Origin of the sequence: Paenibacillus mangrovi, assembly GCF_022898935.1 — a bacterium.
In the GTDB taxonomy this organism is placed as follows: domain Bacteria; phylum Bacillota; class Bacilli; order Paenibacillales; family Paenibacillaceae; genus Paenibacillus_AQ; species Paenibacillus_AQ mangrovi.
Genome location: NZ_JALIRP010000004.1, coordinates 403,700 through 519,042, shown reverse-complemented (window position 1 = coordinate 519,042; position 115,343 = coordinate 403,700). Strand labels below are relative to the sequence as shown.

Below are 115,343 nucleotides of genomic sequence, written 5' to 3'. Positions count from 1 at the left end.
ACAATCACAATCTCGGCGAGTCTCGTTAAAAGTACCGTACAGTTTTCCATTCGAGATAACGGAGCGGGTATGGAAGAGGACCAAGTGCGAAAACTGATGACATTTCGTTCTGTTGGATATGGTCTGAGAAATGTGCAAGAAAGGATCGAGCTATTTTTTGGGACAGGCTACGGTTTAACCGTTCAAAGTCGTAATAGGGAAGGAACAACAATGATGATCACCATTCCGCAATCCGAAATGTCGCAGGCTTCCGTCTGATTGGTCAAAAAAACGAAAAGGAAATCAAATAACTGATAATGATGCCGTGCGAACCCCGATGTTATACTTTCGTTAAGAAATGAATGCGCATTCATAGAACACAGGAAGGAGACTGAGGGATGAGCAAAACGACAGTGTTGGCCGGGCAGCCTGAATGGAACGGTCAAATGAAAACCAGAGACGCCAGATCCAAACGTTATGCGTTCAAGAAATACCGGGTATTGTTAATCATGATGATACCTGCCCTATTGTACGTCCTCATTTTCAATTATGTACCGATTTACGGGTTGTTGATTGCATTTGAGGATTTTCAAGTTACGAAAGGCTTCTTCGGCAGTCCATGGGTTGGCTTTGCCAATTTTCAAAAAGCATTTAGTGATCCTTATTTTTATCAGGTGCTTAAAAATACGGTTCTTATCAGCGTGTACCGCATGCTGTGGGGATTCCCCATTCCGATCTTGTTCGCACTGCTGCTAAGCGAAGTTAAAAACGTACGATTCAAGAAGGCTGTCCAGACCGCTTCATACTTGCCACACTTTATTTCATGGATTATCTTAGGTGGCATTTTCATGAGTATCTTTTCTCTTGAAGGTCCAATCAATGCCATACTCGGAATTTTCGGAATCGATCCCATTCTCTTTATGGCTGATACCAAATACTTCCGTTCGATTCTAGTTATATCGTCGATTCTGGCAAGTTTCGGTTGGAGCTCGATCATTTATTTCGCCGCAATCACGGGCGTCGATCCACATTTGCATGAGGCTGCTGTCGTTGACGGCGCCGGTCGGTTCAAGCGAATGATCTATATTACGATTCCACTGCTCATGCCGGTAATCAGCATTATGCTCGTCTTGTCTATGTCAGGTATTCTCGATGCCGGCTTCGACCAAATTTTCAACATGTACAATCCGCAAGTGTATGATGTTGCCGATATTATCGATACGTATGTGTACAGAAAAGGCTTGATTGATATGGACTACGGTTATGCGACGGCGGTCGGCTTGTTCAAATCGGGTATAGGTCTCATCTTGATGTTAACCGCCAATGGCTTGGCCAAAAAGATGGGAGGCGGTGATTATACACTATGGTAAGAAGTGGAAGTAAAATCGCTGACATCTTACTGTATGCATTCATGACAGCTGTTTTGGTCATCACGTTGTATCCGTTTTGGACGCAAGTGGTTATCTCGCTGGATGGTGGAGATGCCGCGTACAGTTCATTTAAACTCTTTCCCAGTAAGATCTCCTTTGACAGTTACAAACTTGCATTTGATTTTGATGCATTATGGGTCGGCTATAAAAATACGATCATTCGGACTTGTCTTGGCGTGGTGATCAGTATTCTTGCAACCGCTATCACGGCTTATCCATTGTCGAAAAAAGATTTACCTCTCAATAAGTGGATCACGCGATTTATGTTGATTCAATTTATTATCGGAGGCGGACTCATTCCAAACTATCTGTTAATTAAGTACCTCGGGCTGTATAACACCATATGGGCGCTTGTTATTCCCGGGATGCTCAGCACGTTCAATGTACTGATTATGCGCAACTTTTTTCGCTCGCTCCCGGAAAGCTTGGAAGAGTCAGCGATGGTGGACGGCGCTGGATTTGTGAGAATTTTTATTAGAATCATTCTTCCGCTATCCATGCCTATTATTGCTACGGAAGCGTTGTGGGTAGGAGTTGGGCATTGGAATGCCTGGTTTGACGCATTGATTTATACGAACGATACGAATAAAGAGATGCTGCAGTTGGTACTTCGAAGAATTATTATCCAGAACAACCCCACTCAATTCAGTGATATTTTAACGAAACTGCAAGATAAAAATCCTTATTCGGGAATGCAGCTGCAGGCCACCGTCATCATGTTATCAATCCTCCCGATGCTTGTTGTCTACCCTTTTATGCAGAAATACTTTGTTAAGGGCATTATGGTGGGCGCTATTAAAGGTTGATCGATCCTGTGAACCTTGTAATAGAAATTAAAATGTGAAAAGGGAGAGGGTTTTTGAATGAACAAAAAGAATTATAGTTTATCCTTAATCATGTGTTTTGTTTTGCTTATTACGATGATAAGCGGGTGTGGCACAAGTTCGGATTCGGATAAAACAGCCCAGTCGAATGATGGTCAAAAGGCTAGTAGTGATGGGAGTGGTGATAAAGCAGCAGAGAAGATGAAGCTGAAATTCTGGACTTATTATCCAGAACAAACCAAAATAGACGGTTATTTTATGAATTTTCTTAAAAATAAATTTGATTTTGATGCTGAGTTCTACGTGGCTTCAGGCGATACGCAAAAAGAAAAGCTGAACCTGGCTATCGCTTCCGGCGACATCCCTGACTGGTGGAAGAGCCTTAGCTTTCAGGAATACGACAAACTGATTAAACAAGACGTCGTTGCTGAGATCAAAATGGAGGATCTGGAAAAGTATGCGCCCAAGTACTTGGCGTTCCTGCATAAAGTATTGGGAGATGATCCGTTCAAATATTTGCGCAGAGACGGTAAAATTTACGGATTGCCAGGGATATGGGATTTAGCTCCTCATGGCAGTGTTGTAGGCTTCCGCGAAGATTGGCTTCAAAAGGTCGGGATCACCAAAACACCGGAGACGCTGGATGAAATGGAGGAAGCATTGAAGAAATTCAGAAATGACGATCCGGACGGAAACGGCAAGAAGGATACGTACGGAATTACGGGAACAGCCGGCAGTATCGGGGACTTGTTCAGCTTCGTATTCGGGGCTTACGGCGTCTATCCGGGAGCTTTTACGGAAGATAACGGCAAGATCGTACGCGGCGAGATTTTGCCTGAGGCGAAAGATGCTCTAACGGTATTAAACCGTTGGTATCAAGAAGGATTGATTGACCCGGAATTTATCGTGAATAAAGGAAATAACGTACAAGACAAAATGGTTCAGGAAAAATCCGGGGCTGTCGCAACGTATTGGTTCGGGCTCGCTCAGGACGGCGTATTCTGCTGCAATGATATTTATACGGCACTGCACAAGAAGAATCCGAATGCAAACTTTGCCATGATTCCGGGACCGAAAGGACCGAATGGAGATTATGGCATGCAGCAGGGAAATGCGTTGTTTGGCGTCGATATCATGTTTGGCAAACAATTGGAAAAAGACCATGATAAAATGATCAAATACCTTCAGGTGTTCGAATTCACTTCCTTTGATGTTGAATCCAAAATCGCTTTGGCCTATGGCGAAGAAGGGAAAACATACAAGAAAACAGCGGATGGGGGATTCGAATACATTAAACCGTACGACGATCAAAAAGAACGGTGGAAATACGGATTTGGAGGCGCTTATTCTGTTCCGGGAGGATGGAATGACGATTACAATGAGGAATTGGCATCTTTTGATACGAAGGATAAATCCATGCTTCCACTGCGGAGCAAGCTGATGGAACTCGGCACGGGCAAATTTGATCTCCTTGGGCCGATCGACAGACCTATATACAATGATTATAAGGAAAGACTGGATAAACTGACGCTGCAAACGTTCCTTGATATGATTACAGGCAAAAAACCGATCAGCGAGTTTGACAACTACGTGGCAGAGTGGAACAAAATGGGTGGAGACAAGGTCATGGAAGAAGCGCAGCAAGCTTATGACAAGTTAAAGCAGCAATAACAATGAGTAAGTGACTCTCGGAACTGCAGAGAAAGGATCGGGCGGCCTTCATTCGAAGGCCGCAGAATATACCCGGTCTTTTCTGTTTTGTATTGACTTTATTATTCAGGCTTAGTACACATGGAGAGGAGAAATGTATTGTGAGCATATCTATTCAAGACAGCAAAATTGTCATCCAGAATGATTATATTTATCGGGAAATCGATATTTCCGCAGGTTTGGCGACAACGGCATATCATATTCGTCCTAATGGTGAACAGAGGGGAGATTTCTGGTACCCGGTCTTTTCGTTTGAGTCGAATCTACCTTATGAAGCGGCTGTAAGTATCGGAGGGAAAACATACGAGGCCGGACCGTGGAAGCACCGTTTGAATTGGGATCGGGAAGGGGCTTTTGCAGTTACCAAGGTCGAGCAGGACAGGGGCAGTTTCGGCGATATACTGCGTTTGACATGTATGGGACGTCATGAGGAAATACCGCCTGTTGAACTTGTTATCGAGTATGAAATTGCCGACGAGCTTCCTTTGCTGACGAAAAATGTACGTGTGTACAATGGTTCGTCTTCCCCTATTGTCATTGATAATGTAACCGTTGACATTGTCCGATTGTTCGAAGGAAAAATCGAGTTATCCGTGTTCAGCGATTACTACTGGAACATCCAGAAAGAGGATGATTATTACGTTCCGTTCTCCCGGTTCGAATTTCCAAAACCGATTGGCATGGAGCTTATGCCGGGACAACATTTCGAGACGTTCAAGTGCTACGAAGCGGTTACATCGGGCAATAAAGACGAGGCTTCCATCATCTTGCACCGTCTGTACAAAAAAATTGCACCGTGGATTACAACGCCGCAAATCAAACGGATTGTAGCCTCTTGCAATACATATGAAGAGCTCCTCGAGATTGCCGATAAATCAGCCGAAGACGGCTTCGAATCGGTCGAGTTATTCGTAGGGCAGCTGTTTACCAATACGGGAGATTACATCCCGCGTCCTGATCTTTTCCCTCATGGGGAAGAAGACATGAAGAAGCTGGTCGATTATTATCACAGCAAGCAACTAACGGTTCTTCCGTACTGCTCGACAACGATCGCCTGGCATTCGACCGAGATTTGCAAGACGCATCCGGATTGGCAGTATTTAGGTCCCGACGGCCTCCGCTTTTCACCGGAAGGGCTGGGCAACATGTGCTACCAGTCGCCGTGGGGCGATTTCATCAGGGAGAAACTGCTCCATCTCCTGGATCATATCGGGTTTGACGGTCTTGGACTCGATGGGCCTTATCATGGACTTCCGTGTTTGGCGGCCGATCACAATCATGCCACTCCGCAAAGTGTGGAATTTATGAACTGGATGTGGGAAAAGCGCTTTTTCAAGGAAGTGACGGACCGCAATAAAATGATCACCGCACCGCAAGAAATGCAGGCGATGTTCCTTGGTATGGGGCAACGGCCGGGCGGTTACCGTGAGGAAGATCAAAATGAAATGGGAGGCATGAATCTTGTCACGCAAACGCGGGCGTTTGTATACGATTCGCGTTATAAAGATCCGGCATGTGCGACATGGACGTCTTGTAACCTGGAAATGTATCACGGTCATAGCATCGAGCCGTCAGAAGAAAATCCGGCAACCTACGACCATGCGCTTGGCGGAATGTTCGGATATGGGCACAGCGGTGTTTTATACGGAAGAAACACTTATTTCGGGGAAAATACGAAGCAAATATTCAATAAATGGATTTCATTCTATAAAAAGTACCGAAAGACATTGGCAGGAGAAATGGTGCATTTGGCTCGGCCAAATGGTTATGAACCGGATGCGGTGATGCATGTATCGACGGAAAGCGAAATTCCCGCTGTTCTTGTCGTCTTTAATCCAGTCAACGCAGAGAAAAGCATTACGCTCGAGCTGCCGATAAAATATGCAGGATTTGCTGGCGGCGAAATGGCACATATCGAAAAAATCGGAGTGATACAACTGGATTCACGCGGTCATGGCAACGTCACGTTGACGCTTCAACCCTATGAAATAGCTGTTATGGAAGTTAATAGGTCCTAAATCATTGAAGTTGAAATATGGAAGGCTTCAATTCTAGGAGGTTAGTAACTTGAAAAAAATATTGTATGTGTACGGTGGTCCTGAATTTCACCCGACGAAGGCGGCTGGGGAACTACTAGGTAATTTGATAGATTCCAAGGAAGGTTATTGTCTGGAGACCACTTCCGACCTCGATATGCTAGTTCGTCTGCCCGAAGGGAAATACGCCGCCGTTGTCGTTTACACGACCGGATTTGCTGACGAGCTGACGCCGGAACGCGAGCGTGGGCTGCTTGATTTCATCGAGAGCGGTGGCGGATTTGTCGGCGTTCATTCCGCAGCGGACAGCTTCAGAGGCAGTCGCCGGTATATCGATATGCTGGGTTGCGAGTTTTTGACGCATCCTGACCATCACAGCTTTAAAGTAGAAATCGTGAACACCGATCATCCCGTCACGACAAGGATGGAGTCGTTTACGATCACGGACGAAATGTATCATCTGCATAGCTACGATCCATCCACAGTGACGGTTCTTGCGGAAACGAACTGGCAGGGCAGGAAGCTGCCGCTCGCGTATACCAAATCATACGGCCAAGGCCGGGTCGCCTATTTGGCGAATGGCCATGATTTAAGAGCCTGGATCCATCCGGAATTTCAGAAAATGCTGCTGCGCGCAATCCGTTGGAGCGCCGGGGAAGAGAAACAGTCCGAAAAGATCCGCTGCGGTTTGCTCGGGTTCGGATCGACGTTTAATATGGGGGCCGGGCATGCAAGCTGGATCGGTCAAACCGAAGGCATGGAAGTGATTGCGGTTTGCGACGCTTCGCCTGACAGAATAGCGGCAGCTAAGGAGCAGCTTCCCGGTTTGAAAGGGTATTTTACCAATCTTGATGATATGCTGGCTATGGATGAAGTGGATCTTGTCGTCAACATTTTGCCGCATAATCTGCATGCACCGCTGGCAATGAAGTGTCTTGAATCCGGTAAGCATGTCGTGATGGAAAAACCGTTTTGCCTGACGGTTGCCGAAGGAAAAGATTTAATTCAGAAGGCGCGGGAGCAAGGGGTCATGCTGTCCGTCTTTCATTGCCGGCGCTGGGACGACGACTATATGACGATCCGCGAGCTGCTGAACAAAAGATTAATCGGTGACGTGTTCCACATCGACTACTCGTCCGTAGGCTACCATCAGCCAGGCTTTCAATGGCGCTCCGACAAAGCCGTCAGCGGCGGTATTATGTACGATTGGGGCGCGCATATCATTGACTGGATTCTGAATTTGATCCCATCCGAAATGACTCAGCTGATGGGGGACTTCCAGAAAAGAGTGTGGCATGCAGTAACGAATGAAGATCACGGCAAAATAAATGTCAAATTCAAAAACGGAGTGACGGTCGACATCATGCTGTCATCTATTGCAGCGGTCAACCGGCCGAAATGGCAAATTCTCGGCACCCAAGGCAGCATCGAGATGAACTCGAAGGATGAAATTTATTTGACCAGCATGGTGAACGGCGTTCGCCAGTACAGCAAGATTGAACGGATGTTTGGAGCGGATTGGAAAAAATATTATTGGAATGTCGCCGACCATTTGCTGATGGGCGAGGAACTGATCGTAAAGCCCGAACAAGCGCTGCGTGTCGTCAGCATCTTGGAAGCCGCCTCGCAGAGCTCGGAGTTAGGACGAAGCGTTACACCTGAGGTGCTGTGATCGAGCTTTAGTGCGGTAACAGGAAGCTTTCGTGGTATAGCACCATAGCACCCCACAATTTTGTTCTATATGCATCGGGAAGATAGTTAAGATTGTTCTTAGTAGGGCAAGACCGTATAACAAAAATGACCGGGACCTGCAGTTGGTCCGGTCATTTTCTCGTTACTCAAGATTTTCCCAGACAGCAGTTTCAGGCAAACAAAAAAACAACATCGGCGACACTCCTTGGTGGGCAATATAGTTCTAAAATAAACAAAATAATGTAATTTATCTTCATTAATTCTTCGAATATACTGACAGTATCGTTCCAAACCACTTCGGGAAGAAGGTGAGTCCTTAGTTCGATGAGGATAGAGTTGTTTTGACAGCGCTATCAATTCTGCATGAGATCACGTTTTGAGCATGTAGTCTTGTGAATGACCAATTTAAACTAGGGGTGTTCCTGTGAAAAAGACATTATCCATTCTTCTGATCGTGATGTTCTTAATCCTTACTGCTTGTTCCAATTCAGATGACTCAAAGCAATCGTCCAGTAATACAAACGATAAAGAGCAAACAACCGACAAGAATGCTGCAATGAAAAAAGAGACTCCGGCAGAAGATTTGAAACCGGTTACACTTACAGTTATGCCAATTGCGGTAGGAATTAGCGAAGAAGATTTCAAGCTTCTGTTCACTGACCCAGTCAAAGCGAAGTATCCGAACATTACCGTAGAATTGTTCAAAGGTCCGGAAGGAGCGGGACTGGAAGAGCTGATCGCTGCGAAAAATACGCCGGACATGATGTTGATCTGGAACGGCGCCATGCCTTCTGTGAAGCGATATGAAATGTTCCAGGATATTACTCCGTATATTGAGACAGAAGGCGTGGATATTAATCGTTTTGAACCGGTTGTTCTGGATACGATCCGAAGCGTATCGGACAAAGGCGAATTATACGGACTGCCATTTGCAATGCAATTGAATGCGCTTTATTACAACAAGGATATTTTCGATAAATTCGGCGTTTCTTATCCGACAGACGGAATGACATGGGATCAAGTCACGGAACTCGCGAAGAAAGTAACCGGCAAAGTAGATGAAACGCAATACGGCGGCCTTGAAGCAGGGAATGTGGCGCGATTGTCCTTCCCACTAGGCATCGTGTCTGTTGACGCCAAGACGAATAAAGCAAGCGTCAATAACGATCAATGGAAGCAAGTTTTTCAAACGGCATATAATATTTATAAAATTCCAGGCAACGGAGAAGATGTAGCTTTCGGTTTCTTAGGTAAGACCAACGCGATGCTTGCCGGTATGAACGTTTTCCCTGACCTGGTGAAAATGTCCGAAGAAGGATTCACGAATTGGGATGTTGTTCAATACCCTAGCTACCCAGGCCACGAGAATACATACGGCATGGTTGACGCGCACATCCTGACAATCAACAGTACGTGCGAACACCCGGATGAAGCGATGAAAGCGATCAGCGTGATCACATCCGATGAAGTTCAGAAGCTCAGCGCTTCGAAGACGATGCGCGTAACGGCTCTGACCAATCCGGATGTCCAAAATGCATTCGGCGTCGAAAACCCTTATATTAAGGACAAAAATATCGCCAGCATATTCAAGAGCAAACCTGCACCGGCTCCTGTATTTTCTCCATACGATGGCGACGGCATAGGGATCGCGGATAAAAAGTTCAAAGAGTATTTGGCAGGTAAAGATTTGAATACGGCTTTGCGAGAAGCAGAAGAGGAAATTAATAAGATGCTTGCTGAGAAGCAGCAATAATGTTCAAGGGGGCAGCGTCTCCACATACGTCGATGCCGTCAGCGGCAAGGAATTATAATCCATCGGCGAGACCGTAAACAAAAATGACCGGACCTGTGGTTGTCCGGTCATTTTCTCATGACAAGATGCTCAGAAACGCATTATTCTTGGCGCCGTCTGCCTAATGACTCTCCCTGTATTGGGTCGGTGTCATCCCTTCATGGGCCAGAAACTTTTTGTTAAAATAATTCGGATTGATATAACCCGACTCGATCGCGATTCGTTTGATCGACCAATCCTTTTTCTCGATCAGCAATTGCTTCGCCAATTGTAATCTGCATAAGGTAACGAATTCCAGCGGAGTAAGCTGGGTCAATTTGCGAAACAGTCTGCAGAAGTAAAATTGGCTAATCTCCGCTTTCTCTGCCCATTCCTCAAGTGTAAAAGGAAGATGAGCTTGTCTCTGAATTTGCGGTAGCAGCTTGAGCAGCCTGTCTGCTACCTCCGTTCCTTTATTTGTTGTTAACGGGATTGCATTGCTTACAAACTCCGCAATAATTCCATAGGTTAAATGAGACAATCGGCTGTAATGAAGAGCTTCATGTTTCTCAGCTTCCGTGAGCAGATCATGATAGAGCTGTTCAAATGAGCTCATATCTTTTAGCGTCCATAAAGACGAGCGGTGAAAACCCCGATCAATCAGAAATTGCTTTAACTCAGGTCCTCCGTAAAAATGCACCCATCTCAGTTCCCACGGATCATCTTTGCTGCTATAGTACAATTGGCGCTGGTTCGGGAAATAAAGATAACAATCTCCTTTGACCAGCGCGTACTGACGTTCGTCAACATCCACATACCCTTTCCCGTCAACGACGACATGAATGCTAAATGTATTCCACGATCCCTTGTCGCGTCCCACAAAATGATCCGGCCACTGACCATACCATCCAACAGATTCAGGCAAACAAAAAAAGGGGTGCTCGGAGGGAATCGGAATAAATGCATTTCTAAACAACATCGGCGACACTCCTTAGTGGACAATATAGTTCTATAATAAACAAAATAATATAATTTATCTTTATTAATTCTTCGAATATACTGACATTAAGTTCCTAAACTACTTTGAAAAGAAGGTGAGTCCTCAGTTCGATGAAGATAGCGTTGTTTTGACAGCGTTTTCAATTCTGTATGATATCACTTTTAGAGCATGTTGTCTTGTGAATGATCAATTTAAACTAGGGGTGTTCCTATGAAAAAGACATTATCCATTCTTCTGATCGTGATGTTCTTAATCCTTACTGCTTGTTCCAATTCAGATGACTCAAAGCAATCGTCCAGCAATACAAACGATAAAGAGCAAACAACCGACAAGGATGCTGCAACGAAAAAAGAGACTCCGGCAGAAGATTTGAAACCGGTTACACTTACAGTTATGCCAATTTCAGTAGGGATTAACGAAGAAGACTTCAAGCTTCTGTTCACTGACCCAGTCAAAGCGAAGTATCCGAACATTAACGTAGAATTGTTCAAAGGACCGGAAGGAGCGGGACTGGAAGAGCTGATCGCCGCGAAAAATACGCCGGACATGATGTTGATCTGGAACGGCGCCATGCCTTCTGTGAAGCGATTTGAAATGTTCCAGGACATTACTCCGTATATTGAGAAAGAAGGCGTGGATATTAATCGTTTCGAACCGGTCGTTCTGGATACGATTCGAAACGTATCGGATAATGGCGAGTTATACGGATTGCCTTTTTCTATGCAGTTGAATGCGCTGTATTATAACAAAGAGATTTTCGATAAATTTGGCGTTTCTTATCCGACAGACGGAATGACGTGGAATGAAGTAACGGATCTTGCCAAAAAAGTTACAGGAAAAATTGACGGTACGCAATTTAGCGGTCTAAGTCCGGAGCATCTGGAGCGGTTATCTTTCCCTTACGGCATCACTACGATTGATGCGAAGACGAATAAAGCCAGCATCAATAACGATCAGTGGAAGCAAGTATTTCAAACTGCGTACAATATTTACAAAATTCCGGGCAATGAGAAAGATAAGGCATGGGCATTCTTGGACAAGACAGGTGCGATGTTTGCAGGCTTTAACATATTCCCTAATTTAATGCAAATGTCTGCGGAAGGATTTACGAACTGGGATGTTGTCCAATATCCAAGCTTTCCGGGGCATGAGAATACATACGGCATGGTTGACGCGCACATTCTGACGATCAATAGCACGTCCGAACATCCGGATGAAGCGATGAAAGCGATCAGCGTCATCACATCCGATGAAGTTCAGAAGCTAAGTGCATCGAAGACATTGCGCGTAACGGCTCTGACAAGTCCGGAAGTTCAGAATGCTTTTGGCGCCGACAACCCTTTTATGAAAGGGAAAAATATCGCCGGCGTCTTCAAAAGCAAACCTGCCCCAGCGCCTGTATTTTCTCCATTCAACGGAGACGGCATGGGAATAGCGAATAAAAAATTCGACGAATATTTGGCTGGAAAAGATCTGAACACGGCTTTGCGAGAAGCGGAAGAGGAAATTAATAAGGTGCTATCTGAGAAGCAGCAATAATAATAAGGGCTGCCCGGCTTCACCGGCAGCCCTTAAAGTTCGAAGAATCGCAAGAGACGTTCGCATTAAAAACCGAGCTTGCATCATGCAATCCAAAGCTTTGCCCGGAGGTCATCATCATGCTGAATCAATTACTTGGCTTGCTATTCAGAAATCCGCTGTTGTTGATATACCCGATCGTATTGGATGGACTTTCATTTATCGCGGGACTAATGATCGTTGGTTTTATCGGCACACCGTCATTATCCTATCGTCTTATACTTGAGATGGGGATTCCATCAGTTAGTTATGTCAGCAATATCCCGCAATTCGTTAACCAACTGCAGTTTATGGGGGGGGCAGTTCCGGCAAGCGCATGGATTGTTGTGCTGACCATGCTGCTTGCCACGGTCTTTGCCCAAGGCGGATATATTGCCTCCCTGCGTAATGCTACCCTAGGGCAGCCGAATTCATTGCGACAATTTATGAAAGACGGGAAAAGTCACTGGGTCCGCTTCATCTTCATATTTCTGATTTTTACGGCAGCCAAAACTGCTTTGACAACTCTTCTGGTTGCGTTATTTAACGCCATTGGTTTATTCCTTTCCCTCGTTATATTTGTGATTCTTCGGATTAGGTATATTTATCTGGAATATTGTATCGTTATCGATCGGTTGAATGTCGATGCAGCTTTTCGTCAAAGCCGTCGCTATGTTCAAGCTTCAAGCTTCAAGACGTTTGGTCTCGTAGCCGTGTTGTTCATTGCATCGGGTACGATTAGCTTATTGCTGCACTGGGCATGGAGTCCGGTTGCCGTCATGGCTGCTATACCGGTATGCGCAGTTGTTAGCGGTGTAATACAACTGGCCTTCATGCAGCAGCTATGTCAAACCAAACAAACATTTTGATCATGACGATATGGGAGTATACAAAAAAGCAAGGGAGGAACACTCATTGTCGAGAATTTGTTTTGATCATGTTCATAAACGTTACGGAAAATTTAAAGAATACGCGGTGAAAGATTTCAACCTGGAAGTAGAGGACAGGGAATTTCTCGTCTTTGTTGGTTCTTCAGGCTGCGGAAAGTCGACCACCTTGCGAATGCTTGCGGGACTCGAGGATATTTCGGAAGGCGAAATTTATATCGGCGATACGATTGTGAACGATATGCCGCCCAAAGACCGCGACATTTCGATGGTTTTTCAGAACTATGCGCTTTATCCAAATATGTCGGTCTACGAAAATATTGCTTTTGGCTTACAGATGAGAAAGCTTCCAAAGCATGAAATTGAGCAATCTGTTAAACGTGCCGCACGCGTACTAGAAATTGAGAACTTCCTGGATCGCAAGCCTAGGGAGCTGTCTGGCGGTCAGCGCCAGCGGGTTGCGCTTGGTAGGGCAATCGTCCGCACGCCTCAGGCGTTTCTGATGGACGAGCCTCTCTCCAACCTGGATGCGAAGCTGCGCGTGCAGATGCGTTCGGAAATTATTAGACTACACAAAAAAATCGGCGTAACGACGATTTATGTTACGCACGATCAGATTGAAGCGATGACGATGGGAGATCGCATTGTCGTGATGGAGAAAGGGATCGTACAGCAAGTGGATACGCCCGAGAAAATATATAATCAACCGGCAAATTTGTTCGTTGCCAATTTTATCGGCAATCCTCCGATGAACTTTATTCATGGAAGATTGGAAGAGCATGATGGAGGACTCGAATTCCAGACGAAGCGTTTCGCATTGAAGCTAACCGAGAAACAAGCTTATACATTAAGACGCCAGAATTTGGTCGATAAAAAGATCATATTGGGTGCCCGTCCGGAAAATATCAGCTTTGAACAGATCATGTTGGAAGCGTACCCGCATTCCATCATCAACGGAACGATGGAATTAAGTGAATTTGTCGGTTCGGACCGCTATTATCATATGAATATTGGAATGGAGAAAAATCTAGTTGCCAGGGCGCACCCCCGTTATCACTTTGATGACGGAATGAAAACTTCCGTGGCCGTGGACATGAACAAGGCGTTGTTTTTCCATAAAGATACAGGGATTTTATTAACAGAGTAACGGGGGGCGCGAATAATGAAGAGGGGAATTCGTACGGTTGGGCGATTGTTACTCCTTATCTTAGCTGTTGCCCTAATAGGTGTCCCAGTGTTATCGGATCATGCGCGAGGTGAGCAAAAAGCTGCCGATCAGGGCAGTGAAAATACGGTTATTCAAGATGTTTCGACTCGCGAGCCCTATTTCTATTCAATGGCGAACAAATGGGAACATGACAACGTTCCAGCTGGAGCCCAAGAAATCCGGATTGAAGCAAGATCTTTTAGTAGGAAGTCGGATGATGCTGAAGTTTCTGTCGGCTCCTATCAAGGTGAAGACAACGTTCTTTTATGGTCTAAGCCTAAAGGTTGGGTGGAGTACGAAGTAAATGCGGAGAAAGAGGGAATTTATGAAATAGAAACTGAATATTTTCCGTATATTCAAGCCGACGGGGGACACCGGCAATCGGTTATGATGAGTGTCCAGATCAATGGAGATTTCCCGTTTCGTGAAGCTCATTCCATTGCTCTGGAGAGGCAGTTTGCTGAAGCGGGAGCGGAGAAATACGATGATGCCGGCAATCAGCTGCGTTCCTTGATCCGTGAGGAGACAAGTTGGAAAACGACATCTTTTCGTGATTCGGAAGGAGCGTATAGCCAGCCGCTGCTATGGCATTTGAATAAAGGGAAGAACACGATTCGTATCGAATCGGTTCGTGAGCCGGTCGCCGTGAAATCATTCCGTCTACAAGCGAAGGCAGCCTTGCCTGCTTACGAAGATGTGAAAAAATTGTATCCTGACGTTTCTGCAAACGGAAACAAAAATGTCATTGCAATTGAGGGCGAGCAGTTCAGTTATAAAAACTCATCTTCCATTCAAACTACGTACGATCGCAGTCCGCTAACGGAGCCGGAATCGCTCGATTTGGTTCGTTACAATACGATTGGCGGCACGGGATGGAATAAGGGCGGTCAAGCGATAACTTGGGAATTCGAAGCGCCGAAAGACGGCGTCTACCATTTGACCTTGCGCGCAAAACAAAGCTTACATAAAAATTTGTCCGTATTCCGCAATATTTATATCGATGGAAAAATTCCTTTTCAAGAAATGAAAAACGTTCAGTTTCCCTACAGCAGCGATTGGAAAGGAATCACCCTAGAAAATCCGGATGGGAAGCCTTATGAGTTTTATTTCACCAAAGGAAAGCATTCGATCAAGATGGAATCGACATATGAGCCATACGTACCGATTATCCTTCAAATTGACCAAATCTCCAAGGAGCTGCGCGATATCGCCAGAGAGCTGCGCATTGCTACAGGAAACAGCAATGACCCTTACCGGGTGTGGAACATCGATAAAGATATACCTGGAATGAAGGAAAGGCTGGACACGATGAAGACGCAATTTGCTCAATTGACGGATCAAATGCTGGCCATTAATAAGGTGACCGACAATGTATCGCAAATATTTAAAACGAGCGCAAAGGATTTGGAAGATTTACTCAAAGACCCAAACGAGATCCCATATAGTCAATTGACTATCGGGACACTGCAAGAGAAGATCGAGATGCAGCGCAAAGATTTGATGGATACGCCGTTTCAGATCGATCGAATCTTTGTTTCGGAGCCGAAAGCGAAGTTGCCCAGAATGGAATCTAACTTCTTCGAGAAGTCGTGGAATATGGTTGAAACGACATTTTATTCGTTTACAAATAAAAACCAGCTCGATCAGCAATCTGACGATGAGCTTAACATCTGGATGTTCAAAGGCCGAGACTACGTTGACGAGCTGCAGCAGCTGGCCAATGAACAATTTACGCCGGAGCACGGCATTAAAGTTCGGATCAACTTGATCCAGTCTGCCGATCTGATCGTTCTTGGCAAGGCGGCGGGCATTTTGCCCGATATCGCGATTGGGGTGCCCAGCGGATCGATATTTGATTATGCATTACGGGACGCGATTTACGACTTTTCGAAGTTCCCGGACTCGCAGCAGCTCATCAATAAATTCCATCCAGGCATTATGCAGCCTTACCGCTATAATGGCGGGATTTATGGTATTCCGGAAACGAACAACTTTAATATCATGTTCTATCGAAAAGACATTTTGCAGCAGCTTGGTTTGACCGTTCCGCAAACTTGGGATGACGTGTATAAAATGCTGCCAACACTGCTTCAGAACGAAGCCAACTTCTATGTGCCGCCAGACAACTACTCATTCTTTTTCTTCCAGAAGGGTGTAGAGCTGTATACGAAGGATGGACTTTCGAGCGCATTAAGCGAGCCACAAGCATTTGAAGCATTCAAACAATGGACGGACTTGTTCAATGTCTTCGGACTGGAGCGTCAAGTCAATAGTTTCTATCAACAATTCAGAGACGGCACATTGCCGATCGGGATCGGAGATTTCAATACTTATATGCAATTGCTTGTCGCGGCGCCGGAAATTATGAACGAGTGGGCGATTGCGCCGATTCCCGGCACGAAACAATCGGACGGCACGATTGCCAGGTGGGCTGCAGGCGGAGCGCCAACGGCAAACGTTTTGTTCAACGATACACCCACAGAAAAACGTGATCTCGCTTGGGAATTCATGAAATGGTATATGTCCGATGACATACAAACGGAATTTGGTCTGAACCTGGAACAATATCGCGGTGAGACGTTCCGCTGGAACTCGGCCAATGTTCAAGCATTCGCAAACATGCCTTGGAAGCAGGAAGATCTCGATGTCATTCTCAAACAATGGCAATGGATTAAAGAATATCCGAACGTTCCCGGCGGATATATGACCAATCGTGAGATTGGATTTGCCTGGAACAAAGTAGCCATTGATCAAGAAAATCCACGGATTGCCCTAGAACAAGCGGTTAAAGAAATCAATCGTGAGATGAAACGCAAGCAGCAAGAGTTTAATTATATCGATGCGGAAGGGCATGTGTTGAAAAAACTGGATATTGAAACAATTTCAGAACCATGGAAAGGAGTGAACTTAATTGACAGGTAATGCCACAGCCCTTTCCGATAAGCAGAGCAGCGCTCCTGCAGTTGGAACGAAGTCAAGCGTTTCGCAGCGAATCCATGGTTTGATGACAGAAATGTGGAAATACCGTCTCTCCTATGCTTTTATATTTCCTTTTATGGCGATGTTCATCATTTTTATTCTGATTCCTGTTGTTGCCGGCGTTCTGCTCAGTTTCACCTATTTTAACGCTTTCGACTTCCCAACTTGGCGCGGCTGGCTTAACTATCAGAACCTGTTCTCGCAAGATGTTGTATTTTTGCAGCATGTGCTGCCGAACTCGTTCAAATTCGCGGTATTCGTAGGACCGGTTGGCTACATTCTTGCCTTTTTGCTTGCTTGGCTAATCTCCCAGCTGCCCAGTACGCTGCGTACCTGGTATGCGCTTGCAATGTACGCGCCGTCGTTGTCCGCCGGTGTTGCGATGACCGTCGTATGGACGGTCATGTTTACCGGTGATCGCTCCGGTTATATTAACAGCTTTTTGCTCAAGTGGGGCATTATCGATAAGCCAGTCTATTTATTGATCGATCAAGATTATTTGCTGAACATTATGATCGTCATCTCAATATGGTCCTCAATGGGGATTGGATTCCTGGCCATTTTGGCCGGTATTCTCAATGTGGACAAACAATTGTACGAAGCGGGTAAAATTGACGGGATATCAAGCCGTCTGCAGGAAGTATGGTATATTACGGTGCCGATGATGAAACCGCAGATGATGTTCGCAGCAATCATGTCGATCGTTCATACGATTAAATCCGGCGGTATTGGAGTTCAATTGTCAGGCAGCAACCCGACGCCGAATTATGCCGGTCAGTTATTGCTCGATCATATCAGCGACTATGGATTTATCCGGTTTGAGCTTGGTTATGCCAGTGCTATATCCATCTTCGTTCTTCTGTTGTGTTACGTGCTCAGTAAATTTTTTGGCTTTTTATTTGCGCCGAAGGAGGATGAATAATGCAGGAATCTCGTTTGATTGTGGTCAAGCGAAGATTAACCGTCAAGTGGGAAGATTTCGTGCTCGCGATAAGATTGCTTGAGCGAGCGCAGATCTGGATCGCCATTTTACTGTTGCCGCTTGCAGCATTCATGCTGCTTCCGCTTGTATACCTTTTCAATCATGCGTTCAAGCCGTTGCATGAGCTGTTTCTATTCCCGCCGACTTTTATTGTCAGGGAGCCAACCACTAGCAATTTTGCGGAATTGCTTGCCTTGTCTGAATCCACCATTGTCCCGGTATCCCGGTATATTTTTAACAGCATTGTGGTCACATTTCTTTCTACCGTTGCGATGGTCGTCACAAGTGCGATGTGCGCTTATCCGCTATCCAAGCATCCGTTTCCAGGATCGAAAATCGTATTGGGTCTAATCATGCTGGCTTTGCTTTTCGCAACGGAGGCGGTTGCGATTCCACGTTTTATCGTGATCCAAAGCCTTGGCATCATGAATACATATCTTGGCCACGTGCTGCCGTTGGTCGCCTTGCCGGTCGGTGTTTTCCTGTTGAAACAGTTCATGGACCAGATCCCGAACGACTTAATGGAAGCAGCTAAAATTGACGGCGCGCGAGAATTCACCATTTTTATGCGTATTGTGATCCCGCTCGTCCAGCCGGCAATTGCAACGATTTCCATTCTCGCTTTTCAATCCGCGTGGGGAAATACGGAGACATCAACCTTGTTCATGCAGGAAGACGCGATGAAAACGCTGCCTTTCTATATGAGCACATTGACATCAGGTCTTGCGAACTCTGTAGCCAGACAGGGAGCTGCTGCAGCTGGGGCATTGATCATGTTTATCCCGTCTCTGGTCGTATTTATCGTCTCCCAGCGAAAAGTCATCGCGACGATGGCGCATTCGGGGATTAAATAAGCAGAGGAGAACGGAGGTTATGCCATGCATAAAAATCTTGGCAAATGGATATGTTCGCTTTGGCTCGTCTGTCTAATTTCTTTGACGGCATTCCCGATGGAAGCGATCGCCGATGTGCCTTATCGAACGTTTACGAAAAATAGCTACGGACGTAATATATCGACTCAACCCGCCTATTCTCCGGCAGGCGTTCTGGCGCAGGAGATTCCAATCGTGGGCGATAAGGGCGAGACCCAGTATACAACGCTGCAGAGGCCGCAGGATCTATTTATTGCTCCTGACGATGATATCTATATTGCCGATACGGACAACAATCGAATTGTTCATCTCAATGAGCAAGGCGAGCTCGTCAAGATCATCACCGTGCCTAAGAGTCCGCTGAAGCAGCCGCAAGGCGTATTTGTTGCCGAGAACGGAGATATCTATATCGCCGATACAGGAAACAAGCGGGTTGTCCAATTGAACAGCCATGGCGAATGGATCAGAGAAATAGGCCGTCCGGAATCACGGTATGTGAATGAAGCGTTTGTTTACGAGCCGACGAATATGGTTGTCGACAAACGCGGATTTATATACGTCGTATCCAAAGGAAGCTATAATGGCATCGTCCAATTCAACCCGGAAGGCAAATTCGATAAGTTTTTCGGAACGAATAAAACGGAAGTCACTGCAATGGATATCATTCGCAGACAGTTTTATACGAAGGAGCAGTTAAGCCGGCAAGTTCGATTGCTGCCCGTTACGATCCGCAACATCGATATCGATGAGCGAGGCTTCATCTACACGGTTTCCGGTTCCAAAACAGAGCAAATCAAAAAAATGAACATTCGGGGAGAGAACGTATGGAAAGATATCGAGTTCAACAAAAATATGAGATCTTTCTCCGACCTGGACAAAAAGGATGACATACCGGTTGCAGAGATTACGGACGCTTCCGTGGACAGCAACGGCAACGTGGCGATTATTGATAAATCGCGGAACATCATTTCCCAATATGATTCAAACGGATCGTTACTGTTCTATTGGAATGGACGTTCCGTCGTTGGAAAATCGCTTGTCGGATTGACGACTGCTCCGGTTGCGGTAGAAACCAATTCGAAAAATCGTCTTTATATTTTGGACGAAGCGCTTGGTCTCATCCAGGTGTATGAACCAACCGAGTTTGGCGCAGCCGTTCATGAAGCTTACAGGCTAATGCAGGAAGGGAAATATTCGGAGGCGGAGAAACATTGGGAAAACGTACTGAAGTTGAACGCGCACTTCTCTCCAGCCTATGAAGGACTCGCGCAGGCTGCATTTTTTCGCGGCGAATATGAGCGTTCGAGGGAATTGTTTAAGCTTGCAGGCGATGGTGAAGGATACTCCGATTCATTCTGGCAACTTCGTTTGCAATGGTTCCAAGCAAACTTCTCCACATTGGCTAACAGCGTGATTATCACGGTTATCTTGATATGGTTCTTCACTTTCCTGAAGAAAAAATTCAAGTTCCGCGTCATCCCGAAAATGAGCAGGCTGAAACGAAAGATATGGTACCAGCAGGCGAAGCATGTGTTTTATATTTTGAAGCATCCGCTAGATGGCTTTACCGATTTGCGTTTTCTGAGTAAAGGCGGTTATACGAGCGCCATCATCATTTTATTGTTAACGATCGGAACGATTCTTGTGAAATCGTATTATACGAGCTTTACATTCAATCCGGTTCCGGTTTATGCCAAAGGTTCGACGTCTACGCTGACGATCTTCCTGGCAACGTGGCTGTCATGGGTCGTTTGCAATTATTTGATCGGTTCCATCCGGCAAGGTGAAGCGCGGTTTAAGGACGTATTCGTTGGAAGCTCATATTCGTTATTCCCGGTTATATTGCTGGGGCTACCGCTGGCAGCCCTCTCGAATATATTTACGCTTAGCGAAATGTCGATTTATGGCTCAATCGGGACAGGAATGATGTTGTGGTGCGGACTATTATTTTTCTGGAATATCCAGGCGCTGCAAAACTATGGTGTCGGAGAAACGGTAGTCAACATTTTGCTTACGGTCTTAACGATGATTATCTTATGGGTCGTAATATTCATCTTGATCGGATTGTCTTCTGAATTTTTCAGCTTCGTTTATACCATTTATCAGGAGGTGTCGATGTGATGCGCTTGTTTCGCTCCAGAAAACTGCCAATAATCGTTGTGATCGGCATCTTATCCGCGTCGTTGCTCGGCAGCTTCATCTATGCAAAGTCCGATTCTGTGGATCAGAACGCAAAGGCAAAGTCTGATTCAGTGGATCAGAACGCAAAGGCAAAGTCCGATTCTGCGGATCAGAACGCAAAGGCAAAGTCCGATTCTGTGGATCAGAACGCAAAGGCAAAGTCCAGCGTTCGCGTAGCTTCGGCTTCCAAACCGAGTGGAAGCTTGCCGGACGAAACTCGGTTCCAGCCCATTGCCGAGAATAATAGGCTACAGCTTAAAGCCGACCCAACCTCCGGACACTTTACGGTAACAAGCAAACAAACAGGGGAAATATGGCGTTCTTTTCCTAACTCGCAAAATTGGCAGGATAAGCTGAATACAGATGCATGGAAAGTTCATCTTGGCTCTCCTTTTATGTTCCGTTATTTGGAGTTCAATACACGCAAAGATTTGCTTATCGAATCGAACTTTAATGCGCAAGGAGGGACGGTCACCGGGTTTGAAAAAACGGACGACGGTTTCAAAATCCGTTATGAGATGCCGGATATCGGCTTCATTATTCCGGTAGAAGTGAAGCTCGGCGAAGATTTCGTCGAAACGAAAATATTGGCGGACGGCTTGGTCGATGAAAAGGTGTACCCGAAAGGTGAGAAGGATCCGAAGGCCAGACTGGCGTCCATTCGTTTATTCCCGTTTTTGGACGCGCAGACGTCGGACAATGAGGACGGCTTCTTGTTCGTACCGGACGGTCCGGGTGCGCTGCTCGACTTTAAAAAGCATCGTACGGGTACGCAGAACCTATATTCGGAACGCATATATGGCGATGACTTGGCATACAGCAACCGCAACACGATGTCCGACCGCAATCCGGTTTCATTGCCGGTTTTCGGATTGAAATCGAATAAACAAGCGGTACTCGGCGTCGTTACCGAAGGCGGGGAGTATGCAAACATTGTTGCGGCGCCTTCAGGATCGTTCAGCCAATACAACTGGGTGACGCCCGAGTACCAATACCGGTTTAAGTTTTTCCAGCCGACCGATACGAAGAAGCTTAACGGCTACTTGACTTATAGTACGGAGATTACGAAGTCGGATCGGGCGACCCGTTATTATTTCATCGATGAACAAAATAACCAAGAGATCAGTTACGTTACGCTCGCTGAGCGCTATCGTGCGCATTTGATGCAGGAATACGGAATGAAGCCGTTGACGAATGCCAAGTTGAAGCTCCAGCTTCATCTGCTTGGCGGCGATACGGAAGACGGATTTTTATGGGATTCTTATTTGCCGCTGACAACAACGGAAGAGGCCACCAAGATCGTAAATGACTTGCTCGCGGTTGGCGTAAAAGATATGGACATTTCCTATCTCGGGTGGCAAAACGACGGCTATAGCGAATACGGTGGCGCTTTCCCTGTTCCAAACAAACTAGGCGGCAACGAAGGGATGAAGAAGTTTGCCGAGTATGCGAATTCAAAAGGCCTATCGGTGTACCTTGACGCTTCTTCCTATACCTTTAATAGCGGCAGCAAGGATGGATTCCGAAAAAACAGGGACGGTCTTCGTGATCTGGGCTCCTCCATTATCGGGACGGTTGTCAGTCCAAGGTTTATGGAGAAAGTTTTTGTAGACGATTTGGAGGAAGCGAAGTCGCTTGGAATCAACGGTTACCTCCTCGGATATGGGATTGGAAGCTTCTTAAATACCGACTATAACGAAAATTATTTGTCGACCAGGGAGCAATCCAAGGAAATTCAGGTCCGGTTGTTTGAGCAAACGAAAGAGGCGCTCGGTGATGTGCAAGTTGCAAGAGGCAACGAGTATACATTGCAATATATAAATCATTTGGATAACCTGCCATCCACCTATTCTTATGATTTGTTTGTCGATCGCGTAGTCCCTTTTGTGCAAATCGCGCTTCATGGCCTAACAACTTATTCGTTCAATTACGCCAACTTGAGCGATGATTACAGGGAGGCCTTCTTGAAAGGCATAGAATATGGCGCTGTCCCGTCTTTCGTCGTAACCTATGCTCAGTCCGAGGAATTGCTAAAATCATTAAACTTACAACAATTTTACAGCACAAATTATAGAGACTGGATTCAAGAGATGGAATCGCAATATAAGAATTACGAAGAAGCGCTCGGCGATGTACAGGATAAGTTCATTACGGGGCATCGTGAATTGATGAGCGGGGTTTATGAAACGACATACAGCAACGGCAAACAAATTATTGTGAATTATAACAATAAGAAGGTTACTGTCGGCAGCCATGTTGTCGAAGCGAAAAATTACATCGTCAACCAGGGAGGTGCGTAACATGGCAGGAAAACGGATACTTTCCGCCAGAACGTCCCGCAAGCTGGAAGGAACGCTGTTTATGGCGCCGTGGTTGATCGGATTTATCGCTTTTTTAGGATTTCCGCTTCTCTTCTCGCTATATATGAGCTTTCATCAAGTTAAGATTTTGCCGAAAAGAATCGTTTACGATTTTGTCGGCTTGAAATATTATCAGGAAATCTTATTCAACAGCTCGGCTTTATACGATCAATTGATTCCTTATTTCCAAGAAGTCGTCATCATGGTGCCGGTTATCGTTATTTTTGCCTTAATGATCGCGATCATGCTGAATCAGAAGCTTCCTGGACGATTTGTATTCCGTGCGATTTTTTTCTTGCCGGTTATATTCTCTACAGGCGCCGTCTTAATGTCGTTTATGAATCAAGGTGAAGGAAACCTCAGTTTCCTCGAACGGTATAATGTTGGCGGTTATATCGATATGTTCCTTGGGGATAATTCATGGGCAAAACCGGTGAAACAAGTCATGAATCATTTTGTTCTGGTCTTATGGTATTCCGGAGTGCAAATTTTATTGTTTATTGCCGGACTTCAGACGATTTCGAGCTCTGCCTACGAATCTGCTCGCATTGATGGTGCAACGCCATGGGAAGTGTTCTGGAAAATAACGCTTCCAGCGATGTCGCCGTTTATTTTGCTGAACCTGATTTATACGGTAGTGGATATGTTTACTTTCCCGTCCAACCCTGTTATTACGCTAATCAGTACGGGCAATTACGGCTATAACAGCGCGATGGCATGGATTTATTTCTTGATTATTCTTGCATTCCTTGGATTCGTCATTTTGCTCTATGGCAGAATAAATCGGAAATATGCCAAATCAGATCGAGGATAAGGGGGGAAGAAGCAAATGTTGAAAGCGAATTTAGCAACGCGCGTCAAACAAAAATGGACGACGAAACGCAGATTGAGCAAAATTCGGTATATGGTGCTTGGCAGAGAAATCAATCAAGGTCTTATTTTTAAATTGGCATTGTATTCCGTATTAATCATAACTTCTTACATTTATATGAACCCGATTATTAAAATGCTCGTGAAGATGGTTATGAGCATCAAAGATTTGATCGATCCGACCGTGATGTGGATTCCATCTTCCATCTATTTGGGCCATGTCGCCGAAGCATGGAAGCTGCTTGATTATCCGAAGTCGCTTGCCGTCAGTTTGTTTATCGCAGTAACGGCGGCAGTGCTGCATTGCATCGCGTGCGGACTTGCGGGTTATGCGCTCGCAAGACTTGACGTTCCATTCAAAAAAACGGCTTTTTTCCTTGTCATATCGGCATTCATCATTCCACCGCAAGTCATCATTTTGCCGACAATTATGGCATATACGGAGCTTGGATTGAACGGGCATCTGCTGACGCTGATCTTGCCTTCCGTGTTCGGTTTCGGGGTGAAGGGTGCTTTATTTGTCATCATTTTCCGCCAGTTTTTCTTGACGCAACCGAAGGCATTGGAAGAAGCGGCACGTATTGACGGTGCCAATGCATTGAAGTTTTATGCCCGTGTAATGTTTCCTTTGGCCAAGCCGGCTATACTTGTCGTGTTCTTGTTTTCATTCGTATGGACGTGGAATGATACGTATTATCCGCGAATGTTCCTCGGAGCAAGTGACAATATGCCTCTGGCGCTGAAAATCTCCTATATCGATCGGAACTTGACGGCGTTTATTCAAGAAGGCGGGTTTCCGGAATTTTTGGCCGAACCGATCAAGATGGGCGCAAGCTTCCTTGTTATTTTGCCGCCGCTGCTGATCTACTTGTTCGCGCAGCGCTATTTTGTCGAGAGTGTCGAGCGTACCGGTTTGGTTGAATAGGAACCTATGAATCCGGAGCTTCCAAGAAAGGAACTGATCGTCGATGCAACAACCGAAAGAGGCAAAAGTCATTCGAGTAACCGATTACGGTGCAAGGCCCGATTCCGGGGAGGATGCCGTATCGTCCATTCGGCTAGCCATTGCTGCGGCCGCCGCAGTGAATGAACCCGTTGTGATCGAATTTCCTCATGGACGATACGATTTGTACCCGGATCATGCCGATCAGGCTCTATGCTGCATATCGAATACGACAACGGAAGAAGAAAACCCGGACAATACGAAAACCTTCGGTCTGCTTCTACAAGGACTGAATCACTTAACGATTGAAGGCAATGGGTCGTTATTGATGTTTCACGGAAAAATGACGTTGCTCGCTGTAATCAGCTGCAGTGACATCGAAATCCGTAACTTGAACACCGACTATGCGCATCCGACTATGGCGGAAATGACGGTTGAAGTTGTCGAAGAGCGAACGATGGACGTTCGCGTTCACCCGGACAGCCGATACGAATTGGAGAAGGATCGTCTGTATTGGATCGGATTGGGTTGGCGGTTCACAAATGGCCTGGCGCAGCTGTACGATCCGGCGAACAATTCAACGTGGCGCGTAACGAATCCGGTTTCGATCGCCGTGAAGGTTGAGGAGCTTGCGCCGAACCGGCTTCGCTTTCATTTTGACCGGAGGCAGGGCGCATCTGTCGGGCAGACGTTCCAAATGCGGGACGGCATCCGGGATCAGGTCGGCGCATTCATTGCCCGAAGCAGTAATGTAATCTTCAAGCAAGTTAGCATGCATTATATGCATGGGCTCGGTATCGTCGGTCAATTCAGCGAAAATCTCGTTTTCGACCAAATGACGTTGGCGCCTCGTCCCGACTCTGGACGAACGGCGGCGGCATTCGCAGACTTCCTTCATCTCTCCGGCTGCCGTGGGCGAATCACAATTCAAGACAGCTTGTTCGAGGGAGCCCATGACGATCCGATCAATGTTCACGGCACGCACTTGCGAATTGTCGGCAAGCCTGCGCCGGCTCAGTTGGTTGTCCGGTTCATGCATGGCCAGACGTTCGGCTTTGAGGCGTTTTTCCCCGGTGACGAGATTGAATTCGTGCGTGAAAGCACATTGCTTGCATATGACAGCAATACCGTCAAGGAGGCCCGGTTATTGAATCCGCGGGAAATGCTGCTGACCCTGGAGCGGCCGGCGCCGGAGCATATCGAGACTAACGATGTTGTAGAGAACGTCACATGGACGCCGGAGGTGGAGATTCGCGGCAATCGTTTCGCGCGCATTCCGACACGCGGCATTCTAGTAACGACGCGGAGAAAGGTGACCATTGAAAACAACGTATTCGAGCGTATGCGAATGAGCGGTATTCTAATCGCAAACGATGCGGGAAGCTGGTTCGAATCCGGCAGGGCGCAAGATGTGACGATTCGCGGCAATACGTTTCTCCAATGCGGAAGCGCCGCCGATCCCGTGATCTGGATTCATCCGGAGAACACGGACACGTCCCATGAAACGCCCGTGCATGAGCATATTGTCATTGAAGACAATACATTCGAGACAATCGGCAATCGTGCAATGGATGCTAAGAGCACCCGCCATGTGCGGTTTAGCCGAAACCGCATCGTAGCCTTGGAACAGGATCATACCCTATCGTTCGTCCGCCTTCACGCTTGCAGCAATGCGGAAATCGGCGGAAATCGCTTCGAAGGCAATGACAGCATGCAATGCGTCGAACTGCATGGTATGCCGCGGGAAGAAGTTTCATTAATAGAAAGTCCGTCAGTAGAACTTCTTGTGGTCTGACGGGGTGTATTGTCCGCAAAGTCAACTCCCGGCCTTTTCTACAGGAACCTATGAAACCGGGGCTTCGAAGAAGCCCCGTATCGGTTCACGCTTATGAATTGTGCAATTGTCATCAGAGTATTTTGCGGATAAGGGGGTGATTCGATATGTGAATATAATTCGATGTCGAGTGCCAGTATACCGATCGTGTACGGTTGTTTTGTAAACGCTGTCTATTTTGCCGTTGAAAGGTCATGATCCCAGTAGGTTCTCTCCAATCTATGTACAAAGGAGCATCGTTAGATGACAACTGTAAAAAGAAAAGGTTATTTAATTATTCTTATTTTTACTGTTCTCGTATCGCTTCTTGCAGGCTGCAGCCAATCCGAGGATAAAGTGGCCGAAAATAACCAGGCCGAGCCGTCTGTTAATACCAATGAAGATCAGCCGCAAGAGTCGAAAGATCAGCAAAAACCGGAAGAAGCGCAAAAACTTGTCACCTTGACGATGATCAACTGGGCAGACGATGAATCATGGGAGAAAGATTGGAAAAAACCGGTGGAAACCAAATTTCCGAACATCAAACTGGAACGATACAACATCATGCCAACGGAGAAGGATTTGGAGGAGCTTTTTGCCGCCAAAAAACTGCCTGATTTGTACTTTGCGCATATGGGACATAAAACAGCACTCGAAAAACAGGAAGTTTTGTACGACATGAGCGATTTAATCAAAACGCACAATTACGACATTGACCGCTTCAATCCTGGATTGATCGATCGAGTCAAAGTCGAGTCCGGCGGGGGAATAGACTTTTTGCCTTTTATCGTCGACCGTTATGCACTGCATTACAATAAAGACATTTTTGATAAATTCGGCGTGCCTTATCCGCAAGACGGCATAACGTACAATGATATCGTCGATCTGGCCAAAAAAGTTACTGGAGAAATTGGCGGGGTCAAATATTACGGACTGCAGTGGGGATGGGACAGTTTCAATACAATGTCGCAGCATATTCCCGTGATTGATCCGGATACGAAAGAGCCGACGTTTCTAACAGATGACCGCTGGAAATCGTTTTTTGAAGTCGTGAAACAAGTGTACGAAATTCCAGGTAATTTGCCTCCCCGCGAGAAATACCGTGAATATATTTATTCCCGCTTTGTCGACGAACGCAATATTGCAATGCTGCCGCTCTGGTTTAATGGCGGACAGTTGAGTGATGCCAAGATGAATTGGGATATGGTCAATTATCCGACTTGGGATGAGAATCCAGGGAAAGTTCCGGGCGGGCTTGCTTATTTTCTGGGGGTGACTTCGTTCAGCGAACATAAAGACGAGGCATTCCAGGTCATTGATTATTTACTGTCCGATGAATATACGATTCAAAGATATCAAGGGAAAGATATTTCTTCCTTGGTTCTGAAGTCGCCTGAGGTACGGCAGCAAATCAAGCCTGATCCGAAGTTCGAAGGCATAAACTACGAGGCTTTGTTTAAGATGGATTTCCATCCGAATCGAACTCAGGTCGAAGAGGATATATTCGGCAAAACCGTTATCGAACACATGGAAGATTTGATTTATGACCATGTCGATATCAATACCCATTTAAGAAAGTTGGACGAAATGGCTAGAACATTGATCAAGGAAATGGAAAAAAAATAAGCTGACCGAAACATTTGAATAGTGAGGGGATATACACTATGAAAACGGTAAAAATGCTTTCATTGTTCCTGATTATATTGTTACTCGCAACATCGCTTGCGGCATGTTCGAGCAAAAACTCCGAAGGGGAACAATCAACGAATAAAGAGCAAAATTCTGCTGCTGCGGGTGAAACTCCGAAACAGGAGGATAAAGACAAACCAGCGGGGACAGAACCGGAATCCAAGAACAAAGAGCAGATTACGCTAAAATTTATGGCGCCTTGGGGCGGAGAATTCGATGAGCGGGTGAAGCCATTTGTTGAAGAGAAGTTCCCTAACATCAAGATCGAGCTCATTAGCAAATGGGTCGGCAAGCAGGAGCTGGAGGAAACGTTCGCCGCGAAGGAAAATCCGGATATTCTGCTGACCACCGGCGGCTTTGAAGTTCTGAAGGACATGGAGCTGCTATATCCGCTGGATGATCTGGCGAAACAAAATAACGTTGACTTATCGGCATTCCGTCCGGGTGTGCTGGAATCGATGCGGGTGCGAGATCCTGAAGGCGAAAACCGTTTATTGGGATTCCCGATGGAAGATATTCAGGTAGCGCTTTTTTATAACAAATCGATTTTCGACAAGTTCGGCGTACCTTATCCAAAGGACGGAATTACCTGGGAAGAAGTTATTGACCTGGCAAAGAAATTGACGGGAGAAAAAGACGGAGTCAAGTACCACGGAATAGCGAAAAATGGCTTATCGATGCCTTTTATGGAGCTTTCGGCAACCGGCACGGATCCGAAGACGGGCGAAGTGTTGTTTTCTAAAGATCCGAAGTTCAAGAAATATTTCGACTTGCTTGATAAGTTTCGCAGTATCTCCGGCAACTGGGACGTAGAAAAGGATGAAGACTTGTATTTCCAGAACCAAACAACAGCAATGGCGATTTTATCCATTACGAATTTAGCTGGTATGCATGGTACCAAAGGGCTCAGCTTCGATATGGTAAAAGTTCCGGGTTGGGCCGACCAGCCGGATATTACGCCAAACTACGCGCCTCTTGCAGTGAGCGTTAATCCGAACAGCGAGCATCTGAAAGAGGCGTTTGATGTGATCGCATTCCTCGCCTCCAAGGAGCATCAAACAAGGCTGCATCGTCATGGTTCGCCATCTCCGCTTGGAGATCCGGACCTTGCTGTTCAGTTTGGCGAAGATCAAATGTCAGGCAACAATAAGCAATACAATTTAAAAGGCATTTATTCAGGAACAAAAGCTGACCCTGTGTACTCCCCGTACGGTCCGGACGCCCTTTACTACGGCGAGAACTATGTGGCCGAAAAGGCTTCGGAATTCATAACGTCCAAAGAAGATGTCGTTACGTTCCTGAGAAAAATGGACGAAGATTATACGATTAAATTGAAAGAGAAGATGAATAAAAAATAACGCTGCAGAGCTCCTGGAACACCAGGAGCTAGCCTTTTTGTCCAGCAACCCAATAAAAGCGCTGCGATGGTAGTCAGTAAGAGGATAGGCTGAACGTACGGCTATGAAACGAATAAATGAGATGTTAGTCGGTATTAAGGAGATGAGACTGCGATGTTGAGCATTTCTGCAGGAAGTTTGAACATTCAATTGGATCGTAAAGGCATGGTAACCGGTCTGACCGATACCACTACCGGTAATCGATATGAATCTGCCAAGCAAATTATATCGCTGCTTCAGGTAGTCGTTGGCGGTCGGATGGAAATGCCAGCACAGGCCGATTATGAAACGGCATCCGGTATTGTGACATTTAAGTTTCCCCAATGCGGGGCGGCCGTGGAAGTTTTGGCCGAAGATAAAGGGCTTTATGCGACTTTCGAAGTGCTGCGTATTGATGGCGATGTAGATGCCGTCATCTGGGGGCCTTACGTCACGACAGTTTCCGGATCGATCGGGGAGTCGGTTGGCGTCGTACATAACGGAACATTTGCCGTCGGCTTACAGGTGTTGAATATGAAGACCGTTGGAGGATGGCCTATCGAGCTTGAAAGAATGGAATTCGTCCAACAAACGTATTCGCATGATGGTATACCAGACCCTGACAGCAAGCTGCCTTCCGACAACAAGTTCGAATACGACGTCTGCGCGGCGTGGCCGACCGTAGGTGGGAGCATGCTGCAGGCTTTTGCAAGAAATCGCACCAAAGTAGCCCGGCGCCCGGTATGGAACTTGCCGGACGTTGAGGTTGCTCCGCTCACCGGCGACGATGCGCAAATCGTCGGAACCAAGATCGCTCTGTTCGGCTGCGCGGTTGACCAAGTTCTTTCGACGATTGAAGCGATTGAACTCGGCGAAGGGCTCCCGCATCCGCTGATCGAAGGAGTGTGGGGCAAAACGTCCCCGGCGGCGAATCAATCGTATTTGATCACCGATTTTTCTGAAGCGACGATGGCGGACGCGGTGCAGTTTACGAAGATGGCTGGTCTAAGCTATGTGTACCACCCCGATCCGTTCGGGCAGTGGGGGCATTTTACGCTGAAGCCGAGCAGCTTTCCAAACGGCGACGAAGGATTGAAGGCGTGTGTTGAGCTGGCGGAACGCGAAGGCGTGCATGTCGGCGTACATACACTTTCCAACTTTACAACACTGAACGATCCGTATGTGACGCCGGTGCCTGATGAGCGGCTGCAAATGGCCGGAAAGGCTCAACTGATTGCGGCGATCGGCATAGAGGAAAATGAGATCGAAGTGAGCGATCCTGCGCCGTTTACGGCGAATTTGTTCCGACGCTCTGCGAAAATCGGCAGTGAGCTGATCGAATACGATGCCGTAACGGGAAGCGCGCCGTGGAAGCTAATCGGCGTACGGCGAGGCGTGAACGGCACGGTTGCCGCTGAGCATGAGGCGGGTGCAGAAATCGGTCGGTTATGGGATCACGCCTATGACGTCTTTTTCCCGAATATCGAGCTGCAGGATGAGTACAGCAGACGGATCGCCGAACTGTTTAGTACGACTGGTTTGAAGCAGATTTCGTTCGATGGTTTGGAAGGTTTGTATGCCACAGGCCATGAGGCCTATGGAGTCAACCGATTCGTCAAGATGTGCTATGACGGCTGGGGGGATGAAGTGATCAACGACGCGAGCATCGTCGTCTCGAACTATTCGTGGCATGTGTTCACGCGCTTTAACTGGGGAGAGCCTTGGGGTGCGGCAACACGCGAAGGCCAGCTCGAATGGCGGCTTAGCAATCAGCGCTATTTTGCCCGTAATTTCATTCCGCCGATGCTCGGATGGTTTCTCGTCCGTTCCGCTTCCGACCGGTTCGAAGCGACGGCACCGGATGAAATTGAATGGGTGCTGTCGAAGGCGGCAGGTTTCGGTTCCGGCTTCGCTCTTGTAGCGGACACCGCAGTGCTCCGGCGAAACGGCAATATCGAGACGCTGCTGGGGGCAGTACGCGAGTGGGAGAAGGCGCGGCGGGCCGGGGCATTTACGCCTGAGCAGCGTGAACGGCTGCGGGAACCAAAGGGTGATTGGCACCTGGAACCGGTTGACGAAGACCGCTGGAACCTGTATCCGGTTCACATCTCGAAACCGCTTGTCTGCGATCCGGCCGAACTGCAGCCAGGCCAACCCGGAGGGGCTGACTGGACTTATTTCAATAAATATGCCGATCAATCGCTGAAGTTTGTCTTACGTGTAAACCCGTCGTACGGCAATGAGGACGCTTTGGTAAAGCGGCCTACTTTGTACACAAGCGGCGTCTATATGACATTCGATGCAGAGATCAAGCCAAATCAATATCTTGTCTGCGAAGGTGGGCGGACCGGCCTCATATACGACCAAAACTGGAATTTGCTGCAGACGGTGCAAGCGTCGGCGGATGCGCCAGTTATTCGAAGCGGTGGTCAAACCGTCTCGTTCAGTTGTAAATTCGAGGGAGATCCGAAACCGTCTGTCAGTGTGAAAATATTTGCTTGGGGCGATCCGGAGAAGGTAGAAGCAAAAGATGAAGTAGTGGGGGCTACACCTGTATGATGAGCGGAACCGGGTGCACAATCGCTTTCAAGTTGACCCAATATGATGGAGCCAATCCGATCCAATCGGCGACATGCGAATGGAACGAATCCAATGATGAACAACAGCTTATGCTGGACGAATCTTTGTGGAATGTCAGTTATGCACGGCAATCGATCGCATCCAATGAAGATGCGATCGATTGTGAAGCAACATTTAAGGTTGTAAAGGGAAACTTGAACCAAGCGAATGTAGCAGTTGGTTTGAGGCTTGACAGTTGGTCACAGGATAACTACTTGTTGATGCCTGCGGCGGCATATAACGGTAACCGCTTTCGGGTAAGTAAGCAACAATATCCTCCAATGCTGGAACATGAAGATGAGATAGGTGTCGATATTCCGACGACGATTACCGATGTGCCAAGACTCAACCTGGATGAAGGGCCATCGAAAATCGAATTACGAACGGGAGACTTGGCGACGCCTGCTGTCGGCTGTTTTTTACATCAACAGAAGAAAGGTTTGCTGCTGCTGACGTATCAAGGAACGGCTCTTGGTGATTCAGGAATGACAGTAGAAGAAAGCGGCGACCGTTCGGAGGCGATGATCTCGATTTCTGCCCCTGCGGTTCGAAGCAGTAAATACAGTATGTGTAATTCGAAAGAGCTTTCCGATGATCGAGGATACGATTTTCATGAACTAGACGAGGTGACGATCAAGTTCAGACTTTATGTTTTCGATTGTCCCGACATTCCGACGTTATTCGATTATTTCTCAAAGACTCGCAAAAGTTTGACCGGTCCTAACGAGCTAAGGCATGAAATTCCATTCTCAGCCTCATGGGATATATTGGAGGAGAAATATAACCGGGACAATTGGCAGCGCGACTTCGAATTTTACCGGTCATCGACTTCGCCGGATCCCACTTTTGGCGAATGGCAAACCGGGTGGGTCGGAGGGGCGATAAACACGTACCCGATGCTCGCCATCGGAAACGATTTATCCAAAGAACGATCGGTTAAGACCTTGAATTTTCTGTTCGACACGGTTCAGGCGCCTTCCGGATTTTTTCATGGCATTTATTGCAAGGGAAATCGATTAGGCGACGCTTTCCGCCGACATGATGAAACATCAATTGTGCTGCTGCGCAAAAATGCGGATGTCCTGTACTTCATGACAAAACAGCTCATGCTGTTGGAGAAATTAGGCGAACCGATCCCGGCCGGCTGGAAAGAAGGGTTGATCCGGGCCTGCGACGCGTTCGTTCGGCTATGGGACAAATACGGTCAATTCGGTCAGTTTGTGGATCTGGAAAAGGAAGAAATCATCATCGGGGGTAGTAGCAGCGCGGGGATCGCATCTGCAGGGCTGTCACTCTCCGGGCAATATTTTAACCGTCCTGATTACACCAACATAGCGAAGCTATCCGGGCAACATTATTACGATCATTTCGTGAAGCAAGGAGTTACGACCGGCGCGCCAGGTGAAATATGCCAAAGCCCGGATAGTGAATCGGCGTTTGCCTTGCTCGAGTCTTATGTTGTTTTATATGAAACGACTGGCGACCGCAAGTGGCTGGGTATGGCCGAAGATACGGCCAAACTATGTGCGACATGGGTTGTGTCTTACGATTTCGAGTATGCCGAAGAAGCGGAATTTCGCAAGCTCGATTTGCGTTCAACTGGCGCGGTCTGGGCAAGCGTGCAGAATAAGCATGCGGCGCCGGGAATTTGTACGTTCTCGGGTGCTTCCTTATTTAAGCTGTATCGTGCGACAGCGAATGAATTTTATCTGGAGCTGCTCCAAGATATCGCACATAACCTGCCGCAATATATGTCCAGAGAGGATCGGCCGCTTCGTATATCCTGGGGTGGAAACCGCAATGGAACGACGTACTCGCCTCTGGGTTGGATGGGAGAGCGGGTCAATCTGAGTGATTGGGAAGGGAAAGAAAATATTGGTGAGGTTGCTGGCGGCTCTTGCTGGTGCGAGGTTTCTTGCATGTTGACGTATTTCGAGGTTCCGGGTGTGTACATTCATTCGGATACGGGGTACATTTGCGCAATCGATCACGTGGATGCCGAAGTCGCCCACAACAATCCTGAAATGATGACGGTGAAGCTGATCAACCGTACGAACTTCACGGCAAAGGTCAAAGTTTTCGTCGAGAGTACGTCGGAGATGGCGAAGGTATTAGGTGAAAATGCTTTGCTCGATCATCGAACGATTGTGATCGAGCCAGCCTCAGACTATACGTTAACGATCAATAAATGATATAACACATTAGGTCAAAAGAGAATCAAGCGACAAAAGGAGAGTATGCTGCATGAATAAAGAGATGAATCAGCCGCTTCGGGAGCGGTTGTTGATGGATTCCGATTGGAAATTCGCCTTGGGCCACGCCTCAGACATCAAGCGTGACTTCGATTATTGGAAAGGCAAGCCGTTTGCCAAGCAAGCCGAAGGGAGAGGCGCTATTCACCCCGATTTTGACGACAGTGATTGGAGAGAGGTCTGTCTGCCGCATGATTGGGCGGTGGAGCTGGATTTTGAGCATTCGTCCGACAATGACATCGATTATCATGGATATAAACCGATCGGGAGACCCAATCCGGCGACTTCAATCGGATGGTACCGCAAGCCATTTTCTGTTTCGCCAGATGATAAAGGTAAGCGGCTGTCCATCGAGTTCGATGGCATATTCCGCGACAGTCAGATTTGGTTGAACGGCTATTATTTAGGTCGCCATGAAAGCGGATATACCAGCTTCCGCTTCGATATTACCGATTGCGTCAGCTTCGACGGACCGAATGTGCTTGTCGTTCGTGCCGATGCAAGCCAAGTGGAGGGATGGTTTTACGAAGGGGCCGGCATTTACCGGCATGTTTGGCTGGTCAAAACAAACCCGATGCATGTCGCGCACTGGGGAACGTATGTCGTTTCTGAAGTTGGCGACGGATTCGCGGAGCTAACGCTGCATACGACGATTGTTAACGAAGACGATCTTGGGAATACAGGCACGATCGAGTCGGCGATCTATGATGCTGACGGCCACTGTGTTGCAACAGTTCAGTCGGAGACACAACCTATTGGGGCGTGGAAGGAGCAGGAATTCATCCAGCGCGTTCGCGTGGAGCAGCCTCGGCTATGGGACTTGGATTCGCCGCATCTCTACCGTCTCGTGACGACAGTCAGAGAAGGCGAGGCTCCAACGGATGTTTATGAAACATCGTTTGGCGTTCGCAGCATTCACTTCGATCCGGATCTTGGCTTTTTCCTGAACGGGCGGCATGTGGTGATCCAAGGCGTTTGCTGCCATCAGGATCATGCCGGAGTAGGGGCGGCGCTGCCCGACCGCTTGCAATATTACAGAATCGAGAAGCTGAAGGAATTCGGCGTCAATGCATACCGGACATCGCATCATCCGCCGACGCCGGAACTGCTTGAAGCGTGCGACCGATTGGGGATGCTGGTCATGGATGAGCACCGGCAAGTGGGCGTTGGCGAGGAGATTGCCAATCAGTTGCGCAGCCTGGTAAGGCGCGACCGGAACCATCCCAGTATCATTCTATGGTCGATTGGCAATGAGGAGGGCGGAATTCAGGATACGGAAGCCGGTGCCCGCGCCGCAAAGACAATGAAACGGATCGTACATGAGCTTGATCCGACGCGTCTTGTGAGCTATGGCGGAAATAACGGTGGACAGAGCGCAGGGATTAACGGCGTTGTAGATGTGCGAGGCTGGAACTATTGGAAAATCGGCGCGAATTTAGATGAATACCATAAGGAACATCCACAAACGCCTATGATCGGCAGTGAAGAAGCGAGTACGCTGTGCACGCGAGGCATCTATGAAAATGATGAGCAGCGAGGATATGTCTCTTCCTATGACGAGAATTTCCCCGGCTGGGGATCTGGTAGCGAGGAATGGATGAACTATTATGAGAAGCGGCCGTATCTGGCCGGTGCTTTTGTATGGACGGGATTCGATTATAGAGGTGAGCCGCTTCCTTACCGCTGGCCGTGCATCAGTTCGCAATTCGGCATTATGGATACATGCGGTTTTCCGAAAGACAACTACTATTATTACCAGTCTTGGTGGACCGACCAGACGGTTCTGCATCTTTTCCCTCACTGGAATTGGACGGGCAAGGAAGGACAGGACATCGATGTGCGCTGTTTCAGCAACTGCGAGGAAGTGGAGCTGTTTCTCAACGGTCGCAGCATCGGTCGAAAACAAATGCCGCATTTGGGGCATTTGAGCTGGATGGTGCCATACGAGCCAGGCGTGCTTTTGGCCAGAGGATACCGAGATGGGCAGGAGATCGCAAGCGTGACCAAAGAAACGGCAGGCGCTCCGTCAGAGCTGCGGCTTCTTCCCGATCGCATTGCAATCAATGCCGACGGTGAGGATGTGTCATGTATCGCTGTACAAATCGTCGATGATTTAGGCAGAGTCGTCCCTATTGCTGACAATGAAGTGGTGTTTACCGTGTCTGGACCAGGAGTGCTGATCGGTGTTGGCAATGGAAACCCAAGTAGCCACGAACCGGATAAGTATATCGAACCAGGCGCGGTTTGGAGGCGGAAAGCGTTCAATGGTCTTTGCATGGCTATCATCCAATCAACGCAACAAGAGGGTGTGCTGTGCATTACGGCGGAGTCGACCGGACTCGCTGCTGCCAAAGTAACGATCGATACAAAAGCTTGCACATTACGTCCCTCGGTACAGCAGGTTGAAGCTGCTAATTTGATTTTTTGACAATTGATAATGAATGAATATGAGCCACGCGCTCATTTGACGCTAACGTTTTGTTAGCGTCTTTTTCTTTTCTGATGGGATGCTAGATCGTTCGAGTTAAGCAAGTTTACAAAGAATTTACCTTCAGTTGATATGTGGATAATGTTGCGATTGCATAATGTGAATGTACTAAAAACAACACAAACACACAAATTACCAAAATTTTGGAGGAGAGAACAACGTGAAAAAATATCGTTCATTGAAAACAGCTCTAGTCATAAGTGTGATGGCTTTGGGAATATCGGCATGCGGCTCTGCACAGCAAACGGCTCCCCCTTCAAACGACAGCGCAGCGCCAGTAAAGGAAATGACGCTTGAGGAGATTGAAAAGCAGGCGAAACAGGAAGGGAAGGTTGTCAGTCTCGGAATGCCCGACAACTGGGCCAACTGGAAAGGAACCTGGGACGACATTACAGCCAAATATGGATTAACCCACACAGATACTGATTTGTCCAGTGCAGAAGAAATCGCCAAATTCGAAGCGGAGAAGAACAATCCGACGGCCGATATCGGCGATGTCGGTATTTCATTCGGACCGATCGCAAAGGACAAAGGGGTAACGATGCCTTATAAGCCCACACACTGGAACGAAATTCCGGACTGGGCGAAAGACAAGGATGGGCACTGGGTGGTTGGTTATCAAGGAACGATTGCTGTGATCACCGATAAAAATCAGGTAAAAAATCCGCCGAAAACTTGGGACGACATACTGAAAGGCGATTACAAGGTTTCGATCACGGACGTAACCAAAGGAACGCAGGCACAAATGGCTGTATTGGCGGCGGCGATGGCGTATGGAGGAGACGAGCACAACATTCAGCCAGGTTTGGACTTTTTTGCAAAATTGGCCGAGCAGGGTAGATTGTCTACACTAGAAATTAATACAGGGGTTTTGGAAAAGGGAGAAGTGTCCGTTGCATTGCTGTGGGATTTTAATGCTCTGGGCTATCGCGACCAAATTGATCCTAACCGTTTCGAAGTCAGCATTCCTCAAGAAGGCAGCGTCGTCAGCGGGTATACGACGATCATTAACAAGTATGCACCTCATCCGAATGCGGCCAAGCTTACACGGGAATATATTCTGAGCGACGAAGGACAGATTAACCTGGCGAAAGGTTATGCCCGCCCGATCCGCGAGAACGTGAAGCTGCCGGATGATGTTGCCAAGAAACTGATCCCTGCTGAACAATACAAAAATGCGAAGCCGATTAAAGATTACAAGGCGTGGGAAGAAACATCCAAGCAATTGCCGCTCATGTGGCAGGATCAAGTATTAATTCATATGAACTAATTTTCATAGATTGACGGAAGGATAGGTGAGGGTTATCCGAATGCATCGCAAGGTAACGCTGTTTGCCATCATTGCTCTGCTACCGTTCGCCCTGCTTGTCGTCGGGTTCTTGATGCTGCCTTTGATCGCCATGATCCATGACAGCTTCCTCTCCGCCGACGGCAGGACATATACGCTCGAGCAGTATATTACCGCTTTGACCAGTCCTTATTATTCTAAAGGTATTGTCAACAGCTTGAAAATCTCGCTCTATTCCAGTGTCATCGGCATGATTATCGCGTTCGTTGTCTCGTATTCCATTACGCGAATGCCCAAAAAGATTCAAAACTTTATGATTACATTTTCCAATTTGACGTCCAACTTTTCCGGCGTACCGCTGGCGTTTGCCTTCATTATTCTTCTTGGCAACAGTGGACTTTTTACACTCCTGTTCAAAGAATGGGGATGGAATATGACGGACACGTTCAGCTTGTATAGCTGGAGCGGACTGGTCCTCGTTTACGTTTATTTTCAAGTCCCGCTGGCCATTTTGCTGCTCTATCCGGCTTACTCCGGCATTCATAAGCAGTGGCGTGAATCGGCCGCCTTACTCGGCGCGTCGAATCTCCAATTTTGGTTGAGGATTGGAATTCCTGTGTTATTGCCAAGCATTGTGGGAACCTTCAGCATCCTATTTGCCAATGCGATGGGAGCCTATGCAACAGCTTATGCACTCGTAGGAAGCAACTATAATTTGTTGACGATTCGTATCGGCTCGCTCATTGCGGGTGACGTAGCCACACAGCCTCAGCTCGGAAGTGCACTCGCCGTTATTCTGGGTCTGATGATGCTTGGGGCGATGTGGATCAATGAACGCCTGATGCGGCGGTTCAGGAGAGATTTGCAATGAAAAATAAAAGATGGTTGTCATTACTCGTTGTTTCTGCAGCATTTATTTATCTTGTATTGCCTCTTGCAGCAACCTTTATGTATTCAATTGCGAAAGAATGGAGCCATACGGTGCTCCCGGTTTCCTATACGTTAGATTGGTACAAGGAATTGTTCACCGATTCACGCTTTTTAGCGGCTGTCGGGAGAACGCTAACTGTATCTGCAATCGCGCTCATAGCGAGCGTTGTCACGATGTCGGTGACGGTGTTTGTCGTATATATGTATCTGCCGAAGCTGGAGCGCTTTCTGCAAGCCATTACGATGATTCCATTCGCCGTTCCGGGTGTCGTTGCCGCCGTAGGATTGATTAAAGTGTACTCCAGCGGTCCGATCGTGCTATCTGGCACCATCTGGATCCTGGTCGGCGCCTATTATGTGTTGATTATCCCTTATATGTATCAAGGCATCCGCAACAGCTTGCGAACGATTGATGCGAGAAGGCTGATGGAAGCGGCCGAAATACTCGGGGCAAGCAAAATGAAGGCATTTTTGCAAGTCGTCGCGCCTAACATCATGGGCGGAATAATCATTTCCGCTTTACTATCGTTTTCAATCTTGATCGGCGAATTTGTGATGGCTAATTTCCTCGTTGGCGGAAGCTATGAAACGATCCAAATTTATTTAATGCGGCAGTTGAATCAGAACGGGCATTTATCGAGTGCCATCGTTATTGCATACTTCACGATCGTGTTGATGATTTCCTGGCTGATGCTGAAGCTGGGTACACGTTTCAATAAGAAAGAAGAAAACAAGGAGAATGCAGCATGAGCTATGTACAAATCGATCAGGCATTTAAGCAGTTCGGGAAATCTGTTGTACTACAGCAGGTATCTCTGAACGTTGAAAAAGGGGAGCTCGTCACCTTGCTCGGACCCAGCGGCTGCGGCAAGAGTACGCTGCTGCGCTGCATAGCCGGATTGGAATCGCTAGACAGCGGTACAATCAGCGTGAACGGCAAGGATATATCTCAGCTGCCCCCGCAGCGCCGGAATGTAGGCATGGTGTTTCAATCGTATGCCTTGTTCCCTAATATGACCGTCTTCGACAATATTGCTTTCGGCTTAAAAATGCAGAAGCTGGCGCGTGAACAAATTACAGCAAAAGTGAACCAAGCGATTGAACTGGTACATTTGTCCGGCAAAGAATCATCCTATCCGCATCAGTTGTCCGGCGGCCAACAGCAGCGCGTCGCTCTTGCCAGAGCGCTTGTCACGGAACCGGATATTCTACTTCTGGATGAACCGCTCAGCGCGCTGGATGCCAAAATCAGAAAAAGCTTGCAGAGCGATCTCCGAAGCATTCAGCGGGATTTAAAGATGACGATGATTTTTGTTACGCATGACCAGGAAGAAGCCATGACGATTTCAGATCGTATCTTTGTCATGAATAACGGGGAGATTGCCCAGCAAGGCAAACCGGAACACATTTACGCTTCCCCTAAAAATGAATTCGTAGCCCGTTTTATTGGCAGTTATAACGTGTTGACGGGTAGGGACCTGATCCGCTTAACGGGTCAATCGATGAAGCCCGGAACGTATGCGATTCGTCCAGAGGTTATGGAGCTGCATCCAAGCGGCGAGGCGCACACTTTTACGCATGATCGCGGACTATGGCTCGAAGGAGTTATCTCGAGCATGATCGTTCGCGGTAATGTTCGTAGATACGAGGTTCAGTCACAGGATGTGACCCTGACGATTGACGAACTGAATGTTCCGCACAAAGTCGCTTTTGACGAAGGAATGTTGATAAATGTGCGGATTCCTGAAGCGGCATGTACTTTATTGGCGTAGAGGGGGATCTTGATGTCAGTCTTGTCCGTAGAACGAAAAACCGAAATTCTTGATCGACTGCATGCATATGGAAAGGTCAATGCAGCCGAATTGGCCCGGCTTTTTAATGTATCAATGGAAACGATCCGGCGGGATCTGGATGTTCTGGAAAAGGAAGGGCATCTCAAGCGTGTGCACGGCGGTGCTGTGAAAGTCAATTTTCAACTGGGAGAACCGCCATTCGTTCAGCGCAGACAGGTACGCCAGGACGAAAAGAAGAAAGTGGCACAGCGGGCTGCACAACTGGTCAATGACGGCGATACGATCGTGATGGGCGGAGGAACGACGATTTTAGAAATGGCTTATTGCATTCGCGGTGTCAATAAGGTAACCATCCTGACCAACTCATTGCCTACGGCCAATGTCTTACTGGATTCGATGAATCAAGGATTATTTCATGGCAAAGTGATACTGCTCGGGGGGGAGCTGAATGAGGAACAATATTCGTCTCGCGGGACGTTATGCGAGAAAATGTTGGATTTGTTTTGTGTAAACAAAGCGTTTATTTCACCCGGGGGAATTTCGCTTTCAGGAGCCACGGAATATACTCTAGAAGAGTCTTCGTTTTCAGCAAAGATGATTCAGGTCGCCAAAGAAACAATCATCCTCGTGGATCATTCTAAGATTGGTGTAGAAGCATTGTGTAAATTTTCGCAGCTGGAACAGATTCACGCGATTGTGTGCGATCAGGAGGAGCCGGCATCATGGAAGTCTTATCTGGAAAACATCGATTGGATCATCGTGGACGAAACGGCTGCAGTATAAAAATAAATTACAAACAGAAATCAACAGAATGGGTGAAAAACTTTGCAGCAAATCAAAGGTATTTTGTTTGATAAGGATGGTACATTAATGGACTTCTATTCCGGCTGGGTGCCGGTGGGGACCGGAATAGCCGATCTACTGGTTGAGGATGTAGGCTTGAAGGATGATCCTTCGGCCAAGGCAAGCTTGCTTGAATCCATCGGTTTGCATGGGGACACGATCGACCCGGCAGGGATACTCGCAGGAGGCACGACTCAGGAGATGGCGGAAGCATTCGTTCGCGTGCTGCGGGATAAGCAGGTTAATCCGGATAAACTGGAACATCTGGAGGATTGGCTGACCAGGGAGCTTCATCAGTTGACGTTGTCTAATCGGCACAATTTAAGGCCAACAGCGGATTTGCATCTTTTGCTTGGGAATCTTCGCCGCTATGGGTTGAAACTCGGCATTGCAACGGCGGATGACCTCGAATCGACGAAATTTTTTCTGGAGCTTGCGGGTGTCACTGATTATTTCGATTTTATCGGGACATCGGATTACTACGAGAAGAAACCGAATCCATGTATGCTCCGTGCTTTTTGTGAGGTTGGCAATATGAGTGCAGAAGAGGTTGCAGTAGTAGGCGATACCGTGACGGATATGCGATTTGCCAGAAACAGTGCGGCGGGTGTCGCGATAGGCGTGCTTTCTGGTGTCAGCGGCATTCCTCAGCTGCAGGATGCCGATCTTGTAATCCCCTCTGTTGCAGACATCGTTCAGGCGGACGGACGATTGATTTGGCAGCATGACTAGGAGGAGAACACAAAATGAAGATTGGTTTGGAGACTGAAAGCTATCACCTGCAGTTTATGACAGGAAGAATGGATATTTTTCAATTTATCGGAAAAACGGCCGAGCTGGGCTTGGACGGCGTCATGATCAATATCGTGAAATGGCCGAATCTGCCTGGATGGGGTACGCTTGAATCGTTTGAACCTGAATATTTAAAAAGGGTGAAGGCGGAAATTCAGAAATACGGATTCTTCGCTGAAATTGACACGAATGGCACGGATCCGGTGCATTTGAAGCAAGTTATTGAGGTAGCTCATCAGATTGGGGCCGATGTGATTCGGACGTACACCTGCCTGGGCACATATGATGCAGAAAGACTGAAGCAAGCTCCCGAAAACATTCAGCAAATTGTGCCTATACTGCAGAAATACAGAATAAAACTCGCTGTAGAAAATCATGAGGAAGAGCTGACGAGCGAGGTCATTCGAATCATTGAGGAAGTCGATAGCCCTTGGGTACGTGCGCACTGTGATGTCGGTAACGCGATGATGGCCTGGGAAGACCCGGTTGAAGCTGTTAAAAGATTGGCGCCTTATGCATTCACAACCCATTTCAAAGACCATATTATCGTTCATGACGGCGACGATTATCGGGTATGCGGCGTTCCTGTCGGGACCGGCAACATTGATTTGGAGCAAATCTTCCAAATTCTTGTCGAGCAGTCGACGTTGACACGTATTAATGTAGAAATGTGCTTTCCTTATGCGACTTCCTTCAAAAGGGTCCCGGGAGCGGGCGGCGTGTTCGCCGTTGGCGAAGGCGCGTTTAAAGTTGAGCAACCTCCATATGAATTGTCCTTTATCAAGCCGCTGGATTATTATGAGCCACCACGGAAACTTCTGGAGAAGATGATTGAAGATCAAGCAAATGGGGTCGAGCAATCTGTCAAATATACGTTGGCTCTAAGAGATAAATATTGCAGGTAACTTTTGATTACAATCGTACGCTATTTCATAAGAACGACAAGTCGTTTTCTCTAGGTTCTACACAAGGGAAATCGAATTGTCGTCTTTTTTTGCTCCTATTGTTTTATATAGCTGAAAGGAACAAGTCAGATCAAGTTCGTTGATAGAATGCAGAAATCGTTGCTTAGTGAAGTATATTTGCAGGCTGATAAACGATAAAATATGGATTAATTAAGGGGGTTAATGGAGATGCAATATTCGAATCTTGGTAGAAATACATTGAATTTTAACAAGGAATGGAAGTTCTTTCTTGGGGATCCATCCGAAGCGGAGCTAAAGCATGTACCCGACAATGAATGGGAATGCGTTTATTTACCACATACACCTCAAATTGAACCACTTCATATTGATCTGCACTATCAAGGCTTTTGCTGGTATCGTAAGCGCTTCCTTGCAGATGAAGCATGGAAAGGAAAGAAGATTTTCATCGAATTCGAAGCAGCGATGCATGAAGCCCATGTATGGATGAATGGGGAATCAAAACTGGTTCATAAAGGCGGTTATTTGCCGTTTATGATCGACATCACCGAGGATGTTGATTACGGTGCGGAGAATGTGATCGCTGTCCAGCTCGATAATCGCAACAACGGAGCTATACCGCCCGGAAAACCACTGGAGAGCCTGGATTTTTCGTATTTCGGCGGACTTTATCGCAACGTGAAGCTCCATATTATGGACAAGCTCCACGTTACTGATGCGGTATATGCGGGGATACAAGCGGGAGGCGGGGTCTTCGTCAAGTATTCCGATGTATCGAAAGCATCTGCAACGGTCGAAGTTCAGACTCACGTGTTGAATGAGCACGATCAGGTCAAGGATGTCAAAGTCGTATCAACGATCCTGGACAAACAAGGAACAATCGTGGGGACGACTGAAAGTATAATCGAAAGCGTTCAGGCTGGAGGTGAATACACATTTACACAAATCATTACGCTTACAAATCCTCGGCTTTGGCACCCGGACCATCCTTTTTTGTATACGCTGTTGACAGAAATTATCGATGGTGAAAGCAGAAAAGTTGATGAACTTCGCACTCGCATCGGAGTCCGTACGATTTCCTTCAGCAAGGCGAACGGTTTTATGATCAATGGGGAAAGGTTGGTCATCCGCGGGACAAACCGTCATCAGCAATATCCTTATATCGGAAATGCTGCTTCGAACAATGCCCAATACCGAGATGCGGTGAAGTTGAAAGAAGGCGGATTCAATTTCGTACGGCTCGGCCACTATCCTCAGTCTCCGGCCTTCATAGACGCATGTGATGAGCTCGGACTGATGACCGTTGAGCCGGTTCCTGGCTGGCAGTATTGCGCATTGGGAAAATTTCAAGAGATCGCCAAGCAAAATATTCGGGATATGATCCGCCGCGACCGTAATCATCCGTGTATGATCATGTGGGAGGTCAGCTTGAATGAAACATATAACAAACGTGGAGGCGCTACAGATGAATTTTTCCACGAATGCCATCTGATTGCCCATGAAGAATATCCCGGAGATCAAATGAACACATCGGGAGATACGATCGGGAGGGAAAACCCTGCTTACGTCAATTTTGATGTGCCTCATACGATATGGGAAGATAGCACCATGACCCGTCCGTTGGAGGATGTTCTACCGGACAAGGCAGGATTTGACAGGGAGTATGGAGATTATGAGTTCGGCGGTCATGAAAGTACAAGTCGTATACCTCGCGGCGCTGGAGAGAAGAAGCAGCTGCTGCAAGCGTGGAATTATCAATGGTCGCTGAACCGGAACCGCGGCAACCGCTGGTCGCTAGGGGATGCTTCGTGGATCGGTATTGATCATAATCGGGGATGCTATCCATGGATTGCGGAATGCGGAGCCATGGATACCTTCCGCTTGCCCAAATATGTGTATTACTTCTATCAAAGTCAAAGAAAGCCGGATGTAATTCACGAGCAAATCGAGAGCGGACCAATGGCCTACATCGCAAATGAGTGGACGGAACGCGTCTCGCCGGCCAAGGTTGTCGTGTATTCCAACTGTGATGAAGTCGAACTGTTTGTAAACGGTAAATCAGTAGGCATACAAAAGCCTGACCAAGGACCCGACACGGAATATGGTGAGCGCATAACTGGTTATGAAGTCGATTATTGGCTGACCGATGAGGAGCAGCATAAGTGGAAAGAAGGAACCATGGAGTCTAAAACCGATGCCGGCAGCCTGATGGTGTCTACGTACGATGGTGGAAATTGTCGTAATCTGGATAGGGCGCCGTTTACGTTTGAAGGTGTGGCCTATGAGCCTGGGGAGCTAAAGGCCATCGGGCGAATCGCAGGCGTGGATAAGGCCGAGTTCAACGTACGTACACCACTTGAACCTGAAAGGCTGTCTATTCGAATTGACACGAGCGGAAGGGAACTTGCGGCTGACGGATCTGATTTTGTCTTCGCTAATGCTGAAGTTCAAGATGCCAACGGAACTGTCGTCCCTTCAGCAAACCACGAAGTGGTTTTTGAAGTAGAAGGTCCCGTTGTCATCGTTGGCGAGAATCCGATTCAGGCAGAAGCGGGTATCGCTACAGTCTTGCTGCAATCGCGTCCGGTACCAGGTGAAGTGATCGTCACTTGCCATGCAAGAGGGCTAAAATCTGCTGCCACCAAGTTGACCATTACATAGTAATCATCAACTTCGTTGATAGAATACACTTTTCGTTGATAGGATGAGTATTTTTCAGCCTTCTGTACAGCTATAATTTCGTTTTAAGAGAACAAGCAGGAAGGAAACTAGGAGGTGAGCCGTTTGGCCAAACGATTTATTCGTCAGTGGGACCTGCAAATAATGGTCATCCCTGCGATCATCATGATTTTCATATTTTCATATATCCCCATGTGGGGGATTCTCACAGCGTTTCAGGACTATAGTCCGGCGAAAGGTTTTTTCGGAAGCGAGTGGGTAGGCTTCAAGCATTTCAGGATGTTTTTTAACTCTCCGGAATTTTGGCAGATTATGCGGAATACGATCGTGATCAGCCTTCTGAAGCTGTTCATCGCGTTCCCTGCACCAATCATTCTGGCCTTGATGCTGAATGAAGTGAAAAACGCGGTCTTCAAGCGATTCGTTCAGACGGTCAGTTATTTGCCCCATTTCATTTCATGGGTCATCGTGTCAGGATTCGTCATCTCCTTGTTGTCGGTTGATAGTGGCAGTGTGAACATCCTGCTGCAGAAGCTTGGCATCATCGATGAGCCTGTTCATTGGTTATCCATTCCCGAGTACTTCTGGGGGATTCTGATCTCGACGGGGATCTGGAAAGAAATCGGTTTTGGAGCAATCGTATATTTGGCAGCTATTACGGGGGTTGATCCCCACATGTACGAGGCGGCTTCGATTGACGGCGCTGGCCGGATGCGAAAGTTGGTATCCATTACCATTCCGTCTATAGCACCTGTGATCATCATTTTCCTCATTTTGCAGGTTGGACAAATCTTGAATGCGGGCTTTGAAGAGATATTGCTGCTTACCAATCAGGGCCAGAACGTCGTATTAAGGCCAGTGGCGGAAACGATCGATACGTATGTTTATCGTGTCGGGATCGAGAACTATCGTTTCTCGTATGCGACGGCAGCTGGTTTGTTCAAGGGCGTGATCAGTGTCGGTCTGCTTGTGATCGCGAACTGGATCGCCAGAAAACTGGGGAACTCCAGCTTATGGTAACGGCTTCAAGAAAGGAGGCAGCTTGTGAAACGTTCACTCGAAGATAATATAATCGATATTGTGGTATATGCAATCTTGTTGTTGCTTGCCGTTGTCACTTTGTATCCATTCTGGAATTCTTTGGTTATATCCTTTAATGCAGGAAATGATACGGCGGCTGGGGGTGTTACCCTATGGCCAAGAGAATTTACACTAGAGAACTACAAATATGTTTTCAAGGACGCACGATTAATTAACGCTCTCTGGGTCACAGTTGCTAGAACAGTTACGGGCACCTTCCTATCCATTCTATTTACCTCCATGTTTGCGTACGGGATGTCGAGGCGTGGATTGCTAGGCAAAAAGTTTTATATGATCCTTTGCGTCATCACGATGTACTTCAGCGGTGGTCTCATTCCAAGTTATCTGTTAATCAAGGATCTTCATTTGATGGACACGTTCTGGGTGATGATTATACCCGGTCTCATCAGCGTCTGGAATATGATCATCTTCCGTACCTTTTTCCTAGGGCTCCCAGACGGACTGGAGGAATCGGCCAGAATTGATGGATGCAATCATATAAATACGTTTTTCCGAATCGTTATGCCGGTATCAGGGCCAGTCATCGCGACGCTATCGCTATTCACTGCGGTCGGTCACTGGAACTCATGGTTTGACGCTTCGATCTATATTTCGAATCAGAAACTGCTGCCATTGCAAGTCATTCTCAATCAAACGATACAATCAATTTTGTCATTCGAAGCCTCCACGACGATCAGTGCGACCAAACAGGAATTTCTGCAGAACGCGCAGAGCGTTACGCATAAATCGATCGTTATGGCGACGACGATGGTTGCAACCATTCCAATAGTTATGGTGTATCCATTCGTGCAGAAGTATTTTGTTAAAGGGGTACTTGTTGGTTCATTGAAAGAATAGCTAGATGTTATGCGTCGATAGACGATAACATAGAAGAGATTATTAGAGAGGGGTAATCGATGCAATGAACAAGAGAAAATGGTCTACATGTTTGTTGGTCGCGGTTCTATCTGTCAGTACACTACTAGCTGGCTGCGGGAGCGACAAAAAAGAGAGCAAAGCTGCAACAGAGAATGGGAATGCCGGGGATGCTGCAAGCAAAGATCAACCGCTTAAGTTCACGATGTACAACTTTGACGACGGATGGCAGCCTGCCGCTTGGGGAGAGACGGTAACAACCAAGTGGGTTCAGGAAAACAAGAAGGTGACAGTCGATTATCTTCCGACGAACGGGAACGCAAAGCAACGATTCAACGCGATGTATGCGAGCGGTGAGTTGCCAGACGTGATTGCGCTTGGACCGGGACCAGAGCTCGATCGGTTGATCAGCGAAGGACAAGTGGTGGAACTTGATCCATACCTTGATAAATATCCGAATCTTAAGAAATCTGCCGGCGATATGATCCTTAATGTCAACCGTTCGGATGACGGTAAATTGTATATGGTTCCTGACTGGTATGTCGGTGGCGACCATATGAACGGAAACGGCGGTTATGCTGTAAACCGGAAAATCTACAAAGAGATGGGTTCGCCGAAGCTGGAGACAACAACGGATCTAGAAAACTATCTGCGAGCAGTCAAAGTGAAATATCCGAATGTGATTCCACTTGAAGTCGGCGGTCCTTACGATATCAAGATGTTGTATTCAGCATTTAAGGAAAACACCCCGCCGTATTTTGTGAGCAGAATGTTCTATCCGGACGGTGACACGGTGAAGCCGATTACAGAAGACCCAGCTTTCAAAGAGTTCATTTTGTTTGCCAGCCGATTGTATCGTGACAAGCTGATGACACAGGACGTGTTTACACAAAAGGCCGATCAAATGATAGAGAAACTGAGTCAAGGGAGAGTAGCTGTTTCCCTGAATGTGAACTTATCGGGCAGAGCCCGCGTCCCGAACTCGACTCTACGCGCCCAAGATCCTGAAGGTGGTTACGAATTTATTTGGCCAGTACACAAAGAAGGTTTGGACAAGAACAAAATTTATCCGAACTATACAGGACGAGAAGGCGGCGGCAAAATCGTCATTACGAAGAATGCGAAGGATCCTGAACGTATTTTTGCTTACCTCGATTGGGCTACAAGCGACGAGGGGCAAGCAGTTCTCTTCTTTGGACCTCCGGGATTCCTTTGGGATAAAAAAGACGAGAACGGATTTCCGATACCTAACGATAAATATAAATCGATGGACAAAGCCGAACTGGACAAGCTGCAAATTGCCGACAATATAATGGCCGGAAATGCGACATGGGTCGACAATGCCAAAGTGGCCAGAGAAAACCTTCTTCCTGAGGAGGAGCGGGATTTCCAAACGACGGCGCAGGTGAATGTCGCTTGGAAGACGTCGATGGACATCACACCTTTTGCGAATACAGACCCGCAAGGGGATTCTGAAGAAGGCATTATCCAGCAATCGGTGAAAGATATATTTGATGAGGCTTTTTCAAAAATGATTTATGCCAAGAGCGACGAGGAAGTCGTATCGATTCTGAACAAGGCGAATGAAGACATGAATAAAGCCGGCTTTCCTAAAGTGCTCGAATTCATCCAGAAGAAATGGCAGGATAATCTGAAAAAAATTAATGGTAGTAAATAACTTCAGATGAGTGGATGGATAGAGTATACTAAATTAGTATACTCTATCCATTTATATGAGGGATGGATGCCATGTATCATGTGCCTGTTGCACTATTGAGTTAATTCCTAAAATTGGAGGTGCTATGAATAATGAGCAGAAAAGTTGGTTGGATTGCTGACAATGGAAATGGTACCTATACGAATCCCATTATGTGGGGTGACTATCCGGATAATGATGTAATCAGAGTTGGTGACACCTACTATATGTCTTCAACAAGTATGCATTTATTCCCAGGATGCCCAATTATGAGTTCAAAAGACTTAGTGAATTGGGAATACGAAAGTTATGCGGTTGAGCGAATGGAAGGCGATCAATATGACTTGATCGACGGCGATGTTTATGACGAAGGTCCATGGGCAACGAGTTTAAGATATCATAACAATAAATTTTATCTTATGTTTAATATCAATCATGATGCTGCATATGTAAGTATTGCAGATTGTGCAAAGGGTCCATGGACGCTGTATAAACTGGAAGACGAACTGTATGATCCAGGCTTATTTTTTGACGATGATGGAAAAATCTATGTCGTACATGGCCAAGGAGAACTCTATCTTAGTGAGCTTACGATCGTAAATGAAGAAACAGGCCAATTATCTATCATTTCTAAGAGAGAACCTGATGCCAAAAGAAACGGTAAGAAGATTTATTCTTATCCATGTCCCGGTCATCGTTACAATGGGTATAATGAGGGCGCACATGTATATAAAATAAATGGCTTCTACTATATTCTAACGACGCCGATTTGGAAGCATGGTTCCAAAAAAGAAGTTGCCATTCGAACGAAGGATTTAGCAAACGGACCTTATGAAGTAGAGGATATTATGACAAGCTTTATGAATTTCTGGGGGAATGGCATTCATCAAGGGGGAATTGTCGACGTACCTCAGGAAGATGGTACCTCAGAATGGTGGGCGATCATATTCCAGGATCGATCGAAACTTGGAAGAGTACCTACACTGCAGCCTGTTGAATGGAAGAATGGCTGGCCATACATGGGGCAGGTAGATGGTGAAAAAGCTGTTATTACACATAGAAAGCCTAATATACCTGACTTAGAGCCTTCCCAACCCAAGGCGCCGCATGCTTCGGATGACTTTAGCACGAGAACGATAGGGTTACAGTGGCAATGGAATCACAATCCGGATAATAGTAAATGGAGTCTCGAAGAAAGACCAGGATATATGAGACTTCATACTTCGAGTGTTACGGATAACTTAACCTATGCCAGAAATACGCTTACACAGCGGGTCGTTGGTCCAGATTGTATAGGGACTGTTAAGTTAGATATTAGTCATATGGCCGATGGTGATACAGCAGGTCTATGCTTAATGCAAAAAAGTTTTACATTCATCGGGATCAAAAATGAAGATGGTCATAAATCTATCGTTATTAATGATAATACGACTGAACATGCATCAGTAAATTTATCTATAGGCATCAAAGACATCTGGTTAAGGGCTGAGACTCCAAGAAATGAATATCGAATGGAGTTTTCATATAGTCTAGACGGGATCCATTTTACACGGCTTGGCGGAAGATACGATATGCGCTATGGAACCTATGTAGGAATGCGATTTGGTATTTTCAACTATGCAACAATACAGCTGGGTGGATATGTTGATGTAGATTCCTTTGAACTGACAACGACAGAAAATCAGGGTAACCTCTTTGGCATAAATAGAAAAATTGATGCTGAGCGTTATGACGATCAAAAGTTTGTTTCAGACAAGGAACTGCAAATAAACTCAAAAACAGAATGGACATGTGATGATCCGAACTGTGACTATGATCTAAGTATATCGAATCTTAAAGACGGAGATTGGCTGCAATATGATCAAGTCGATTTTGGTGCTGGTGATGCAGCATGGTTTAATGCACGGGTAGCAAGTTCATTAACTGGAGGTAAGATTGAGGTTAGACTTGATCGCATGGATGGTGAGTTAATAAGTACACTTCATATTCCCAATACAGGTGATATCAATCAGTATGTCAATGTGAAGAGTGACCTTACAACAAAAGTAACTGAAATACAAAAGGTATATCTTGTGTTTCATGGTGCGAGTCAACATATGTGCAAACTGAACTGGTTTATGTTTGGTTCCGGAGAATTTCCTCAAATACCTTCTATCCCAGTAAATTTGACTGTTGTGGCTGAAAATGAATCTATTCTAAATATCAAATGGGATGATTCACCAGGAGCACTGCAATACGACATGATGTTTGATGACAGAGTGATAAGTAATGCTACTAGTGACTTCTCACAGACAGGTCTCGCACCGCGCTCTAGCCATACGGTAAAAGTAAGGGCCAAAAACGTTGCTGGTTATAGTGAATGGAGTGAAGAAGTTATAACTGAAACATGTCCAGAAGAAGTGGCAGAATAATCTGACAAAATGTACGACAAATAGCTTCAACTTTGTCGAATGGAAGAGTATACTATTATAGTATACTATATACATTTTCATAAGGAATGATTGCCATAAATAACGTATTGCTTGTGGACGATGAACAGTTGGATTTGGAAGTATTACAACGTTTTACGCCCTGGGAACAGCTAGACATGGCGATCGTTGGTGCCGTACACGGGGGAGGGGCCGCCTTAAACCTGTTGCAGGAAAAGCACGTGGATATCCTCATCACTGACATCCAAATGCCATTGATGTCCGGACTTGAGCTAGCCGAACAGGCCAAAAGATTGTTCCCCCATTTGAAAATTATTTTTATTAGCGGTCATGAGGATTTCCAATATGCCAAAAGAGCCATTTCGATGAATGCCAGTTCCTACATTCTAAAACCCGTGAATGATCAAGAGCTGCTGAACACGCTGCAGCTTGTCAGAGAGCAATTGAAGTACGAACGGGAACAAATGAAGAAGGAAGAGCAAATGGACTCATCGATTCCGCTGCTGCAAAATGAAATGATGTATCAGTGGCTGCGGGGAACGATTGAATACAGAATGCTCTACCACTTTCATGAAAAATGGGGCATCATCTGGGATGGCGGACAATGCTGCGTCGCTATTATTGAAATGGATGACATGGCGTGGAAATTGAAGGCGTTTTCCGATGATCAGCGGAGATTCGCCATCGATCATGTATTTCGCTTGATCAGTGATTACATTCATGTCCGGCAGCTGGGGATTTATTGCAAGACGGGAGATGACAAGGTTGTCATTCTCATGGGTGGCTGCAAACTCGAACCTGCGGAAACGATGCAGAATTTAGTTGATCATGTACGCAATCATTCCAACTTGACCATCACGGTTGGATTAGGCTCACAGGTCGACTCCCTGCAAAGAAGCCCCTTGCTCCTACCGGAAAGCCTGCGAGGCGCTTGGAACGAAGATGTTTGTCGGCAAATGTCGGGTAATCACGATGGAGCAGACAGAGGGCGAAATCGTTAAACAATCACTAGACCTTGAGCAAATCATGGAAAAAATGTTCGCCGCCACCGTCAATTATGACCCTGTCCTCATCCATGACAGCCTGGAACAACTATTCGAATTGGTGCAAAGTCTTAAGGACAAGCTGTCTGTTTACAACTTTGCTTTGTATGCGATTTCAAAGACAGATTTTTTCCTGCAGTCGCTGAACGTCAGTTTGTATGATTTACTCAGCATCGACTTGAAAAATTTGAACGTGCTCTATGATTTTGAAACGATTGACGATATCAAGTCATGGCTCCGCAGGCAGCTGTATGAGGTTTCCGAGCATTTGCATAACAAGAAGAAAAATCCGAACCAAAAGCTGATTGATGAAATTGAAAGATACGTTGAAGAGAATCTTGAGACTTCACTTCAGCTGCGGAATGTAGCCAAGGTGTTCGGGTTTTCACCCAACTATTTGGGTTATTTGTTTAAAGAGGTTACCGATGAGCAATTTGGTGAATTTGTAACGAGGAAACGCATGGAAAAAGCCCGTCAGTTTCTTCAGGATCCGAAGTTGAAAATATTTGAAGCGGCCCACCTCGTAGGTTATCAGAATCTGACCATGTTCAGCAGGCATTTCAAGCAGAGTTTCGGTCTTCCGCCGGCAGATTACCGTAAGCAAGGTCAGGGTAGCAAATGAAACGGTTCTCCTTCGGATATAAATTAATGGCTTCTTATATACTGCTGGTCATCGTACCTGTCATTTCTATCGGTTATTATGCGTATTATACTTCCGTACAATATGTGAAAGAACAGACGATACAAAATGTCACAACCACGTTGAAGCAGGTTCGCGATAACATCGAGGGAAGAATGCAAATGGTGGAGCGGGTCAATAATCAGATTTATCTGGATCAGTCGCTGCAGCGAGCATTTAATAAACGCCAAGAGCCTTGGGACAGCTATCAGACCATTACCCAAAACGTCATTCCAAAGCTTGAATCGGCTTTAAATCAGTCGACGCACAACGTCATGCTTGATTTGTTTTTGTACAATGATACCTTGCCGGAAATCTATGATACAGAGACCAGTGAAGATCCGCTTTTGCATGGCAAACGGTATAACCTGATTCATTATCAACGCGTCAAGCAGCTGGACTGGGTGAAAAAGTTTGAGGCGATGCCTGTTGATTCCGTGTGGATGCAAGTTGGTATGGATTCGAAGTTTGGCAATATTTCTTTGCTTCGAAAGATGATGGATTTTCAAACCGTCAAGGCGATTGGAACCATGCGGGTTACCGTCAAAATGGACAATCTATTCGGAAACCTGAATTACAGCGACAGCAGAGACGGTATACCAGGCTATTTCGCTGTGATCAACGAGCAGAACGAAGCCGTTTACGAGAATAGGAGCAATCCGCTCCCGCAGGATTGGAAGGCGAAGGCGGAAGCTTACATGCAGATTCATGAGTCTATCGAAGGCATCAACTATCGGATCATGGCACTTATTCCGCTTCAGGAGCTGGAACATGCTGCCCAGAAAGTAAGAAATATGACACTGCTCATCTGTGTTGCGAGTTTTTTGATACTCGTGGCGATCGGTGCGATTGTTTCCAATACATTTTCGAAGCAAATCAACAGAATTGTTCGTTCCCTCAGAGCATTTCAAGAAGGAAATTTCACGAAGCGAATCCAATATACCGGCTCGGATGAGTTCGCGCAAATTGCTATTGCGTTCAATGAGATGGCTGAGCATACAGAAGACCTCATCCAGGAGGTCTATGTTACCAACTTGCAGAAGAAAGAAGCTGAGCTGGATGCGCTTCAAGCTCAAATTAATCCGCACTTTCTGTACAATACGTTATCTTCGATTAGCAGGCTAGCCCGCTTAGGAGAAACGGAGAAGCTGCATCAAATGGTTAGCGAGCTGGCAACGTTCTACCGTCTGACGTTGAATCAGGGGAGATCAATCATTCCGATTCGCGAGGAAATTCAGCAGGTAAGGTCGTACATTGGCATTCAAAAGATAAAGCATGTGGACAGGCTTGAGGTTAGCTTTGATATTCATTTCTCTGTCTTGGAATACGATACAGTGAAGCTGGTTTTGCAGCCGTTTGTTGAAAACGCTTTGAAGCATGCCATGTCCGAAGAGCCCCTTCATATCCGAATCGTTGCCTATCAGGAAGAAGGGGCGATCGTGATGAAAGTTATCGATAACGGAGTCGGTATGAGCGAGGAAACGATAAGCAAAATTTTTGCTTGTAATGACCAAAGGATTGGTTATGGGATCCGGAATGTAAATGAGAGGATCAAACTGCAATTCGGAGAATCATTCGGCATAACGATAGAGAGTAAATTAAGCATAGGAACGACGGTTCGGATCGTCATTCCGTTATACCGAGAGTTGTCTGTTCAAAGTGATATCAGTTAAACATCATCATATACATGAACAATATGTTCAACATATGCAAATATAAATTATAATTTAACGGAGGTTTATACTATGTCTATTTTTGCAGTGGAAGGTAACCAATTTGTATTTAACGGCGAGCCGGTCAGACTTATTTCAGGCGCAATCCATTATTTTCGTATCGTTCCTGAATATTGGCGCGATCGTCTGATGAAGCTGAAAGCTTGCGGATTCAACACGGTAGAAACCTATGTTCCGTGGAACCTGCACGAGCCAAATGAAGGACAGTTCAACTTCGAAGGTATCGCTGACATCGTCAAATTTATCGAGACTGCAGGCGAGCTGGGGCTGCATGTAATCGTTCGCCCGAGTCCATACATATGCGCAGAGTGGGAATTCGGCGGAATGCCGGCATGGCTGCTGGCCGATCCTGGCATGAAGCTACGCTGTTTCCACCAGCCGTTCCTCGATAAAATCGACGCCTATTATGACGTCTTGATGCCGAAGCTTGTTCCGCTGCTCTGCACGAACGGCGGGCCGATCATCGCGATGCAAATCGAGAACGAATACGGCAGCTATGGCAATGACACGCAGTATCTTGAGTATTTAAAAGAGGGCAAGATCAAGCGCGGTATCGACGTGCTGCTGTTTACCTCCGATGGACCAGGAGACTTTATGCTGCAAGGCGGTATGGTTCCGGATGTGCTCGAGACTGTCAACTTTGGTTCACGGCCAAAGGAAGCCTTTGCTGAGCTGCGCATTTACCAGCCGGAAGGTCCGATCATGTGTATGGAGTATTGGAACGGATGGTTCGACCATTGGTTCGAGAAGCATCATACCCGTGATGCAGCCGATGTGGCGAGAGTATTCGACGAAATGCTGTCGATGAACGCATCGGTTAACTTCTATATGTTCCATGGTGGAACGAACTTCGGCTTCTGGAGCGGTGCGAATGACGATGGCGACAAGTATATGCCAACCATCACAAGCTATGACTACGACGTTCCGGTCAGCGAATGCGGCGATGTGACGGACAAGTTCTATGCTGTACGCGAGGTCGTGTCGAAATACGTTGATCTCGGTCCTTTGGAGCTTCCAGAACCAATTGCGAAGAAAGCTTACGGCCAGGTGAACATGACACAACAAGCGTCGTTGTTCGATTCCCTTGACAAGCTGTCTACGCCGGTGCAGAGAACATGCCCGGACCCTATGGAGCTGCTTGGACAAAACTACGGCTTCATCTTGTACACAACGCGGATTTCAGGACCACGCGAAGAGACACCTCTGAGACTTCAATATGTGCATGATCGTGCGCAGATCTTTGTTGACGGTGAATATAAAGGTGTCGTTGAGCGCTGGAACAAAGACGCAGAGCCAATTACTTTTAGCATCCCGCCAGAGGGCGTAACTTTGAGCGTGCTTGTCGAAAATATGGGACGGACCAACTACGGCCCATACTTGCGTGATGTGAAAGGGATTACGGAAGGAATCCGCTTCGGGGCGCAGTTCCTATACCATTGGACGATCCACACACTGCCAATGGAAGACTTGTCGAAGCTGGAGTATACAACTGCAGCAGCGAAAAGTGATGGTAAGCCAACATTCTACAAAGGGACGTTCGAAGTGGATGAGACGGCAGATACGTTCCTCGAGTTGAAAGGTTGGAACAAAGGCGTTGCGTACATCAACGGCTTCAACCTTGGCCGTTATTGGGAAACGGTAGGGCCGCAAAAAACGTTGTACATCCCTGGCCCTCTTCTCCGCAAAGGAGAAAATGAGCTCGTGCTGTTCGAGCTGCATGGTGCCAAAGAGCCGGTCGTTACCCTTCGCGATAGTGCTATTCTCGGGTAGATAATTTTGCCAAGCCAGTTGTATGGATTTATCTTTGCTGAAATGAAGTAAATAAAGCCGCTAAACACAAGGAATTCCGAGTGTTTGGCGGCTTTTTCTATGCTGCGCGCCTAGCCAAGCTAGGCACAAATAGCCGGTGCAAGTCCGGTCGAGGTAAGAGCCAAGTCGCTTCGTAGCTGACAGGCAACTGGTTCCTCCCCTTATGGAATAATATACGACAGTGGATCGATTGATCTAACCCGTAGGTGTGTTCTGAAACACTTCTTCGATGCGCTGAATGGCTGGGGTACATTCTAAGTCATCACGACCATGTTCGCCTTCAAAGTGACTTCCAAAAAAATACAAAGAATCAATTGACATGTAAGCGAATACATTGTAAAATCTGGTTTAAATATTTGGGTGAAAAAAATTCAATAATTGGAACTAATTCTCAGGTATTTGGGTGATTTTTTTGGGTGGTATTTTGGAAAGTCAAAAAAGGAGCATAGCAAGTGCCAACGTTAAAAGATATAGCAGAAGCTGTCGGCGTGTCGATATCCACTGTCTCCCGTGTCATCAACAACGATGTGAGCAAGCATGTAAGCGAGGATACTAAAAGCAAAATATGGCGTGCTGTTCAGGAGCTCGGCTATGAGCCGAATGAATCGGCGCGCAAGCTCGTGATGAAGAAAACATCGGCACCCAAGCAGCCGTCGATGCAAATCGGATTCATTTCTTCATGGTCGTTAAGTTGGACGGAACAGGACCCGTTCTTCACGGCAATCGTTGCCGGGATGCGGCAATTGATGGAGGATCGCGGCTATACGTTCGCTTACGTACACACCTTCAAAGAGCTCCGAAATGAGACGCTGCTGCATAAGCTGCTGCACGAGCAGCGGGTCGACGGGGTGATCATATTTGGGAATGCTTACGAAGAAATCGATATTGTCCGCTTGATCCAGAACCAAAATCCGGCGATCGTTGGCGTGATGTCGGATATTCCGGGCATTCAGAACATTAATTTCGATCATATCGCCGCCGCCAATACAGCGGTAAATCATTTGATCGAGCAAGGTCATCGACGGATCGGTTTTATAGGGGGATGCGTTTATGACGGGGGACACGAAAGTGAGGATCGGTACATCGGATATAACCAGGCGATGCAAAAAACCGGTTTGGAAATAAAAAGCGAATGGATCGTCAACACGGAATGGATTATCGACCGGAGCTACAGCTGGATGCTGGAGCTGCTCGAGCGAAGCAGGGGAGAACAGCTGCCTACGGCCATATTTGCGGCAAGCGATCGGCTTGCGCTTCCTGCGATGAGGGCAGCCATCGAGCGGGGTATCGAGGTGCCGCAAGATATGGCATTCATCGGGATTGATAACATCGAGTTGTCCCAGTATACGTCTCCGCCCTTGTCGACGATTCATGTCCCGAAATTCGAGCTTGGTATGACCGCGATCAAAACGCTGATCGATTATATGAACAGCGATTTTCACCCGCCGTTCTGGTTGAAAATGCCGCATGAGCTGATCGTGCGTGAGTCTTCGGACTACAAAAGGTAAAACGTTTGGGCAATCGAATAGAATGAAATTGCCCGGTTTTCCTGCTGCTATTAGCCAAACGTTGTCATAATTTGGGCCCGAAATAATTCAAAATATTAGGAGGGGAATTGGATGGATCAAATCAGAATCGGAATGATCGGCGCAACAGGCCGAGGAGGTATCGCCAAATATTGGCACAAACCTGATGGTAAATCGATCGTTGTCGGCGGTATGGACGTATATCCGGAAAGACTGGCTGCATTTCAGAAAAACGTCAATCCCGACGCGTTCATCACAACGGATTACCGCGAACTACTTGAGCGTAAAGATATTGACGCGATCGCCATAACATCGCCGGACTTTTGTCACGAGGAACACGCGATTGCCGCGCTGGAGTCGGGCAAGCACGTCTTTTGCGAGAAGCCGCTGGCCATTACGGTGGAAGGCTGTGACCGCATCCTCGCCGCCTGGAAGAAGTCGGGCAAGCATTTGATGTCGGGCTTTAACATGCGCTATATGAACATGTTCCGGACGATGAGGGAAATCGTAGATTCTGGCGTGATCGGGGAGATTAAAGCGGTTTGGGTACGCCACTTTGTCGGTTACGGCGGTTATTTCTACTACCATGACTGGCACGGAAACTCGAAAAATACGACTTCGCTGCTGCTGCAAAAAGGGTCCCACGACCTCGATATGATTCATTGGATCACAGGCAAATATACAAAAAAAGTGTCCGCCTTCGGCAGTCTTGATTTTTACGGTGGCGACAAGCCGAACGACCTCGTATGCAACAATTGCGGAGAAAAGGAAACCTGCACGGAAGCCAGCTTCGACAAGCTGAACCAATGCGCGTTCCGCGAGGAAATCGACGTCGAAGACAACAACATGATCATCATGGAAATGGAGGGCGGCATCAAAGCATCCTACCTGCAATGCCACTTCACACCAGATTACCATCGCAATTATACGTTTATCGGTACGGAAGGCAGGATGGAGAACGACGAGCTGACGAACAGAGTTATCGTCAAAACACGCCGTTCCAACACGATGCGCCAATATGCCGACCGTATATATGAGGTTAAGGAGGCGGAAGGTACGCACGGTGGGGCCGATCCGAACATCTGCAAGGATTTTGTCGACATGATTCTATACGGAAAAGAACCTGTCGCTACGCCGCTTGCCGGCCGGATGAGCGTGGCCGTAGGCTGTGCTGCTACCGAATCGATTCGCTCTGGCGGTCGTGTCGTGGAAGTTGCTCCGATTCCCGATTTTATGAAATGATAATTAATGATTTGTATCCGCTTTCAACATATTGCTAATGGGGGGTATCCGGTGGTTCGTAAATCTCGCAAACAAATACAGAAGCTATTGCTTGCGGTAATCGCTGTTTTGTTGTTAACCTGGTGGTTTTATTCAAGAAAAGCGGACTATACGGCGTTGGCGGACATTCCCCAGTACAGCGATGTCGATATGCAATCGATTTTGGCTGGGGAAGACATCAAGTCGAAGCTGGAGCCTTCTTATTTGAAATACGTCAAGCAGTTGAAAGGTGAAGGAAAACAGGATGCTGAGAACGTGAACATCGTCATTTCGGGCGAGGACTACGCGGCGGTCAGCGATTTTGGCGTGAGCAAGCAGAATTCTATTGGCGGCCGATCCGGAACTGCGCTCGTTCAAACAGACGAAAACAGCTGGGCTGAATACACCGTAGACATTCCGCGGGACGGGTTTTACCAAATCGGCATGGACTATTATGCGATGCCGGGCAAGCGGGCGTCTATCCTGCGCAGCATGCAAATCGACGGCAAGTATCCGTTTTTTCAGGCTAAAATGATCGACTTTAAACGGATGTGGAAGGAAGTCGGTGAGCCTTGGAAAGACAATCAAGGCAATGAATTCAATCCGCGTCAGGAAGAGGTCATGGGCTGGCAATATCAAGAGTTTCAGGATGCCGAGAGCAAGGTGTCTGAGCCTTTGCGGTTTTATTTGACCCAAGGAAAGCATACGCTTCGGCTGACGGTGATTCGGGAGCCGGCGGCGATCGGGGAAATTCACATTTTTTCTCCGGTTAAGCTGTCTGCATATACAGATGTACATAAACAAGATTTGCAACAAGGACGTCAAGAATTGAAAGACAAACTGCTGCAATTCCAAGCGGAGCAAGCGGTACTGAAGTCCGACCCGACCTTGCGCAGGCAGGAAGACCGCAATCCGGCATCCGAGCCGAATGACAGCAATAAGAGCATTCTGAACGTGTTCGGGGGCTCGGGCTGGCGCAAAGGGGGCCAATGGGCCGAATGGGAAATCGACGTTCCCGAATCGGGTTTGTACAACATCGGCGCCCGGTATTCAAACCCTTACTTGAATGGAATTCCGGTACAAAGGAAGGTTTCGATAGACGGCAAAATTCCGTTCGCCGAAATGAACGCGGTCAGCTTCGAATACGGCAGCGGCTGGCAAATTGCTGGATTTGGCGGCAAGGAGCAGCCGTACGAAATTTATCTAGGGCAGGGGAAGCACCGCATTCGAATGGAAATGCAGATCGGCTCGCTCGGTGAAGTGTTCGAAATTGTACAGCATGTAACACAGCAAATGTCGCTGCTTCAGCGGGAAATTTATCTCGTGACAGGAACGAATCCCGATCCGAACCGCGATTACGAGCTTAAGAAAAGCATCCCGAACTTAATTCCAAGACTGAATTTGATGGCAAAAGATCTCCAGGACGGCATGAAGCTACTCTATTCGCTTGGAGTCGAACAGAACAGCTCCAAGGTTAGCACGCTTGGCATGGCGCGAGATCAGCTGCTTGATATGGCGAAGAAACCGGAGACGATTACGGCAAGGCTCGATCAGTTCTCCGATAAACAGGCTGAGCTTGGTACATGGATGACCTCCCTTACCGGACAAGGGCTGCTGCTCGATTATTTTATCGTGAAGTCACCGGATCAGCCGTGGCCGGATGCGAACAAAGGCTGGGCCGCTCAAAGCTGGAATTCGGTGAACGATTTTCTGCTGTCGTTCCGCAAAGACTACGGCGGTATCGGGAACCGGTACGGCGAGCAAGACAAAGTGCTGAACGTCTGGGTTGCCCGCGGACGTGAATGGGCGAACATCATCAAGCGGATGACAGACGAGGATTTTACACCACAAACCGGAATCAAGGTGAATATTAACGTCATTCCAGCCGGAGCGATGCATCTGCTTATGCTGTCCAGCACCGCCGGAATGGCGCCCGACGTTGCACTTGGAGTACAGGCGGACATTCCGATCGACTACGCGGTCCGAAACGCCGTTGTCAACCTGGGCGAGTTCCCGGATTATAACGAAATCGCTGCGCGGTTCCGGCCGGGGGCGCTCATCCCGTACCAATACAATAATGGGCATTATGCGCTTCCCGAAAATCAAAACTTCAGCATGCTATTTTACCGCAAAGATATTTTGCAGCAGCTTGGCGTTGAGAAAGCGCCCGAGACGTGGCAGGACATTATGGATTTGATTCCGCTCTTGCAGCAGAACGGCATGGACTTTTATTACGGTCATACGCCGGATGATTTCACCCCGTTCCTGTTTCAGAACGGCGGCGAATATTACCGCGAGAACGGCAAATATTCCGCCCTCGACACGCCGGAAGCCTTAAAAGCGATGAAGATGTGGACGGATTTGTTCACGAACTACAAAATCAACAAAAAAGCGGACTTTTACAACCGGTTCCGCACGGGGGAAATGCCGATCGGTATAGCGGACTATTCGACGTATATTTTGCTGTCCACGGCGGCGCCGGAGTTAACCGGATGGTGGGAAATGAAGCCGATGCCGGGCATTCCGGACAAGGAAGGTAAAATTAACCGCTCAACAGGCGGGGCTGCGCAAACCGGGGTTATATTCAAAGATACGAAGTTGAAAAACGAAGCTTGGGAATATTTGAAGTGGTGGACCAGCGCCGATGTACAAGAACAGTTCGGTTCGGAGCTTGAATCGGTTCTCGGCGTCGAAGCGCGCTGGAATACAGCGAACGTCGAGGCGCTTAAACGGATGCCATGGTCTTCCCAGGATATTGATTCCGTACTGAAGCAGTGGGATTGGTTCAAGGAACGCGAGATCGTACTCGGCGCTTATTTCACGACACGCCATATTACGAATATGTGGAACGAAATTGTACTGAACGGTAAGACGGTACGTGAAGCCGTCGAAGACGGCATGAAGGAAGTTAACAAAGAACTGCGTAAGAAGCGCGAGGAATTCGGGCTTGACGTAGAGGAGCAAGAAGGAATCGGGAAAGGGGGCGGCAGCCGATGAGTGAAGTATCGGTAGAGACAAAAGTGAGCGAACAGGCGCGCCCCTTGAGAGCGGCCTCCAAGCTTAAAGTACTTTGGGCGGACATTGTGCGCAATCGGGTATCCTTTTATTTTCTCGCTCCATTTATGATCCTGTTTCTTGTATTTACGATCATACCTGTCCTGACGGCATTTGGGTTAAGCTTCACTTATTTTAATATTTTGGAGTCCCCCAAATGGATCGGTCTATCAAATTACCGGCTGCTGTTCATTGACGATGATATCTTCCTGAAGGCGCTTGGGAATACGTTGAAATTCGCAGTCGTCACCGGACCGCTCGGTTACGCCATGGCGTTTCTGCTCGCCTGGCTGATCAGCCAAATACCGCAGAAATACCGGTTTTTCTATACGTTGTGTTATTATACACCGTCGATCGCAAGCGGAGTCGCAATGACCGTCGTCTGGCAGTATTTATTCTCCGGCGACCGTTACGGCCTGTTAAACTATTGGCTGCTGAAGCTTAGCTTTATCAATGAGCCGTGGCAGTGGCTGGAAGATGTCAATACGATTCTGCCAATCATTATGATCGTTTCGCTTTGGATGAGCATGGGAATCGGTTTTCTCGCCTTCCTGGCGGGTTTGCAGAACGTCCCGCGCGATATGTACGAAGCCGGCGCCATTGACGGCGTCAAATACCGCTGGCAGGAGCTGTGGTACATTACGGTTCCGGCAGTGAAGCCACAGCTGCTGTTCGGTGCGGTCATGCAGGTGGTCGGGGCGCTCAATGTATTCAGCGTCAGCGTTGAGTTGGCAGGTATGCCGAGCCCGTTATATGCCGGACATACCATTTTGACCCACCTGCATGATTACGCGTTTATCCGCTTCGAGATGGGCTACGCATCGGCAATCGCTGTCGTTTTGTTCTGCATGATGGTTGGCTTGAACCGGTTTATTTTCAAATGGCTTGGAAACAAGGAGTGATCATTGTTGGCAACATTATCAGGTTCCATGGTGAAAGGCAGAAGAGTGGATTGGGGAGGGATAATTCTTTATTTAATCCTAACCTGCTTCGCATTGCTGATGGTGGCCCCACTCGTTTATCTCGTTTCGACTGCGTTTAAGCCGCTGGAAGAGCTGTTTTTATTTCCTCCGAGATTTTTCGTCATCAACCCGACGTTGAAAAATTTCAACGATCTGCTGATGATCACGGGCGCGTCCACGGTGCCGTTTTCGCGGTACATTTTTAACAGCTTGTTCATTACGCTTGCATCCGTCAGTCTGGGAGTCGTCATCTCGGCGATGGCCGCTTATCCTTTAAGCAAGCATCCGATGCCGTTTCGTAAACAGATTTTTTCCATGATCATTCTCGCGTTGATGTTCGCTCCAGCGGTGACGCAAATTCCGCAATATCTTGTCATCGCTAATCTCGGCTTGATGAATACATATTGGGCCATGATCGTTCCCGGCTTGGCGGCGCCCGTGTTTTTGTTCCTGACGAAGCAGTTCCTGGATCAAATCCCGGATCCGCTGCTGGAGGCGGCTAAAATCGACGGTGCGCGGGAATGGGTTATCTTCTGGAAGATCGTCATGCCGATGCTGAAGCCCGCTTTGTCCACGGTTGTGCTACTCAGCTTCATCAGCACATGGAACGATCCCGGACCGGCGATGCTGTTCACGACATCGGAAAGCATGAAAACGCTGCCGTTCGCGTTATCCACGATCAGCGGGGGGACGGGTGTGATTGCCCAAGCCGGAGCCGGTGCAGCGGCAGCATTGCTCACAGTCATTCCAAGCATCGTCATGTTCGTCATTTCGCAGCGCATGGTTCTCGAGACGATGGCCCATTCGGGCATAAAAGATTAACGGGTAAGGAGCCGGATTTCATGAAACGATCGACTTCGAAACGAGTGATGGCCGCGCTGATGATGCTGGTGATGCTGTCGATGCTTTCGCTGCCAGATGAGGCTGGGGCCCAAAGCCCGTACAAAGGTTATACCTATAATCAGTCTGAGGAAACACCGATTTCGATCAATGGATATTTGTATCGTGATTCGATCGACGGCTATGACTGGTTTGCCGGTCCTCTCAAGGAGCCGGAGGATCTGTTCATCGCAGGGGACGATACGATATATGCAGTCGACGGGGGCAATAATCGGGTCGTTCATTTCGACAAGAGCAAGCGTTTGCTCGGCATTTACGGCGATCCGGGAGGCAAAGGGCAGCTGAACGGCCCGAAAGGCGTTTACGTTACAGAAGAAGGCGAAGTATTCGTTGCCGATACGCTGAATCATCGGATCGTCGTGTTTAGCCGTGATGGCAAGTTCGTCAAGGAATTCGGCGCTCCGGAGAGCCCGCTGCTTGGGGCAGGTTTCGTCTATTCGCCTTCCAAGCTCATTATCGATAAACGGAATTATATGTTCGTCGTTAGTGAAGGAGCGTACCAAGGCTTGCTGCAGATCGATCCTAACGGAGTGTTCAAGGGTTTTTTCGGCGCCAACCTGCTTGGCTTCAGCTGGGAAAAAACGATCGTCAAGTTCGTTGCCACTCCAGAGCAGAAGGAACAGTTGTCGAACGAAAAGCCTCCGGAATTTTCAAACTTGATCCAGGATCAGGAAGGGTTTGTCTACTCGACAACGCTCGGCATTCCGACAAGTCAGGTGAAGCGGCTGAGCGCCGTTGGCGTCAATACACTGACTGACATCGAATTCGGGGATCATCATATGGCCCGCCGGAACTGGGAGAGGTTGTTTTCAACGTTTATCGACGTAACTGTAAACGATAAAGGCGTGTTCACCGCTTTGGATCAAACGACAGGCAGAGCGTTCCAATACGACAAGCTCGGTAATTTGTTATTTATTTTCGGTGGTATCGGTGAGCAAAACGGGTTGTTCAAGACGCCATCCAGCATTGCGGAGACGTCGGATGGCACGATATATATCGCCGATCGGACGCGAGGACGAATCGACCGTTTTCGTACGACACCGTTCGCGGACAAGGTGCACGAAGCGACGAACTTGTATGTAGACGGGGATTACGAGAAATCGGCCGAACCATGGCGGGAAGTACTGGACATGAACAGCAATTATGATTTGGCTTATAAGGCGATCGGCAAGGCGCTTTACAAATCCGGAAAATATCGCGAAGCGATGGATTATTTCGAGATGGCCAAAGCGCGTGACGATTATTCGGCTGCGTTTCTGGAATACCGCAAGCAATATATGCGTCAGCATTTTGCCTGGATCGCCGGCGGGGCAGTTTCGCTTTACGTGCTGCTCAAAATCGGATTCCGCTTGTATCGGAAATGGAGAAGCAAGCGCAGCCAATCAAAAATCGCGGTATCCGAAGGGGGAAGTGCTTCATGAATACGGTGCGGCTGGCAAAACTGGCGCTGCTTCACCCAATCCAATTTTTCGAAGATATCCAGGAGCGGGCGAAATGGCACTATGCATTCGTCATGATCGGATTAGCGATCTTGGCTCATTATCTCTCCTTGAATTTCTCCGGTTTTTTGTTCCAAACGCGGGAGCCTTACCAAATTTCGATTTTGATCGAAGCGTTGTGGATCGTCGTTCCTTGGCTGACCTGGTCGGTCACGAATTGGGGCGTCAGTACCATCATGGACGGTGAGGGCAAGTTTAAACAGATTTTCGTAGGCAGTGCATTCACCCTGATGCCGTATATTGCCTTGTCCGTACCGGTGGCGCTTGTCAGCAATCTTCTCGCCAAATCGGAAGCGAGTATGTATAACGGGCTGGAATTGTTCATATTTGTTTGGGTCATATTCTTAATCCTGCTGCAGGTCAAAATCATTCACGATTTTACGTTCGGCAAAATGCTGTGGATTACTGTTCTGACGATCATCGGCATGTTCATCATTTGGTTTATCGGACTGCTCTTGTATGGGCTGATCAACCAATCGATCCAATTCTTGATCGGAATTTATAAAGAAATCAATTACCGCTTTTAGGGAGGAGAGGACAATCCATGACGAATAGAGCAAAAAAAGTCTTGTTTGCTGCTGCTGTAGCTATCCTGTTCCTCGTGACGCCCTCCCCGTATTTCTCGCAAGCAGAAGGCGGTGGGAAGGAGCAAGAGCTGCCTGCAGGGGAGGCGAAGCAGGGTTTGACCTTGACGGCTGAGTCTACAGCGGCTTTTGCGGGAGAGCAAAATAAGGCTCAGACAAATGAGAAGGCTTCAGATGGGGTATCGGCAACTGGAACGGCTGGAGCTCCTTCGGCAACAATCACAGGAAAGCAGAAGGTTTCTCATGCAGTTGACCCTGCAGTGTATAAGCCGACGACGGCCAAAAAGAAGGTTGCCGAAAATTCGGATTTCGAACTATTTATCGACGAAAAAACCGGGCAAATACGTCTGGTCGGCAAACACAGCGGCAACGAGTGGGGGGCGCCTCCGGTGGAGAAAAAGATGCCGCCGGCCAATCAGAAGTATATTGAATCACCTGTCCATATTCGATATACCGAAGGCGGAGACGTTCGCCAGACGTATCCTTCCAAGGAGAAGGGGACAAAAACGACCGTGAAGACGACCGATCAAGGGGTCCTGGTTCAATACGAGCTGAAGGAACTTCAAATCGTTTTTGCTCTAGAATATAAGCTGCTTGACGAAGGGATCGAAGTCCGCATTCCGTTTCAATCGATCCATGAGCAAGGCAAAGCCAAGCTAATTAGTTTGGAGCCGGCGCCGTTTTTCGGAGCAGCACCTCAGCAGTCCAAAGGCGCGATGTTCATCCCTGACGGTTCGGGAGCACTCATCAAGTTCAAATCAAACCATCCGACTTATTTCGAACCGTACAGCGAGCGCATTTACGGCGGAGACTACGCCTTTATGACGACCGTATACAAGCAGGTCACCTACAACAAGAGTGAGATCGAAAGCTACGGCCCGCATGAATCGGCGGCGCTGCCGGTATTTGGCATTTACAAGGACGATACCGCCTTTCTTGGGATCGTAACCGAAGGCGACGCAGACGCCAAAATCAACGGAACGCCGACCGGCATACGTAATATTCCGCTGTATCGGACTTCGGCGGAATTGATTTATCGCAACAGCGACATCGTGTTTATCGGCGGTTCCGGGGAAATTCCGCTCATACAGCGAGAGATGATTCCCGGGGACCGCGCCGTAAGGTTCGTGCTGCTTGAGGGCGAGCAGGCGAATTATGTCGGCATGGCTCATGCCTACCGTGACTATTTGGTTCGCGTCAAAGGCGTGAAGCCCGTTGAGACCAAGCGTTCTGCTTTCCAATTACAGCTGCTCGGCGGTGTGCTGCGTAAGGATATGATCGGCAGTACGATTGTTTCGATGACGACGTTTGAGCAGGCGAAAGAAATTTTGGATGGATATGCCGCAGCGGGTATCGATTCGCTCGAGCTTACTTACGAGGGCTGGTCCAATGACGGCATTTACGGCAACGCGCCGAATCATTTCCCGGCGGAAAGCAGTCTCGGCGGCAACCGCGGCCTCGAAGCGCTGGCCGCTTATGCCAAGGAGAAAGGAATCCGACTTTACTTGAAAACGAATTACGTGAAGCCTTATGAGAGCAGCAATGCTTTAAAGCCTTCACTGGACTCGATTCGGGGACTTAACAAGGAAGTGATGGAAGTCAAAGATCCATGGGTGACGACGAATCAGCCATCGTGGAAGCTGTTCTACTACTTGAAGCCGGATCGCGTGTATGACAAATATATCGCCGGAGAAGCCGGTAAGCTCGCTGAGCTTGGCGCCGGCGGCATCCATTTGCAGTATATGGGCGATACGCTGTATTCAGATCAAAGCTCAGATATTCCGTACAATCGGAAGCAAACGATGGAAACGTGGACGAAGGCGATGGATCTGATGCGCTCACAAACAGGGCATGCCGCAGTGGACTACGGCTTCGCCTATGCGCTCGGCCACGTCGACCGGATCGATGGTATCCCGTTGGACTCCAGCCATTACGTCTACGAAGACGGTTCCATTCCCTTTTACCAAATTGCCGTACGCGGACTTGTCCCTTATACCGGCAGCCCCTCCAATCTGCAGGACGATCCCCGCATATGGAATCTCCGGCTGCTCGAATACGGAGCGATACCAAGCTACCTGCTGACGTACGAGGATAGTTCGCTGCTGAAACGAACGATGGCCGACGGCTTGTTCAGCTCGAAGTACATCAAATGGCTGAAGCCTTCAATCGACCAATACAAGAAGCTGACTGAGGTGCTGAATTTGGTGCAGGGACAGGGAATAACCAACCACGAACAGCTGGACACCTACGTGTACCGGACGACGTATGCGAATGGCGTGCAGGTTACCGTAAATTACGACGGCGAGCCTGCCCACGTCGGGAGCGATGTCATCCAGCCTTATGACTACTTGGTTCGGAAAGGATGAAGCTTACGATGAAAAAACGACTTGGCCTTACGATGAGAGCACGGCATATCGTCCAAGGATATTCGTTCATATCGATTTGGATCGTCGGCTTCTTCCTGTTTATGGCTATTCCGCTGTTCAGATCGCTGATGTTTTCATTTCAGGATTTAAAAATCATGTCGGGCGGCCTAGAAGCGACTCAGGTCGGGTTGAAGCATTACAATAATGCATTTACGGTTGACACGAGCTTTGTTCCGAGGCTCATTACGTCATTTACGAACATCGTCATTCAAGTACCGCTTACCCTCGTTTTTGCGATGTTCAGCGCCCTGCTGCTGAATCGGAAGCTGCTTGGCCGTATCGCATTCCGCGGCATTTTCTTCCTGCCTGTCATCATTGCGTCGGGGGCCGTGCTGAAGAAGCTAATGGGGCAAGGGGCGACAAGGCTGCCGATCTTCGATCAGGTGGATCTTGTCGGCAAGCTGATCGATTACGTGCCGGGGCAAATTCTGTTCCCGCTGCTGAAAATGATGGATGCAATCACGCTTATCATGTGGGATTCCGGTGTCCAAATCCTCATTTTCCTTGCCGGCCTTCAGAGCATCTCCACAACGTTGTACGAAGCGGCGAAATGCGATGGAGCGACCCCTTGGGAAAGCTTCTGGAAGGTGACGTTTCCGATGATCGTGCCGATGATTCTCGTCAATACGCTGTTCAGTATCGTAAGCTCGTTCACGAAGGTGGACAACAGCGTGATGGATTATATCCAATACATTGTGTTCAACAAGAGCGATTATGGTTACGCTTCCTCGCTCGGCTGGATTTATTTTGTCTTCATATTTCTCGTGATCGGCGCCGTGTTTTTGATGTTCCGCGGCGCTTCGGCTGAAGAAAGGAGGTAACGGCATGGCGATCAATCGAAATGTGGCCACGACGCATGTTTCCATGTTAAAACGGATCACGGCGGACAAAAGGGCGGCCACGGCGCCATTGCGCCACGCGGCCACGCGGCGGGCGAAAACGTTCATATCCCAGCTGTTCATTTATTCAATATTGCTTAGTCTCGCGTTCGTATTCATTTATCCGGTGCTGTTTATTTTCAGCAAATCGCTAATGCAGGCCGGCGACGTTACCGACGCGACCGTCAATTGGATCCCGAAGCAGCTGTCGTTTGCCAATTATGCTTACGCCTTTCAGCAGCTTGATTTTTGGAGAAGCTTCATGAACAGTACGGTCATCTCGCTTGGTAGCGCCGTCGTACAGGTCGTAAGCTGCGCCGTTGTCGGTTACGGATTTGCCCGTTTCCGCTTTCCGGGCCGCGGTTTATGGCTTGCACTCGTGCTGTTCACATTCCTTGTGCCGCCGCAAACGATTATCGTTCCGCTGTTTTTGCAATTCAGCGATCTGGGCTGGTTGAATACATACTTACCGTTTATCGTGCCGGGGCTGTTTGGCCACGGGTTAAAGGGTGCGTTGTTCGTTCTGATCTTTATCCAGTTTTTCAGCAAGCTTCCGAGCCAACTGGAAGAAGCGGCGCTAATTGACGGGGCGGGAGCGTTTCGCACGTTTCGCTCCATCATGTTTCCGCTCGCCCGTCCGGCGATGCTTGTCGTATTTTTGTTCTCGATCGTATGGCACTGGACCGATACGTACGAGCCATCGATGTATTTGATGGAACCGCAGAAATTCAACATGACGCAGCAGTTATCGAAGATGGACGGAGAAGGGAATGGCGAAGGGGCCAAACAACTTGCAGTAACAAAATCGGTCATCGGAGAACCGCCGACGAAGGTGAACCGCGTGATGGCCGGGGCATTGCTTTCGATTTTGCCGATCCTTGCGCTCTATCTGTTTACGCAGCGTTATTTTGTGGAAAGTGTCGAACGAACCGGAATCGCCGGCGATTGACCCAGCACTGCACGACCGTCTTTGAGGGAGGTGATGACCGCTCGGCTTGAGCGCATTCGCAGATTCAACCCGGTAGCATAAGATTGGGGTTACTAATTGAAAAATGGGAGGGTACCTGAATGAAAAAGATGCTGTTCGTTTCGATCATTTTCGTTTTAATGTTAGCCACCGTGCTGACTGGATGCAGCGGCAAAAGCTCTGATTCTGGAAATAAAGATACGGCCGCAAAAACAGAGACTGCAGATAATGCAAAAACAAACGACCAGACAGCGAAGGATGATGCTGCAGAACCGGCTGATACAAACTCTTCCAGTGACACGGCCAAAACGGATACGGTGAATACGGAACTGTCAGGCGAGATTACGTTGTGGAACGGTCTTGGAAAAGACGACAAATCGTTTGATAACGTGATTGTAGGCTTTAATAAAAAATACCCGAACATTAAAGTGAAAAATCTTAAAAACGGCACTCATTACGAAATTGCCAACAAAATGAAAACGGCGATTGCCGCCGGATCGGGCGCACCGGATGTATCGACGATGGAACAAAGCTATATCAGCAAGTTCAATGCGACTGACGCTTTTGTCGATTTGCTGCAGCCTCCGTACGACGCCAACCGGTATGCAGGCGATATTCCGGAGAATATATGGGAGAAGTTCCACTCGCTTGACGGCAAAAAGCTGTTGGCGATTCCAATTGATGCTCCTCCAGGCAACATGTACTACCGAGCAGACATTATGGAGGAGAACGGATTCCCTTCCGATCCCGATGAGTTGGCGACATATATGGAAGATCCGGACAATTTGATGAATATGGCCCAAACGTTAAAAGCACAGGGCAAATACATTCTCGAATACGATACCGAAATATTAGATTTTCTGAGTGACTCCAGATTATTCGACAAACAACTGAACTACACACACACGGGCGATAAATATATTACAGGCTTGGATTTGTCCAAGAAAGTCAAGCAGCTCGGCCTTGCAGCCAATCTTCAGGGCGACGCATGGAACCAGGCGGTGAACAACGGCAAGCTGGCGATGATTTGGAGCGCTTCCTGGTATTTGAACGGCCTTAAGGTAGACTCCAAAGACAATGCGGGCAGATGGCTCGCGTGCCGTCAGCCGCTAAACACGTATTCGGTTGGCGGAGGCTCTGCGCTCGTCATTCCTTCGCAAAGCAAAAATAAAGAGGCGGCATGGGCATTTGTCGAATATGCTTTGCTTACACCTGAAGGTCAGAAAGAGTTAATTAAATTCAATTCGCTCCCTGCGTTTAAACCTGCGCTGGAGCTGCCGGAAATTACCGATACGGAAGAACCGTTTTTGGGCGGACAAAAAGCGAATGCTTTATTCGCCACGTTAGTAGAAAAAATGCCACCGGATTACCCGTCTTCCTTGGATGGAGCTGCATGGAAGGTATGGAGCGCAGGTATCGATAAAGCGATGAAAACGAACCAAGATTCAAGGGCTGCGCTGCAGCAAATCGCGGATGATGTTGAAAAGGCGGTTGCTAAGGACAAGGCAGAGTTGCTGAAATCGATCGGGCAATAACAAGCACGGATCATTGTCATAGGAGGAAGTGAAAGGCGTCAATTCACTTCCTCTATTTCATTTAAACTAGGAGGCTGTCAAAATGACCATAAAGAGCGCAAAATTGGCTGACCTGTACAAGGATTACGAGTGTTTCCATCGTGATGTTACAGCACTTCCGGCATTTGCGAGAAGCGGCGGGGTTACTGCGATCGGAGAATCTGCGTTTTCGGTATGGATTCACCCTGTGAACCGCGTGATGGCCGGGGCATTGCTTTCGATTTTGCCGATCCTTGCGCTCTATCTGTTTACGCAGCGTTATTTTGTGGAAAGTGTCGAACGAACCGGAATCGCCGGCGATTGACCCGGCACTGCACGACCGCCTTGAGGGAGGTGATGACCGCTCGGTTTGAGCGCATTCGCAGATTCAACCCGGTAGCATAAGATTGGGGGTACTAATTGAAAAATGGGAGGGTACCTGAATGAAAAAGATGCTGTTCGTTTCGAGCATTTTCGTTTTAATGTTAGCCACCGTGCTGACTGGATGCGGCGGCAATAGCAATGAATCTGGAAACAAAAATACGGCCGCACAAACAGATACTGCAGATAATGCAAAAACAAACGACCAGACAGCGAATGATGATGCTGCAAAAACAGCGGATACGAATTCTTCCGGCGATGCGGTCAAAACGGATACGGTGAATACGGAGCTGTCCGGCGAGATAAACTTATGGGGTTCTATTGGCAAGGACACCCAAATGATGGATGACGTGATCGTTGGCTTTAATAAAAAATACCCGAACATTAAGGTAAATAATCACAGTTTCGGCTCTCTTTACGAAATGGCCAACAAACTGAAAACAGCCATTGCCGCCGGATCGGGCGCACCGGATGTTTCTTCACTTGAACAAAGCTATTTCAGCAAGTTCAATGCGACCGACGCTTTCGTCGATTTGCTGCAGCCTCCGTACGACGCCAAACGGTATGCAGGCGATTTTTCGGACAACATATGGGAGAAGTTCCACTCGATTGACGGCAAAAAGCTGTTGGCGATTCCGGCTGATGCTCCTCCCGGCGTCATGTACTACCGGGCAGACATTATGGAGGAGAACGGATTCCCTTCCGATCCGGATGAGCTTGCGACATATATGGAAGATCCGGACAATTTGATGAATATGGCTCAAACGTTAAAAGCACAGGGCAAATACATTCTTGAGTATGACACTGAAATTTTGGACATGATGAGCGACTCCAGATTTTTCGACAAACAACTGAACTACAATCACACGGGCGATAAATATATTAAAGGCTTGGATTTGTCCAAAAAAGTCAAGCAGCTTGGCCTTGCAGCCAATTTCGATGGCGACGCATGGAACCAGGCGCTGAACAACGGCAAGCTTGCGATGATCTGGAGCGCTTCCTGGTATTTGAGCGGAATTAAGGTAGACTCCAAAGACAATGCGGGCAGATGGCGCGCGTGCCGTCAGCCGCTGAACACGTATTCGGTTGGCGGAGGCTCTGCGTTCGTCATTCCTTCGCAAAGCAAAAATAAAGAAGCTGCATGGGCATTTGTCGAATATGCTTTGCTGTCGCTTGAAGGCCAAAAAGTGTTACTTAAATACAATTCGCTCCCTGCTTTTAAACCTGCGCAGCAGCTGCCGGAAATTACCGAAAGCGAAGAACCGTTTTTGGGCGGACAAAAAGCGATTGAGTTATTCGCCTCGTTAGTAGATAAAATGCCACCGGACTACCCGTCTTCCCTGGATGAAGCTGCATGGAAGGTATGGGGCCCAGGTATCGAGAAGGCGATGAAAACGAACCAGGATTCAAGAGCTGCGCTGCAGCAAATTACGGATGATGTTGAAAAGGCGGTAGCCAAGGATAAAGCAGAATTACTGAAATCGGTCGGGCAATAAAAAGCACGGAATCATTGTCATCATTAGGAGGAAGTGAAAGGTTGTGATTCACTTTCTCTATTTCATTTCTAACTAGGAGGCTGTTTAAAATGACCATAAAGAGCGCAAAATTGACTGACCTGTACAAGGATTACGAGCGTTTCCATTGTGATGTCGCAGCACTTCCCGCATTTGTGAGAAGTGGCGGAGTTACTGCAATTGGAGAATCTGCGTTTCCTGTTTGGATTCACCCCGAGTCGAACCCGATTATAGCAGCGACGCGTTACGGTAAAGGCCGTGTTGTTGCTGTTGGCAATGAGTTGTATTTCAACTTGCGCGAATCGGAGCAATCGGCATGCGGCTTACTTGCACGGAACATATTGTTATGGCTGACGGAGAGAGGTACGGGTGAAGATGCAGATGCAGATGCAGGTGCAGGTGCAGCGGGCAGTCTTTACCAGGATGCAGTGGATGGTCAAGACGCACTCAAGCTTGCAACAACATCTAGTACGCTAACGGTTGGTTCGTCGTTTCCGGTGGAGCTGGTCAAGATCGACAGCTGGTCGTCTTTTATGCTAGACCCCTCCGAATATCCGGTTGCATATGTAGACGCATCCATCAGCGATGCCGAAGTACCCGTTCTTGAGGCATATATCCGACAGGGCGGCAGCATTGTTGTCGCACAAAGAGGATGGCTGCTTTGCTCCGTGCCGACGGAAGCTGTTCAAAACCAGACTCTCGACCGTGCGGTGCGAATGGGCGATTATCCGTTGCAAAAGCTGCTGAACCGTGTGGGCTTATGTTTGCTTGACAGTGTCGCACAGTGGTATGTGCGTCCAGGCGATACCCTGCCAGAGCAGACGTTCGAGCAGGTATACGCTGTGCATACGCAGCGGTTGTTCGACCAGGCTCAGGCGATTGAACGAGGCGAATTATCGTTCGACGACCTGAACGTCGGAAAATCGGGAGCAAACGCGGAGGACAAAGTCAGAGTGATCACTGCTGTAGTAGAGGGCACGATTCGTTCGCTTGCAGAGGAAGCCCCGTTGCTGAAAGTGATCCGGGACGAAGCGAAAAAAGAGACACCGATACAGTTGCCGTTCGACAAAAAGCAGCAGCCTTATACCGCGGCGGTGTTATCGTATATGTTCCAGCAAGCTACACTTGATCCGGACAACGTCAAATCGCCGTATGCGGGTGTTTTCCCACGAAGCGTCGGAGAGCAGGCAGAGACGGTGTACGATCAAGTTGTTGCGGTCGATTTCGACTACCTGGATTTAAGCTATATGCGTATGCTGTTCGCCCCGATGAATTGGCGCAGCACCGGACTGTACGCGCCCGCAGGCAAAGTGGTGACGGTGGATGTGCCGGAAGGGACTGAATACTTGGACGTGCAAATTGGCGTGCACACGGATAATTTGTGCGACAATCCAAAATGGGATCGCGCCCCGATCGTCACGCTGAAGCAGCGGCTAAAGCCAGGGACCAATCGGATAAACAGCCCTTACGGCGGTTTGATTTACTTGATTCCGGCCAAGCCGAAGGCAGGCACGAAAGTGAACGTGACGATCCACGGGGCGGTACGCGCGCCATATTTCGTACTCGGCCAAACGACCGAGCAGGAATGGAACGATACGATTAGGCATTATCCGGTGCCGTGGGCCGAGCTGCAGGGCAATCGCATCATCGTAACCGTGCCGGCGGACAATATCCGCGAATTAGAACGGCCGGAGCAGCTTATGCGTAAATGGGATGAAATCGCCGATCACTACGACAGACTTGTCGGCGTTGCGCCGGATCAGCCAATCCCACATCGGAGTCCGGACAATCCGCAGCGGTTTGTCGCCGACATACAGATTAGCGCGGGATGGATGCATTCCGGTTACCCGATCATGTTCTTCGAAGGGGTTACTGCTCAAGAAGCGGTCGACGTTGATGTGATTCAGAAAAATGCCTGGGGATTCTGGCACGAGCTCGGGCATAACTACCAACAAATCCCTTGGTTCTGGGATCCGATCGTCGAGGTGACCGTCAACCTGCATTCAATTCATATTCAGTCGTTGTACGGAAACCGCTCTCGTTTGTTCGAAACTGGAAAGGACGGCAAAACGAATTACGATCGGGCGATTGAATTTACGAACAGCACTTATCCGAACAAAAATTTTGAAGATGTAGGCTTTTTCGAACGCCTAGTCATGATTAAGCAGCTGCAAATGGCTTTCGGATGGGAGTTTTACACGAATTTGCACATCGCTTACCGCGAGCTGCCGCTCGATCAAGTATCGATGGACGAAGAAGATGACGAACCGCAAAAGGTTGATCTTTTTATGATTATGGCTTCCAAAGTGAGTGGCTGCAACCTGCTGGAGTTCTTCGATCGGTGGGGGCTGCATTATTCGGAGCAAGCAAGAGCAGCGGTGGAAGCCTTGCGGCTGCCGCAGCCGGAAACGGAAATTTGGAACGCAAGAGAATCGGGCTGATCCGGTTTGATGAGGAGGGGCTGATGCGATCAGCCCTTAACTCTTTGTGAACATAACCACTTTTAAGTATCGACCAGGTCATGGAATCTCCGGGAATGGAAATCCGGGAGTTATCGTGCTGGCTGTGGCATTCGTTTTCTTTGTGCTGCTCATGATTTTCATAGGTATATTGGCCAATCACTTCTTTAAACGAAATACCATGAAGATGACGAACATTTATTTGATTTTTTTCGAATTTATCAATATCTAGTTCATACCTAATTGCTCGAATCTCCTGTTCGATAGCATCGATTTCACTCTGTCGTTTTGCCTTCCGTTCATCATATTCCTCTTTTGTATATTCATCCAATTCATACATCTCTTTGATTTTTGATAAAGCTCTTTTTAATTTCTCGAGGTGAGCTTCTTTGTCTTTTAAACGGACTTGCATCTGAGAAACAACTTTTTCATTCACATAGTCATCCGTCTTTAGCAGTTGATCCTCGTAATCAATAATTTCCTCGTTAATTGCATCGGTCAAGAATTTAATCGGAATCCCTCGATTGTCACAGTAGTTACCAAGATGATCATATTTGTTACAAGCTTTCATAGATGATGTGGTGTATCCATCACTCCGGACATTATAACGAATCATTTTTTTGCATTTTCCGCAGAAGACAAGACCTGAAAGTGGATATACTCCAGCTTTGGCTCGACTAGGTACTCTTTTATTGTCTTCAAGAATTTTTAGCAGCTTCATATGCCATCCAATGTTTTTACAGCTGGATGGCAATTTTCAACTTTTATCCAATCATTCTTTAGGAATATTCTTGAACGGCTTTGCTTTCTTCTGTTTATGCCCTGACCCTTGTGTTTTGTTGGTGGTGATGTGTCCGAGACCTGTTTCTGAAATAAGCATTCTACGTATTGTATTTTCGTGCCATATACCGCCTGTTGGACCAGGTATGTTCCTGTTGTTCAAATCCCATTCAATCTTCTTTAAAACCACGCCGGTTAAAGCTGCATCTTTAGCTTCCTGATATATTGCATTCTTTTGGTTGTTAATCTCGAGACCTTTAATTGATGGATTATAATCGTATGGGTATGGAGCCGGACCATTTGTCCAGTTTCCTAGACGCGCACCAACTTTTTTTCCAAGGAGTAAGTTTTTCGTGATAGATTTGTACTCCTGTCTTGCTAGGAGCCCACGAACGTCAACGAGTAAATCGTCAGTATCATCGACAAGGTTATAAATTTTTTCGGGTGTCACAATGTAGGTTTGGCTATCACGGAAAATCCTTTTGATTTTACCCTGATCTTCGATTTCTCCGCGCCCTAGCCTTTGATAATCGACAACTAGAACAGCATCGAAAATGCCTGATTCAACGTCGTTAAGCAACTGTTTGAATTTTGGGCGAAACTGTTAGGTTTTATATAGGTTATAGTTATAACATGGAAAATCGAGAAGAGGACACCACAGGGGCATGAATGCCCTGCAAAGCGGTCGGCCAAAGATGCCGGCCTTTTCTATTGGTGGTGGAAGTTCCGAACTAGCTGATCCTGTCCACTGACAATATATTGTGTTCAAACTGTATTGTTGGAGGTGGGCATAAAAATATCCGGCTTCCAGTTAAGAACCGAATGCCGGATAAATATATAAATATTAACCTTTTGATGGGAACGGTTGGCTTCTATAAATTTTACTTTATGGAAGGCTTGGATTGGATTTGCTCATTCCTTCGATCGAGATCCTTCTCTTACTTCGGCCTCGATGGTCTCTTTCATTACCTGTGATCCTCGATCAACACGTGCTTGAATCTCGGAAGCGAGTTGCTCTGGAAGGAAATCGGTGGTCCACACGAGTTTCGTGATGTTGTCGCCATGTGGGAGGACTTTGAAGGATGCATGATGATGCAATAGCGACATCCGACTCTCTTTAACCGCATACGCCATTCGACGTTCCTTTTCATCGATAGAAACGATGATTTCACGGACCCTGCCACCGTTTGGCATAATGAGCGTCCTTTCGTGACCGTTCATAATGGTGTTCTCGGTATAGCCAGGGACAAGACGATGATGGACAGCGCCTACGTCGCTGACCGCATTCCATACTTGCTCTGGTGAGGCATCAATCAAAATTTCCTTGTAAATTGTTGGCAAAATAATCACGCTCCTTGAGCTCATTTTATTTTCTGTAGAGTGATTATTCAACCAAAAAGTTAAAAATGCCACAGAAGGAATGCCACTTTATTTCGCTAGCCAAATATGGGCATCATCGAGACAAGCACCATTAGCTGGTGCTTTTTCGTTCGAGGTTGATAAATCGGAGGGGAGTGACGTGGCGACACATCGAGTAAAAAAGTCAGGCAAGGATCCGCCACCATTCACCCGGATCGACAATAGTCTGCTGCAGGATGAACGCCTCAGCTTCAAAGCCCGCGGACTGCTCGCCTACATGCTATCCAAGCCGGACCATTTCAGGTTTTACCTGGACGAGCTGATCAAGCACACAACCGAGAAAAAGGATAGCATTCGTACCGGCATGAAGGAGCTCGAGCAGCAAAGGTATACCATCACAAGAACCATTTTGAATAAACCATCTGACCAGGCAATCAAGGAAACAAACCAAATGTACAATGAACTTTATTATAAATTCAATCCACAATAAGACCTCGAATGAGGTCTTTTCTTTATAAAATTTTATGGTGGCTTGTGATACATTTTATGGGTAATAATATCTGATGACTAAATTTTTCTAAAAGGGAAGTGGGATATAATGCGCGATGAAACTGTAAAGCACAAGTACACTAACAGACTAATAAATGAGAAATCTCCATACTTACTCCAGCATGCTCACAATCCGGTGAATTGGATGCCATGGGGTGAAGAAGCTTTTAGCAAGGCCTCACGTGAAGGTAAGCCAGTATTCTTATCAGTTGGCTATTCCTAGTTGGGGCTTAGGTCTACCTGTCACTGGTGCCACGTCATGGAGCGCGAATCCTTCGAGGATGAAGAGGTCGCGGCACTTTTAAATGAACACTATGTTTCCATCAAGGTCGATCGTGAGGAGCGTCCGGACATCGATAATCTATACATGTCAGTATGCCAAGCATTAACCGGATCAGGAGGATGGCCACTAACGGTGTTGCTAACTCCTGATAAAAAGCCATTTTTTGCAGGCACCTATTTCCCTAAACGCCAAATGTACGGCCGGATGGGGCTAATGGAAGTTCTGGGGCAGCTTCAGAAGAAATGGTCGGACAACCCCGAACAAATCATCGAAGTCAGTGACAAAATTATGCAAGAGATTGATAACCATGTGACGAAGCCGCAGCAGGGTATGTTGGATGAGGATTTGTTCGATAAGGCATTCGAGGATTACTTGCAGACGTTTGATCCCGAATATGGCGGCTTTGGTTCGGCGCCGAAGTTTCCAACGCCTCATAATCTGCTGTTTCTGATGGCCTATTCTGAAATGTACGACCGCCGGGAAGCCTTGCAGATGGTAGAAAAAACGCTTGAGGGGATGTACCGCGGCGGGATGCATGATCATGTCGGTTTTGGATTTGCGCGTTATTCGACAGACGAGAAATGGCTTGTTCCTCATTTTGAAAAAATGCTGTACGATAACGCGCTGCTCGTCATGGCTTATCTGGAAGGCTACCAGCTGACCGGGAAAAGGCTTTGGGCCGAGGTTGCGGAGAACGTGCTAACATATATCCAGAGAGACATGACGTCGCCTGGAGGGGCTTTTTATTCCGCAGAGGATGCCGATTCCGAAGGCGTTGAGGGTAAATTCTATCTGTTTTCCCAAGGGGATGTGGAGGAAGCACTGGATCTGAAAGATCTGGATACTTACTGTCACATCTATGACATAACGCCCGAGGGGAATTTCGAAGGCAGTAATATCCCGAATTTAATCCAAGCTGTACCTCAGGATTACGCGAAGGAACATAACATAAAATTGCTAGAGCTGACCACTCAGTTAGAGAAGTCGAGACAGAAGCTTTTTGATTACCGGGAAAAAAGAGTGCATCCATTTAAAGACGATAAGGTGCTAACCTCCTGGAACGGATTGATGATTGCTGCTTTTGCCAAAGCGGCCAAGGTGATTCAGAATCCGTCTTATACTCAGGCTGCCACAAAAGCAGCGGATTTTATTTGGTTCCGCATGAGGCAGGAAGATGGCCGATTGCTAGCAAGATACCGAGAAGGGGATACGGCTTTTACAGCGTACCTGGATGATTATGCCTTTCTGATGTGGGGGCTTATTGAGTTGTATGAAGCAACAGGAGATACAGAATACGTGAAGCGAGTGATCAGTCTGAAGGATATCATGATTGAAGACTTCTGGGATGAAGCTGATGGAGGCTTTTATTTTAGCAGCAGGCATGGGGAAAAACTCCTGAGCCGTTCTAAGGAACTTTATGACGGCGCGATTCCGTCTGGGAATTCGGTCGCTGCGCTGCAGCTGAGTAAATTAGCCGCAATCACCCAGGATCCTGAACTTACATCCCTTGTGGATCGACAGCTGCAGGTGTTTACAGGCACGGCGGTACAATACCCGATGGGTTATGCGATGTATTTGCTGTCCGCTATGCAGCCTTTTCAGGGAGGCCGGGAGATTGTGCTCAGCGGTAACAGAGATGATACTCATATGCAGGATATGGTTGCCGCCGTGCAGCAGGCTTATTTACCTGGCGCCTCGGTTGTATACAATTGGGAAGGCGAAGCGGGGGAGAAGCTACGTGAATTGCTGCCTCATATTGCGGACATGAAGCCGGTATCCGGCAAAGCTGCGGCTTATATTTGTGAGCATTTCAGCTGCAAGGAGCCGGTGACCACTCTAGAAGCGCTGCGGGAAGCATTGGTTGACGTAACGTAACGATCCGACAAGATGATGGTGCTATGGCAGGAATTTGATAAGGACAATCATCCAGGTGATCTCAAATATGTAATTATTGATGGAGAGGGGAAAGCCAAGGGAGAGATCCAAACCATCAAGAATTTTGCATTATCCGAATGCAGTCCGATCGTTATGAGTAACCAAATTGTCTGGTATGTCAACGGCAATGGAAATCGATTCTTCTACTCGATCCCGTTAACTGATTAATATAAGGCAACCATAAAAAGACTTATGCAGCGACTGCTTCCCCAGATCATCTGGGGAGTGGTCGTTTTTTGTTGGATATAAAAAACGTCTTGACATTGGTGGTTACTCCAATGTTATTTTGAATTCATGGAAAAACTTTATTCTATACAAGAGGTTTCGCGGATACTTGGGGTCCCGAAGGATACGCTTCGGTACTATGACCGGATTGGAGTCGTATCGCCATTCCGGGAAGACAATCGGTACCGCAGGTATTCGAAGAATGACCTTATCGACTTGATGAATATTCAAATCATGCAGTATGCGGAGTTTTCTCTTGACGAAATCAAGGGAAAGTTTGGGTTCCACAGGATGGAGAATGTAGACTCTGCTTATTGCCAAGAGGTTGCTGCGTTCCTCGATGCCAAGAATGCAGAAACGCGCAAGAAGATTGCCCATCTGGAAAAGGTCAGTCAGTTGCTCGACGTAGCAGCCGAAACGCTTAGAGACTTTAATCATGAAAGCGACCAGCGACTGGCAGAGATGGTTCGCGAGATTTACCAGGCAATTCAAAAGAAGGAACCAGGAATATCCGAGGAGGGATGTCATGGACATCAAGATTAGGAATTAAGGAATCATTGGATTTTAGTCATCAATGGATACAAGAATGAATAATTAACGTAGTAGAAGATTTAATCATTCATTCTAACAGTATAGGAGGCAGAATTAGTGTCAAATCAAGGATCTGCAACGCGAGGAGGCTTAGTTTGGTCGGGAAGAAAGTGTACAATTTTTGGATTACCACTTTCATTCACGAAGTACTTTGTATATGAAAAAAGGCTGGTCACAAGACGAGGATTCTTAAATTTGGTTGAGGATGAGTTGGACTTTTATAAAGTACTTGATAAGAGCATTGTATTACCATTTTGGCAGCGTGTGTTTGGATGTGGTTCGATTCATTTAAATGTTGCTGATGTAGATACTCCGATTAAAGTGCTTGAGTCAATAAAAGCTCCTCGTGAAGTCTATAATCATATTGATATTATTGTTACGAGTTTAGCAAGTAATAATCCTATGCGAACAGCTGCAAATATTTTAGGCTCAGTAAATCAAGGAGAATTCTTTCATTAGTATTGTGGCCTTACGTTTTAAATTTTCTCGGCAGTAAGTTCAGATCAATAGTACCGACTTACAAGGCATCTTGTCTTGCAAATCATTATGAAGGGGGATTAGTTTTAGGCAGTATTGTCAAAGATACCTATGAAGCACAACAGGATTTATTAGATACAAGAGACACCCCAGGATTAAACATTTGGTTTAAGTAAGAAATGGAAAACAAAAGGAGAAAAAATGAACAAAGACGACTTTGGTAACCGTATGAAAGGTTACGAAAACATATTTAGACAAACACTTCCTCAGAGGCTTCCAGTAATCATTCGAATAGATGGTTCTCATTTTCACACTTTTACTCACGGAATGGAGAAACCGTTTGATGAATCATTAACCAAAGCATTTTGGGAGACGTGTAAATACTTAGCTCAGAATATCATGGGCTGTAAATTGATATATCACCAAAGTGATGAGATATCTATTCTGTTGACGAATTATGATAAGTTAACAACACAATCCTGGTTTGAAAATAATCTTCAGAAAATGGTTTCAGTGTCTGCTTCCATGGCAACTGCAAAGTTCAACGAAGTGATCAAGGAATATTATCCGGATAAACCACTTGCCACATTTGACAGTCGAGCTTGGGTTCTTCCTCATGATGAAGTAACGAATTATTTTCTCTGGAGACAGCAAGATGCCACCAAAAACAGTATTTCAATGGTAGCACAGGCAAACTTTCCTCATACGGAACTTCAAGGTCTAAACGGTAAAAATCTTCAGGATAAGTTATTCTCAGAGAAAGGTATAAATTGGAATGAACTACCCACTTGGCAAAAGCGTGGAGTTTGCATTACCAAGCAGTATTACATAAAAGGAGAAGCAACAAGAAGTAAGTGGGATGTTGACTTCGACACACCGATCTTTAGTCAAGATAGAGAGTACATAAACCAATTCGTTTATTTATATAAATTGAACTAAAGAATAGGTGCATGGAGGATTAAAATTTAGTTCAATTTATTTATCAAAGGATGAATAATTATGGAATGCGTAATCTTCATTGGGATTCAAGCATCCGGAAAATCAACTTTTTACCAAGAGAGATTTTTCAAAACTCATATGAGGATAAACCTTGATATGTTAAAGACCAGGAATCGTGAGGATATTTTTATTGAGGCATCGCTTAGAGCCAAACAACCATTTGTAATTGACAACACGAACTCAACGATGTTTGACCGGCAAAAATATATTGAGATAGCAAAGCAGCATAAATTTAAGATTATTGGATACTACTTTGAGCCAGATTATGAGTCATCCCTTGAGAGAAATGACAAAAGGCAAGGGAAAGAGCGGATTGCTGAGGTAGGAATCAAAAGTACAATGAAGAAATTACAGGCTCCTTTACATAGTGAAGGGTTTGATGAGTTGTATCAAGTGAGATCGCTTCATGAAAAGTTTGAAGTTGAAGCTTTGAAACACCAAAAAAGGTAGGCATCTGAACGATGTCTACCTTTTATTTTTAATACGTATGCCGCATTTACACGTTGATCTGAGCTGTTATTTCTTCGTCCAAATCCAGTGTGATCTGCTCACGGAATGCACGGACGTCATATTCGCTTTGCAGGTATCGCATAATGGCTTCGATCATATTGGATTCGACCAGGTACTGACTGCGACCTTGGGCCGTAACTTCAGCGGAAAAGCCTGTATCTTCGTCCCAGAGAAGCTCGACTTGAACATCTTGGGGACGAATCTGTTTACGCTCAGCGATATGCAGGCAAATCGCATTAATGATTTCATCCATTGTAAGTATCATCATGGCTTAGTACCGTCCGTCACGCGTGTCCGGTTTCCGTCGATTCTTAAACGCTCTGACTCCCGCAATAACAAGGGATACGACCACATAAATAGCGAGCAAGTTAATGAGAAGTCCAAGAATATTGCCGAAGAATCCCATGTTGCTAAACAAGCCTCCGAACAGCATACCGGCGATACCGCCCATCATCAGGCCTTTCATGAAACCGCCACCGCTAAAGAATCCACGTTTGGCTGTTGTACCCGATGTAGAATTGTTCGTATTCGTTGACTTTTTAACATTATCGGTTGTTGGAGATTTTTTCGGCGTATTGGTGAAGCCTTTAGAACCGGATCTGTAGCTGCCGCCGCTGCTGCGCTTGGCATCAACGCTATCCGCAGGTAAAGAAATTGCGAAGAAGATCGTAAATGCCATGATAATCATGGTCCATTTCTTCATCGTTTTTGTCATCATGTAGTAGAATACCTCCCAAGTTTTTTTGCTGGCATGTATGTGCGCCTACAATGCTTTACGTACTAAGTATCTTAAGGTTTCATTTTTTTTCTCGAAAATATTAAATAGTTTAATTTTTATTATAATTATTACTGCACAGGCTGAATGGGTGATTCCTTGGCCTGCTGCTCCCTAAGCATACCAAGCACCCAATTGCACCAATCTTGTCCGGCCGTCGCATTAAATATACCCTTTTGGATGAGAATGTAATCATAGAATTCCCGGTTACCGAAGGCTCTTTTTTCTTCAGGAACATTTTGCAGCTTCGTGTTGAAGGACTCGAGTCTACGCGTGAAATATGCTTTTCGCGTCTCCACAATCTCGATTGCATTATCGCGGTCAGTTAGCCACATGCAAAATGTTTTCATCGAAAGCTCATCCCGGGTCACCGGATCCGGAAGAGGCATGTACATCCATTCCTTCAGTTTCCGTATGCCGTTGTCTGTGATCGAGTAGATTTTCTTGTCGGGTTTTTCCGACTGCTTAATCCAATAAGAAGTAAGTAGGTCATTCTCCTCCATTTGTGCAAGGAGTGGATAGATTTGGCTGTGTTTGGCCTGCCAGAACGGCTGGATTTTCAGCATAACATCATAGCCTGAACCAGGTTCTCTGGCCAAAAATGCCAATAATCCGTAGGATAACGTATTCATTTGCAAAGTCTCCCATACGTGATATGATCGTTCTTCAAAAAGTGTACACTTAAACTGTACGGTTTTCAACCGAAGCAGCAAAAACACGGATACAGGTATCCGTGTTTAGGGAAATTCTATGAATTATTTGTTATAGCCGTCTACAATCAGCTCAAGCTCTCCGGTATTCGGGTCGATAATCATGCCGTGGACTGGCACGTCCCCAGGAAGAAGCGGGTGATTTTTAATCAGATTAACCGTACCTGTAACGCCTTCTTTGATGTTCTCAAAGCCATGAAGCCATCTGCTCAGTTTAATACCGGAATGCTCGAGGGTGGAGAGCACTTCCTCGGAAATACCCCGGTTTCTAACCTCCTGAATCATATGCTCAGCGTTCAGCGCAGCCATACCGCAGTCAAGATGCCCGACAACGATGACTTCATCCGCACTCAGCTCGTACAAAGCAACCAGAACGCTCCGCATAACGCTACCGAAAGGATGGGAGACGATCGCTCCGGCGATTTTGATGATTTTCACGTCACCGTTCTTCAGGTTCATCGCTTTCGGCAGAAGCTCTACCAGACGGGTATCCATACAGGTGATGATCACTATTTTTTTGTCTGGGAATTTCCCGGTTAAGTATTTCTCATACATTTTATCTTCCACAAATTGATGGTTGTACTCCATAATTTCTGAAATATGGCTCATATCGCATCCAACCTTTCGATTTTATTAGATTAGTCTTCCCGTTTATCAAGCAGTCTTATATTCTGACCGTACAGTTGGCTGTCTCCCGAAAGACGGAATGAAGGGAAGCCTTCTTCTAGGTCCAGATATAGATTCTCTTCGAAATATATCGCATGTACCCGGCCCATGACAAACGGAACTCCATTGCTATGTATGATCATGTCATGTTCATCCTGAGCCGGCAGAATCCATAGGGCGGGTATACCGTTGACGCCGCAGCCACAGCCCTCAGAGTCAAAGACAAGCCTGACAGGCGAAGACTTGCTGCCTATTTTTTGGCGCAGAAAGCGTTCCGCTCGTTCGGATATTTGAATATTCATGATGATTGCAGGCTCCTTTTCTCAAAAATGTGGTTTGAAGGCGAATGATTCGTATTAAATATTGATTATACTTTCTACAAAAAGTATCATCAAGAGGTAGGACGAAAATACGTGGGCGAGGTGAATCTTTGAATGAATAATGAAGTAAAGGCAAAATTGGAATCATTTATGGAACTGGTTCATAAAATTCAAGCCTATACGGAAGCGATTTCCCTGATGCACTGGGATCTGCGCACGGGAGCGCCGCGTAAGGGTGTAGAGCTTCGTTCCGGAGTCATCGGAACACTTGCAGCGGAGCAGTTTAAGCTGCAGGTATCGGATGAAATGGGAGAGTACATATCTTATTTTACCACCCCGGAAGTCGACAGCCAACTGGATGAAACGACTCGCCGCGTGGTGAAGGAACTCAAAAAGAATTACGATGAAAACCGCAGCATTCCTGCGAAAAAAATCGAGGAGTTCTCCGTGCTTTCTGCACATACTCAAACGATTTGGGAAGAAGCGAAGGAAAACAATGATTTTGCTTCCTTTGAACCGAATCTGACGAAAATCGTTGGTTTGCTGAAAGAACTGATTCAGTATTGGGGTGTGAAGGGGACGACCTATGACACGCTTCTGGACAAATATGAACCGGATTTGACGGTTGAGAAGCTGGATGACGTCTTTGGCCGACTGCGTAACCGTCTGGTGCCTTTGGTGACAGCTATTCAGGAATCTCCTAACAAGCCGAACACCACCTTCCTGGACCAAATCTTTGAAAAAGAGCAGCAGGAGAAGATGGGACTCTTTATCCTCGGGCAAATGGGATATGATTTTGAAGCTGGCCGCTTGGATGAAAGCGTTCACCCATTTGCGACGGGTCTGAATTCCGGAGACGTACGGATTACGACCCATTATCTAGAGAATGATGTTACCAGCGCGCTGTTCAGCTCGCTTCATGAAGGCGGACACGCCTTGTATGAGCAAAATATCAGTAAGGATCTAGCCGGCACACCACTGGCAACAGGCACATCAATGGGAATTCATGAGTCCCAATCTCGTCTGTGGGAGAACATTATCGGACGCAGCCGCGCTTTCTGGGAGCGCTACTACCCAGACTTGCAGAAGCATTTCCCACAGCAGCTGGAGAATGTTGCACTGGATGACTTCTACCGTGCCGTCAACCACGTAGAGAACTCCCTGATCCGGATCGAATCGGACGAGTTGACATACAACCTTCATATCATCATCCGTTATGAAATCGAGAAAATGATCTTTAATGAAGGATTGGAAGTCAGAGACCTGCCGAAAGTATGGAATGAGAAATATCAGCAATACCTCGGCGTTACACCTCCGAGCGACAGCCTCGGCGTGCTGCAGGATGTTCACTGGTCCGGCGGCGATTTCGGATATTTCGCTTCCTACTCCCTTGGCAACATGTATGCTGCACAAATCATGAACACGATGAGAAAAGAGCTACCTGAGCTGGATCAATATATTAGCAAAGGCAATCTGCTTCCAATCAAAGAATGGCTGACCGAGAAAATCTACCGTTTCGGCAAGAGCCTGACGCCGGCAGAGATCATCATGCAGGTGACCGGAGAGGAACTGAACCCGGATTATTTGGCAGATTATCTCGAAGAGAAATACAAAGAGATATATAAACTCTAATTTCTATTGAAAAACTTGTAAGACACAATACGAGGCCCCTGTGCTTATCCGCTTGATGTGGATGACACAGGGGACTTTTTGCTCATATCTGCCTTTACACCGGTTAACCCTTTTCTGGGCGAATGCATATGATGGCATATGGCTTTGAAGAGGATGGAGGAAGGCAAATGCTGAAGAACAAACGCGGGCTATGGATCATCGGACTTCTCACCCTGGTCCTGTGCGGAATGATCTTTTCCGGCTGCTCGGGCAGCAAGTCCACGGTGAAGGTGAAGGTAGGAGAAGTTACGCGGTCCGTTTTCTATGCTCCTGAATATGTGGCACTGGAAAAGGGATTTTTCAAGGAAGAGGGGCTGGATGTTGATCTGCAGACGATTCCTGGTGGCGACAAAACGATGACGGCATTGTTATCGGGTGCCATTGACGTGGCATTGGTTGGTTCGGAGACATCAATCTACGTTTACCAACAGGGATCGGATGACCCGGTGATCAACTTTGGCCAGGTTACGCAAACCGACGGTACTTTTTTGGTGGCTAGAAACGAGACAGGATCGATAGATTGGAACAAGCTGAAGGGGAGTACATTCCTGGGACAGCGCAAAGGCGGAATGCCGCAAATGGCAGGCGAGTTTGCACTGCGCAAGCATGGCATTGATCCCCAGAAGGATATAAAGCTGATCCAAAATATAGATTTTGCGAATATCGCATCGGCATATTTGTCCGGAACGGGGGACTATGTACAGCTGTTTGAACCACAGGCTTCCATTTTTGAAAAAGAAGGAAAAGGACATGTGGTGGCATCCTTCGGTGAAGCAAGCGGACATCTTCCGTATACCGTATTTATGAGCAAGCAGAGCTATATCAAGAAAAACAAGGATACCGTACAAAAATTCACGAATGCTTTGCAAAAAGCGCAAAACTGGGTTCAGCAGCACAGCCCGGAAGACATCGCGGATGCGATCCTGCCTTACTTTAAAGATGCGGACCGAAACATTGTTATTTCTGCTGTCAAGCGTTACAAGGAGCAGGGTACCTATGCCACAGATCCGATTGTGGATGATGCCGAGTGGAATAACCTGCTGGATGTCATGAGTCAGGCGGGAGAACTGAAAGAGAAAGTACCAGCGTCTGCAATCGTTGATAACAGCTTTGCCGAAAAAGCCAAATCTTCCGTGAAGTAGCATTCCGAGGCCGAAAGGAGAATGGAAGCATGGAGCCGGTCGTCGAATTACAGCATATTACCCACGTTTACGTTAGTCGCCGTGAAGCATCGCTGGCCCTGGACGGATTGGATTTGAGGGTATACCCGGGGGAGTTTGTCAGTCTTGTCGGCCCGAGCGGATGCGGCAAGACGACACTTCTCTCAATCATCGCCGGACTCATTAAGCCAACGAAAGGCGGAGTGTTTGTCTTCGGGCGTAAAGTGGAAGGGACATCGCCAGAGGTAGGATATATGCTGCAGCAGGATTATCTGTTTCCTTGGCGCACCATATTTGAAAATGCCTCGATTGGACTTGAGCTGACCGGGCATTTAGACGATAAACATCTGGCAAAAACCTCCTCCCTGCTGGAGGAGATGGGGCTTGAGGGAGTCAGAAATCAGTATCCGCAGCAGTTGTCAGGAGGGATGCGGCAGCGTGTGGCGCTGGTACGTACATTGTCTACCGATCCCGGACTGATGCTGCTGGATGAGCCTTTCTCAGCTTTGGATTACCAAACCAAGCTCCAGCTGGAGGATTTGATCTCTGAGACTTTGAGGGAAAGAAATAAAACGGCCATATTGGTCACGCATGATTTATCTGAGGCCGCGGCGGTTAGCGACCGGATCATTTTGCTGGAAAGCCATCCGGGGAAAATTCGCCGGACGTTTGAGGTTCCGGAACATATCCGGCTTGCAAGACCTATGCTGGCCAGGGAGCAGAGCGGATTTAACGAACTATTTCATGAGATTTGGCGCGAAATGGAGAGCGCTGGTGGGAAGGAGTGAGGGGAGATGTCAGTGTTGAACAGCCGGATGAACACGAGTACGCCCGCTCTTCCGGATGACGGCTTGCAGGAGTTTCACAGGTTGCATCTCAAGCGCGAAAAGAAGCAGCGTCTTCAGGTCTTTTCGGTACAAATGGCGTTACTGCTGTTGTTTTTTGCGTTCTGGGAGCTTGCTGGCAGATTGAAATGGATTGATGTGCTGCTGTTCAGTTACCCTTCCAAAGTCTTTGCACAGATTGGTAAGGATGCGATCAGCGGTGAGCTATGGCAGCATTTGGGGATCACCGTGGGAGAAACCGTGGTGGGATTTGTGCTCGGTACGCTCTTTGGCACGCTGCTCGCGGTCCTGATCTGGTGGTCACCATTTTTATCCAAGGTGCTTGATCCCTATATGGTGGTATTCAACAGTATGCCCAAGGTCGCTTTAGGTCCCATTTTTATCGTCATGTTCGGGGCTGGATTTCTGTCCATCACGGTTACGACGCTCTCGATAACAGTTATTGTGACAACTCTGGTTGTGTATAACAGTTTTTGCGAGGTGGACACCAATCTGATCAAGGTTGTTCGGGTGTTTGGAGGAACGAGGACGCAGGTATTCCGCAAAGTCATCCTTCCGGCTTCTTTTCCTACCATTATATCTACGCTCAAGGTGAATGTGGGGATGGCTTGGGTTGGGGTGATCGTTGGCGAGTTTCTGGTGGCCAAATCCGGGCTTGGATACTTGATTATTTACGGTTTTCAAGTTTTCAACTTTACACTTGTGATGTCCAGCCTGCTGATTATTGCGGTCGTCGCGACAGGCATGTACCAGCTTGTTGTTTATGCGGAGCGTAAACTGCTGAATCATCGGCGGTAAGCCGCCGAAGTGTTGCAAAAACAGAACAATTGCTGCGCTTAGAACATTGACAGGCCCGTGTGATATTGTGTCCAGAGCCCAAATCCGCTACCATGGAATACGTCAAATGTGTTAGAAAGAGGCGGATTACATGGGCTTTCGTGTCATTAAAACGGCGATTGCAACACTGATGTCAATCCTGATCGCGGATACGCTTGGTGTAAAAGGCCCGCTGTCAGCGGGACTGCTGGCTATTCTGGGAGTGGATGTAACACGCAAAAGGAGCATCCGAACGATATCCGCCCGTTTTTTTGCATCACTTCTCGGGCTTGGCTTTGCCTGTATTTTATTCGAAATTTTGGGGTTTCATTATTGGGTGCTGGCTCTTTATATCCTGGTATCCTTTCCGGCTATTGCCCGCGCGAACTTCAAGGAAGGGATCGTCACCAGCTCCGTGGTCGTTTTTCGGATCTACGGCGATGGCAGCATTACGCTAGCTGGGCTGTGGACTCAGATTGAGCTGCTGGTGATTGGTCTTGGTTCGGCCTTGATCGTCAATTTGGCCTATATGCCGCAGGCTTCCGACCAGATGGTAGCGATCCGTAAACGGGTAGATAAGCAGTTCGCGATTATTTTTGCCCGGATTGCAGAGACGCTCCGAGATCCGGATTATGTATGGGACGGCAAGGAACTGATTGAAGCCGGCAAAGAGATCCGCATCGGAAAAGAGGCAGCACACCGGGCGATGGAGAACCAGATGCTTCATCCGGACGAGGTCTGGAGCATCTATTTTTACATGAGAAGAGAGCAGCTGGAGTCTATCCAAAATATGATGCAGCTCATTTCCCATGTATATCAGAAAATGCCGCAGGCGGATGACGTGGCAGAATTGTTCGAGCAGCTCAGCCATGATGTCACGGAAGAGGTCTATACCGGACGCACGGAATTTCTACTGAAAAAGCTGGAGCAGGAATTCAAGACGATGGAGCTTCCTACCACCCGCGAGGAGTTCGAGATCCGCTCTGCGATACTGCAGCTGATCCGCGAGCTGTCGCTGTACCTCAAGCTGGCGAAGAAGAACAAGGCACCGACATCCGTTGAAGCACGCAGAGCGGCTATCGGATCAAATTAATTGATATGAACAGAAGCAACAACCCCTGCTGGAGGATCCTAAAGAAACCTCATGTAACAGCAGGGGTTGTTTAATAAGAATTTTCATTCTACTTGATCCGGAGGGAAATCACCGCCTTGGTCCAGCAGTTGTATTCCTTCTGGCGTGACCCGATACTGCCAATGGTAGCTTAATGTATCTCCTGCAGACGTACCCTGTGTTCTGAAGTTTTTGGCGTCCCAATATTCCGTTAGCGTCACGAGGTAGCTGGAGTCTTTTTCTTTCTTGGCTCTCGATTCAAAGATCCCTGGTATACGAATCCCCGGACTAGGACCTCCGCCTTTAATGATTCCTTCGATTCTGCCAGCTTTGGAAGGGAAATCGTTCCGATTCTTCTCTTTAACAGTCTTCGCAATGGCTTCATCTGCCGAAAAATCTCCGCCACCGGATGGTTGATCCTTAGAAGCAGAGCAGCCTGCCGTTAGGAGCAACCATGCCGTTAGCATAAAAAACACCACTTTTTTGTTCATATCTTCCTCCGTTCGGTAGAGCAAAAAGCTCTAATATTATAGTTACTAAACGGAGATCTAGTTCATAAAGTTGCGGTATATCGCTGTTTTTACAGTACTCTCTTGGGAGGAAGAAGATTATTTCATTCATTTATGCTCGTTTAATCAACAAATGCCTATGTCCTGCATACACTTAAGTGAATGATTGTATGGAGGAGGTTCAAAGATGTCATTAAGCGATAAACATCAATGTAGAGAGATCATCACGAAAGCGATCTGCGGCAAAGGTCGTAAGTTCTCTACCGTAACACATACCGTGACTCCGCCTCATAATCCAACCAGTATTTTAGGGGCATGGATTATAAACCATCAGTACGAAGCGGTTGCCGCAGGCGACGGAATTGAAGTTATTGGTACTTACGATATCAACATCTGGTATTCCTATGACAAAAACTCTCAAACCGACGTCGCAAAAGAAACGGTATCCTATGTAGAGCTGGTTCCGCTCTCGTACCTGGATCCGAAACACCGGGCTTCAACCGTGGAGGTATCTGCGGAGGCCACGCAGGAACCAAGCTGCGTTGAAGCCAGTGTTTCTTTCGGGGGAGGCAATGTCATCATCCGGGTAGAACGCGAGTATAGTGTAGAACTTGTGGCCGAGACCAAGGTTCGTGTTCTGGTGTGCGGAAGAGGCCACGGAGACTTCGAAGACAAGGAATTTGATTTCAGCGACGACGTGGACTACGACGATTTGGATCCTGATATATTGGATGATGAATTGTAGGGCTGCGGGGCTGGAAAAGAGGTATGGTTTAATATATGACGCGAGGGCGGCGGCGTAGAGGGCGAATGCCCTCCTTTTTTATTTTTTTATTAAAAAATTTTTGCGAAAGCGGTCTGTTTCCACAGAAGGTAGATCGGGGAGGCTGCACCAAAGGGGAGAAGCGCTGATGAACAGTCAGGATGAAGCAGCTCGTTATGACAGCTGGTCTGTCGCTCTCAGGCATGCCCGCCTGACACGTTCCGGCATTGTTTCTTTGCTGAATCGGAAAAGTGATTCGGGGACAGACGGGGTATATCGCACCCGCTACGCTGTTCATATATCCGGCCTGCATGCGATTGAAGTGGCAAAGGTCGAGGGTGCAAATCGTCAGCTCCAGACGCCTTTAGTTTTTAGCACGCAGCAGCCACACGCATCCGGAGGCCTGCTTCGCCAGCTTGAAAAAATGGCAGTTCGCAGCCTTTACACGCTTGGTCTTAGCTCAGGGGAGGTACTGCTCGTATCAAATGGTGGGGAGCGGAAATATGCGGTTGAGAAAATCACGCCATCAGCACTGATTGAGAGCAAGCGGCTGCAGCGAATTTATCGTCTAGCTCATCTCGAGCAGACGCAAAAGCTTGAGCATGAGCTCGCAAGTACTTCGTCGCTCATGCTGGGCATGGATCCGGAGTTTCTGATCGTCGATCCGGTGAATAACGAGGTCGTACCAGCCTCACGTTTCTTGGACCGGGAAGGTGAGGTAGGTTGTGATGCTGTGCATGGAAACGGGGTGACCACCTATCCGATCGCGGAGCTTAGACCGCTGCCGAGCAAGGATCCCCGCGGGCTGCTGATCGGACTCATGCGAACTTTGCATATGGCAGGAGAGATGATTCAAGACCGTTCTCTGCAATGGCTGGCTGGAGGGATGCCGAAGACGGGTCTGCCGCTTGGAGGTCATCTCCACTTCAGCGGTATTGAGCTTACTGCCGAGCTCTTAAGGGCTCTGGATAATTATCTTGCACTTCCGGTTTCGGTGCTTGAGGCAAATAGCAGCCAGTTAAGGCGTCCGAAATACGGATATCTTGGCGACTTCCGCAGACAACCACATGGAGGCTTTGAATATAGAACGCTGCCCAGCTTCCTGGTATCCCCGCTGTTAGCGAAGGGAATCGTATACCTGTCTTATCTGATCGTTTCCAATTATCGGGTGCTGGAAAGGCGACCTTTGGAGGATGAAGACCGGATACACCGAGCTTATTACAATGGGCAGAGAGAGAAGATCCGTGAGTGTATTGAGCCCTTAATTTCGGATTTGCAAGCGCTTGAGCAATACAAAGAAGTGAAGAGGTACGTCGATCCGCTGCTTTGTCAGATCCGGTCGGGGGGGATATGGAACGAATTTCGTGATTTCCGTCCGCTGTGGAAACTTCCCTTTCAGTCTTGATGATGATATTCTTTGTTTTCTGCTATAATAGGGCATGAGCAAAGTTCGAGGTATGGAGGTAAGTCATGGCAAAGTATACGCCAATGATTGAACAATATTTAGCAGTCAAGGAACAAGCGCAAGACGCTTTTCTTTTTTTTCGTTTAGGCGATTTTTATGAAATGTTTTTTGAGGATGCGGTAAAGGCATCCAGAGAGCTTGAAATTACGCTGACCGGCCGTGAAGGCGGGGGAGAAGAACGTATTCCGATGTGCGGTGTGCCTTACCATTCCGCTGAGGGTTATATTCAGCGATTGATCGAGAAGGGCTATAAAGTTGCGATCTGCGAGCAGATGGATGATCCCGCCGTCACCAAAGGCATGGTTCATCGCGAGATCGTCCGTGTGGTAACCCCGGGAACGATCATGGAAGGGAAGACCATCGCCGATAAATCCAATAATTATTTGGTATGTGTTACGGAAAGTGACCGGATGATGTCGCTTGCCGCTTGTGATATTTCGACGGGTGAGCTATATGTCACGTCGGTTCCTTCCTCCGTAGAATGGCTGCGGGACGAGATTGGCATTTATGAACCGGCAGAAATGATCGGGGACAGCAGCATGCTGGAGCTGATCCAGGCGGAGCAAATTCAGTGGAGCCGTCCGGTCGTTTATACCCCCTGGGAGAAAAAAGACGAGAAACTGGTTCGAAGCCAATTTGGGGAAGCAGCCTGGGCTAGACTGGATCCGGAGCGTCAGCACTGCGTGTCCGTCCTCATTTCTTACCTGAGTGAGACACAGCGCCGATCCTTAGGGCAGCTGACACAGTTTTCTCCTTATGAGCCGGGGCATTACATGATTCTGGATCCGTTCACCCGGCGCAATCTGGAGCTGGTGGAGACGGTTCGGGACCGATCGAAGAAAGGATCACTGCTGTGGCTGCTCGACCGTTCTCAGACATCCATGGGCGCAAGACTACTGCGGAGATGGATCGATAAGCCGCTGCTGAACCGTAAAGCTATTGAAGAACGTCTGGAGGCTGTGGATCATCTTTACAACCAGTTTATACTGCGTGAAGATCTGAAAGCCTCGCTCAATGAAATTTATGATTTGGAACGGCTCGTAGCACGTATTGCATTTGGCAATGCCAACGGCCGTGATTTGAACGCATTAAAAGTATCCTTGCAGCAGATTCCAGCCCTTAAGGAGCTTTGTGCATCCTCGGCATCTTCTACATTACGGCGCATCGCAGGCGAAATGGACGAATGTAGGGATCTCAGCGAGGCTATTGAACGGACAATCGTGGAGGATCCGCCGGTTTCCGTTCGAGACGGCGGGCTTATTAAGCCTGGTTGTCATGAACATCTGGATGAGCTTAGAGAAGCAAGTGTGAACGGAAAACGCTGGATCGCCGAGCTTGAAGCAAAGGAGCGGGAAGCTACAGGCATCCGTTCTCTAAAGATCGGCTTCAATAAAGTGTTCGGTTATTTTATCGAGGTAACCAAAGCGAATGTCGGCTCGCTGCCGGACGGCAGATATGAGCGCAAACAGACGCTGGCCAACGCGGAGCGTTATGTGACACCGGAGCTGAAAGAAAAAGAAGGACTCATTCTGGAAGCGCAGGAAAAGATGGTGGACCTTGAGTATGTCCTTTTCACCGAGCTGAGGGAAAAGCTTGCTTCCGAGATTTCCAGGCTGCAGTTGCTGGCAGAAAAAGTGGCTGAGCTCGATGTTTATCAGTCCCTATCTGCCGTCAGCGCCGAGCAGGGCTTTGTGAAGCCGGTGCTTACGGATGGTTATGATCTGGTCGTTGAAGCCGGACGCCATCCTGTGGTCGAAGCCGTGATGAAGGATGCATCTTTCATTGCCAACGCAACGCGTTTGACTCGGGATGAAGCAGCCATTCTGCTAATCACCGGCCCGAATATGGCGGGTAAAAGTACCTACATGCGTCAGGTAGCGCTCATCTCCATCATGGCGCAAATCGGCTGCTTCGTGCCGGCAGGCAAGGCAGAGGTGCCGATGATTGACCGCATTTTCACTCGGATCGGAGCGGCAGATGACCTGATCGGCGGGCAGAGTACGTTCATGGTCGAAATGGCGGATATTCAGGTGATGACGGAAAAAGCAACGCCGCGAAGCCTCATAATTATTGACGAGCTGGGACGGGGAACCTCGACGAGCGAGGGCATGGCCATTGCCCAAGCCGTGATCGAGTATGTACATGATACAATCGGCTGTAAATCGCTGGTATCTACGCATTTCCATGAGCTTGCCCATCTGGAGGAAAGTCTGAAGGGACTACGGAATTACTCCATGGCCGTACAGGAAAGCGGTGAGAACGTCCTCTTCCTGCGCAAGCTGGTTCCGGGACCGGCAGGAAGCAGCTATGGTATATACTGCGCGCGTCTCGCGGGATTGCCTTCTTCCATCATTGGACGTGCCTATACGCTGCTGCAAGGGTTGGAACAAGGGGCTTCCCAAGCAGCAGTTGGCCTTGAGACCGTACAGCAACCTCAAGCAGCGTCTGTAGAGATACCCGCTGCTCCTGAACCAGAAGCATCTAAAGTATTTGAAGTGCATGAAGAACCTGTGAAAATGGCAGGCGGGGTCGTACAGCTGTCCATTTTTGAAGAAGAGGAAATAAGACCCGAATCCAAAGCTGCAGCACCCGTCGAAAAGGTGGATCCTTCGCTAATGCATATTGTGGAAACGATCAAAAGCATCGATGTCATGAATATGACGCCGCTTCAGGCGATGCAAGTGTTAAATGAATTGAAAATGAAAGCTAAGGACATATAAGTTTTACAGGATATGAAATAAGGGGTGACGGATATGGCAAAGATTCATATATTGGACGAGCATATTGCCAACCAGATTGCTGCCGGTGAGGTGGTGGAGCGTCCTGCTTCCGTTGTAAAGGAGCTTGTGGAGAACTCTATTGACGCCGGCGCGACCCGCATTGAGGTTCATGTGGAGGAAGGCGGTCTTGAAAGCATCCGGGTGACCGATAACGGCTCAGGCATCGAGCCGGATGACTGCGAGACGGCTTTTTACCGCCATGCGACAAGCAAAATTGAAAACAGCCGGGATTTATTCCATATCACCAGTCTCGGCTTTCGCGGCGAAGCTCTAGCCAGTATAGCAGCCGTAGCGAAGGTCGAGCTGGTGACTTCGAACCGGGATGACGGTATGGGCCGGCGTATCCATATTGAAGGCGGGAAGCTGCTGGCGGAAGAGGATCATCCTGCACCCCGCGGAACGGATCTGCAAGTCAGAGAGTTATTTTTTAATACGCCGGCGCGACTGAAATATATGAAGACGATCCAAACGGAACTCGGTCACATTTCCGACTTTATGTACCGAATTGCTCTTTCCCATCCGGAAATTGCTATTACGCTGCGCCATAATGAGAACCAGCTGCTAAAGACGCTGGGAAACGGCGACCTGCTCCAGGTGATCGCAGCTGTATACGGAACGCAGGCGGCCAAAGCCATGCTGCCGGTTCAGGCGGAAAATCTTGACTTTGAACTCAGTGGCTACGTAAGCCTGCCGGAATGGACCAGATCAAACCGAAACGGCATCTCGACCATTGTGAATGGAAGATATATCCGGAATTATGGACTGAATCAGGCTATCCAAAGGGCATATCATACGCTGCTTCCTATCAACAGATTTCCGCTCGCTGTACTTACGATCAAAATGCATCCGTCTCTTGTGGACGTCAATGTACACCCAGCCAAACTGGAAGTGCGTTTCAGCAAAGAGCAGGAACTCTATCCTTTTGTCGAGGATAGTATTCACCGGGTCCTTCGCCAGGAGGTATTGATTCCCCAGGCTGTTAAGCAGAACATTGGCGGCAAGAACAGCAGCTCCTTTATTCAGGAGCAGTTTCATTTTCCAAACCGCAGCGGAGCTGCAGTTCCTGTTGAAGTGACGTCGGAATCTGCAGCTTCATTGGAATCGGCACAGACTACTACTACTGATGTTCAGATTAAGAGCGAGGATCGATTAAGCCCAAATGACTCCTTTTTCAGTGAAGCTCAAACTCCGATTCAACCTGACAGCATGAGCAAATATACGCCATCTGCAAGTTCAGAGCAGGGACAAGGGCAGGTCAGCCATAATATGATCAGAGAAGAGCGTTCCTCCGCTTACCGCGGGAGTAGCGCTTCTCAGCAGCGGATCAGTCAGAGTTCAAATCCCGAACTGGCCAGCAGACTGCTGGCTTCATCCGCAGACAGCCACGCGGAGATTCCGCCATTTCCCGAGCTGACACTGATCGGACAGCATCATGGAACATATCTGATCGCGCAGAATGATCAAGGGCTGTATCTGATCGATCAGCATGCGGCGCATGAACGTGTGAACTATGAATTTTACTATGAAAAATTCGGAAAGCCAGCGGACGCATCCCAGGAGCTTCTGCTGCCGATCACGCTTGAATTCACACCATCTGAAGCCAGCCGGCTGAAGGACAGGCTCCAGTGGTTTGAGCAGGTGGGCGTTTATCTGGAGCATTTCGGCGGCCAAACCTTCCGTGTCCGCTCACATCCCTATTGGTTTCCTAAGGGGGAAGAGAAAGAGATCATCGAGGAAATGGCTGAATGGGTTCTTGAAGAACGTATGATTGATTTAGCGAAGCTGAGAGAGAAATCATCGATTCTCTGCTCCTGTAAGGCATCCATTAAAGCGAATCAGAAGCTGACAGAGCAGGAAGCAAGCACACTGCTTGATCGTCTTGGAGCATGCAGACAGCCCTATACTTGCCCGCATGGACGGCCAATAGTGGTTTCATTCACCACCTATGACCTGGAAAAGCTGTTTAAGCGGGTCATGTAAGAGAAGACTTTTGTAAATAAATGATAATGATAAACGATTGGAGATTGACATGATTATTACAACGGGGGACAAGGCCGGAATCGAAATCATTAACCGCGCCAAGGCCCTGGCATCCCGCACAGGGAGCCTTTATGTTCCAAGGCGTCACACTTCGCTTCCCAAGATGGCCAAGCAGCATGGCGATGATGAAATTATCGTCGTTTTGGATAATGGCGCAAGATTGGTCAGGGCGGGAGAGGAACCGATGGAGTTCCATCCAAGTATGGGTTTTATTCGGGCCAAACGGATTCTAAAGGGAGAAAGTGATCCTATGCTGGATGCGGCGTGTATGAATGAGGGGAATAGCGTCTTAGATTGCACAGCCGGACTCGGTACGGATGCACTTGTATTTGCGGTGATGGGCGGCGCCAACACCAAGATAACCGCAGTGGAAAGCTCATCTTCGCTTGCTGCACTCCTGTCTGAGGGACTCGGGCATTATACTTCGGGAGTCGAAGAGATTAATGAGGCTATGCGGCGTGTAGACATTGTAAACGGGCATCATTTGGAAGTGCTTCGTTCCTTGCCGGATCAGAGTATGGATATCGTGTATTTTGACCCAATGTTTCGTGAGCCTCTGATGGATTCCTCGGCGATCAGGCCGCTTCGCTGGTTTGCCAACAGTGATCCGCTGAGTGAGGAAAGCATTAATGAAGCCGTCAGAGTTGCCCGGAAAACGGTGGTGCTAAAGGAAAAAAGGGGTAGCGACGAGTTTACCCGTCTCGGGTTCTCGGAGCAGGGACGCTCCCATTCTAAAATTTCATATGGAGTGATCGTCGTTGACAGGATTTAACACAACCGAGAATAAACCCAAACTACTGGTGCTTGTCGGTCCTACGGCAGTTGGAAAAACCAGGATGAGCATTGAACTCGCCAAAGAGCTGAACTGTGAAATCATTTCTGGAGATTCGATGCAGGTTTACCGTGAAATGGATATCGGAACAGCCAAAATCACACGGGAAGAAATGCAGGGAATTCCGCATCATTTAATAGATATTCATTCACCGGACGAACCGTACTCAGTCGCCGAATTTCAGGAACAAAGCCATCATCTTATCCGGGACATCCATGCTCGCGGGAAGCTCCCTTTTATCGTCGGCGGGACGGGGCTGTATGTGGAATCCGTCTGCTACGATTATCAATTCGCCCAGGTGGGGGAAGATAAGGAATTTCGAGAAGCGCAGGCTGCATTCGCTGAGGAGAACGGTGCAGAGCTACTTCACGCCAAGCTGGCTGAGGTCGATCCGGAAAGTGCACAGAAACTTCATCCCAATGATCAGCGTAGAATTATTAGGGCTTTGGAGATCTATCATTTGACGGGTATCCCTCTTTCGGCCCAGCTGGCTGGGCAAAATAGGCAATCTCCGTATCAATTATGCCTCGTCGGTTTGACAATGGATAGGCAAATGCTATATAAACGTATTGAAGCCCGCATCGACGAGATGCTGAAGCAGGGTTTGGTAGAAGAAGTCTCTTCACTGCTGGACAAGGGCTACGGAACTGATCTGGTCTCTATGCAGGGACTTGGGTACAAGCAAATCATATCCTATCTTCAAGGCCGTGAATCTTTGGAGGAGGCGGTTGAGATCCTGAAGAGAGACACTCGCCGGTTCGCCAAACGCCAGCTGTCCTGGTTCCGCCACATGAAGGATATTTCATGGGTGGACGTCACGGAGCCCGTAAATTTTTCTGCTAAATTTGAGGAAATCCGTGATATAATAGCAGGAAAGTTTCTCTCAAATCTTGAATATACTTCAAAACAATCTAAATGAAACGTTGGGGGTACGGGTAAATGAACAAGTCCATTAATATCCAAGATACATTCTTAAACCAGCTGCGCAAGGAAAATATCCCAGTTACCATTTTTCTCGTAAACGGATTTCAGATTCGCGGTACGATCAAAGCTTTCGATAATTTTACTGTCGTTGTCGATTCCGATGGAAAGCAGCAAATGTTGTTCAAACACGCTATTTCTACGGTTACGCCTCAACGCAATGTTTCATTGATGCAGGAAAATCAAAACGAGGGCTAACGGACGTAATTCGAAACTTTTTTGGATCATTTTCGTTTAAGAATATAGACTGGGTGAGCGGGCTGGGCTGAGTATGCTGCGTTTGCTGATGTCTATAGGCATAGGAACTGGAGCGGAGCAACCTTGTCAAGGTTGTTCTTTTCATTCCACTACTTGAATGATCCTTAAGGGAGTCAGGAGGCACCATGGATAACAATAAACTGTCAAGGACTGGTAGCAAAAATAAAGAAAAGCCGTCCAAGACACCAAAAAAGAGAAAGAAGAAACTTACTGGCAAACGAGTATTTTGGATTATATTTTTCACCTGTGCTTTTGCCGTATTCTGCGCGCTCGGAGGATATCTTTACATTACCATCAACGGAGAGCGGATTTACCAGGCGAACAAGGATAAAATCACGCTTCACGAAACATCCAAGGTCTATGACCGAAATGGAGATTTGATGGGTGAGCTTTCTCTGGTAAAAAGTGATCCGGTAGCCAGCGAGGATATTCCGAAGCTTCTCAAGGATGCTTTCGTTGCTACGGAGGATAAACGGTTTTATGAGCACAGCGGTGTGGATTTATGGTCCATCGGCCGTGCAGCCGTAAAAGACGTTATGGCGCGTTCCAAAGTGGAAGGCGGCAGTACGATTACCCAGCAGCTCGCGAGAAATATTTTCTTGACTCGTGACAAGACCTTCTTCCGTAAAGCGACAGAGATGTCTATCGCACTAGCTCTGGAACGCAATCTGACCAAAGATGAGATCCTTACGATGTATTTGAACCGAATTAACTTCGGCGGACAGATTTACGGAATTAAAGAAGCATCCAAGTATTATTTTGGTATTAGTGATTTGAATCAACTGCAATTGTGGCAGATGGCCACGCTGGCAGCTATGCCTAAGGGGCCGTCCAAATACAACCCAGTCAAGAATCCGGAGGCCTCCATGCAGCGGCGTGCGGTTGTACTCAACTTGATGGCCGAGCAGGGTTACATTACCCAAGCTGAAGCAGATCAGGCAAAGACAGTCGTTTACGATTACGTACCTCCGAAGAAGAAACAAAATTATCAGAACTACATGGATTACGTAATGAATGAAGCTGAGAAAGTGACGGGTCTAAGTGAAGACGACCTGAACATCGGCGGTTATAAAATCTACACGACAATGGATGCTAATGCGCAGAAGGTGCTTGAAAAGGAATTCGCAGACGATTCCAATTTCGAGAAAAGCGTAGATAACCAGCCAGTACAGGGATCTATGGTCATCATGAATCAGGAGAACGGGTCCCTGGTTGCGCTGCTTGGCGGACGCGATTATGAGCGCAAGGGCTACAGCCGTGTGACGAACAGTCGTCGTCAACCGGGTTCAGCCTTCAAACCGATCGTTTCTTACGCTCCGGCGCTGGAATCGGGCAAATTCGATATGAATTCGCAGCTTAGCAACAAAAAGCAATGCTTTGGCAATTACTGTCCGACCAACCTGCACGGTTATTCGGATACCATCGGAATGGCCGATGCAATTACCAAGTCGGAGAACATTCCTGCGGTTTGGCTGCTTAATCAGATCGGCGTGCAGACTGGCTTTGATTTCGCAAAAAATCTTGGCATTCCGCTGACGGATGAGGATAAGAACCTCGCATTGGCGCTTGGCGGCACCAGCAAAGGTACGAATACGCTGGAGATGGCTCAGGCATATAGTGCTTTTGCGAATGGAGGCACGTTTAACGAAGCGTACTCAATTAAGTCAATCGTCAACAGTGACGGTAAGACGATCTATACTCACAAAGATGCCGGCAAGAAGGTCATGAGTGAGGATACCGCTTATCAGATGACCGAAATGATGAAGAATGTTGTCGATAGCGGTACAGGTAAAAAAGCGCAAATCAGCAGACCTGTAGCAGGTAAGACGGGTACAACGCAAAGTGGTATTCCGGGCTCGAAGTCCAACCGTGATGTGTGGTTTGTTGGTTATACTCCAGAATTAACCGCAGCCGTTTGGATGGGGTATGATAATCCGGATAAAGATCATTTGCTTAAAAACAGCAGTAAGCTTGCAGCGCAATTCTGGGGAAAAGTAATGGAGCAAGTAGTTAAAGATTTCCCTGCGAAGGAATTCAAAGTACCGGAAAATGCGAAGAAGCCAGAACCGCCACCAGTTGCAAAGACGACGAGTCCCGTCACCGGACTGATCGGAAGCTATTCACCGGATACGCAAACCGTTTCGTTGTCATGGAATCCGGTTGACACTGGTAACGTTATGTACCGCGTATACCGGAAGGAAGCTTCTGAGGCGAACTACTCGGTCATTCTGGATAATGTTACTTCTGCTACCGCTGACGATGTAGGTGCACTTGCGGGTCACACCTATGAGTATTACGTCACGGCCGTTTCCACGGATACGGGGAAGGAATCCGACAGATCTAATGTCATATCGATTTCGATTGAAGCACCGCCACAAGAACAGCTGCCTCCTGACAATACGGGCGACAACGGTCTGAACGGAAATACCGACCAAGGTCAAAATCCGGATGGAAGCACCAATAATGGTCAGGATAACGGTAATCCAGGGAATGGCAGTGATAACGGCACTAACAATGGTAATAATGGCAACAGCGGAAACAATGGAAATGGTAACGGCAATGGTAACGGCAATGGTAACGGCCATGGCGGTGGTTCAGGTACCGGGGATGGCAGTACGGATATCGGAACTACCGTTCCTCCGGATAGTGGAGGCGGGGGGTCACCGGACACCGGTGGCCCTGTGGATGGAACCAAGAAGCCGGATAACAACGGCTCTGTCCCGGTTGATGGTACTACCAGTCCATAATATGAATCCACAAGTTCAATAAAAAGAGCTTCCTTCATGGAGGCTCTTTTTATTTTTGCTTATACAATGAATTGTACTTGCGCTTTATTTGATGTAAACATTTTGAGTGTATTTCCTAAATGTGATAAGCTGAAGCTACCATATTGGAGAGGGTTATTCCCATGAAACGAAAATTTGGAGATCGAGCGAATTGGCGCCGGATTTCCCGCCGGCGATTTGCCTGCCGTTATGTCGAGAGCGATGCATTTACCGGGTACATAACGCTCTACACGATTTACAACTTAAAGGAGCCCCTTTGGAAGCATTACGGGAACCATACTTACCGGATTGCTGATAAGGGTTATTCTTGGCTGCAATATTTCCCGAAAAACAGTCATTACATCATTACGGCCATGTTTGATGAAAGACAGGAAATCATTCAGTGGTATATAGATACCTGCAAGACGCAGGGAGTTACGGAGCAAGGAGTACCCTGGTTTGACGATCTGTATTTGGATATTGTCGTCCTGCGCAACGGAGAAGTATTCCTGCTTGACGAGGATGAGCTGGAGGATGCCTTGGCGCGGGGGGTAATTACCCAAGATGACTATATGCTTGCAACAGTTACGGCCCGGGAAGTGCTGAATGACATCAAAGCGCATAAGTTTCCTTATTTCCTGATGTCGCTGGATCATCGCAAGCGGTTGTTCGAGAATGGAGAGTTCAGGAGGAGAACATGACAATGTCTGAGCAGGGGCCGGTGCTGATCCCAGGGAAAAAGCGCTCCCCGCTGAAGTTCATATTTTCTTGTGTCGGCGTTCTGGTCATTCTCGGTCTACTGTGGACCGGATTTGTATGGTGGAAAATGGATCACGTTCAGAGCTCCAGTTTAAACGGCACAAGCGATGTCGGAATTGTTCTGGGCGCCTCTATGTGGGGGGACACCCCAAGTCCGGGGCTGAAGGAACGGCTGGATGAAGCATTGAAGCTCTATCAGGAGAAGAAGTTCAGCACCCTGATCGTTAGCGGCGGATTGGACAAGCCTGAATATAAGTACACCGAAGCGGAAGGGATGCGAAATTACCTGGTAGCCCATGGCGTTCCTGAGGATTCCATTATACTGGAAAATAAGGCGCGCAGTACCTATGAAAATTTGCTATACAGCAAGCAGATCATGGATGAACATGGCTATACCAGCGCGGTGATCATTACCCATCAATATCATGGCATGCGATCGAGAGATATAGCCAATTACTTGAAATATGATCATCCGCAGCTCGGTTTGACGGAATCCCAGACGCTTCAGATGAAGTATCATAAGCCCAGAGAGGTGCTAGCTTATACCAAATGGAAGGTTGATGAGCTGCTTCTTTGGCTTGGCTGGAAAAAGGCTTGAAACTTCTAATAACCATGCCTCAAATAGAATACATTGAATAGAGAACACATCTTGCGTGGATATGAGGTGATGGATGCATGAACGGGCGTGTCGCTGAGGCGAACGGCCGGCCGGAAGGCAGGCCATCCAGACAAATTAATGTTATTATACGCAACCAGGAGCCTCCTGTGCTCAGCAGCGCAGTTCCGGAAAAGGAGCCTGTACCTGTCCAAAAAAGTGTTGTTCAGCACACGCTGTATCAGGAAATCGAGAAAGAGCTGGATAATCTTGTCGGACTAGAGAGCATAAAGGAATTTGTCTTTGAAATTTATGCCCTGCTACAAATTGCCCATATGCGCCAGGACGCGGGTCTAGCCTGCGGAGGGCAGGTATACCATATGGTCTTCAAGGGGAATCCGGGGACGGGGAAAACGACGGTGGCCCGCATCATTGCCAAGCTTTTTCAGAAGATGGGCGTACTCAGTAAAGGACATTTAATCGAAGTGGAACGCGCTGATCTGGTTGGCGAATATATCGGTCATACCGCGCAAAAAACGAGGGATTTGGTGAAAAAGGCACTCGGGGGCATTCTTTTTATCGATGAGGCCTATAGTCTTGCCCGCGGTGGTGAAAAGGATTTTGGCAAGGAAGCGATTGATACGTTGGTGAAAGCCATGGAGGATCACAAGAATCAATTTGTCCTGATCCTGGCAGGCTATTCCGATGAGATCGATTATTTCCTGCAAACGAACCCTGGGCTGCCTTCGCGTTTTCCGATCCAGGTCGAGTTTCCCGATTATTCGGTTGACCAGCTGATACAGATCTCGGAGCTGATGGCGAAGGAAAGAGATTACATTTTAATGCCTCAGGCGATAATGAGATTAAGACAGCACCTGTTACAAGAAAAAAATGAATCCGAGCATGCCTTCAGTAATGCCAGATATGTGCGGAATACGATTGAAAAGTCTATTCGAAATCAAGCCGTGAGGCTGCTTCATTTATATTCGAACACGAATCCCGGTAAGCTTGAGCTGATGACACTAAGAACGGAGGATTTCAAGCTTGACAACAAGGGGACGTTTTAAATGATGTGATGAAGAACTGCAGGCTGCGGAAAAGGGGCAATCATTATTGGCACATTCCATTTACGATACGAATACGCAAATACGCGACCGAGCAGTTCTCGTTAGTCTTGTTACCGAAGAAGTCAAACGGTCTGGAATCAATCCAGAGCTATCCCTGCAGGAGCTTGTTAGTCTGGCAGAAACTGCCGGAGTAGAAGTTCTGGATGTGGTTACCCAAAACCGTGATGTTCCGGATTCCCGCTGGCTTATTGGTAAGGGCAAGGTGGAGGAGCTGCGGATTTCTATCGATTCTACTCACGCGAACACCGCTATTTTCGATCATGACTTGTCCGGAGCTCAGGTCCGGAATCTGGAGCAATACCTGGACGTGAAGATTATTGACAGGACGCAGCTGATATTAGATATTTTTGCACAGCGCGCCAAGACGCGCGAGGGTATTATACAAGTAGAACTTGCGCAGCTCTCTTATCTGCTTCCCCGTTTGTCGGGACACGGCAAAAATTTGTCGCGTCTCGGCGGCGGGATCGGTACCCGGGGACCAGGGGAAAGCAAGCTGGAGATGGACAGACGTCATATTCGTGGACGAATCGGCGATCTAAAAAAGCAGCTTGAAGCGGTGATCAAGCATCGTAAGCTTTACCGGGGACGTAGGCAAAAAAGTGGCGCGATCCAAATCGCGCTTGTCGGGTATACCAATGCGGGGAAGTCCACGTTGCTTAAGCAGCTTACCAGCGCGGACGTATACATTGAAAATCAACTGTTTGCCACACTCGATCCGACGTCGCGCACATTGGAGCTGCCTGGGGGAAGCGAGGTTATTCTGACGGATACGGTAGGATTCATCCAGAACCTGCCACATGATCTTGTTGCTGCCTTCCGGGCTACGCTGGAGGAAGCGAATGAAGCGGACTTAATACTGCATGTGGTAGATGCTTCTTCCCCTATGAGAGATGAACAAATGGCTGTGGTTGACTCGATACTGGAGGAACTGGGTGCAGCAGAAAAGCCGCAGCTGATTCTTTTTAACAAGGTGGATATTTGTACCAAGGAGCAGCTTGAGATGCTGCCATCCGGGCAGGGTTATCTCAAAATCAGTGCTCTGAATCCGGCGGACCTGCTCACGTTAAAAGAAGTAATTAAAGACCGTTTATCCGGAGGGATCTTGACGTTTCGTATACCGCCGGAAGACGGCAACGCAATGGCCATGCTCTACCGCGTTGGAGATGTGTTAGGGCAGCAAAACGAAGAAAATGATATGATTTATAAGGTACAGGTACACAAGCCTGATTATGAAAAATGGGGACATATGCTTCATCCTTATCTCGTAAGAGATTGATTGATGTTGACTTGGAGGAGAAATACGGAGACATGATAACTTTTGCACAAGAATTGGAACAATGGAAAGAAGCTGCTGAAGAGCGCATCGAAGGACAATTTCGCAAGCTGGACCGGGTGATCGACCAGAATCAATGGAAGGTTATTGAAGCGTTTCAGAAGCATCAGGTAAGTGATTTTCATTTTGCCGGATCAACAGGATATGCCTATAATGACCGAGGCAGAGAAGTGCTGGATTTGGTATATGCGGACGTATTCGGAGCCGAGGCAGCTCTGGTACGCCCGCATTTTGCTTCGGGTACGCATACGATCTCAACCGCTCTTTTTGGCGTATTAAGACCAGGGGACGAGCTTTTCTATATCACGGGACGTCCTTACGATACACTTCATAAAGTGATTGGAAAAAAAGGTGACGGAACCGGTTCGCTGCAGGATTTTGGCATTACGTACCGTGAGGCGGAATTGACAGAAGATGGAGGCATCGACTGGGAAGCTGTACGTGCAGGAATTCACGAGTCGACGAAGGTTATTGGAATCCAGCGTTCGAGAGGATACGACTGGCGATCTTCCTTCACAGTGAATGAAATCGGTGAAATGATCCGGAAGGTGAAAGAAATCAAATCCGATGTCATCATCTTCGTTGATAACTGTTACGGGGAATTCACGGAAGTGCTGGAGCCGACTGAAGTCGGGGCGGATCTGATCGCAGGTTCTCTCATTAAAAACCCGGGCGGCGGCATCGCCGAAACAGGGGGATACATTTGCGGCAAACAGCAATACGTGGATCTCTGCGCTTATCGGTTGACTGCTCCGGGGATCGGCAGTGAAGTCGGTGCGATGCTGGGAACGACCCGCGGCATTTACCAAGGGCTGTTTATGGCGCCGACTCTGGTTGGACAGGCTTTAATGGGAAGTATTTTTGCGGCGGCCATGTTTGAACAGGCGGGATTTGTGACCAAGCCGGCATGGAATGAGCCGCGAACCGATTTAATCCAGGCTATTTCATTCACGGGTGCGGAGCATCTAATTGCATTTGTTCAAGGCATACAGCGTGCAGCCGCGGTAGACAGCCACGTGGTTCCCGAACCATGGGACATGCCTGGCTACGAACATCCCGTTATAATGGCTGCGGGTACCTTCATCCAAGGCGGCAGTCTCGAATTATCCGCAGACGCACCGATCCGGGAACCTTTCATCGGGTATATGCAAGGCGGTTTGACATACTCTCATGTTAAATTTGGAGTCATGTTAGCTCTGCAAAAGATGAAAGATCGAAATTTATTGTGAGTTTATCTGACATGTCATTGACGCATGAGATCAGGAAATGTACAATATGAGTTAGAAAAGTTTACTGGAAGGTTGAGATAAGTCATGGGTGATGAGATTCGCAGAAACATGGCATTATTCCCGATTGGTATTGTAATGAAACTGACCGATTTGTCAGCCAGACAGATTCGGTACTATGAACAGCATAACCTGATTGTTCCTGCGCGCACGTCAGGCAATCAGCGCTTATTCTCCTTTAACGATGTGGAAAGATTACTGGAAATTAAGTCTCTAATTGAGAAGGGCGTAAACATCGCCGGAATCAAACAGGTGATGAATCCAGTGACCAAGGAATCTGAGGAAGCAACAGTCATTACCGCTGACACGGAAGTGAAACGAAAAGAAATGTCAGAATCCCAGTTGCATCGCCTGCTGAAGCAGCAGCTCGTTTCAGGTAAGAGACCGGGTCAGGTATCATTGATCCAAGGTGAACTATCCCGGTTTTTTAATAAAAAATAAATCAGATTCAATAATGGAAAGGGAGAGGATCCTGTGAGCTACACTAAAGAAGATATTCTTCGTATTGCTGAGGAAGAGAACGTTCGTTTTATCCGCCTTCAATTTACCGACTTGCTGGGAACGATCAAGAACGTTGAAATTCCGGTAAGCCAATTGAAAAAAGCGCTTGACAATAAGATGATGTTCGATGGATCTTCCATCGAAGGTTATGTTCGCATTGAAGAATCCGATATGTACCTGTATCCTGACCTCGATACCTGGGTGATTTTCCCTTGGGTAGCCGAAGACCGTGTTGCACGTCTGATCTGTGATGTATATATGCCGGATGGCACTCCGTTCGAAGGAGACCCACGCGGTATTCTGAAACGCAACCTGAAGGAAGCTGAAGCTATGGGCTACACTTCCATGAACGTCGGTCCGGAACCAGAATTCTTCCTGTTCAAAACCGATGAAAAAGGCAACCCAACGATGGAACTGAATGACCAAGGCGGATACTTTGACCTTGCGCCAACAGATCTCGGTGAGAACTGCCGTCGTGAAATCGTGCTTACGCTGGAAGAAATGGGCTTTGAAATCGAAGCTTCCCACCACGAAGTGGCTCCAGGCCAGCATGAGATCGACTTTAAATATGAAGATGCTATTAAAGCGGCTGACCAAATTCAAACCTTCAAATTGGTTGTTAAAACCATTGCACGTCAGCATGGTCTGCATGCGACTTTTATGCCTAAACCGCTGTTTGGCGTGAATGGTTCCGGTATGCACTGTCACCAATCGCTGTTTAACGGCGACAACAACGCATTCTATGACGAGTCCGATGAGCTTGGCCTCAGCAAAGAAGCGCGCTACTACATGGCTGGTATTTTGAAGCATGCTCGTGCTTTTGCTGCGATTACCAACCCAACAGTGAACTCTTACAAACGTCTGGTTCCTGGCTATGAAGCACCTTGCTATGTGGCATGGTCCGGTAGCAACCGGAGCCCGATGATCCGTATCCCAGCTTCCCGCGGACTCAGTACCCGCGTAGAAGTTCGTAACCCGGATCCGGCTGCGAACCCTTACCTGGCACTTGCTGTAATGCTGCGCGCTGGTCTGAACGGCATTAGCAAAAAGATGGAGCTTCCAGCTCCAATCGACCGCAACATCTATGTAATGTCCGATGAAGAGCGTATCGAAGAAGGCATCCCAAGTCTTCCAGCTGACCTGAAAGAAGCGCTGAACGAGATGGTACGCGATGAAGTTATCATCGAAGCGCTTGGCGAGCATGCATTGTCCCACTTCTATGAACTGAAAGAAATTGAATGGGATATGTACCGCACGCAAGTTCATCAATGGGAACGCGATCAATACATGACGCTGTACTAATCATCAAATCCCTTGCGCCGTATGGTGTGAGGGGTTTTATTAGAAAGATATAATATAGATGTCAGAAGCCTCTCCATGCCGTGGAGGGGCCTTTTTTATATTTTCGAAAAAGAGGTTGATTCTCATATTCAGAGGCAGAAGAAATGATTTATCCACAAGTGTTACGTGAGCCGTAAATATTGAAGAAAATATACAAGCGGTTTGACCATCTTAAAAATAATATGGAATAAAAATATAAATGAGAGGGGTGATAAATAATGCAAAGTCGGAGACAAGGTAATGCTCAGGGCATTGACGTATCTCATCACCAAGGAGTAATTGACTGGCCAAAGGTAGCAAGCGCTGGAATTTCTTTCGTGTTAATTAAAGCCACGCAAAACAGTATGGATCCTATGTTTCTGTCAAATGTCAAGGGCGCCAAGGCTGCAGGATTGCTGGTTGGTGCGTACCATTACATGGATGATTCTGTAACGACAGCGGACAAGGCCAAGGTGGCGGCTCAGATGTTTTACAATGCAATTCAGGCGGCGGGTGGTAGTGCCTTGTTTGATCTTCCGTTTGTTCTGGACTATGAGAGTAACAAAAATGGCTTGAGTAAAGCGGTTCTCTCGGCCAACGCCAAGGCTTATTTAGAGGAGATCAATCGTTTGACTGGTGCGATCCCTATGCTCTACACTTATCCGTCATTTATAGGTAATTTTAGCGGCTTGTCTGATTATCCATTGTGGATTTCTAGGTATAGCAATCAGGCACCGGCGGATGCGTCTGGCTGGAACAGCTGGAACTTCTGGCAATACAGTGATGGCAAATCTGGTGGAGTATTGCCGAACGGCAGTCGTATGATTCCAGGGATCGCGGGAGGCGTTGACCTTAACGAATTTGACGGGACGATAGACCAGTTGCGCCAACGGTATGGTAAGAAGCAAACCAGAAAGGATGATGTAAAAATGTCAGAGACGAATAGTGATATCAACCAGGTCAGTCCTTGGGCAGCAGATGCGTGGAAGGAAGCTACAGACCATAAATATTTTGATGGCAGCAGGCCAGGGGCACCCATGACTCGAGAAGAAGCGGCAATTGTTGTAAACCGGCTCAGAAAAAATCTCCTAGCCTTAATCCAAAGTATAGCGGAGGACGTCTCTGATCTGGAACAAAGAATGCAAGATATTGAACGGAAATAACGAATGTCATCCCAATATTGATCTCGTTCTATTTTTGCCGTATTGCCCTTACCAAGTCCGGATTTATCCATACTATATTATGTATCTTGAACCTAAGGAGGGTGTACTCATGAGTGAAGTTGTTGGAGGAGTAGGCGTAGGTTATGGTTATGGACATTTTGGTAGCAATATCGGAGCAATTTTAGTTTTGTTCATTCTGCTGGTTATCATCACAAGAGCATTCTGGTTCTAAGATCTCATTAATATCACTGAAGACCCTGCTGGCATGATGCTGGCGGGGTTTTTTATTAGCCTATTACTCTCCTAGATGGGTTTTTAAGTTAACATCACGTGAAATCTATAGAAATTAAACCTAAAACCTGAATTTCTCACCTCCCAAACTTTGTCATTTCCCTGCATAATGAGTTTATACCAAACAAAAAGGGGATAAAACGATGGCGAAGATGTCGAAATTGTTAAGCTTGGTACTTACGGGCACACTGGCCATCAGCTTGACTGCCTGTGGCGGCAGCAAGTCTGATGATGGAAGCACTTCATCTACTGGATCATCCAGCAATACATCGGAAAAGAATATTACGATCACATTCCAAAACATTTATCCGGATCCGACCGACCCGAAAAACCAGCTGATGAACAAATTGGTCAAACAGTATGAAACCGATCATCCAAACATTAAAATCGAGCTGGATTCACTGAATACCGACCAGCAAAAGCTTAAGCTGAAAACGCAGGCTGCTTCGAAGGAAATGCCGGATATCACGGTAGTGAATCCATCCGCGCAAATGAAGCCTTTTGTCGACGCGAAGCTTCTGGCTCCACTGAACGATATGCTGGATCAGAACGGACTGAAGGATACATTCCAGGACGGACTTCTCGATTGGTACAGCTTTGACGGCAATACATACGCACTGCCTGACGGCAACAACATCGCGGTTGTGTACTACAACAAGGAGCTTTTCGATCAAGCAGGCGTAAAAGTGCCAACGACTTTCGAAGAAATGCTAGATGTCG

Annotated in this window: 91 protein-coding genes and 3 pseudogenes (2 of these 94 running past the window's edge); 83 read left to right on the top strand and 11 right to left on the bottom strand. The window is 47.4% G+C overall.

What is annotated here, in order from left to right; genetic code table 11:
* The 7 genes from MUG84_RS13025 to MUG84_RS12995 form a co-directional block, all read left to right on the top strand.
* Positions 1 to 258, top strand: partial view of a cache domain-containing sensor histidine kinase gene (locus MUG84_RS13025; protein ID WP_244725440.1) — the end only. Its footprint begins 1,446 nt before the window's first position; the window shows 258 of its 1,704 coding nt (coding positions 1,447–1,704); its start codon lies beyond the left edge, outside the window; its stop codon occupies positions 256 to 258.
* 119 nt (positions 259 to 377) lie between these two features.
* Positions 378 to 1,349, top strand: a complete 972-nt coding sequence (locus MUG84_RS13020; protein ID WP_244725439.1) for an ABC transporter permease — start codon at positions 378 to 380, stop codon at positions 1,347 to 1,349.
* Entirely contained in the window at positions 1,343 to 2,215 is an 873-nt protein-coding gene (locus tag MUG84_RS13015) for a carbohydrate ABC transporter permease (RefSeq protein WP_244725438.1), read from the top strand. Before MUG84_RS13020 ends, MUG84_RS13015 begins: the two co-directional genes overlap by 7 nt.
* 57 nt (positions 2,216 to 2,272) lie before the next feature.
* Positions 2,273 to 3,904, top strand: a complete 1,632-nt coding sequence (locus tag MUG84_RS13010; RefSeq protein ID WP_244725437.1) for a type 2 periplasmic-binding domain-containing protein — start codon at positions 2,273 to 2,275, stop codon at positions 3,902 to 3,904.
* Between the two features lie 140 nt (positions 3,905 to 4,044).
* Positions 4,045 to 5,961: an alpha-galactosidase gene (locus MUG84_RS13005; protein WP_244725435.1), complete on the top strand. Its 1,917-nt coding sequence runs from the start codon at positions 4,045 to 4,047 to the stop codon at positions 5,959 to 5,961.
* Between the two features lie 49 nt (positions 5,962 to 6,010).
* Positions 6,011 to 7,651 carry a ThuA domain-containing protein gene (locus MUG84_RS13000; protein WP_244725434.1) on the top strand — a complete coding sequence of 547 codons (1,641 nt, stop codon included), beginning with the start codon at positions 6,011 to 6,013 and terminating at the stop codon, positions 7,649 to 7,651.
* 444 nt (positions 7,652 to 8,095) lie between these two features.
* Entirely contained in the window at positions 8,096 to 9,424 is a 1,329-nt protein-coding gene (locus MUG84_RS12995) for an ABC transporter substrate-binding protein (RefSeq protein WP_244725432.1), read from the top strand.
* Positions 9,425 to 9,584: 160 nt separating this feature from the next.
* On the opposite strand, the gene MUG84_RS12990 is transcribed toward MUG84_RS12995, so the two are convergent.
* Complete coding sequence (locus MUG84_RS12990) at positions 9,585 to 10,421, bottom strand: helix-turn-helix transcriptional regulator (protein ID WP_244725431.1); 837 nt, start codon at positions 10,419 to 10,421, stop codon at positions 9,585 to 9,587.
* A 231-nt stretch (positions 10,422 to 10,652) separates the two neighbouring features.
* On the opposite strand from MUG84_RS12990, the gene MUG84_RS12985 reads away from it, so the two are divergent.
* From MUG84_RS12985 to MUG84_RS12755, 46 genes and pseudogenes are all read left to right on the top strand, one after another.
* Complete coding sequence (locus MUG84_RS12985) at positions 10,653 to 11,981, top strand: ABC transporter substrate-binding protein (protein WP_244725430.1); 1,329 nt, start codon at positions 10,653 to 10,655, stop codon at positions 11,979 to 11,981.
* 119 nt (positions 11,982 to 12,100) lie between these two features.
* Complete coding sequence (locus tag MUG84_RS12980; RefSeq protein WP_244725429.1) at positions 12,101 to 12,868, top strand: hypothetical protein; 768 nt, start codon at positions 12,101 to 12,103, stop codon at positions 12,866 to 12,868.
* A 46-nt stretch (positions 12,869 to 12,914) separates the two neighbouring features.
* Entirely contained in the window at positions 12,915 to 14,033 is a 1,119-nt protein-coding gene (locus tag MUG84_RS12975) for an ABC transporter ATP-binding protein (protein WP_244725427.1), read from the top strand.
* 15 nt (positions 14,034 to 14,048) lie between these two features.
* On the top strand, positions 14,049 to 17,015 hold the full coding sequence (locus MUG84_RS12970) for an extracellular solute-binding protein (protein ID WP_244725426.1): 2,967 nt from the start codon (positions 14,049 to 14,051) through the stop codon (positions 17,013 to 17,015).
* The gene (locus MUG84_RS12965) at positions 17,005 to 17,994 is read left to right on the top strand and encodes a carbohydrate ABC transporter permease (protein ID WP_425313212.1); all 990 of its coding nucleotides are present in this window, start codon (positions 17,005 to 17,007) and stop codon (positions 17,992 to 17,994) included. The genes MUG84_RS12970 and MUG84_RS12965 overlap by 11 nt, the downstream gene beginning before the upstream one ends.
* Positions 17,994 to 18,908: a carbohydrate ABC transporter permease gene (locus tag MUG84_RS12960; protein ID WP_244725425.1), complete on the top strand. Its 915-nt coding sequence runs from the start codon at positions 17,994 to 17,996 to the stop codon at positions 18,906 to 18,908. Before MUG84_RS12965 ends, MUG84_RS12960 begins: the two co-directional genes overlap by 1 nt.
* 24 nt (positions 18,909 to 18,932) lie before the next feature.
* On the top strand, positions 18,933 to 21,047 hold the full coding sequence (locus tag MUG84_RS12955; RefSeq protein WP_244725424.1) for a YIP1 family protein: 2,115 nt from the start codon (positions 18,933 to 18,935) through the stop codon (positions 21,045 to 21,047).
* Complete coding sequence (locus tag MUG84_RS12950) at positions 21,047 to 23,407, top strand: DUF5696 domain-containing protein (RefSeq protein WP_244725490.1); 2,361 nt, start codon at positions 21,047 to 21,049, stop codon at positions 23,405 to 23,407. The genes MUG84_RS12955 and MUG84_RS12950 overlap by 1 nt, the downstream gene beginning before the upstream one ends.
* Before the next feature lies 1 nt (position 23,408).
* Positions 23,409 to 24,281 carry a carbohydrate ABC transporter permease gene (locus MUG84_RS12945; protein ID WP_244725422.1) on the top strand — a complete coding sequence of 291 codons (873 nt, stop codon included), beginning with the start codon at positions 23,409 to 23,411 and terminating at the stop codon, positions 24,279 to 24,281.
* A 15-nt stretch (positions 24,282 to 24,296) separates the two neighbouring features.
* On the top strand, positions 24,297 to 25,262 hold the full coding sequence (locus MUG84_RS12940) for a carbohydrate ABC transporter permease (RefSeq protein ID WP_244725421.1): 966 nt from the start codon (positions 24,297 to 24,299) through the stop codon (positions 25,260 to 25,262).
* Positions 25,263 to 25,305: 43 nt separating this feature from the next.
* Positions 25,306 to 27,075: a right-handed parallel beta-helix repeat-containing protein gene (locus MUG84_RS12935; RefSeq protein WP_244725420.1), complete on the top strand. Its 1,770-nt coding sequence runs from the start codon at positions 25,306 to 25,308 to the stop codon at positions 27,073 to 27,075.
* 282 nt (positions 27,076 to 27,357) lie between these two features.
* The gene (locus MUG84_RS12930) at positions 27,358 to 28,719 is read left to right on the top strand and encodes an ABC transporter substrate-binding protein (protein WP_244725419.1); all 1,362 of its coding nucleotides are present in this window, start codon (positions 27,358 to 27,360) and stop codon (positions 28,717 to 28,719) included.
* A gap of 38 nt (positions 28,720 to 28,757) precedes the next feature.
* Positions 28,758 to 30,140 (top strand): ABC transporter substrate-binding protein, encoded by a 1,383-nt coding sequence (locus tag MUG84_RS12925; protein ID WP_244725418.1) that lies wholly within the window; start codon positions 28,758 to 28,760, stop codon positions 30,138 to 30,140.
* Between the two features lie 153 nt (positions 30,141 to 30,293).
* Positions 30,294 to 32,717: a hypothetical protein gene (locus MUG84_RS12920; protein ID WP_244725417.1), complete on the top strand. Its 2,424-nt coding sequence runs from the start codon at positions 30,294 to 30,296 to the stop codon at positions 32,715 to 32,717.
* On the top strand, positions 32,714 to 34,969 hold the full coding sequence (locus MUG84_RS12915) for a hypothetical protein (protein ID WP_244725416.1): 2,256 nt from the start codon (positions 32,714 to 32,716) through the stop codon (positions 34,967 to 34,969). The genes MUG84_RS12920 and MUG84_RS12915 overlap by 4 nt, the downstream gene beginning before the upstream one ends.
* A 52-nt stretch (positions 34,970 to 35,021) precedes the next feature.
* On the top strand, positions 35,022 to 37,457 hold the full coding sequence (gene galA / locus MUG84_RS12910) for a beta-galactosidase GalA (RefSeq protein ID WP_244725415.1): 2,436 nt from the start codon (positions 35,022 to 35,024) through the stop codon (positions 37,455 to 37,457).
* Between the two features lie 220 nt (positions 37,458 to 37,677).
* Positions 37,678 to 38,787: an ABC transporter substrate-binding protein gene (locus tag MUG84_RS12905; RefSeq protein WP_244725414.1), complete on the top strand. Its 1,110-nt coding sequence runs from the start codon at positions 37,678 to 37,680 to the stop codon at positions 38,785 to 38,787.
* 40 nt (positions 38,788 to 38,827) lie between these two features.
* Positions 38,828 to 39,676, top strand: a complete 849-nt coding sequence (locus tag MUG84_RS12900) for an ABC transporter permease (RefSeq protein ID WP_244725413.1) — start codon at positions 38,828 to 38,830, stop codon at positions 39,674 to 39,676.
* Positions 39,673 to 40,485 carry an ABC transporter permease gene (locus MUG84_RS12895; RefSeq protein WP_244725412.1) on the top strand — a complete coding sequence of 271 codons (813 nt, stop codon included), beginning with the start codon at positions 39,673 to 39,675 and terminating at the stop codon, positions 40,483 to 40,485. Before MUG84_RS12900 ends, MUG84_RS12895 begins: the two co-directional genes overlap by 4 nt.
* Positions 40,482 to 41,507: an ABC transporter ATP-binding protein gene (locus MUG84_RS12890; protein ID WP_244725411.1), complete on the top strand. Its 1,026-nt coding sequence runs from the start codon at positions 40,482 to 40,484 to the stop codon at positions 41,505 to 41,507. Before MUG84_RS12895 ends, MUG84_RS12890 begins: the two co-directional genes overlap by 4 nt.
* A gap of 12 nt (positions 41,508 to 41,519) precedes the next feature.
* Entirely contained in the window at positions 41,520 to 42,311 is a 792-nt protein-coding gene (locus MUG84_RS12885; RefSeq protein ID WP_244725410.1) for a DeoR/GlpR family DNA-binding transcription regulator, read from the top strand.
* A 42-nt stretch (positions 42,312 to 42,353) separates the two neighbouring features.
* Complete coding sequence (locus tag MUG84_RS12880) at positions 42,354 to 43,103, top strand: HAD family hydrolase (RefSeq protein ID WP_244725409.1); 750 nt, start codon at positions 42,354 to 42,356, stop codon at positions 43,101 to 43,103.
* Positions 43,104 to 43,117: 14 nt separating this feature from the next.
* A complete protein-coding gene (locus MUG84_RS12875) occupies positions 43,118 to 44,068 on the top strand; it encodes a sugar phosphate isomerase/epimerase family protein (protein ID WP_244725408.1) in 951 nt (316 codons plus the stop codon).
* A gap of 228 nt (positions 44,069 to 44,296) precedes the next feature.
* Entirely contained in the window at positions 44,297 to 46,747 is a 2,451-nt protein-coding gene (locus tag MUG84_RS12870; protein WP_244725407.1) for a glycoside hydrolase family 2 protein, read from the top strand.
* A gap of 162 nt (positions 46,748 to 46,909) precedes the next feature.
* The gene (locus MUG84_RS12865) at positions 46,910 to 47,785 is read left to right on the top strand and encodes an ABC transporter permease (RefSeq protein ID WP_244725489.1); all 876 of its coding nucleotides are present in this window, start codon (positions 46,910 to 46,912) and stop codon (positions 47,783 to 47,785) included.
* A gap of 24 nt (positions 47,786 to 47,809) precedes the next feature.
* On the top strand, positions 47,810 to 48,703 hold the full coding sequence (locus tag MUG84_RS12860; protein WP_244725406.1) for a carbohydrate ABC transporter permease: 894 nt from the start codon (positions 47,810 to 47,812) through the stop codon (positions 48,701 to 48,703).
* A 64-nt stretch (positions 48,704 to 48,767) separates the two neighbouring features.
* The gene (locus MUG84_RS12855) at positions 48,768 to 50,399 is read left to right on the top strand and encodes an extracellular solute-binding protein (protein WP_244725405.1); all 1,632 of its coding nucleotides are present in this window, start codon (positions 48,768 to 48,770) and stop codon (positions 50,397 to 50,399) included.
* Between the two features lie 131 nt (positions 50,400 to 50,530).
* Positions 50,531 to 52,828 (top strand): family 43 glycosylhydrolase, encoded by a 2,298-nt coding sequence (locus MUG84_RS27295; protein ID WP_280521288.1) that lies wholly within the window; start codon positions 50,531 to 50,533, stop codon positions 52,826 to 52,828.
* A gap of 86 nt (positions 52,829 to 52,914) precedes the next feature.
* Positions 52,915 to 53,847, top strand: coding sequence for a response regulator (locus MUG84_RS12840; RefSeq protein WP_280521287.1), 933 nt, complete (start codon positions 52,915 to 52,917; stop codon positions 53,845 to 53,847).
* Positions 53,819 to 54,511: a helix-turn-helix domain-containing protein gene (locus tag MUG84_RS12835; RefSeq protein WP_244725403.1), complete on the top strand. Its 693-nt coding sequence runs from the start codon at positions 53,819 to 53,821 to the stop codon at positions 54,509 to 54,511. Before MUG84_RS12840 ends, MUG84_RS12835 begins: the two co-directional genes overlap by 29 nt.
* A gap of 26 nt (positions 54,512 to 54,537) precedes the next feature.
* On the top strand, positions 54,538 to 56,241 hold the full coding sequence (locus MUG84_RS12830) for a sensor histidine kinase (RefSeq protein ID WP_244725402.1): 1,704 nt from the start codon (positions 54,538 to 54,540) through the stop codon (positions 56,239 to 56,241).
* 72 nt (positions 56,242 to 56,313) lie between these two features.
* Positions 56,314 to 58,071, top strand: coding sequence for a glycoside hydrolase family 35 protein (locus MUG84_RS12825; RefSeq protein ID WP_244725401.1), 1,758 nt, complete (start codon positions 56,314 to 56,316; stop codon positions 58,069 to 58,071).
* A 491-nt stretch (positions 58,072 to 58,562) separates the two neighbouring features.
* Positions 58,563 to 59,618: a LacI family DNA-binding transcriptional regulator gene (locus tag MUG84_RS12820; protein ID WP_244725400.1), complete on the top strand. Its 1,056-nt coding sequence runs from the start codon at positions 58,563 to 58,565 to the stop codon at positions 59,616 to 59,618.
* Positions 59,619 to 59,729: 111 nt separating this feature from the next.
* A complete protein-coding gene (locus MUG84_RS12815) occupies positions 59,730 to 60,878 on the top strand; it encodes a Gfo/Idh/MocA family protein (protein WP_244725399.1) in 1,149 nt (382 codons plus the stop codon).
* Between the two features lie 51 nt (positions 60,879 to 60,929).
* Positions 60,930 to 63,893: an extracellular solute-binding protein gene (locus MUG84_RS27510; protein WP_244725398.1), complete on the top strand. Its 2,964-nt coding sequence runs from the start codon at positions 60,930 to 60,932 to the stop codon at positions 63,891 to 63,893.
* Positions 63,890 to 64,852, top strand: a complete 963-nt coding sequence (locus MUG84_RS12805; RefSeq protein ID WP_244725397.1) for a carbohydrate ABC transporter permease — start codon at positions 63,890 to 63,892, stop codon at positions 64,850 to 64,852. The genes MUG84_RS27510 and MUG84_RS12805 overlap by 4 nt, the downstream gene beginning before the upstream one ends.
* Positions 64,853 to 64,858: 6 nt before the next feature.
* Positions 64,859 to 65,734, top strand: coding sequence for a carbohydrate ABC transporter permease (locus MUG84_RS12800; RefSeq protein WP_244725396.1), 876 nt, complete (start codon positions 64,859 to 64,861; stop codon positions 65,732 to 65,734).
* Positions 65,735 to 65,754: 20 nt separating this feature from the next.
* Complete coding sequence (locus MUG84_RS12795; RefSeq protein WP_244725395.1) at positions 65,755 to 67,233, top strand: hypothetical protein; 1,479 nt, start codon at positions 65,755 to 65,757, stop codon at positions 67,231 to 67,233.
* The gene (locus MUG84_RS12790; protein WP_244725394.1) at positions 67,230 to 67,838 is read left to right on the top strand and encodes a YIP1 family protein; all 609 of its coding nucleotides are present in this window, start codon (positions 67,230 to 67,232) and stop codon (positions 67,836 to 67,838) included. Before MUG84_RS12795 ends, MUG84_RS12790 begins: the two co-directional genes overlap by 4 nt.
* A 17-nt stretch (positions 67,839 to 67,855) precedes the next feature.
* Entirely contained in the window at positions 67,856 to 70,261 is a 2,406-nt protein-coding gene (locus MUG84_RS12785; RefSeq protein WP_244725393.1) for a DUF5696 domain-containing protein, read from the top strand.
* An 8-nt stretch (positions 70,262 to 70,269) separates the two neighbouring features.
* Entirely contained in the window at positions 70,270 to 71,142 is an 873-nt protein-coding gene (locus tag MUG84_RS12780; RefSeq protein WP_244725392.1) for a carbohydrate ABC transporter permease, read from the top strand.
* Positions 71,143 to 71,146: 4 nt separating this feature from the next.
* On the top strand, positions 71,147 to 72,148 hold the full coding sequence (locus tag MUG84_RS12775; protein ID WP_244725391.1) for a carbohydrate ABC transporter permease: 1,002 nt from the start codon (positions 71,147 to 71,149) through the stop codon (positions 72,146 to 72,148).
* Positions 72,149 to 72,267: 119 nt separating this feature from the next.
* Positions 72,268 to 73,701: an extracellular solute-binding protein gene (locus MUG84_RS12770; protein ID WP_244725390.1), complete on the top strand. Its 1,434-nt coding sequence runs from the start codon at positions 72,268 to 72,270 to the stop codon at positions 73,699 to 73,701.
* An 82-nt stretch (positions 73,702 to 73,783) separates the two neighbouring features.
* Positions 73,784 to 74,044 carry a hypothetical protein gene (locus MUG84_RS12765; RefSeq protein ID WP_244725492.1) on the top strand — a complete coding sequence of 87 codons (261 nt, stop codon included), beginning with the start codon at positions 73,784 to 73,786 and terminating at the stop codon, positions 74,042 to 74,044.
* Positions 74,045 to 74,162: 118 nt separating this feature from the next.
* Positions 74,163 to 75,596 carry an ABC transporter substrate-binding protein gene (locus tag MUG84_RS12760; protein ID WP_244725389.1) on the top strand — a complete coding sequence of 478 codons (1,434 nt, stop codon included), beginning with the start codon at positions 74,163 to 74,165 and terminating at the stop codon, positions 75,594 to 75,596.
* A gap of 89 nt (positions 75,597 to 75,685) precedes the next feature.
* Positions 75,686 to 77,902, top strand: a pseudogene (locus MUG84_RS12755) (M60 family metallopeptidase); the annotation flags it as partial.
* A 4-nt stretch (positions 77,903 to 77,906) separates the two neighbouring features.
* Here MUG84_RS12755 and MUG84_RS27505 read toward each other — a convergent pair.
* The 4 genes and pseudogenes from MUG84_RS27505 to MUG84_RS12745 form a co-directional block, all read right to left on the bottom strand.
* Complete coding sequence (locus MUG84_RS27505; RefSeq protein ID WP_342346111.1) at positions 77,907 to 78,794, bottom strand: recombinase zinc ribbon domain-containing protein; 888 nt, start codon at positions 78,792 to 78,794, stop codon at positions 77,907 to 77,909.
* A 51-nt stretch (positions 78,795 to 78,845) separates the two neighbouring features.
* On the bottom strand, positions 78,846 to 79,079 hold the full coding sequence (locus MUG84_RS27500; protein ID WP_342346115.1) for a recombinase family protein: 234 nt from the start codon (positions 79,077 to 79,079) through the stop codon (positions 78,846 to 78,848).
* A gap of 96 nt (positions 79,080 to 79,175) precedes the next feature.
* Positions 79,176 to 79,439 (bottom strand): annotated as a pseudogene (locus MUG84_RS27495) (recombinase family protein); the annotation flags it as partial.
* Between the two features lie 326 nt (positions 79,440 to 79,765).
* Positions 79,766 to 80,194 (bottom strand): SRPBCC family protein, encoded by a 429-nt coding sequence (locus MUG84_RS12745; protein WP_244725386.1) that lies wholly within the window; start codon positions 80,192 to 80,194, stop codon positions 79,766 to 79,768.
* A 178-nt stretch (positions 80,195 to 80,372) separates the two neighbouring features.
* On the opposite strand from MUG84_RS12745, the gene MUG84_RS12740 reads away from it, so the two are divergent.
* The 7 genes and pseudogenes from MUG84_RS12740 to MUG84_RS12705 all read left to right on the top strand — a co-directional run bounded on the left by MUG84_RS12740 (position 80,373) and on the right by MUG84_RS12705 (position 85,721).
* The gene (locus MUG84_RS12740; RefSeq protein ID WP_244725385.1) at positions 80,373 to 80,702 is read left to right on the top strand and encodes a hypothetical protein; all 330 of its coding nucleotides are present in this window, start codon (positions 80,373 to 80,375) and stop codon (positions 80,700 to 80,702) included.
* A 108-nt stretch (positions 80,703 to 80,810) separates the two neighbouring features.
* Positions 80,811 to 82,919 (top strand): annotated as a pseudogene (locus MUG84_RS12730) (thioredoxin domain-containing protein).
* Between the two features lie 12 nt (positions 82,920 to 82,931).
* Positions 82,932 to 83,147, top strand: a complete 216-nt coding sequence (locus tag MUG84_RS12725) for a hypothetical protein (RefSeq protein ID WP_244725382.1) — start codon at positions 82,932 to 82,934, stop codon at positions 83,145 to 83,147.
* Positions 83,148 to 83,273: 126 nt separating this feature from the next.
* Positions 83,274 to 83,747: a MerR family transcriptional regulator gene (locus tag MUG84_RS12720; protein ID WP_244725381.1), complete on the top strand. Its 474-nt coding sequence runs from the start codon at positions 83,274 to 83,276 to the stop codon at positions 83,745 to 83,747.
* Between the two features lie 105 nt (positions 83,748 to 83,852).
* On the top strand, positions 83,853 to 84,254 hold the full coding sequence (locus MUG84_RS12715) for a PH domain-containing protein (RefSeq protein WP_244725380.1): 402 nt from the start codon (positions 83,853 to 83,855) through the stop codon (positions 84,252 to 84,254).
* 219 nt (positions 84,255 to 84,473) lie between these two features.
* A complete protein-coding gene (locus MUG84_RS12710) occupies positions 84,474 to 85,211 on the top strand; it encodes a tRNA(His) guanylyltransferase Thg1 family protein (RefSeq protein ID WP_244725379.1) in 738 nt (245 codons plus the stop codon).
* 60 nt (positions 85,212 to 85,271) lie between these two features.
* The gene (locus tag MUG84_RS12705) at positions 85,272 to 85,721 is read left to right on the top strand and encodes an ATP-binding protein (protein ID WP_244725378.1); all 450 of its coding nucleotides are present in this window, start codon (positions 85,272 to 85,274) and stop codon (positions 85,719 to 85,721) included.
* Positions 85,722 to 85,767: 46 nt separating this feature from the next.
* On the opposite strand, the gene MUG84_RS12700 is transcribed toward MUG84_RS12705, so the two are convergent.
* The 5 genes from MUG84_RS12700 to MUG84_RS12680 form a co-directional block, all read right to left on the bottom strand.
* Positions 85,768 to 86,046, bottom strand: coding sequence for a YxcD family protein (locus MUG84_RS12700; protein ID WP_244725488.1), 279 nt, complete (start codon positions 86,044 to 86,046; stop codon positions 85,768 to 85,770).
* Between the two features lie 6 nt (positions 86,047 to 86,052).
* A complete protein-coding gene (locus MUG84_RS12695; RefSeq protein ID WP_244725377.1) occupies positions 86,053 to 86,499 on the bottom strand; it encodes a hypothetical protein in 447 nt (148 codons plus the stop codon).
* A gap of 128 nt (positions 86,500 to 86,627) precedes the next feature.
* Positions 86,628 to 87,188 (bottom strand): PadR family transcriptional regulator, encoded by a 561-nt coding sequence (locus MUG84_RS12690; RefSeq protein WP_244725376.1) that lies wholly within the window; start codon positions 87,186 to 87,188, stop codon positions 86,628 to 86,630.
* A 123-nt stretch (positions 87,189 to 87,311) separates the two neighbouring features.
* Positions 87,312 to 87,875, bottom strand: a complete 564-nt coding sequence (locus tag MUG84_RS12685) for a beta-class carbonic anhydrase (RefSeq protein ID WP_244725375.1) — start codon at positions 87,873 to 87,875, stop codon at positions 87,312 to 87,314.
* A gap of 29 nt (positions 87,876 to 87,904) precedes the next feature.
* Positions 87,905 to 88,234 (bottom strand): iron-sulfur cluster biosynthesis family protein, encoded by a 330-nt coding sequence (locus MUG84_RS12680; RefSeq protein ID WP_244725374.1) that lies wholly within the window; start codon positions 88,232 to 88,234, stop codon positions 87,905 to 87,907.
* A gap of 132 nt (positions 88,235 to 88,366) precedes the next feature.
* On the opposite strand from MUG84_RS12680, the gene MUG84_RS12675 reads away from it, so the two are divergent.
* From MUG84_RS12675 to MUG84_RS12655, 5 genes are all read left to right on the top strand, one after another.
* The gene (locus tag MUG84_RS12675) at positions 88,367 to 89,884 is read left to right on the top strand and encodes a carboxypeptidase M32 (protein WP_244725373.1); all 1,518 of its coding nucleotides are present in this window, start codon (positions 88,367 to 88,369) and stop codon (positions 89,882 to 89,884) included.
* 227 nt (positions 89,885 to 90,111) lie between these two features.
* Positions 90,112 to 91,065 (top strand): ABC transporter substrate-binding protein, encoded by a 954-nt coding sequence (locus tag MUG84_RS12670; RefSeq protein ID WP_425313221.1) that lies wholly within the window; start codon positions 90,112 to 90,114, stop codon positions 91,063 to 91,065.
* A gap of 29 nt (positions 91,066 to 91,094) precedes the next feature.
* The gene (locus tag MUG84_RS12665; RefSeq protein ID WP_244725371.1) at positions 91,095 to 91,871 is read left to right on the top strand and encodes an ABC transporter ATP-binding protein; all 777 of its coding nucleotides are present in this window, start codon (positions 91,095 to 91,097) and stop codon (positions 91,869 to 91,871) included.
* 6 nt (positions 91,872 to 91,877) lie between these two features.
* Entirely contained in the window at positions 91,878 to 92,726 is an 849-nt protein-coding gene (locus tag MUG84_RS12660) for an ABC transporter permease (protein ID WP_425313204.1), read from the top strand.
* 130 nt (positions 92,727 to 92,856) lie between these two features.
* Positions 92,857 to 93,837, top strand: a complete 981-nt coding sequence (locus MUG84_RS12655; protein WP_244725370.1) for an aromatic acid exporter family protein — start codon at positions 92,857 to 92,859, stop codon at positions 93,835 to 93,837.
* Between the two features lie 83 nt (positions 93,838 to 93,920).
* On the opposite strand, the gene MUG84_RS12650 is transcribed toward MUG84_RS12655, so the two are convergent.
* Positions 93,921 to 94,346 (bottom strand): hypothetical protein, encoded by a 426-nt coding sequence (locus MUG84_RS12650; protein WP_244725369.1) that lies wholly within the window; start codon positions 94,344 to 94,346, stop codon positions 93,921 to 93,923.
* Between the two features lie 205 nt (positions 94,347 to 94,551).
* Between MUG84_RS12650 and MUG84_RS12645 the strand changes: the two genes are divergently transcribed.
* From MUG84_RS12645 to MUG84_RS12560, 18 genes are all read left to right on the top strand, one after another.
* Complete coding sequence (locus MUG84_RS12645) at positions 94,552 to 95,109, top strand: outer spore coat protein CotE (protein WP_244725368.1); 558 nt, start codon at positions 94,552 to 94,554, stop codon at positions 95,107 to 95,109.
* 166 nt (positions 95,110 to 95,275) lie between these two features.
* Entirely contained in the window at positions 95,276 to 96,532 is a 1,257-nt protein-coding gene (locus tag MUG84_RS12640; RefSeq protein ID WP_244725367.1) for a putative amidoligase domain-containing protein, read from the top strand.
* A gap of 65 nt (positions 96,533 to 96,597) precedes the next feature.
* Complete coding sequence (gene mutS / locus MUG84_RS12635) at positions 96,598 to 99,312, top strand: DNA mismatch repair protein MutS (protein WP_244725366.1); 2,715 nt, start codon at positions 96,598 to 96,600, stop codon at positions 99,310 to 99,312.
* Between the two features lie 33 nt (positions 99,313 to 99,345).
* Positions 99,346 to 101,352, top strand: a complete 2,007-nt coding sequence (gene mutL, locus MUG84_RS12630; RefSeq protein ID WP_244725365.1) for a DNA mismatch repair endonuclease MutL — start codon at positions 99,346 to 99,348, stop codon at positions 101,350 to 101,352.
* Positions 101,353 to 101,401: 49 nt separating this feature from the next.
* A complete protein-coding gene (locus MUG84_RS12625; protein ID WP_244725364.1) occupies positions 101,402 to 102,184 on the top strand; it encodes a class I SAM-dependent methyltransferase in 783 nt (260 codons plus the stop codon).
* Positions 102,171 to 103,163: a tRNA (adenosine(37)-N6)-dimethylallyltransferase MiaA gene (gene miaA / locus MUG84_RS12620; RefSeq protein WP_280521285.1), complete on the top strand. Its 993-nt coding sequence runs from the start codon at positions 102,171 to 102,173 to the stop codon at positions 103,161 to 103,163. The genes MUG84_RS12625 and miaA overlap by 14 nt, the downstream gene beginning before the upstream one ends.
* Before the next feature lie 20 nt (positions 103,164 to 103,183).
* The gene (hfq, locus tag MUG84_RS12615; RefSeq protein WP_244725363.1) at positions 103,184 to 103,423 is read left to right on the top strand and encodes an RNA chaperone Hfq; all 240 of its coding nucleotides are present in this window, start codon (positions 103,184 to 103,186) and stop codon (positions 103,421 to 103,423) included.
* Between the two features lie 185 nt (positions 103,424 to 103,608).
* Complete coding sequence (locus tag MUG84_RS12610; RefSeq protein WP_244725362.1) at positions 103,609 to 106,230, top strand: PBP1A family penicillin-binding protein; 2,622 nt, start codon at positions 103,609 to 103,611, stop codon at positions 106,228 to 106,230.
* Between the two features lie 161 nt (positions 106,231 to 106,391).
* Entirely contained in the window at positions 106,392 to 106,949 is a 558-nt protein-coding gene (locus MUG84_RS12605) for a ribonuclease FAU-1 family protein (RefSeq protein WP_244725361.1), read from the top strand.
* Positions 106,946 to 107,605, top strand: a complete 660-nt coding sequence (locus tag MUG84_RS12600; RefSeq protein ID WP_244725360.1) for a YdcF family protein — start codon at positions 106,946 to 106,948, stop codon at positions 107,603 to 107,605. The genes MUG84_RS12605 and MUG84_RS12600 overlap by 4 nt, the downstream gene beginning before the upstream one ends.
* 77 nt (positions 107,606 to 107,682) lie before the next feature.
* On the top strand, positions 107,683 to 108,669 hold the full coding sequence (locus tag MUG84_RS12595) for an AAA family ATPase (protein ID WP_244725359.1): 987 nt from the start codon (positions 107,683 to 107,685) through the stop codon (positions 108,667 to 108,669).
* 46 nt (positions 108,670 to 108,715) lie between these two features.
* Entirely contained in the window at positions 108,716 to 110,005 is a 1,290-nt protein-coding gene (gene hflX / locus MUG84_RS12590; protein WP_244725358.1) for a GTPase HflX, read from the top strand.
* A gap of 32 nt (positions 110,006 to 110,037) precedes the next feature.
* Positions 110,038 to 111,291, top strand: a complete 1,254-nt coding sequence (locus MUG84_RS12585; RefSeq protein ID WP_244725357.1) for a methionine gamma-lyase family protein — start codon at positions 110,038 to 110,040, stop codon at positions 111,289 to 111,291.
* Positions 111,292 to 111,375: 84 nt separating this feature from the next.
* Complete coding sequence (locus tag MUG84_RS12580; RefSeq protein ID WP_244725356.1) at positions 111,376 to 111,789, top strand: MerR family transcriptional regulator; 414 nt, start codon at positions 111,376 to 111,378, stop codon at positions 111,787 to 111,789.
* Positions 111,790 to 111,822: 33 nt separating this feature from the next.
* Positions 111,823 to 113,151, top strand: coding sequence for a type I glutamate--ammonia ligase (gene glnA, locus MUG84_RS12575; protein WP_244725355.1), 1,329 nt, complete (start codon positions 111,823 to 111,825; stop codon positions 113,149 to 113,151).
* A 257-nt stretch (positions 113,152 to 113,408) separates the two neighbouring features.
* On the top strand, positions 113,409 to 114,332 hold the full coding sequence (locus MUG84_RS12570; protein ID WP_244725354.1) for a glycoside hydrolase family 25 protein: 924 nt from the start codon (positions 113,409 to 113,411) through the stop codon (positions 114,330 to 114,332).
* A 109-nt stretch (positions 114,333 to 114,441) separates the two neighbouring features.
* Positions 114,442 to 114,564, top strand: a complete 123-nt coding sequence (locus MUG84_RS12565) for a YjcZ family sporulation protein (RefSeq protein WP_244725353.1) — start codon at positions 114,442 to 114,444, stop codon at positions 114,562 to 114,564.
* Positions 114,565 to 114,766: 202 nt separating this feature from the next.
* On the top strand, positions 114,767 to 115,343 hold the start of the coding sequence (locus tag MUG84_RS12560) for an extracellular solute-binding protein (protein ID WP_244725352.1). The gene runs 755 nt beyond the window's last position; only the first 577 of its 1,332 coding nucleotides appear in the window; the start codon lies at positions 114,767 to 114,769; its stop codon lies off the right edge, out of view.

Bases quoted from the DNA above. Each gene is read 5' to 3' on its own strand.
- MUG84_RS12650 (WP_244725369.1), bottom strand. From the start codon at position 94,346: ATGAACAAAAAAGTGGTGTTTTTTATGCTAACGGCATGGTTGCTCCTA.
- MUG84_RS12700 (WP_244725488.1), bottom strand. From the start codon at position 86,046: ATGATACTTACAATGGATGAAATCATTAATGCGATTTGCCTGCATATC.
- MUG84_RS12670 (WP_425313221.1), top strand. From the start codon at position 90,112: ATGATCTTTTCCGGCTGCTCGGGCAGCAAGTCCACGGTGAAGGTGAAG.
- MUG84_RS12610 (WP_244725362.1), top strand. From the start codon at position 103,609: ATGGATAACAATAAACTGTCAAGGACTGGTAGCAAAAATAAAGAAAAG.
- MUG84_RS12665 (WP_244725371.1), top strand. From the start codon at position 91,095: ATGGAGCCGGTCGTCGAATTACAGCATATTACCCACGTTTACGTTAGT.
- MUG84_RS12890 (WP_244725411.1), top strand. From the start codon at position 40,482: ATGAGCTATGTACAAATCGATCAGGCATTTAAGCAGTTCGGGAAATCT.
- MUG84_RS12690 (WP_244725376.1), bottom strand. From the start codon at position 87,188: ATGAATACGTTATCCTACGGATTATTGGCATTTTTGGCCAGAGAACCT.
- MUG84_RS12570 (WP_244725354.1), top strand. From the start codon at position 113,409: ATGCAAAGTCGGAGACAAGGTAATGCTCAGGGCATTGACGTATCTCAT.
- MUG84_RS12870 (WP_244725407.1), top strand. From the start codon at position 44,297: ATGCAATATTCGAATCTTGGTAGAAATACATTGAATTTTAACAAGGAA.
- MUG84_RS12605 (WP_244725361.1), top strand. From the start codon at position 106,392: ATGAAACGAAAATTTGGAGATCGAGCGAATTGGCGCCGGATTTCCCGC.
- MUG84_RS12920 (WP_244725417.1), top strand. From the start codon at position 30,294: ATGTTGAGCATTTCTGCAGGAAGTTTGAACATTCAATTGGATCGTAAA.
- MUG84_RS27505 (WP_342346111.1), bottom strand. From the start codon at position 78,794: ATGAAGCTGCTAAAAATTCTTGAAGACAATAAAAGAGTACCTAGTCGA.
- MUG84_RS12915 (WP_244725416.1), top strand. From the start codon at position 32,714: ATGATGAGCGGAACCGGGTGCACAATCGCTTTCAAGTTGACCCAATAT.
- MUG84_RS12925 (WP_244725418.1), top strand. From the start codon at position 28,758: ATGAAAACGGTAAAAATGCTTTCATTGTTCCTGATTATATTGTTACTC.
- MUG84_RS12855 (WP_244725405.1), top strand. From the start codon at position 48,768: ATGAACAAGAGAAAATGGTCTACATGTTTGTTGGTCGCGGTTCTATCT.
- MUG84_RS12645 (WP_244725368.1), top strand. From the start codon at position 94,552: ATGTCATTAAGCGATAAACATCAATGTAGAGAGATCATCACGAAAGCG.
- MUG84_RS12895 (WP_244725412.1), top strand. From the start codon at position 39,673: ATGAAAAATAAAAGATGGTTGTCATTACTCGTTGTTTCTGCAGCATTT.
- galA (WP_244725415.1), top strand. From the start codon at position 35,022: ATGAATAAAGAGATGAATCAGCCGCTTCGGGAGCGGTTGTTGATGGAT.
- MUG84_RS12580 (WP_244725356.1), top strand. From the start codon at position 111,376: ATGGGTGATGAGATTCGCAGAAACATGGCATTATTCCCGATTGGTATT.
- MUG84_RS12945 (WP_244725422.1), top strand. From the start codon at position 23,409: ATGGCAGGAAAACGGATACTTTCCGCCAGAACGTCCCGCAAGCTGGAA.
- MUG84_RS12705 (WP_244725378.1), top strand. From the start codon at position 85,272: ATGGAATGCGTAATCTTCATTGGGATTCAAGCATCCGGAAAATCAACT.
- MUG84_RS12675 (WP_244725373.1), top strand. From the start codon at position 88,367: ATGAATAATGAAGTAAAGGCAAAATTGGAATCATTTATGGAACTGGTT.
- MUG84_RS12885 (WP_244725410.1), top strand. From the start codon at position 41,520: ATGTCAGTCTTGTCCGTAGAACGAAAAACCGAAATTCTTGATCGACTG.
- hfq (WP_244725363.1), top strand. From the start codon at position 103,184: ATGAACAAGTCCATTAATATCCAAGATACATTCTTAAACCAGCTGCGC.
- MUG84_RS12655 (WP_244725370.1), top strand. From the start codon at position 92,857: ATGGGCTTTCGTGTCATTAAAACGGCGATTGCAACACTGATGTCAATC.
- mutS (WP_244725366.1), top strand. From the start codon at position 96,598: ATGGCAAAGTATACGCCAATGATTGAACAATATTTAGCAGTCAAGGAA.
- MUG84_RS13015 (WP_244725438.1), top strand. From the start codon at position 1,343: ATGGTAAGAAGTGGAAGTAAAATCGCTGACATCTTACTGTATGCATTC.
- MUG84_RS12565 (WP_244725353.1), top strand. From the start codon at position 114,442: ATGAGTGAAGTTGTTGGAGGAGTAGGCGTAGGTTATGGTTATGGACAT.
- MUG84_RS12760 (WP_244725389.1), top strand. From the start codon at position 74,163: ATGAAAAAGATGCTGTTCGTTTCGAGCATTTTCGTTTTAATGTTAGCC.
- MUG84_RS12785 (WP_244725393.1), top strand. From the start codon at position 67,856: ATGACGAATAGAGCAAAAAAAGTCTTGTTTGCTGCTGCTGTAGCTATC.
- MUG84_RS12835 (WP_244725403.1), top strand. From the start codon at position 53,819: ATGGAGCAGACAGAGGGCGAAATCGTTAAACAATCACTAGACCTTGAG.
- MUG84_RS12865 (WP_244725489.1), top strand. From the start codon at position 46,910: ATGGTCATCCCTGCGATCATCATGATTTTCATATTTTCATATATCCCC.
- MUG84_RS12930 (WP_244725419.1), top strand. From the start codon at position 27,358: ATGACAACTGTAAAAAGAAAAGGTTATTTAATTATTCTTATTTTTACT.
- MUG84_RS12875 (WP_244725408.1), top strand. From the start codon at position 43,118: ATGAAGATTGGTTTGGAGACTGAAAGCTATCACCTGCAGTTTATGACA.
- MUG84_RS12970 (WP_244725426.1), top strand. From the start codon at position 14,049: ATGAAGAGGGGAATTCGTACGGTTGGGCGATTGTTACTCCTTATCTTA.
- MUG84_RS12940 (WP_244725421.1), top strand. From the start codon at position 24,297: ATGTTGAAAGCGAATTTAGCAACGCGCGTCAAACAAAAATGGACGACG.
- MUG84_RS12600 (WP_244725360.1), top strand. From the start codon at position 106,946: ATGACAATGTCTGAGCAGGGGCCGGTGCTGATCCCAGGGAAAAAGCGC.
- MUG84_RS12595 (WP_244725359.1), top strand. From the start codon at position 107,683: ATGAACGGGCGTGTCGCTGAGGCGAACGGCCGGCCGGAAGGCAGGCCA.
- MUG84_RS27295 (WP_280521288.1), top strand. From the start codon at position 50,531: ATGAGCAGAAAAGTTGGTTGGATTGCTGACAATGGAAATGGTACCTAT.
- MUG84_RS12725 (WP_244725382.1), top strand. From the start codon at position 82,932: ATGATGGTGCTATGGCAGGAATTTGATAAGGACAATCATCCAGGTGAT.
- MUG84_RS13020 (WP_244725439.1), top strand. From the start codon at position 378: ATGAGCAAAACGACAGTGTTGGCCGGGCAGCCTGAATGGAACGGTCAA.
- MUG84_RS12640 (WP_244725367.1), top strand. From the start codon at position 95,276: ATGAACAGTCAGGATGAAGCAGCTCGTTATGACAGCTGGTCTGTCGCT.
- MUG84_RS12585 (WP_244725357.1), top strand. From the start codon at position 110,038: ATGATAACTTTTGCACAAGAATTGGAACAATGGAAAGAAGCTGCTGAA.
- MUG84_RS13010 (WP_244725437.1), top strand. From the start codon at position 2,273: ATGAACAAAAAGAATTATAGTTTATCCTTAATCATGTGTTTTGTTTTG.
- MUG84_RS12695 (WP_244725377.1), bottom strand. From the start codon at position 86,499: ATGATGACAAAAACGATGAAGAAATGGACCATGATTATCATGGCATTT.
- MUG84_RS12710 (WP_244725379.1), top strand. From the start codon at position 84,474: ATGAACAAAGACGACTTTGGTAACCGTATGAAAGGTTACGAAAACATA.
- MUG84_RS12660 (WP_425313204.1), top strand. From the start codon at position 91,878: ATGTCAGTGTTGAACAGCCGGATGAACACGAGTACGCCCGCTCTTCCG.
- MUG84_RS12680 (WP_244725374.1), bottom strand. From the start codon at position 88,234: ATGAATATTCAAATATCCGAACGAGCGGAACGCTTTCTGCGCCAAAAA.
- MUG84_RS12685 (WP_244725375.1), bottom strand. From the start codon at position 87,875: ATGAGCCATATTTCAGAAATTATGGAGTACAACCATCAATTTGTGGAA.
- MUG84_RS12990 (WP_244725431.1), bottom strand. From the start codon at position 10,421: ATGTTGTTTAGAAATGCATTTATTCCGATTCCCTCCGAGCACCCCTTT.
- MUG84_RS12625 (WP_244725364.1), top strand. From the start codon at position 101,402: ATGATTATTACAACGGGGGACAAGGCCGGAATCGAAATCATTAACCGC.
- MUG84_RS12825 (WP_244725401.1), top strand. From the start codon at position 56,314: ATGTCTATTTTTGCAGTGGAAGGTAACCAATTTGTATTTAACGGCGAG.
- MUG84_RS12980 (WP_244725429.1), top strand. From the start codon at position 12,101: ATGCTGAATCAATTACTTGGCTTGCTATTCAGAAATCCGCTGTTGTTG.
- MUG84_RS12900 (WP_244725413.1), top strand. From the start codon at position 38,828: ATGCATCGCAAGGTAACGCTGTTTGCCATCATTGCTCTGCTACCGTTC.
- mutL (WP_244725365.1), top strand. From the start codon at position 99,346: ATGGCAAAGATTCATATATTGGACGAGCATATTGCCAACCAGATTGCT.
- MUG84_RS12950 (WP_244725490.1), top strand. From the start codon at position 21,047: ATGCGCTTGTTTCGCTCCAGAAAACTGCCAATAATCGTTGTGATCGGC.
- MUG84_RS12790 (WP_244725394.1), top strand. From the start codon at position 67,230: ATGAATACGGTGCGGCTGGCAAAACTGGCGCTGCTTCACCCAATCCAA.
- MUG84_RS12720 (WP_244725381.1), top strand. From the start codon at position 83,274: ATGGAAAAACTTTATTCTATACAAGAGGTTTCGCGGATACTTGGGGTC.
- MUG84_RS12815 (WP_244725399.1), top strand. From the start codon at position 59,730: ATGGATCAAATCAGAATCGGAATGATCGGCGCAACAGGCCGAGGAGGT.
- MUG84_RS12985 (WP_244725430.1), top strand. From the start codon at position 10,653: ATGAAAAAGACATTATCCATTCTTCTGATCGTGATGTTCTTAATCCTT.
- MUG84_RS12805 (WP_244725397.1), top strand. From the start codon at position 63,890: ATGAGTGAAGTATCGGTAGAGACAAAAGTGAGCGAACAGGCGCGCCCC.
- MUG84_RS12935 (WP_244725420.1), top strand. From the start codon at position 25,306: ATGCAACAACCGAAAGAGGCAAAAGTCATTCGAGTAACCGATTACGGT.
- MUG84_RS12770 (WP_244725390.1), top strand. From the start codon at position 72,268: ATGAAAAAGATGCTGTTCGTTTCGATCATTTTCGTTTTAATGTTAGCC.
- MUG84_RS12840 (WP_280521287.1), top strand. From the start codon at position 52,915: ATGATTGCCATAAATAACGTATTGCTTGTGGACGATGAACAGTTGGAT.
- MUG84_RS12830 (WP_244725402.1), top strand. From the start codon at position 54,538: ATGGCTTCTTATATACTGCTGGTCATCGTACCTGTCATTTCTATCGGT.
- MUG84_RS12780 (WP_244725392.1), top strand. From the start codon at position 70,270: ATGAAAAAACGACTTGGCCTTACGATGAGAGCACGGCATATCGTCCAA.
- MUG84_RS12775 (WP_244725391.1), top strand. From the start codon at position 71,147: ATGGCGATCAATCGAAATGTGGCCACGACGCATGTTTCCATGTTAAAA.
- MUG84_RS12955 (WP_244725424.1), top strand. From the start codon at position 18,933: ATGCATAAAAATCTTGGCAAATGGATATGTTCGCTTTGGCTCGTCTGT.
- MUG84_RS12795 (WP_244725395.1), top strand. From the start codon at position 65,755: ATGAAACGATCGACTTCGAAACGAGTGATGGCCGCGCTGATGATGCTG.
- MUG84_RS12765 (WP_244725492.1), top strand. From the start codon at position 73,784: ATGACCATAAAGAGCGCAAAATTGGCTGACCTGTACAAGGATTACGAG.
- MUG84_RS12960 (WP_244725425.1), top strand. From the start codon at position 17,994: ATGCAGGAATCTCGTTTGATTGTGGTCAAGCGAAGATTAACCGTCAAG.